The sequence below is a fragment of the Jannaschia sp. Os4 genome, from assembly GCF_016820245.1.
Taxonomy (GTDB): Bacteria; Pseudomonadota; Alphaproteobacteria; order Rhodobacterales; family Rhodobacteraceae; genus Jannaschia.
The window spans coordinates 1-110001 of record NZ_JAFCAR010000001.1 but is presented as its reverse complement, the minus strand read 5'-3'; the positions used below and the strand labels follow the sequence as shown (position 1 = coordinate 110001).

Below are 110001 nucleotides of genomic sequence, written 5' to 3'. Positions count from 1 at the left end.
GCGCTGCGGGCGGGGTGCCCGACGGTGGCGATGGGAACGGCCGTCTACGACGCGCCGGGCGTGACGTGGCAGGGTGGGCTGGACCGCTTCTGGACCGAGGCCGGGCCGCCCGATCCCGATGCGACGGACCGCCTCCTGCGGGCGCTGGCCCGGATCCAGGTGAAGGGATCGTTCTACGAGCCGAACGGACGCCGCCTCGCGGCGGCGGAGATCGTCCGCCGGGTGGAGGACGGGACGATCCACGACCTGCTGAGTGATCGCCCCCGCGCGGGGGTGAAGGGGGCGGGGAACGAGGGCGTCAGCCCGCCAGCTCCAGGAGCCGCTCCACCTGCTGGGCCGCCGTCGGCGGAGGGGTGATGCCCGCGCGCAGCCGGTCCCACCCCGCAGCGGCGTCGGGCGCGGCGAGGCGGCGCAGCGCGGCGGACCACGCGGACCGGCTGCCCATCGGCACGTGGACCCCGTCGACCTCGTCCGCGACCTTCTCGGCCATGCCCCCGATGTCCGAGCAGACCACGGGCCGCCCGTGGCCGAACGCCTCCTGGATCACCATCGGCGAGTTCTCCCACCAGACCGAGGGCACCACGACCCAGTCCACCGTCGCCAGCCGCTCGGCCATCTGGTCGGGCTCGTAGGCCCCGCGCCACTGGACGCTTCCCTGCGCCTCCAAGGGGCGGAGCAGGTCGTCGATCCGCTCCCGCAGCCCGTCCGGCTGATGGCGCATCTCGGCGGCGTTGACCTCCAAGGTGATCCCGCCCCGCGCCTCGGGCGGGACGGCGGCCAGCGCGCGCAGCACCGTCTCGATCCCCTTGTAGGGCGTGATCTGCCCGAAATAGCCAAACCGCCCGCGCCCCTCGCCGGGGCCGAGCGGGCGCGGGGGCAGGGGAGCCATCGGCGGCTGGCCGTTCTCCAGCGTGACGATCCGGTCCGGCGCGAGGCCCCAGTCGACGTAGCGCCCGCGCAGGAACTCCGAGGGCGCGACGAACAGGTCGACGTCGTCGAAGTAGCGCAGGATGCGGTGGCGGCGGAGCCAGAAGTCCTCGGGGCTGCGCGCGGGGAAGCAGCGGTGGCACGCCTCCAGCCCCGAGCGGCGGCACAGGTCCATGGACCCCGTCTTGATCATCTGGCCTTGGTTCTCGCAGATCGCGATGTACTCGTGCAGCGTCAGGAGGATGCGGGCGCCCGGCGCGGCCCGGCGCAGGACGCGGATCATCTCCAGCCCGACGTGGATGTAGTGGTGCAGGTGGATGATCGTGGGCCGCAGCGCGCGCGCGAGGTCGGCGAGACCGTCCAGCATCGCCTCCGGGTTCGCGGACTGCAGCCGGAACCAGTCGTCGATCGCCTGCTCGTAGAGGTACTCGTCGGGGCGCAGCGGGATCAGCCTGCCGGTCGCGCCGCGCCCGTTGTCGTGGCGCCCGACGAAGACCGAGCGCTCCACCTCCGGATGGGCGCGGTAGGCTCCGGCCAGCGCATGGGCGGCCGTCTCGGCGCCGCCGCGGCTGAACTCAGGGGAGCCGTGGGCGAAGGTCAGGACGCGGTGGCTCACCGGCCGGCCTCCGCCAGCCGGGCGAGCGTCCCGCCCCAGCGCGCCTCGTGGCGCACCGCGTTGAGGATCGTCGTGCGCATCCGCATCCCGTCCGCCTCGCCCCGTCCGACGGACTGGCGCTCGAGGTGGACGAGGGTCGCGCGCGGCTCCACGAGGATGCGCTGGCCGCGATCGCGGAGCGACAGGCACAGGTCGCTGTCCTCGAAGTCCCCGATCAGGTAGCCCGTGTCCCAGCCGCCGGCCGCGTCGTGGTCGCTGCGGCGCAGCAGGAGGCAGGCCCCCGTCGCCGCGACCACCTCCACCGGCCCGGACATCGGGACGTCGGCGGGGGTGACGCCCAGCATCGGATGCCGGTTGACCCAGATGCCCAGCCGCGCGTCGTGCGCGAAGGTCATGCCGACGTGCTGCAGCCCGCCTGACGCGAACAGCAGCCGCGCGCCCACCGCGCCGGCGCCCGGGCTGCCCTCCAAGGTCTCGACCATCCGCTCCAGCCATCCCGCCGCCCGCGGCACCACGTCGGAGTTGAGGAACAGCAGGCGCGGCCCCCGCGCGGCCGCGACGCCGATGCGGTTGGCGACGGCGTAGCCCCCGTTCGTCCCGGTCCAGACCATCGTCGCGGGCATGTCCCACAGCATCGCCGCGCGGCGCATCCGGGTCCGCGCGCCCTCGATCAGGCGGGGGTCGTCGACGACGTAGACCAGCTCGGCCCGCGCGCGCAGCCACGGGTCGCGCGAGAACTCGATCATCTGGTGCTCGACGAAGTCGTCCCGTCCGTGGAGCGGCACGATCAGCGACGCCTCCGGCTCGGGGGGCGGGTGGCCCACAGTCTCGCGGTGGACGGTCGCCGCGAGCGCGCGGGCGGCATGGGCATCGACGAGCGGCTGGAGCACGGGCAGGTCGATCCGCTCGGCGCGCGCGCGGAACGCCGCCTCCCGTCCGGGCAGGGCGAAGAGCGTGCGCGCGGCGGCCACCGCGTCGGCCGACAGCGCGTCCGTCGGGCCGGAGCGGGCGAGGGTGCGGCTGCGCCCCTCGGAGACGGCGACGATCCGCACCGTCCGGCCCCGCCGTCCCGGCGGCAGGTAGGCGAGGAGGCCCGGCTCGATCCCCGGCGAGAGCCCGAACCCCTCCAGCACGTCGGCGCGGGGGTGGTGGACGATCTGCTCGGCCTCGGCGGTCGCGCCGTCCGATGCCTCGACCCGGAGCCGCGTGCCCGGCGTCGCCAAGGCCCAGCCCGCGACCACGGTCGCGCCGTCGGCGGGGCTGGTCAGCACGTGGTCGATGCTGGCGCGGTCCCGATCGGGCAGGGACTCGGTGTCGCCCGCCCCGCGGGCCGCCTCGGCCAAGGCTTTGGGCGCGAAGCCCATCCGCGTGAGGTGCTCGGCCAAGGCGCCCGGCAGGGCGGTGGTCCGCGGCGGATGCACGGTCGCCGCCACCCCCTCGACCACGGCGTCCAGCCGCTCCGGCATCGGCGCGCGGGGGCCGAGGGCGACGAGCGCGGGCCGCTCGACGACGGCGATCCCCTGCTCGGCGGCATGGGCGCGCACGTCTTCGCGACCCATGCGGAGCGCCACGTCGAACGGGGTCCCGTCCGGCATGGCGAGCGCGACCTCCCCGGCGGTGGACCATCCGGCGAGGACGAGCCGTCCGTCGACCCGGTGCGCGGTCTCGATGTGGATCAGGTGCGCGCCCGCCCGGGCCGGGCCGTCCGCGCGGGCGCGCATGGCCCGGGTCAGGCCCCGCTGGAGGAGGCGGCGCAGCACCCTAGAGCGAGGCGGTGACGCCGCCGTCCACGAAGAGCGTCGTGCCGTTCACGAAGCTCGCCGCGTCGGACGACAGGAAGATGCAGGCGCCGACCAGTTCCTCGACCCGGCCCCAGCGTCCGGCGGGCGTCCGCTTGGCCAGCCATTCGGTGAAGGCGGGGTCGGCCACGAGCGCGGCGTTGAGCGGCGTCTCGAAGTAGCCGGGCGCCAACGCGTTGACCTGCAGCCCGTGCTTGGCCCAGTCGGTCGCCATCCCCTTGGTGAGGTTGGTCACCGCGCCCTTGGAGGCGGTGTAGGGGGCGATGCCGGGTCGGGCGAGGGCGGACTGCACCGACGCGATGTTGACGATCCGCCCCGCGCCCCGCGCGATCATGTGGCGCGCGACCGCTTGGCCCACGTTGAACACGCTGGACACGTTGGTGGTCATCAGCCGCTCGAAGTCCTCGGGCGCGAAGTCCTCCAGCGGGGTGCGGTGCTGCATCCCGGCGTTGTTCACGAGGATGTCGAGCGCCAGCCCCTCGGACTCCAGCCCGTCGACGGCGGCGCGGGCGGCGGCGTGGTCGGTGACGTCGAAGGCGAGCGTGCGGGCGGTCGCGCCGGTCTCGCGCAGGCCGGCGGCGGCCACCTCCAGCTTGGCGGCGTCGCGGCCGTTGAGCACGACCTCGGCCCCCGCCTCGGCAAGGCCCTTGGCCAGCGCCAGTCCGATCCCCTGCGACGAGCCGGTGACCAGCGCGCGGCGGCCCGTGAGGTCGAAGAGCGGATGGGACATGGGCGGGGCTCCGTGGGTCGCTCGGGATATGGCGGCGAAAGGTGAACGAAGGGTTGCCGTCAAGCACCGGCGGGGCTGGACGAGCGGTCGCGCCCGGTGTGGGGTGGGGCGTCCCCGCCGTCAAGGAAGCCCCCCCGATGACCACCGCGCGCGCGCTCGTCCTCCACGCCCCCCGCGACCTCCGGCTGGAGGAGCGCGCCGTCGGCGATCCCGGCCCCGGCGAGGTGCGGGTGCGGATCGAGCGCGGGGGCATCTGCGGGTCGGACCTGCACTACTACCAGCATGGCGGCTTCGGCACGGTGCGCCTGCGGGAGCCGATGATCCTCGGGCACGAGGTGGCGGGCGTGGTCGAGGCGCTGGGGGAGGGGGTGGACGGCCTCTCCGTGGGCGAGCGGGTCGCGGTGTCGCCGTCGCGGCCCTGCCGCGCCTGCGCATACTGCCTCGAGGGGCTGCCGAACCATTGCGAGAACATGCGCTTCTACGGCTCGGCGATGCCGATGCCGCACATCCAAGGGGCGTTCCGCGAGGTGATCGTGGCGGATGCCGCGCAATGCGTGCCGGCGGGCGCGCTCTCGGCCGCGGAGGCGGCGATGGCCGAGCCTTTGGCCGTCTGCCTGCATGCCGGGCGGCAGGCCGGGGACCTGCAGGGCAAGTCGGTGCTGGTGACGGGGCTGGGGCCGATCGGGCAGTTGATGGTGCGCGTGGCGCGTCGGGCGGGGGCGGACCTCGTGGTGGGGACGGACCTCGCCGCGCTGCCCTTGGCGGCGGCGCAGCGGGGCGGGGCGGACGCGACGCTGGACGCGCGCGACGGGGACGCGCTGGCCCCCTACTCGGGCGGCAAGGGGGCGTTCGACGTCCTGTTCGAGTGCTCGGGCGCCGAGGCGGCGCTGCGCGGGGCGATCCCCGCCGTGCGGCCCCGCGGCACCGTCGTGCAGCTGGGGCTGGGCGGCGACATGACCGTGCCGCTGCAGCAGATGACGGCCAAGGAGATCGGGTGGCGCGGGTCGTTCCGCTTCCACCCGGAGTTCGCCACCGGCGTCAGCCTGATGCGCAAGGGGCTGATCGAGACGGCCGACCTCGTGTCCGAGACGGTGGGCGTGGAGGACGCGGTCGCGGGGTTCGAGATGGCGGGTGACCGGGCGCGGGTGGTCAAGGCGCAGATCGCGTTCTGAGCGTCAGTTCAGGTCGATCTCGCGCAGCATCGCGCCGTCGGCGTCGAAGGTCATCACCCGCCCGTCCGCCGTCGTCACGATCCACCAGCCGCGCCCGCGCGTGACCGCCTCGACCGGGGTGCCCGCCGGGATCGCAAGCCCCTCGGGCGCGCGCACCGGCGCGGGCAGGCGCGTCCAGAGGAGCGCCACCACGGCCACGGCGGCGCCGATCATCGTCGCGGTCAGCGCCAGCACGAGCCCCTTGAGGAACCGCAGGTCCGGGGGCAGAGGGTCGGGCGTGTCCGGCATCGTCTCGTTCCTCCTCGGCCCGGAGCCGCCCGCGCGGCTCGACAAGGCGGTCGCGCGCGACGTGCCCGCGGAGGCGCACCTGTCGCGCTCCCGGCTCGCCCGTCTGTTGGGGGAGGGGCGCGTCCGGGTCAACGGGCGCGTGGCGGGGGCGAAGGACCGCGCGGCGGAGGGCGACCGTGTCGAGATCGACGTGCCCGAGGCCGCCACCCCCGACGACCAGCCCGAGGCCATCCCGCTGTCGATCCTGCACGAGGACGACGACCTGCTGGTGGTGGACAAGCCCGCCGGCATGGTCGTCCATCCCGCGCCGGGAACGCCGTCGGGGACGCTGGTCAACGCGCTGCTGCACCATCTGGGCGGGGACCTTTCCGGCGTGGGCGGGGCGCGGCGGCCGGGGATCGTGCACCGGATCGACAAGGACACGTCCGGCCTCCTGGTGGTGGCCAAGTCCGACCGAGCCCACCACGCGCTGGCCGCGCAGTTCGCCGCCCACACCGCCGAGCGCCGCTACCTCGCGCTGTGCTTCGGGGTGCCGGACCCGGCCGATCCGCGCCTGCGCGGGCTGCGCGGCGTGTCGTGGGAGGGGGCCACGCTGAAGGTGGCGACCCATCTCGTGCGGCATCGCACGGACCGGCAGCGGCAGGCGGTGACGTGGGACGCGGGGCGCCACGCCGTGACTCGGGTGGAGGTGGTGGAGGCCTACGGCGCCGCCGCTCTGGTCGCCTGCCGGCTGGAGACGGGGCGGACCCATCAGATCCGGGTGCACCTGCAGTATGCGGGCCATGGGCTGATCGGCGACCCGGTCTATGGCGGCACCCGCCGCCTGCCGTCGTCGCAGCCGGGGGCCGAGGCGGCGCGGGCCTTCCCGCGGCAGGCGCTCCACGCCGAGACCCTTGGCTTCGAGCACCCGGCGGACGGCGCGCGGATGCGGTTTCGCGCGCCGATCCCGGACGACATGGCCACGCTGATGGAACGGCTGAATCCGTCGCGCCGTTGAAAGGGGGACATGTGCGTCCGCGCACGGGGGAGGGGGTTCGCGCGCAGATTGTGCGTAGCGCCCCGGCCCCCCATCCTGCGGGTGCACGATTTAGTGAACCGAACGGTTCGGTTCAGTCTTGAACACCCCATCGGGGGCGCCCACATCCTTCTTCCAAAAGGGGGTGGTCCACGCCCCCGGACCGAGAGGGAGACACGCATTTGGCCAACGCCACGTCATTGCCGGCCCCGTCCCCCGAACAGGGCCTCAACCGCTACCTGCAGGAAATCCGCAAGTTCCCCATGCTGGAGCCGGAGCAGGAATACATGCTCGCCAAGCGCTGGGTCGAGGACGAGGACCGCGACGCGGCCCACCAGCTCGTCACCAGCCACCTGCGCCTCGCCGCCAAGATCGCCATGGGTTATCGCGGCTACGGCCTGCCGCAGGCCGAGGTGATCTCGGAGGCGAACGTCGGCCTGATGCAGGCCGTCAAGAAGTTCGACCCCGAGAAGGGCTTCCGCCTCGCCACCTACGCGATGTGGTGGATCCGCGCCGCGATCCAGGAATACGTCCTGCGCTCGTGGTCGATGGTGAAGCTGGGCACGACGTCCGCGCAGAAGAAGCTGTTCTTCAACCTCCGCAAGGCGAAGAACCGCATCGGCGCGCTGGAGGAGGGCGACCTGCGCCCCGAGAACGTCCAGCGCATCGCCAACGACCTCGGCGTGACCGAGGCCGAGGTGACGTCGATGAACCGCCGCATGTCCGGGGGCGACGCGTCCCTGAACGTTATGGTCGGCTCGGACGGGGACTCGACGACCCAGTGGCAGGACTGGCTGGCCGACGACGACGCGGACCAAGCGGCGGACTATGCCGAGAAGGACGAGTACCAGACCCGGATCGGCTTGATGGCCGAGGCGATGGACGTGCTCAACGACCGCGAGAAGGACATCCTGACCCAGCGGCGCCTGTCCGAGGAGACGGTCACGCTGGAGGACCTGTCGGGCAAGTACGGCGTCTCGCGCGAGCGCATCCGCCAGATCGAGGTTCGCGCCTTCGAGAAGCTGCAGAAGCGCGTGAAGGAACTGGCGCGCGAGAAGGGCGTCGTGAAGGTCACGGCCTGACCGGATCGGCCCATTGCGGGGCCGTCCCGCCGGGATGATCGGACCGAGGAGCAGAGGGCGTGGGCGACCGCGCCCTCTCTTTCATGGTAGGGTGGGGCCGGGAGGATGTGCCGATGACCTACTACATGGGGGCCGTGGCGGCCGTGCCCGAGGCGCGCAAGGCCGAGTTCGTGGCCCATGCCCGCGAGGCATGGGAGGTGATCTTCAAGCCGCTTGGGGCCACGGCGGCGGTCGAGACATGGGGCGACGACGTGCCCGACGGCGAGGTCACGTCGATGCCGATGGCCGTGAAGGCCGAGCCGGGCGAGACGGTCGTCCTCTCGTGGATCGAGTGGCCCGACAAAGCGACCTACGAGGCGGCCAACGCGAGGATGCGGGACCCCGCGTTCGCGGAGGTGATGGCGGGGATGTCCGAGATGCCCTTCGACGGGGCGCGGATGATCTGGGGCGGCTTCGCGCCCGTCATGTCCGAGCGCGCGTGATGGCGGGCGGCTGGGCCAAGGACGGGGCGGTGGGCGAGCAGATCGAGGCGTCGGTGCAGGACGAGCTCGCGCGGATGCGGGCGAAGGCCCGGCCCGCCGGCAAGAGCCTGACCCATTGCGCCGAATGCGAGGAGCCGATCCCCGAGAGCCGCCGCGCGGCGCTGCCGGGGGTGAAGCTGTGCCTCGACTGCGCCTCCGAGCGGGACGTGCGGGCCGCGCCGCGGGCGGGGATCAACCGGCGCGGGTCGAAGGACAGCCAGTTGAAGTAGGGAACGGGCCTCCTGCTCCGCGGTTGGGCGACGATGCTCGCCGACCTGTCGACCGTCTGGCTCTTCCTCGCCTTCGCCGCGGCGGGCGCGGTGATCCTCGTGGTCTCGATCCGCATGACGGCGCTGGCCGACGTGATCGCCGACCGCGCGGGCTGGGGCGAGGCGATCGTGGGCGGCGTCGTCCTCGGCGCGGCCACCTCCCTGTCCGGCCTAGTCGTCTCGGTCTCGTCCGCGTGGACGGGGGACGCGTCCCTCGCCTTCTCCAACGGCGTGGGCGGGATCGCGGCGCAGACCGCCTTCCTCGCCGTGGCGGACCTGACCTACCGCAAGGTGAACCTCGAGCACGCCGCCGCCGAGGTGGCCAACATCTTCCAAGGCATCACGCTCGTCACGCTGCTGACCCTGCCGCTCGTGGCATGGTCGGCGCCCCCCGTCACGGTGCTGGGGCTGCACCCCGTCTCGGCGCTGATGGTCGCCACCTACGCCTACGCGCTGAAGCTGACGGCGGAGGTCCGCGCGCGCCCGATGTGGACGCCCGTCCAGACCGAGGACACCCGCGCCGACGAGCCGGAGGACGCGTCCGAGGCCGACCGGTCGCCGTGGGGGCCCGCGCTGGCCTTCGCGGGTCTCGCCGTCCTCCTCGCGGCCTCGGGGTGGGTGGTGGCGCAGGCCACGTCCGAGACCATCGCGCGGTTCGGCATCTCCTCGACCTTGGGCGGCGCGCTGATGTCCGCCGTGGTGACGTCGCTCCCGGAACTCGTGACCACCATCGCCGCGGTGCGGCGCGGGGCGCTGCAACTGGCGGTCGGCGGCATCATCGGGGGCAACACGTTCGACACGCTGTTCCTCGCCGCCTCGGACGGGGCCTACCGCGAGGGGTCGCTGTTCCATGCGCTGCAGGACGGCGACTTCTTCTGGCTCTCGGTGGGGATCCTGATGACCGCCGTGCTGCTGGCGGGGCAGGTGCGGCGCGAGAAGCGGGGCCCGGCGGGGATCGGGTTCGAGAGCGTCGCGCTCGTGGCGATCTACGGTGGCGCGGTGGCGTGGCAGGCGATCAGCGGCTAGGCCGGGCGCAGGAGGGCGGCGCATGACGATCAGATGGGGCATCCTAGGGGCGTCGGGGTTCGCCCTGTCCGACATGGGGCCCGCGATCCACCTCGCGCGGGGCAGCGCGCTGGTCGCGCTCGCGACCCGCGACCCGGCCAAGGCCGCGCCGTTCGAGGCGCTGGCCCCGGGTCTGCGGGTGCATGGCGCCTACGACGACCTGCTGGCCGACCCGGAGGTGGACGCGGTCTACGTGCCGCTCCCGCACACGATGCACGTCGAGTGGGGCGTCCGCGCGCTGGAGGCGGGCAAGCACGTGCTCGTCGAGAAGCCTGCGGCGATGTCCGCCGGGGCGATCCAGCCGCTGATCGACGCGCGCGACCGCAGCGGGCTGGTGGCGGCGGAGGCCTACATGATCGTGCACCACCCCCAATGGCACCGGGTGCGTGCGCTGCTGGCCGAGGGCGCGGTCGGACGGCTGCGCCACGTCGAGGCGGTGTTCACCTACGACAACTCCGACGATCCGGGGAACATCCGCAACGCGGCCGCGACAGGGGGCGGCGCGCTGCCGGACGTCGGGGTCTACACCTACGGCTCGACGCGGTTCGCGCTCGGGGCGGAGCCGGAGGTGATCCATGCGGACATCGACTGGGAGGCGGGGTGCGACGTGGTCGCGCGCGTCTCGGCGCGCTTCCCGGACGGGGTGTCGGCGCACTGGGTGAACGCGATGCGCATGATCCGGGAGCAGTTCATCCTGTTCCACGGCGACGCCGGGCTGATCCGGATGACGGCGCCCTACAACCCCGGCCGGTTCGGCGAGGCCCGGGTGGAGGTCGTCACCGGATCCCGCACCGTCGTGGAGCGGTGGCCGGACGTGAACCAGTACGTCCTGCAGGTGGAGGCCTTCGCCGCCGCCGTCCGGGGCGAGGCGGCGTTCCCGTGGACCTTGGAGGACGCGCGCGGGACCCAAGCGGTGATCGACGCGGCCTACGCGGCGGCGGGCGGACGGCCCGCCTAGGCCTCCATCGCGGCGACGGGGCCGTCGCTGACCGCCTCCAGCCTGTCGAGGACGGCCTCCTGCGCGGCCGCGGCGGCGGCGGCCACCTGCGCGAGGGTGGTCGACAGCGTCTCGGCGACCTCCGGGTCCAGGTCGTCGCGGGTCACGACCCACGCCGGGTAGGGGAAGGGCGGCGCGTCGGGCACGAGGTGGAGCCGCCCCGCGTCGAGGTCGGCCCGCACGGCCCGCGCGGGCATGTAGGCGGCGGCCCCGCGCGTGGCGATCCAGTCGGCGGCGAGCGTCCCGAGCGAGAAGGCGATCCCCGTGGAGAGGTCGGGCAGCGCGGCATGATGCGCCTCGGCGAACTCGGGCCCCCAGTCGCAGAAGGCGTAGGCCGCGCGGAGGGCCGGGTCATCGGGGCCCTCGAAGGGGGCGGCGGAGACCATCACCAGCTCGTCCTCCAGCACCGGGCGCACCGAGAGGCCGGGGCGCAGCGTGGGGGCGTAGGTCAGGGCGGCCTGAACCTGCCCCTCTGTCAGGAACCGCGTGAGGCGGTCCGGCATCCCCAACTCGGCGCGGATGGCGAGGCCGGGATCCGCCGCCCGCAGCGCGTCGATCCAGCGGAAGCCCAAGCGCGGCCACAGCGAGTACTGCGCGCCGATGGCGACCGCGCGGGCGAAGCCGTCGGGCACGGCGACCTGCTGGCGGGCCTCCTCCCACAGGCGGGTGAGGGACAGGGCGTAGCGCTCGAAGGCCTGCCCAGCGGGGGTGAGCTTGGCACCTGCCTTGGACCGCTCGAAGAGGGGGCGCCCGAGCAGGTCCTCCAGCCGCCGGAGTCGCAGCGAGACGGCCGACTGCGTGACGAAGAGGCGCCCGGAGGCGGCGGAGAGGCTGCCCGTGTCCGAGACGGCGAGGAAGGTTCGAAGGAGGGCAACGTCCATATGGATGTATGAGCTATGCTTGCCATAACAGTCAATATTATTCGTTTTCCATGGACATTCCGAGGAGGCATATGGGGGTCAACGGACGGCGCCCCGCCATCCGACCGAACCGGAAGGACATACGCATGCCCCGCTTCCTCCTGATCGCGACCGCCGCCCTCGCCCTCGGCGCCTGCTCGGCGGGCGACATCGCGAAGAACACCGGCGACGCCGCCGTCGTCACCACCCGCGCCGCCGTGCAGGCGGGCGTAGGCGCCGGCAAGCTGGTCTGGAAGGGCGGCAAGTGGGTCGCCTCCGGCTCCTCCGAATGACCCGATGACCTCCGCGGCGGGCGATGCCTGCGCCCGCCGCGCCCCGCGACCCGCCCCCTGTCCCCCGGCGGAGATGCGACGCACTCGCCCCGGTCCTCGGACCGGGGTCTTTTGCGTCAGCAGGCTAGTCCTTGCGGCGAACGGGATCGCGCAACAGCAGGGGGCAGTGTCGCTTCAGCGCGGCGAGGAGCGGCGCGCCGAACAGGCAGATCGTCTGCTCCCACGGGTGGCCGAGCCAGCCGAAGCGGAGACCTGGGTCGAGGAACAGGTGGTAATCCCCATCGGGGAGCGCAGGGATGGGCCATGGGTCGTCCGGTCGCGCCGCGCTCGGACGAAAGGCGTAGCAGGCGTGCTGCCAGTCGAGCGCCCAGAGTGTACACGCTGGTCCCGCGGCCGCACGGAACGCGGCGAGCGCCTTCGTCTCGAGGTCCGTCAGCACTTGGGTATCAGCTGCGGTAAGCCCCGTCCACGCGGCCTCTATCCCGTAAGTCACGGACGGACGGGGCTCCTCGAAGCCGGGGAAGACGGAGATGCTCGGTCGGAACTTCAGCCGCGCCTAGACCGCGTCCCACGCACGGTCCTCCTCGCGGCGGGGGAGGGGGTCCCAGCCCGGGATCGCCATCATGGGCCCGGGCCGCCGCTCGCTCCATCTCCCCGGAGGGCCATGCTCACCCCATCGCCTCCAGCTCGTCGATGAACCCCTCGATCATCGACAGGCCCTTGTCCCAGAAGGCGGGATCGCTCGCGTCCAGCCCGAAGGGCGCGAGCAGCTCCTTGTGGTGCTTGGACCCGCCCGCGCGGAGCATGTCGAAATACTTCTCCTGGAAGCCCTCGGGCGCGTCCTCGTAGGCGGCGTAGAGTGCGTTCACGAGGCCGTCCCCGAAGGCGTAGGCGTAGACGTAGAAGGGCGAATGCACGAAGTGCGGGATGTAGGCCCAGAAGTGCTCGTAGCCCGGCATGAACTCGAACACCGGCCCGAGGCTCTCGGCCTGCACGGACATCCACAGCGCGTCGATGTCGTCGGGGGTCAGCTCGCCGTCGCGCCGCGCGGCGTGGAGCTTCGACTCGAAGTCGTAGAACGCGATCTGGCGGACGACCGTGTTGATCATGTCCTCCACCTTGCCGGCGAGCATGACCTTGCGCGCCTGATCGTCCGGCGCGCCTTCGAGCATGGCGCGGAAGGTCAGCATCTCGCCGAACACCGAAGCCGTCTCGGCCAGCGTCAGGGGCGTGGAGGAGAGCATCTCGCCCTGTCCGGCCGCCAGCACCTGGTGGACCCCGTGGCCCAGCTCATGGGCCAGCGTCATCACGTCGCGCGGCTTCCCGAGGTAGTTGAGCATCACGTAGGGATGCACGCTCGTGACCGTGGGGTGGGCGAATGCGCCGGGCGCCTTGCCCGGCTTCACGCCCGCGTCGATCCAGCCGTCCTCGAAGAAGGGCTTGGCGATCTCGGCCATGCGCGGGTCGAAGCCCGCATAGGCGTCCATCACCGTCCTGCGCGCCTCGTCCCAGCCGACGGTGCGCGTCTCCTCCATCGGCAGCGGCGCGTTGCGGTCCCAGACCTGCAGGGTGTCGAGCCCCATCCACTTGGCCTTGAGCGCGTAGTAGCGGTGGCTGAGTCGCGGGTAGGCGGCGACCACGGCGTCGCGCAGCGCCTGCACCACCTCGGGCTCGACGTGGTTCGACAGGTGGCGGCCCGCCTGCGGCGAGGGCAGGCCCCGCCAGCGGTCCGTGATCTCCTTCTCCTTGGCCAGCGTGTTGTGGACGCGCGCGAAGGTACGGACGTTCTGCCCGAACACGCGAGCCAGTTCCTTGGCGGCCGCCTCGCGCTTGGACCGGTCCTGCTCGGTCAGCAGGTTGAGCGTGCCCTCGATGTTCAGCGTCTCGCCGTCGACCGTGAACTCCAGCCCCGCGATGGTCTCGTCGAAGAGCTTGTTCCACGCCGACGCGCCCACGACGGAGGTGTCGTGGAGGAACTTCTCCAGCTCGTCCGACAGCTGGTAGGGCGCCATCGCGCGCAGGCGGTCGAGGGCGGGGCGGTAGCGGGCGAGGTCGACGTTGTCGGCGTAGAGCGCCTCCAGCGCGCCTTCGTCGAGGCGGTTGAACTCCAGCCCGAAGAACACCAGCGGCGTCGTGATCGTCGTGATCCGGTCCTGCATGTCCGACATGAACTTGGCGCGGTCGCCGTTCGTCGTCTCCTGGTAGTAGCGCAGGCCCGCGTAGGACATGACCCGGCCCGCGACCTCGTCGATCCTCTCGTTGCGCTGGACCGCACGCAGCATCCCGTCGGCCGACAGGTCCGCCAGCTTGCCCTCGTAGTCGGCGGCGTAGGCGGCGCATTCCCCTTCCAGCCAGTCAAGGTCGCGCTCCAGTTCCGGCGCGTCGGGGGCGGCGTAGAGGTCGGTCAGGTCCCAGACCGGCAGGTCGCCGAGGTCGGCTCCGCCGGACATCTCGGCGTCGAAGGTGCGGGGGTCGCGCATGTCACTCTCCTGGACGGGTCGGACGGAGAGGTATGGGCGCGGCGTCCGCGGGGCAATGCGTCCGGAGCGCGCCGGTCAGCCGGTGACGCAGGCCTCGCCCGTGTCGCGGAAGACCGGCACGTTCTGCGACATGGCGCAGAGCGCGACGAAGCTCCGTCGCCCGATCGCGAGGCAGGTCGTCTGCCCTTGGGCGACTGCGAAGCCGCTTGCGGTGACGCAGTCGCAGTCGCTGCCGGAGCGGGTGACGTCCGGCTCCGCGCGTGCGGGCAGGGCGGCGAGGACGAGGATGGCGAGGGGACGGGCGAGCATGGTCGGTACCTCCGCCCCCCAGCAGAGGGCGGAGGCGGGGGTCCGGTCAAGGGGCCGGGTGTCGCGGCGGGCGGGGCTAGAGCCGTCGCGCCGTGCCCGAGACGCGCACGGATGCGCCCGACGTCCCCGTCACCTCGACCCGCAGGCGGGAGGGCATGCCCATGTCCTCGCCTTGGGCGACGTCGAACGTCCCTCCCTCCACGAGGCCCGGCCACCCGAGATCCACCAGGAGCCCACCGAGCGCCGCCGCCGCCGCCCCGGTCGCAGGGTCCTCCACCACGCTGCCCGCGGCGAAGGCGTTGCGCGCGTCGAATCGCGCCGGGCCGTCCGCGCGGATCAGGGAGACGGTGACGACGTCCATCCGCCGCATGAGGTCGCGGCCCGCCGCGAAATCGTAGGCCATCGCGGCGAGGCGGGCGCAGTCGCGCAGGGCGAGGACGGCGTGGTCCACCCCGCCATGCGCTCGGGACGGGGGGATGCGGGGGTCGAGGTCGTCCGCCGCGAGCGCGAAGAGGTCGAGCAGCGCCTTGGTCTCCCCCGCCTCCAGCGGCGCGGACCGCGTGGGCGGCGAGACGAGCGTGGCGGCCCAGAGGTCGCCCTCGGCGCGGGTCTCGACGGTGATGGCGCCGTCGCGCAGCGACAGGGCGTAGGTGCCCGGCCCGTGAAGTTCCCCCAGCCGCGCCCCAAGCGCGATGGTGGCGTGGCCGCAGAAGGCGACCTCGGCTTCGGGGGCGAAGTAGCGGACGGTCCATCCCTCGCCGTCGGGCGCGGCGAAGACGGTCTCGGAATGGCCGAGGCGGCGCGCGGTGGACTGCATCTCCCCGCGCGGGAGCAGGACCGGGGCGACGAGCACCCCGGCGGGGTTGCCGCCCGTCGGGCCGTCGGAGAAGGCGGCGAACTCGGTGATCTGGGTCATGGCCGGACGGTGGCAGGGCAAATGGTCCGCGTCCAATGCGGATCGTTTATGCGTCGCATCGACCGGAGCGAAGGGGTCAGGCGTCCCGCACGGCCGTCGCCTCGCCCGCCGTCATCTCCCCCTCCGCCCGGTCGAAGCGCAGGTAGGCCAGCGCGCGGTCGCCGGACACCGTGTGGAGGGTGCCGGCCGGGCGCCCGTCCGCCGACAGGATCGGCGTGCCCGGCGCGGCGGGGCCGGACAGGCGGACGCGGGCCAGCCCCTTCCGCAGCTCGGTTTTGTGCTTCATCCGCGCGACGATCTCCTGGCCCACGTAGCAGCCCTTGCGGAAATCGACGCCGCCCAGCCGCTCGAACCCCATCTCGAGGACGAAGGATTCGTTCGGGATCAGCTCGACGCCGGTCTCGGGGATCAGGTGCTCCACCCGCACGGCGTCCCAGTCGGTGCCGTCCTCCGCAGGGGCCGGGGCCGGCCCCCCTGCGCGGACGGGATGGTAGCGCCGCCACCCCATCCCCGGACGCGGATCGCGCAGTGCCCCGCCCTCGGGGGGGGCGCCGAGGCCCCGCTCGACCACGACCGCCTCCGTCGAGAGGCCAACATCGGCGCGCAGCTTGTACATTGTCAGCCGCTGCACGAGCCCCGCCGCGAGGTCGGGGTGCACGTCCAGCCAGATCGCGTCCGGGCGGCGGAGCGTCAGGAAGTCGGCGAGGTACTTGCCTTGCGGCGTCAGCAGCGCGGCGTAGCCCAGCCCCTCGTCCGGGACGTCGCGGGTGAGCAGCCCCTTGAGGAAGGCGTCGCGGTCGGGGCCGGTCACGATGATCAGGGTGCGGTCCATCCGCCCGACATAAGGATGGCTGATGCCGGGGGAAGGGCGGATTGCGCCGCGGCCGGCGCGGGCGTAGCCCCGGGGCGAGCGCAAGGAGGCCCCCGATGGACGATCTCGCCCACACGCATGCCGACGCGGACCTGTCGCGCGGCGCCCACGTCGTCGCGATCCCCGGCCCCTCGATGGTGCCCGACGCGGTGCTGCGCGCCATGCACCGGCCCTCGCCCAACATCTACCAAGGCGAACTGGTCGACCTGACCCATTCGCTGATCCCCGACCTGAAGCGCGTGGCGCGGACCGAGCATCACGCGACGATCTACATCGGCAACGGCCACGCCGCGTGGGAGGCGGGGCTGGTCAACACCCATGCGCGCGGCGACCTCGTGCTGGTGCCGGACACGGGCAACTTCGCGCAGAACTGGGCGGGGACGGCGCGGGGCCTCGGGCTGCGGGTCGAGATGCTGGAGGGCGGGGACGACCGGGCGGCGTTCGATCCGGCGATCATCGGCGCGCGCCTGCGTGACGATGCCGACCACGAGATCCGCTCGGTGCTGATGGTGCACACGGACACCTCCACCTCGCTCAAGGCCGACATGGCCGCCGTGCGCCGCGAGATGGATGCCGCCGGGCACCCCGCGCTGCTGCACGCGGACTGCATCGCGTCCATGGCCTGCGACCGGTTCGAGATGGACGACTGGGGCGTCGACGTCGCGATCACCGGCTGCCAGAAGGGGCTGATGGTCCCGGCGGGGACGTGCTTCGTGTTCTACAACGACCGCGCCGACCGGGCGCGGGAGCGGGCGGACCTCGCCACGCCCTACTGGGACTGGCGGCCGCGGACGAACCCGGAGGTGTACTTCCGCTACTTCAACGGCACAGGCCCGACGCATCACCTCTACGGTCTGCGCGCTGCGCTGGACCTGCTGATGGACGAGGGGATGGAGCGGGTCTGGGCGCGCCACGACCGGCTGGCCGGGGCCGTGTGGGACGCGCTGGACGCGTGGGCGGCGCCGGGCGGGCTGGAGGCCAACGTGCGCGACCGGGCGCACCGGTCGAGCGCGGTGACGACGTTGCGGCTGGACGACGGGCGCGCGACGCGGCTGCGCGAGGCGGCCGAGACGCTGGGCACGACGCTGGGCATCGGCGTCGGCATGGCCCCGCTGGGGACGCCGGAGTGGCACGGCTTCTTCCGCATCGGGCACATGGGCCACCTCGCGGCGCATTCGCTGCTCGGGACTCTCGGCGTGGTCGAGACGGGGCTGAACCGCCTCGGCGTGCCAATGGGCGGCTCCGGGGTGGCGGAGGCGGCGAAGGCGCTATCTTAGCCTCATGTGCAGGTGATCGGCGTCCCCTCGGCGACCATCTCCTCCCATCCGGGACCGAGCGTACGCCGAGCCGACAGCGCATCGCGTGCCCTCGCGCTTCCCGGTGACACGACCTGCACGACCATGCCCTGCGCGTGAATCCCGGACCATCCATCGTAGCCGCTCTGGTCGCCCTCGATCACGAAGAGGTCCTCGCCTCGTCGGATCACTTCGATCGCGGCCGTTCGGAACGCGACGTTCCGCGCGCCCGCTGGGCCGCACGCGGGCGCGGCGGTGGTATCGACCTTGAAGCTCGTCCGCGACAGAGGCTGGACGCTGGTCTGTGCGCAAGCGGCGAGGCCGAGCACACAGAGGGTCGCGAGGGCGATACGGGCGGTCGTCATGATCGGTCTCCGGAAGCTTGTCCCGGCTCGCCTAGACGACGCGATCTTGCCGTTCCGTTAATGGGCGAAGTTTAGTTGCCCGAACCGGTCTCCGCCCCGCCCCCGGTCTCCTCCGCCCCCTCGGCGTCTTCCGCCTCCGCCGGCGCGTCCGGCTCGGCCGGCGCGGCGCCCGCGGGGGTCACCACGGCGCCCTCGCGGACCAGCTCGCCTTGGTCCCACTGACCCTGCTCCACCTGCCCGGCGGCGTAGAACATCGTCCCCGCGCCCTGCCGCCGCCCGGCGGAGAACGACCCCTCGTAGCGGTCGCCGTTGGCGTAGGTGGCCACGCCCTCGCCGTCGATCTCGCCGTCGGTCCAGCCGCCCTCGTAGGTGAAGCCGTCCGCCATGGTGATCTTGCCCTGCCCGTCGCGCTGGCCGCGCTGGAAGCGCCCCTCGTAGACGGTGCCGTCGGCATAGGTCGCGCGGCCCTCGCCATGGCGCAGGCCCTGCGCCCACTCGCCCTCGTAGCGGTAGCCATCGGTGAAGGTCATCGTGCCGACGCCGTGGTTCTGGGCGTTCAGGAACTCCCCCTCGTAGACCAGCCCGTTGGGATACTCGGCCCGGCCCGTGCCTTGGATCACGCCCTCGGCCCATTCGCCCTCGTAGGTCGCGCCGTCCGTGTAGGTGATCTTGCCGACCCCGTGCGCGAGGTCGTCGGCGAAGGCCCCCTCGTAGACCGAGCCGTCCGGATAGCGCACGCGCCCCTCGCCCTCGATCCGGCCCTCGACCCACTGGCCGACGTACTCGTAGCCGTCCTGCCCGGTGAAGGTGCCCGTCCCGTGGCGCCGGTCGTCGAGGAACTCGCCCTCGTAGACGTCGCCCGTGGCGTAGGTCACCTTGCCGGTCCCGTCCCGCCGCCCGTCCACGAGCGTGCCCTCGTAGACGTCGCCGTTGGGCTGGGTGAGCACGCCGGTGCCGTTGATCTGCCCGCCGCGCCACTCGCCCACGTAGGTGAGGCCGTCGGGCATCCGCAGCGTGCCGGTGCCCTCGCGCACGCCGCCGGCCATCTCCCCCTCGTAGGTCGCCCCGTCCGGGTAGGTGATGCGGCCCTCGCCTTCCTTGGCCCCCGCGACCCAGCCGCCCTCGTAGCGGTAGCCGGTGGGCGCCTCCATGACGCCTTGGCCATCGTGCAGCGCGTTGACGAAGGTGCCGGTGTAGCGGACGCCGTTGGCGTAGTCGGCGACGCCCTCGCCCTCGATCCGGCCCTCGACCCACGCGCCCTCGTAGGTGCCGCCGTCGGCGAAGGTGATCTTGCCTTCGCCCTCGGGCTGGCCCGCGGCGAACTGGCCCTCGTAGACCGACCCGTCGGGGAACTCGGCCCGTCCGATCCCTTGGATCTCGCCGTCCGCCCATTCGCCGGTGTAGGTGTAGCCGTTCGGCAGGGTGTAGGTGCCCTCGCCGTGCTGGACCCCGTCGCGGAAGGTGCCCTCGTAGACGCCGCCGTCCTCGTACTGCTTGGTCAGCACCTGCGCCTGCGCCGCGCCGGCGATCAGCGCCGCGACCGCGACGCTCGTGAGCCACTTGGCCATTCGTCCCTCCGTGTCCGGCGTCCCTCCTCCGGGGCGCGGATTTTGGGCGGAGGGTAGGGCGCGCGCGCGCGTCCCGCAACGGGGGCGGCGCTTTCCCTCGCCGGTGTGGCGGGCTAGGTCCGCCGCGACCGCGCCCGGGAGAGACGACATGGACGGCTTCCGCATCACCATCGCCCAGACGAACCCGGTGATGGGGGACCTGTCGGGCAACGCGGAGATGGCCGAGCGGGCATGGGCGGAGGGCCGCGACGCGGGCGCGGCGCTGGTCGCCCTGCCGGAGATGGCGCTGACGGGCTACCAGCCGCAGGACCTCGTGCGGAAGCCCGCCTTCGTGGCCGACGCCCAGCGGCACTTGGCCGCGCTGGCCGAGGCCACCGCCTCCGGCCCCGCGCTGGGCATCGGGTGCCCCGTGTGGCCCGAGGGGGCGGAGAAGCCCTACAACGCGTGGTACGTCCTGCAGGGCGGCGCGGTGGGCGCGGAGATCCGCAAGCACCACCTGCCCAACTACAAGGTCTTCGACGAGAAGCGGCAGTTCGAGCCCGGAGACGTGTCCGGCCCCTACGCGGTGGGCAACGTCCGCATCGGCACGCCGATCTGCGAGGACGCGTGGTTCGACGACGTGACCGAGACCTTGGCCGAGACGGGGGCGGAGATCCTGCTCGTGCCCAACGGCTCGCCCTACTTCCGCGGCAAGCAGGACGTCCGCTACGGCCACATGGTCGCGCGCACCGTCGAGACGGGGTTGCCGCTGGTCTACCTCAACCTCGTGGGCGGGCAGGACGACCAGATCTTCGACGGCGCGTCCTTCGTGCTCAACCCCGGCGGCGAGCTGACCCACCACCTGCCGGCCTTCGAGGCGGCGGTGGCCCATGTCGACTTCGAGCGGACGCCGGACGGCCTGCGCGCCGGCCACGGGACGAAGGCGCCGCAGCCCGAGGGGGCGGGCGCGGACTACCAGGCGATGGTCGTGGGCCTGCGCGATTACATGGGCAAGGCGGGGTTCTCCAAGGCGCTGCTGGGCCTGTCTGGGGGCGTCGATAGCGCGATCGTCGCGGCCATCGCGGCGGACGCGATCGGGCCGGAGAACGTGCGCTGCGTGATGCTGCCCAGCGAGTACACCTCGCCGCATTCCCTCGAGGACGCGGAGCGCACCGCGCGGAACCTCGGCTGCAAGCTCGACACGCTGCCCATCGCCGGCCCCCGCGCCGCCGTCACCGAGGCGCTAGCCGGGTTCTTCGAGGGGCGCGATCCGGACGTGACCGAGGAGAACGTCCAGTCGCGCCTGCGGGGCCTGCTGCTGATGGCGCTGTCGAACAAGTTCGGGGAGATGCTCCTGACGACGGGCAACAAGTCCGAGGTCGCGGTGGGGTACGCCACGATCTACGGGGACATGTCGGGCGGCTACAACCCGGTGAAGGACCTCTACAAGACGCATCTGTTCGAGTGCTGCCGCTGGCGGAATGCCAATCACGTCAACTGGTTCCGCGGCCCGGAGGGCGAGGTCATCCCGCCGCGGGTGATCGACAAGCCGCCCTCGGCGGAGCTGCGGGAGGACCAGAAGGACGAGGACAGCCTGCCGCCCTATCCGGTGCTGGACGACATCCTGATGCGGCTGATCGACGAGGAGCAGTCGGTGGCCGAGATCGTCGCGGCGGGGCACGACCGGGAGACGGTCAAGCACGTGGAGCGGCTGGTCTACCTGAGCGAGTACAAGCGGTTCCAGTCGGCGCCGGGGGCGCGGCTGACGCAGCGGGCGTTCTGGCTGGACCGGCGCTATCCGATCGTGAACCGGTGGCGCGACCCGTCCTGAGGGACGCCGAGCGTGCCCGCGTCAACCCCTCCGGGCCACCGTTCGCAGGGGGCGCTCCCCGTACATACGGCGTACATATGCCGTACATACCGCGTGCATACGCGCGTCGGACGGACCTCGTGCATCTCGTCTACGGGAGTCGCCGCAAATCGGAGGGAGTCGGATCGTCGGATGACGATCCGCGCGCGCCGTCAGAACATCATGCAGTCCGTGCCCGGCGGCAGCGGGGCCGCGCCCTCGGGCAGGGTGGGGACGTAGTCGAAGGACACGATCTCGGCGCCCGCGTCGAAGGCGACGAAGAGCTGGCCGGAGCCGGGGCGGATCGCGATGCCCTCGGGGTCGTCGCCGAACTCCCACATTGGCGCGCGGGCGAGGAAGCGGCCCTCGGCGTCGAACTCGTAGAGGCTGTTGGTGCCCTCGCGGTCGTCCACGATCAGCAGGTGGCCGGTGCGGGTGTCGATGGCGATGCCCTGCGCCTCGGTCAGCGGCGGGTCGAGGGCGAGCGTGCCGATGCGGCGGTCCAGCGTGCCGTCGGGGCGGAACCACGTGAGGCGCTCGGGGTCGTCCTCGACCGTGACGAGGAGGCCGTCGGCATCGACGGCGATGCCCTCGGTGTCGGCCCAGCCGCCGTCGAGGGCGAAGGGCTCGGCCAGCGGCGTGCCGTCCTTGGAGATGCGTTGCAGCTTGCCGTAGCCGTCGCCGACGATCAGCGCGTCGCCCTCGATGGCGATGGCCTTGATGCGGGAGAGGTCCGAGGAGACGCGGCGCAGCTCCTCGCCCTCCAAGGTGACGAGGATGGCCTCGGGGCCCTCGTTGGCGATCCAGAGGCCGCAGAAGGTGGGGTCGTAGTCCAAGCTCGCGGGGCGGTCCAAATCGTAGCGGGCGGTCTCCGTCAGCTCCAGCGCCGGGGCAGGGGCGGCGAGCAGGGCGAGGGCGAGGGCGAGGCGCATGGAGGGAGGATGGCGTGGCGGCGCGTCCGGGTCGATGGGGTCGGGCGCCGCATGGGGCGGCGGGAGCGCGTCGCAGGGCCGTGGCGCGGCGATGCCACGTCGGAGGGGGGCGGTTTATCCATCACCCCCGCACGAAGGCTCGACGTTGCGCCAGCGGTGAAGGATCGCCGGGCCGGGGGACGGCCCGGCGATGCGCGGGCCGCTGCGCGGCCGTATCGCGCGGGTGCGTGGATCGGAGGTTAGGGGGATGGTGGGCATGGTGATGCCCACCCTACGAGAGATCGCACGGGGCGGAGGGCGGCATTTCCTTAGGGAAGGAAATGCCCGGCGGACTCGCCGGGGGGCCGCCGTCGCCTAGGTCGGGAACGATGACACGTTCCCTCGTCCTCGGCGCCTCCGGCGGGATCGGCGCGGCGCTGGCTGCGCGGCTGGGCCGGGAGGGGGATGTCGTGGGGCTGTCGCGGTCGGGCGACGGGCTGGACGTGACCGACGCGGAGGCCGTGGACCGGGTGCTGGGCGCGCTGGACCCGGCCTTCGACGTGGTGATGGTGGCGACCGGCATCCTCGCGCCCGAGGGCCACGCGCCGGAGAAGGCGCTGGACGCGATCGACGCCAATGCGATGGCCCGGACCTTCGCCGTCAACGCCATCGGCCCCGCGCTGGTGCTGCGCCACATGCCGCGTCTGCTGGCCCCCGGCGGGCGGGTCGGTGTGCTGACGGCGCGTGTGGGCAGCATCGGGGACAACCGGATGGGCGGCTGGTATTCCTACCGCGCGGCCAAGGCCGCCGCGAACCAGGTGGTGCGGACGGCCAGCGTCGAGTTGGCGCGCCGGGTGAAGGGGTCGGTGGTGGCCGCGCTCCACCCCGGCACGGTCGAGACGCCGTTCACCGAAGGATACAAGGCGAAGAAGCTGTCGCCGGAGGAGAGCGCGGACCGGCTGATCGGCGTGCTGCTCGGTCTGGAGGAGACGGGCGTGTTCCGGGACTGGAAGGGCGAGGCGGTGGAATGGTGAGGCGGCTGGTGCTCGTGCTGGGGGACCAGCTGTCGGACGACCTGTCGGCGCTGCGGGAGGGGTCGAAGGAGACCGACGTGGTGGTGATGGCCGAGGTGCGGGCCGAGACGGACTACGTCGCGCACCATCCCAAGAAGATCGCGTTCCTCTTCGCCGCCATGCGCAAGCATGCCGAGCGGCTGCGCGCGGACGGGTGGGAGGTGCGATACACCAAGCTGGACGACCCGGAGAACACCCATTCCATCCCAGGCGAGCTGCTGCGCGCGGCCGACGCGACGGGCGCCACGGAGGCCATCGGCACGGAGCCGGGCGAGTTCCGCCTGATCGCCGCCTTGGAGGACGGGCCGCTTCCGACCCATCTGTTCCCGGACGACCGGTTCCTGTGCTCCCACGCCGAGTTCGAGGCATGGGCCGAGGGGCGCAAGGAACTGCGGATGGAGTGGTTCTACCGCGAGATGCGGCGGAAGACCGGGCTCCTGATGGACGCCGACGGCAAGCCCGAGGGGGACCGCTGGAACTACGACCACGACAACCGCAAGCCCGCGCCGGACGACGTGTCGGACGCCTCCGCCCCGATGCGGTTCACGCCGGACGAGACGGTGGAGGAGGTGCTGGCGCTGGTGAAGGCGCAGTTCGGGAACCGCTACGGGTCGCTCGACGACTTCTGGCTGGGGACCGAGCCGGGGCAGGCGCGACGCGCGCTGGCCCACTGGGTGAAGCACAACCTGCCCAAGTTCGGCGACTTCCAGGACGCGATGGTGACGGGCGAGCCGTATCTCTACCACGCGGTGCTGAGCATCTACATGAACGCGGGGCTGCTCGGGTGGCGGGAGGTCTGCGAGGCGGCCGTGGAGGCGTATCGACGGGGCGAGGCGCCGATCAACGCGGTCGAGGGGTTCGTGCGCCAGATCATTGGCTGGCGGGAGTACATCCGGGGCGTCTACTTCCTGGAGGGGCCCAACTATCCGCAGCGGAACGAACTGGGCCACGACCGCAACCTCCCGGAGTTCTGGTGGACCGGCGAGACGGACATGCGCTGCGTCCACGAGGCGGTGCGCGCCACGATGGACAACGCCTATGCCCACCACATCCAGCGGCTGATGGTGACGGGCAACTTCGGGCTGCTGGCGGGGCTGGACCCGCAGCAGGTGAGCGAGTGGTACCTGATCGTCTATGCGGACGCCTACGAGTGGGTGGAGGCGCCCAACGTGGTCGGCATGAGCCAGTTCGCGGACGGGGGCGTGGTGGCGTCCAAGCCCTACGTGTCGAGCGGCGCCTACATCGACCGCATGTCGGACCACTGCCAGCACTGCGCCTACTCGGTGAAGACCAAGGTCGGGAAGGGGGCGTGCCCGTTCAACCTGCTCTACTGGCACTTCCTGAACCGGCACCGCGCGCGGTTCGAGGACAACCCGCGCATGGGGAACATGTACCGGACGTGGGACCGGATGGACGCGGCCCGGCGGGACGCGGTGATCGCCGACGCGGAGGCGTGGCTGGCGCGGATGGAGGCGGGCGAGCGGGTCTGAGCGCCACCCGAAACGGGGCGCGACATCGTCCCGCCGCCACCCCGTCCCCGTCACACTTCCGCCCCGCGCGGCCCCGAGGGTCGCGGTCGACCCATTGACGGAGCCGACCATGCGCCTCCCCCAGATCAAGATGCCGGGCCTGCCCCGTCCCGCCCTCCCGCCCTTCATGGCCCGCGTCGCGCGCGCCGGGGGCGTGCGGATCCACGGGCTCGCCACCGACGAGGCGGGCGCGATGCCCGCCCGCGCCGACGACCTCCGCGGCAGCGGATCGTGGGCCAACGAGTGGGTGCCCCTCGCCCGCGCCGCCGGCCTGTCCCCGCCGACCGAGTCGCCGATGGACGGCGACCCGCGCCACCCGGTGCGCCCCCGCGCCGCCGTGCCCGCGCCGGCCCCCGCGCCCGCGCCGGTCGCGCCGCTCACCAGCCGCGCGCTGATGGACGCCCCGCTGCTGCGCCTGCACGGGTTCCTGCAGGACCGCATCGAGGAGGAGGCCCCGCTCTGTGGCGTGCACGCCAAGGTGTCGCTCTCGGCCTTCGTGATCCCCTCGGAGGGCCGCGCGCCGGAGATCGCGGACCTGTCGGTCGACCTCCTGATTGTGGACGGGGACGGCACGCCCCGCATGGCGCTGCTGCGGCGCAACACCCGCTCGGCGCAGGCCGAGGCGACGATCGAGAACGCGCTGGAGGAGGTGGGCGTGCCCGTCCACTGGCTGCGGGCGCGGGTCGCCCCGCACAAGCTCTGGAGCCACATGCGCGCGCATCTGCCCGACGCCTGAGGCGCGCGGGGCTTCACAGCCTCGCGCGGGGCCGCTAGACCGGCCCCATGATCCGTCTGGACCTCCTTCTTAGCCTCCGCTGAGCGTGGCCGAACCGGCGCCACACGCTCGGACGGGTAGGGCGCCGGAGGGACCAGACAGGACACACCCCAAATGACCACCGACACGAAGCCGCGCGTGCGCATCTTCGACACCACCCTGCGCGACGGCGAGCAGTCGCCCGGCGCCACCATGACACACGAGGAGAAGCTGGAGATCGCCGCGCTGCTCGACGAGATGGGCGTGGACATCATCGAGGCGGGCTTCCCCATCGCCTCGGAGGGGGACTTCGCCGCCGTATCCGAGATCGCGCGCCAGACCAAGGACGCCACCGTCTGCGGGCTGGCCCGCGCGAACCTCAAGGACATCGACCGCTGCTGGGAGGCGGTGCGCCACGCCGCGTCCCCGCGCATCCACACCTTCATCGGCACCAGCCCGCTGCACCGCGCCATCCCGGACCTGACCATGGACGAGATGGCCGACCGCATCCACGAGACGGTCACCCATGCCCGCAACCTGTGCGACGACGTGCAGTGGTCGCCGATGGACGCCACGCGGACCGAGTGGGACTACCTCGCGCGGGTGGTGCGGATCGCCATCGCCGCGGGCGCCAGCACGATCAACATCCCCGACACGGTGGGCTACACCGCGCCGCGCGAGAGCGCGGACCTGATCCGGCGCCTGATCGCGGAGGTCGAGGGCGCGGAGGACGTGGTTTTCGCCACGCACTGCCACAACGACCTCGGCATGGCGACGGCCAACGCGCTCGCCGCCGTCGAGGGGGGCGCGCGCCAGATCGAGTGCACGATCAACGGCTTGGGCGAGCGGGCGGGCAACACCGCGCTCGAGGAGGTGGTGATGGCGCTGCGGGTGCGTGGCGACATCATGCCCTACGAGACCGGGGTGGACCCGTCGAAGATCATGGCGATCTCGCGCCGGGTCTCGGCCGTGTCGGGCTTCGCGGTGCAGCCCAACAAGGCGATCGTGGGCAAGAACGCCTTCGCCCACGAGAGCGGCATCCACCAGGATGGGATGCTGAAGAACCGCGAGAACTTCGAGATCATGCGCCCCGAGGACATCGGCCTGTCGGGCACCTCGCTGCCCTTGGGCAAGCATTCGGGGCGCGCCGCGCTGCGGGCCAAGCTGGAGAGCTTGGGCTACGCGGTCGAGGACAACCAGCTGATGGACGTCTTCGTGCGGTTCAAGGCGCTGGCCGACCGCAAGAAGGAGGTGCTGGACGACGACCTCGTCGCGCTGATGCAGTCCGAGGAGCGCAGCCAGCAGGACACCATCCGGCTGGAGCACCTGCGCGTGGTCTGCGGCACGGACGGCCCCGCCGAGGCGGAGCTGCGCCTGTCGGTGGACGGCACGTCCAAGCAGGCGAAGGCGTCGGGCGACGGCCCCGTCGACGCTGCGTTCAACGCGGTCAAGGCGCTGATCGACCACCGCGCGCGGCTGCAGCTCTACCAGGTGGCCGCCGTCACCGAGGGGACGGACGCGCAGGCGACCGTGACCGTGCGGATGGAGGAGGAGGGGCGCATCGTGACCGGCGCCTCCGCCGACACCGACACGGTGACCGCCTCCGCCAAGGCCTACGTCAACGCGCTGAACCGCCTGATGGTGCGGCGCGGCAAGGCGGGCGGCGACCGGGCCGAGGTGTCCTACAAGGACGCGGGCTGACGCCGCCCCGAACCGGGCGTTAACGATCGGCGTGGCACGTCCGTGCCAAGCCGATCCCTCGCCCGCCCATGCCCGGCGTCCTCCGCACCTGCCGCATTCTCGCCTCTTTCCGGGCGCAGCCCCGGACGCGAGGCCGGATCAACCGGTCCACGGCATCCCCGCCGACCCCGAGAGGACCGAGCATGTCCGACCGAACCGCGCCCCTCTGGGGGCTCCTGTCGCGCCTGTCCGCGCGCCGCGCCGTCGCTGCGCCATGCAACACCTGCCGCCTGGACGAGGGCGACCGCCTCTGCGTGCGCTGCCGCCGCTCCCCGTCCGAGATCGCGCGCTGGCCGCGCATGGGCCACGGGGAGCGAGCCGCGGTGCTGCGCGCCGCCGCCGCCCGGCCGCGCCCCGCCGCGCCCGCCATCCCGTGGGCGGCCCCGCCGGGCGCGCCCGCCCCGCGGCGGGAGGCATGGGCGGCGGACCCCGCCACCGGCGAAATGTGGCGCATCCGCACCACCGCGTGACCTTCACACCGCGCCGCCCCGGGCGTAAGTCCCCCGCCAACGCGCCCCGGCCCGGACAGGCCGGGGCCGATTCCGGTTTGGGGATAGGGGGACGTCCATGTTCGGTATCTTCGGCAGCCTGTTCAGCTCGGACATGGCGATCGACCTCGGGACGGCGAACACGCTGGTCTACGTGAAGGGCAAGGGCATCGTCCTGAACGAGCCGTCGGTCGTGGCCTACCACACGAAGAACGGGCGCAAGGAGGTGCTGGCCGTGGGTGAGGACGCCAAGCTGATGCTGGGCCGCACGCCGGGCAGCATCGAGGCGATCCGCCCCATGCGCGAGGGGGTGATCGCGGACTTCGACACCGCCGAGGAGATGATCAAGCACTTCATCCGCAAGGTGCACAAGCGCTCGACCTTCACCAAGCCGAAGATCATCGTCTGCGTCCCCCACGGGGCCACGCCGGTCGAGAAGCGCGCAATCCGGCAGTCCGTGCTGGGCGCGGGCGCGCGCAAGGCGGGCCTGATCGCCGAGCCGATCGCGGCGGCCATCGGGGCGGGGATGCCCATCACGGACCCGACGGGCTCCATGGTCGTGGACATCGGCGGCGGCACCACCGAGGTGGCCGTGATGTCGCTGGCCGACATCGTCTACGCGCGCTCGATCCGGGTGGGCGGCGACCGCATGGACGAGTCGATCATCGCCTACCTGCGGCGGCACCAGAACCTCCTGATCGGCGAGGCGACGGCCGAGCGGCTGAAGAAGGAGATCGGCACCGCGCGGCTGCCCGAGGACGGGCGCGGCGAGGTGATGCAGATCCGCGGGCGCGACCTGCTGAACGGGGTGCCCAAGGAGGTCGAGGTCAGCCAAGCGCAGGTCGCCGAGGCCCTGCAGGAGCCGGTGCAGCAGATCTGCGAGGCGGTGATGACCGCGCTGGAATCCACGCCGCCCGACCTCGCCGCCGACATCGTGGACCGGGGCGTGATGCTGACCGGGGGCGGCGCGCTGTTGGGCGAGCTGGACCTCGCGCTGCGCGAGCAGACGGGGCTGGCCATCTCGGTGGCCGACGAGTCGCTCAACTGCGTTGCCATGGGCACCGGCAAGGCGTTGGAGTACGAGCGCCAGCTCGCCCACGTGATCGACTTCGAGAGCTGAACCGCCCACCGACCGGGGAGGGGGCCGCATGGCCAAGGGACGCAGCAGCGAGGAAGTCTACGCCCGCCCGGTGCGGCGGCTGCTGCTGACGATCACCTGCGTCTGCCTCGTGCTGCTTGTGCTGCTCTGGCGGATCGACAACCCGCGGGCCGAGCGGCTGCGCGCCGCCGTGGTCGACGCGGTGGTGCCGAACGTCGAGTGGGCGCTGGGGCCGGTGACGTGGGCGGGCCACGTCTGGGACGACTTCGAGGGCTACGCGCGGGTCTACGAGCAGAACCGCGAGCTGCGCCGCGAGCTGCAGGCGATGCAGTCGTGGCGCGAGGCCGCGCTGCAACTGGAGCAGGAGAACGCGCGCCTGCTGGACCTGAACCAGGTGCGCCTGTCGCCTGGCCTGACCTACGTGACGGGCGTGGTGATGACCGACAGCGGGTCGCCGTTCCGGCGCTCGGTGCTGATCAACATCGGGCGCGAGGACGGGGTGCGCGACGGCTGGGCCGCGATGGACGGGCTGGGGCTGGTCGGCCGCATCTCGGGCGTGGGCGACCGGACGAGCCGCGTGATCCTCGTGACCGACGGCGACAGCCGCATCCCCGTGACGGTGCAGCCCTCGGGCCTGCGCGCGGTGCTGTCGGGCGACACGACGGCCTTTCCCGTGCTGGAGTTCATCGAGCGGCCCGAGGACGTGCGCGCCGGCGACCGGGTGGTGACCAGCGGCGACGGCGGCGTGTTCCCGCCCGACCTGCTCGTGGGGCGCGTGGTGCTGGCGACGGACGGGCGGCTGCGGCTGCGCCTCGCGGCGGACACGACGCGGCTGGAGTTCCTGCGCATCCTGCGGACCCGCCCGCCCGAGCCCATCGAGGGCACGGGCGAGCTGGTGGCGCCGCCGGGGGCGCCGGGCCTCGCCGTGCCGCTGGCGCAGGCGGGGGACGAGGAGACCGACGCGGGCGAGGGCGGCTGAATGGGCTCCGTCTGGGCATGGCGCACGGTGTTCGTGGGGCTGGCGGCGGCGATCACGTTCTTCGCGCTGCTGCCCTTCGGCGCGTCCGAGACCGCGACGCCGGGGCCGGAGCTGACGATCTGCCTCGTGCTCGCGTGGGTGCTGCGGCGTCCCGACTACGTGCCGCCTTGGCTCTTGGTGGCCGTGATCCTGATGCAGGACGCGCTCCTGATGCGCCCGCTCGGCCTGTGGACGCTGATCGTGCTGCTCGCCGCCGAGTGGCAGCGCCGCCGCGTCGACCAGACCGAGGCGCTCCCCTTCTGGTCCGAGGCCGGCTCCGCCGCGCTGACGATCCTCGCGGCCTTCGCGGCGCAGTACCTCGCGCTCGTGCTGCTTCTCGCCGAGCGGCCCCCGCTGACGGGGCAGGCCCTTCACGCGCTCGCGACCGTGGTGTTCTACGTGCCGGCCGCGCTATTCTCCATGGGGCTCGGGGTCCGGCGCCTCGCGCCCGGCGAACTCGACAGCCTCGGCAGCCGCGCCTGATCCACCGGAGGGTCCACGCATGAAGCGCAACGCGCAGGAACAGTTGCTCGCCTCCCGCATCGTCACCCGGCGCGGCATGGTCGCGGGCGGGCTGATGACGGCGTTCGGCGGGCTGCTGGTCGCGCGGATGGGCCACCTGCAGGTCGACCAGGCCGACCAGTTCCTGCTGCTGGCCGAGGACAACCGCATCAAGATCGAGCCGATCTCGCCCACCCGCGGGCAGATCTTCGACCGCAACGGCATTCCGCTGGCGGGCAACGAGCAGATTTACCGCGTCTCGCTCACCCGCGAGAACGTGGAGGACGTGGACAAGGTGGTCGGCCGGCTGCGCGCCCTCGTCCGCCTCGACGACGAGCAGGTCGAGCGCGCGCTCGAGGAGATGCGCCGCACCCCCGCCCACGTCCCCGTAACGCTGGGCGACCGCCTGACGTGGGAGGACCTGTCGACCATCGCCGTGAACGCGCCCGCCCTGCCGGGGGTGACGCCGGAGGTGGCGCTCGCCCGGTCCTACCCGCTGGGGCAGGACTACGCGCATGTCGTGGGCTACACGGGCCGCGTCTCGGAGCAGGACCTCGAGCGCGACCCGCAGCCGGAGCTGCTGCGCTCGCTGCCGGAGTACCAGATCGGCAAGCTCGGGGCCGAGCGGATCCTCGAGCCGCATCTCCGGGGCCGCGCGGGCAACCGCCGGGTCGAGGTGAACGCCGCCGGGCGCATCATGCGCGAGGTGGGCCGCACCGAGGGCGAGCGCGGCGCGGACGTGCGCCTGTCGATCGACGCGGGGCTGCAGAACTTCGTGCAGGCGCGGCTGGGCGACGAGAGCGCGGCGGCGGTCGTGCTGGACGTCCGCAACGGGGACGTGCTGGCGGCCGTGTCCTCGCCCTCCTACGACCCGAACAAGTTCATCGGCGGCATCTCCGTCCCGGACTTCGCCGAGTTGCGCGACAACGAGCGGCGCCCGCTGCACAACAAGATCGTGCAGGGCCTCTACCCGCCGGGCTCGACCTACAAGATGGTCACGCTGCTCGCGGCGCTGGAGGCGGGCGAGATCAGCCCCGGCGAGCGCATCAACTGCCCGGGCCACCTGACCGTGTCGAACCGGCGCTTCCACTGCTGGAAGCGGGCCGGCCACGGGAGCGTCGACCTCGCGGAGTCGCTGCGCGAGTCCTGCGACGTCTACTACTACGAGCTGGCGCTGCGGACCGGCATCGACCGGATGGCCGCGATGGCGCGCAAGCTCGGCTTCGGGCAGCGGTTCGAGATGGGGATGACCTCGGTCTCGGAGGGCCTGAACCCGACGCGGGAGTGGAAGCGGTCCCGCCGCGGCGAGGAATGGGTGGTGGGCGACAGCCTGAACGCCTCGATCGGGCAGGGCTTCGTGCTGGCCTCGCCGCTGCAGCTGGCGGTGATGACGGCGCGGCTCGCCAGCGGGCTCGAGGTCGAGCCGCGCATGGTCCGCTCGATCGACGGGGTGGACCAGCCGTCGGGCGTGAAGGGGCCGCTGGACCTGCCGCGCTCGTGGCTGGACCTCGTGCGGGACGCGATGGACCAGGTGGTCAACGCGCGCGGCGGCACGGCGGGGCGGTCGCGCTTCGACCTCGCGGGGCAGAAGTTCGCGGGCAAGACCGGCACCTCGCAGGTGCGCAACATCACCGCCGCCGAGCGCGCGCGGGGCGTCGTGCGCAACGAGGACCTGCCGTGGAACCGGCGCGACCACGGCCTGTTCGTCGGCTATGCGCCGCGGGACGATCCGAAATACGCCGTGTCCGTGGTCGTCGAGCATGGCGGCGGCGGCTCGTCGGCAGCGGCGCCGGTGGCGCGCGACGTGATGCTCTACGCGCTGCACGGGGACGTCCCGCCCTTGGAGGCCTACCCGGACGGGCAGCGCGACGAGATCGCCGCGCGGTTCGGCGCGATGGACCTGCAGCGGTTCCCCGGCCGCGTCGGCTGGAGCACGGAGGCATGAGCTTCCTCGAGTACAACGTCGCCCGGGTCCCCCAAGGGCCGCAGAAGCTCCTCGCGCTGAACTGGGCGCTGATCGTGGCGATCTGCGCGGTGGTCGGGATCGGCCTCGTGACGCTCTACTCGGTGGCGGGCGGCGACGCGCGCTGGGCCGAGCCGCAGGCGCAGCGCTTCGTGCTGGGCCTCGTGGCCATGGTGATCGTGGGGATGATCCCGATCTGGTTCTGGCGCAACGTCAGCGCGGTCGTCTACGTGGGCGCGATGCTGCTCCTCGTGGCGGTGGAGCTGGTCGGCGTGACGGGCGGCGGCGCGCAGCGGTGGATCGACCTCGGCTTCATGCGCCTGCAGCCGTCCGAGGTGATGAAGATCGCGCTCGTGATGATGCTCGCGGCCTACTACGACTGGCTGCCGCTGTCGCGCGTGTCCCACCCGGTCTTCGTGGCGATCCCGGTGGCGATCATCTGCCTCCCCGTGCTGCTCGTGATCCAGCAGCCCGACCTCGGCACCTCCATCCTGCTTCTGGCGGGCGGGGGGGCGGTGATGTTCCTCGCGGGGGTGCACTGGGCCTACTTCGCGACCGTCATCGCGGGCGCGGGCGCGGCGGTCTGGGCCGTGCTCCAGTCGCGCGGGCAGTCGTGGCAGATCCTGCAGGACTACCAGTACCGCCGCATCGACACCTTCCTCGACCCGGAGAGCGACCCCTTGGGCGCGGGCTACCACATCACCCAGTCGAAGATCGCGCTGGGGTCGGGGGGCGTGTCCGGCAAAGGCTACCTCCAAGGCACGCAGGCGCGGCTCAACTTCCTGCCCGAGAAGCACACCGACTTCATCTTCACCACCTTGGCCGAGGAGTTCGGGCTGGTGGGGTCGGTCTCGCTGCTGGGCCTCTACTTCGTCATCATCGCGGTCTGCGTCGCGGCCGCCATGCGGATGAAGGACCGCTTCTCCGCGCTCGTGACGGTCGGCGTCGCGGTGACGTTCTTCCTGTTCTTCGCGGTGAACATGTCGATGGTCATGGGCATGGCGCCCGTCGTCGGCGTGCCCCTGCCGCTGGTGAGCTACGGGGGGTCGGCGATGCTCGTGCTGATGGTGGGCTTCGGGATCGTGCAGTCGGCCCACGTGCACCGGCCCCGGCGGGGCGACGAGGGGCGGCTGATCCGGCGCTAGAGGTCGATCGACCCGTCGGGGTTCGTCTCGACCTCCACGTCGTCGCCGGGCCGCTTGCGGCGGATCAGGATGTCGCCGTTCTCCAGCACCTCGGGCGGGTGGTAGGCGTCGAGCCCCCCGAACGCCTCGCCCAGCTGGTCGCGCAGCGCCTCCATCATCGGCTGCGCGTCGTCGGCCAGCGACTGCAGGTCGCGCAGCGCGGGCTCCATCTCCTCGGCCAAGCCCTCCATGAGGAGCCGCAGGCCGCGCTCCATAAGCGAGGGCGGCTCGGCCTCCTGCGCGGCGAGGGGCGTGGCGGCGAGGGCGAGGAGGAGCGCGAGGCGGGTCATGGATCCGAGGATACCTCCGGCGCGAGGTCGAGGACCACCGGGAAGTGGTCGGAGGCGTCGAGGAGGGCGGCTTGCAGCTCGTCGTCGGCCGCGGCGGCGGGGTCGTCGAGAGGGTGGACGATGCGCCACCGGGCGCGGTCCTTCAGATCGCCGGAGACCAGCGCGAAGTCGAGCAGCGCGCCGATGTAGTGCTCCTGCTCCGCGTGCCAGAACCGGGCCGTCTGCGGCGTGGCCACCCCGAGCGCGGGCGGGATGGCGGCGGGGTCGTGCAGCGCGCCCTCGCCCTCGCCGACGACCATCTCGAGGCCGGAGCGCCCGAACAGCGCCTCGAACCGGTCCAGCCCCGGCCCGTCGTTGAAGTCGCCCGCCACGATCATGCTGCGCCCCTCGGCCAGCCGCCCGTCGACCCGCCCGCGCAGCCACGCGCACTGGGCGAGGTGCTTGCGCCGGTTCCTCACCGCCCGGCGGAGCGCCGCGTCTGGGTCGTCGCCGCCCGCCGCCTTGGACTTCGCGTGCACCCCGATCAGGTGGAGCGTCTCGGCCCAGCCCTGCAGGTGGAGGTCCAGCTCCAGGGGCGGCTTGGACCAGACGACCGACGCCCCCTCCGCCTTCCACGTGCCGTCGAAGCGCGGCGCGCGGTCGTGCTCGCCCGGCGCGTGGGCCGGCGTCACCCGCGCGGGGTCGTGCATCAGCGCCAGTTCCTGCTTGGTGTCGTTGCCGAAGCCGATCGCCGTGCGGCGGACGCGCAGTTCGAGCCGCTCGGCGAGGGCCTCGAGCGCGGTCACGGTCGAGCGCCTGCGCGATTCGTCCGGCGCCTCGACGATCAGCGCCGCGTCGGGGTCGAGCGCGCGCAGCACGGTGCCGATGGCCTCGATCTGGCGGGCCTTGGTGACGTTCCAGCGGGCGGACCAGTCGTCGGAGGGGGCGGGGCGGGAATGGTCGTCGAAGAGCGTGTTGAACCACTCGACGTTCCACGTGAGGAAGCGGAAGGACATGACGGGCGAGCTAGGGCGCACCGCGCCCGCGTCAGGCCGCCTCGCGCCGGACCGCCTCCCACGCCCGGTTCACCGCGACCAAGCGGCGCTCGGCGAGGCGGACCGCCTCCTCCGGCAGGCCCCGCGCCATCATCCGGTCGGGATGCGTGTCGCGCACCAGCTTGCGCCACGCGGCCTTCGCCTCCTCGACGCTGGCCCCGGGGCCGACGCCCAGCACCTCGCGCGGGTCCGGCTCGAAGCCCGCCATGCGCGTGGGGACGCAGCGGGCGCGGATGGCCCGGAACTCCCGCTCAGTCAGGCCGAACAGGTCGGCCACGCGATGCAGGAACGCGTCCTCGTCGTCGCCGTAGTGCCCGTCCGCGATGGCGACGTGGAACAGCCCCTCCAGCAGGTCGCGCAGCGCGGGCGCGTCCTCGTCGAACATCGCGCCGACCTTGGCGGCGTAGGCCTCGTAGCCGGCGACGTCCGTGCGGGCGAGGTCGAACACGCGCGCGGCGTGGGCCTCGTCCTCGGGGGGGATGTGGAACACCTCGCGGAAGGCGTGCACCTCCTCCACCGTCACCTGCCCGTCGGCCTTGGCCATCTTGGCCCCCAGCGCGATCACCGCGATGGTGAAGGCCACCGACCGCTCGGGCGGGCCGCGCAGCAGGTCGAACAGCGCCGTCAGCCGCTCGCCGGGGGCGAGCTGCGCGATCAGGTCGAGGATGCGGGTCCAGAGCGACATTGCCGCTATCTAGCGCGCCGCCTGCGCAGGGTCACGCGAGGGTCAGCGCCGCGAGGGCCGCGATCTCGCACATCTGCTGCGTGCCGCCGAGCACGTCGCCGGTCTGCCCGCCCAGCTTGGCGCGCGCGAGGCTGACGCAGGCGAGGGCCGTCAACACGACGGCGAGGGCGGCGAGCAGGCCGGAAAGGCCGGACGGCGCGAGGAGGAGCGCGGCGAGCCCGGCGCCGAGCCAGACCTCCCGCGCGCCGGGGATGCCGACATGGCGCGAGAGCCCGTCCGTCCGCGCCGCGGGCAGGGCGCGCATGGCCCACGCCATCGGCGCGCGGGACGCCGCCGCGGCGGCGGGGAGCGCCCAGAGCAGCGTGCCTTGGTCGAGGGCGGCGGTCGCCAAGGACCACTTGGCCCCGACGCCGACCACCAGCGCCAGCGCCCCGTAGGAGCCGAGGCGGCTGTCGCGCATGATATCCAGCCGCCGCGCGGGCGTGCGGCCGCCCCACAGCCCGTCGGCGCAATCCGCCAGCCCGTCCTCGTGCAGCGCGCCGGTTGCGGCGATCGTCGCGGCGACCGCGAGCAGCGCGGCGAAGGCGGTCGGCAGCCCGAGCGCCGCCGCGCCCGTCCCCGCGAGCGCGCCGAGCAGGCCCACCAGCGCCCCCGCCACGGGCCACGCCCACGCCCCGTCGGCGGCGGGCGACGGCGTGCCGCGAACGGGCAGGCGGGTCATCAGCATCAGGGCGGAGATGAGGTCGGCGCGCATGGGCCGCGTCTGGCCCCCCGGCCCGTCGCCGTCCATACCCGCCGCGAACAGGAGAGCCCCATGCACGACTTCGCCGCCATCCGCGCCGCCCTCGCCGACTGGCCCGGACCCGACACCGCCGCCGCCGCCGCCGCGCGCGAGCGGGACGCCACCCTGACCAAGCCGCCGGGGGCGCTGGGGCGGCTGGAGGACATCGCCGTCTGGGCGGCCGCGTGGCAGGGGACCGAGCGACCGAGGATCGAGCGCCCGCAGGTGCTCGTCTTCGCGGGCAACCACGGGGTCGCCGCGCGGGGCGTCAGCGCGTTCCCGGCGGAGGTGACCGTGCAGATGGTAGCCAACTTCGAGGCCGGGGGCGCCGCGATCAACCAGCTGTCCAAGCTGGCGGGGGCCGAGATGACGGTCCACGCGCTCGACCTCGACCGGCCCACCGGCGACATCGCGGAAGGGCCCGCGATGACCGAGGCCGAGTGCTGCGCGGCCTTCTCCGCCGGGTGGGACGCGGTCGATCCGGAGGCCGACGCGCTGGTCGTGGGCGAGATGGGCATCGCCAACACCACCCCCGCCGCCGCGCTGGCCGCCGCGCTGCTGGGCGGCGACGGCTGGGCCGGGCGCGGCACCGGCGTCGACGATTCCGGGCTGGCCCGCAAGGAGGCCGCCGTGGCCGAGGCGCTGGCGGCCAACCCGGCGCGCACCGGCCTAGAGGCGCTCGCCGCCTTGGGGGGGCGCGAGATCGCGGCCATGGCGGGGGCCATCGCGGCGGCGCGGGCGCGCCGCGTGCCCGTGGTCCTCGACGGGTTCATCTGCGGGGCCGCGGCCCTCGTGCTGCGCGCCGAGCGGGACGACGCGCTGGACCACTGCATCGCGGGGCACCTGTCGGCCGAGGGGGCGCACGAGCGGATGCTCGAGGCGATGGGCAAGGCGCCGATCCTGCGCCTCGGCCTGCGGCTGGGCGAGGGGTCGGGCGCGGCGCTGGCGCTGCAGGTGGTGAAGGGCGCGCTGGCCTGCCACTCGGACATGGCGACCTTCGGCGAGGCGGGGGTGAGCGAGGGCTAGGCGTCCCTCAGTCGGGGACGGGGTAGCCGTTCACCATCGCCATCAGGGTGTCTGCGACCATCTTGGTCTCCGCGCCCCCCGTCACGCCGCCCACGCCCACGCGGCGCCCGAAGCGCCACCACAGGCCGGGCACCCAGCGGCGCTCCATCGGCGCGGACATCCGAACGAGGAAACCGTTGGACGGCTTGAAGGCGAAGGCCCCGCGCTCCACCGCCTCTATGCGGTCCAGCGGCGCGATGACCTCGCCGTCCTCGGTCCACAACCCGTCGCGCCGCAGGACGATGCCCGCCGCCGAGCGGTTCCACCCGCGCAGCGCGAAGGCCAGCGCGAGCACCCCGAGGACGAGCAGGACGATGCGCCATCCGGGCGCCTCCGGCGGCTGCGCCATCGCGAGCCAGAGCAGCAGGAGGCCCAGCAGGCCTTGGGTGCCGAGCGCGAAGACGCGGCGCGGGGCGGAGGCACGCAGGACGTGGAGCGGCTCGGTCACGCGAGCCCCCCGAGCCAGACGACCACGAGGGCGAGCACGGCGACCACGGCCACGCGCCAGCCCGCCGTGACGAAGGCGGCGCGCCAGTCGTGGCGGAGAAACCGTCCTTCGGGGATCGCGTCGAGGTCGCGCTCCAGCGCGGTGCACAGGTCGGCGACGCGCCCGAGGTCGGTGCGGGTCGCGGTGGCGGGGTGGGACAGGCGCGCCTGCGCCTCGACCAGCTCGCGCGCGCGGGTGCGGGCGGCGCGGGGCAGGCGGGTTCCGCTGGCGTCGAGGAGGGCGGGCAGGGGGCGGGGCCGGGCGTGGAGGCGGTCGGCCATGCGGGCGGCGATCGCGTCGATGCGGGCGAGAAGGGCGGCGGGCTCCATGCCGCTTGCCTAGCCAAGCGCGGCGGGGGCCGCTAGGCCCGGCGCATGACCGTCGCGCTGAACGCCATCCATCACGGGCCCGCCGAGGGCGTGCCGCTGCTGATCGCCCACGGGCTCTTCGGGTCCGCCCGCAACTGGGGCGCGGTGGCGAAGCGGCTCTCGGCGACCCGCCCCGTGACGGCGGTGGACATGCGCAACCACGGCCACTCCCCTTGGGCGGAAAATCATTCCTATCAGGACCTTGCGGACGACCTCGCCGCCGCGCTGGCGGGGCCGTCGGACGTGCTGGGGCACTCGATGGGCGGCAAGGCGGCGATGGTGCTCGCACTCGCGCGGCCCGACCTCGTGCGGCGTCTGGTCGTGGCCGACATCGCGCCCGTCGGCTACGGCCACACGCAGGCGCCGCTGATCCACGCGATGCGGGACGTGGACCTGTCGGGGGTCACCCGCAGGTCCGAGGCCGACCTCGCCGCGCCGGATGACGGCACCCGCGCGTTCCTGCTGCAAAGCCTTGACGTGGAAGGGAAACGCTGGCGGCTGAACCTCGACGTGCTGGAGCGGGAGATGGACCGGATCATCGGCTTCCCCGAGGTGTCGGGCACCTTCGAGGGGCCCGTCCTGTTCCTGACGGGGGGGGCGTCGGACTACGTGCGGCCCGCGCATCACGACCGCATCCGCGCGCTGTTCCCGGACGCCCGGTTCGAGACGGTCGAGGGGGCGGGCCACTGGCTGCACGCGGAGCGGCCGCGGGAGTTCGTGGCCGCCGTCGAGGGGTTCCTCGCGGGCTGACGGCGTCATGCCGCGGGTGCGAAGGACGGGCGGGCGGACCCCCTCCCGGCGGCCGTTCCGTACGAAACGTACGTCCCCGGCGGGGCGGCCTTCACGTTCCGTACGTCCGACGGTCAGGCCGTCAGGCCCTCCGGCGTGGGGAGGTCGTGCTGGCGGCAGCAGGCCGTCACCGTGTTCGCCAGAAGGCAGGCGATGGTCATCGGTCCGACCCCGCCGGGGACGGGGGTGATGGCGTCCGCCACGCGGGACGCGGCGGCGAAGTCCACGTCGCCCACGAGGCGGGTCTTGCCCGGCTTGTCGGGATGCGGCTGGCGGGTGATGCCCACGTCGATGACGGTGGCGCCCGGCCTGACCCAGTCGCCGCGCACCATCTCGGCCCGGCCCACGGCAGCCACGAGGATGTCGGCGCGGCGGGCGACCTCCGGCAGGTCCTTCGTGCGGGAATGGGCGATGGTGACGGTGCAGTTCTCGCGCAGCAGGAGCTGCGCCATCGGCTTGCCGAAGAGGTTGGAGCGCCCGATCACGACCGCGTTCTTGCCCGTCATGTCGCCGAGGCGGTCGCGCAGCAGCATCAGGCAGCCCAGCGGCGTGCAGGAGACGAGCGCGTCGCCCCCGGTGGCGAGGAGGCCCGCGTTCGTGACCGACAGCCCGTCCACGTCCTTGGCGGGGTCGATGCGGGCGACGGTGCGCCTCTCGGACAGGTGGCCGGGGACGGGGAACTGGCAGAGGATGCCGTGGACGGAACCGTCGGCGTTGAGGCGGTCGATCAGGGCGAAGAGGTCGGCCTCGGTGGTGTCGGCGGGCAGGCGGTGCTCGAAGCTCTCCATCCCGACCTCGACCGTCGCCTTGTGCTTGTGGCCGACATAGACCTCGGACGCCGGGTCCTCGCCCACGAGGATGACGGCGAGGCCGGGGGTGACGCCGTGGTCGGCCTTCAGGCGCGACACCTCGGCGGAAACCTTGGCGCGGACGCCCGCGGCGAAGGCCTTGCCGTCGATCACCGCGCCGCCCGCGCGCGGCGCGGCGACGGGGGGCGCGACCGCGCCGGTGGCCGATTGGATGGTGCCGTCGGGGGCGGTGGTTTCGGTGTCGGTCATCTCGATCCCTCTTGCATGAGGGGCGCCGCCCCTCGCCGCGTGCCGCGGCTCACCCCGGAGTATTTCGGGACCATCGAAGGAGGGCCAGCTTCGATGTTCCGGAAATACTCCCGCCGGAGGCCCGGGCCGGGCGGGGCTCGATGCCCCGCCCGGCCCGGTCCCGTCAGAACAGCCCCTCGACCAGCCCCTCGTCGTTGAGCCGGATCGACTCGGCGGCGGGCACGCGGGGCAGGCCGGGCATGGTCATGATCTCCCCGCAGACGGCGACGACGAAGCCCGCGCCTGCCGACAGGCGCACCTCGCGCACGGGGACGGAGTGGCCCGTGGGCGCGCCGCGCAGGTTGGGGTCGGTGGAGAACGAGTACTGCGTCTTGGCCATGCAGACGGGCAGGTGGCCGTAGCCCATCTCCTCCCACGCGCGAAGCTGGTCGCGGATCTTCTTGTCCATCAGCGCCTCGTCGGCGCGGTAGATGCGCTTGCAGATGGTCTGGATCTTCTCGGCGAGCGGCATGTCGTCGGGGTAGATCGGCGCGAAGTTCGCGGTGCCCGCGTCGGCCAGCTCGGCCACGCGGGCGGCGAGGTCGGCGGACCCTTCGGAGCCCTTCTCCCAGTGCTTGGACAGGATCGCCTCGGAGCCCTGCGTCGCCACGTAGTCCCGGATCGCCTGCACCTCGGCGTCGGTGTCGGTGACGAAGTGGTTGATCGCCACCACGACGGGGACGCCGAACGACTTGAGGTTCTCGATGTGGCGCCCGAGGTTGGCGCAGCCCTTGCGCACGGCGTCCACGTTCTCGGCCCCGAGGTCCGCCTTGGCCACGCCGCCGTTCATCTTCATCGCGCGCACGGTGGCGACGCAGACCACCACGGCGGGCTTCAGCCCCGCCTTGCGGCACTTGATGTTCATGAACTTCTCGGCGCCGAGGTCGGCGCCGAAGCCGGCCTCCGTCACCACGTAGTCGGCGAGCTTGAGCGCGGTCTTGGTGGCGATGACCGAGTTGCAGCCATGCGCGATGTTGGCGAACGGGCCGCCGTGGACGAAGGCGGGGTTGTTCTCGAGCGTCTGGACGAGGTTGGGCTGGATCGCGTCCTTGAGCAGCACCGCCATCGCGCCGTCGGCCTTGATGTCGGCGCAGGTGACGGCGGTGCGGTCGCGGCGGTAGGCCACGATCATGCGGCCCAGCCGGTCCTGCAGGTCGGCGAGGTCGGAGGCGAGGCAGAGGCAGGCCATCACCTCGGAGGCGACGGTGATGTCGAAGCCCGCCTCGCGCGGGAAGCCGTTGGCCACGCCGCCGAGCGAGGCCGTGATCTGGCGCAGCGCGCGGTCGTTCATGTCCACGACGCGCCGCCAGACGACGCGGCGGGTGTCGATCTCCAGCTCGTTGCCCCAGTAGACGTGGTTGTCGATCATGGCCGAGAGCAGCGAGTGCGCGGAGGTGATCGCGTGGAAGTCGCCGGTGAAGTGGAGGTTCATCTCCTCCATGGGCACGATCTGGGCGTAGCCGCCGCCCGCCGCGCCGCCTTTCATGCCGAAGTTGGGGCCGAGCGAGGCCTCGCGGATGCAGACCATCGCGTTCCGCCCGATGCGGTTGAGCCCGTCGCCAAGGCCCACGGTGGTGGTCGTCTTGCCCTCGCCCGCCGGGGTCGGGTTGATCGCGGTGACGAGGATCAGCTTGCCGTCCTCGCGGTCGCCGAGGCCGTCGATGAAGGACTGGCCGACCTTCGCCTTGTCGTGGCCGTAGGGCAGCAGGCTCCCGGCGGGGATGCCCAGCCGCTCGCCGATCTCCATGATGGGCTTCTTGGACGCCTCGCGCGCGATCTCGATGTCGGTCTTGTGTGCCATGGTCTACCCCCGCCGGCTCTCGCCCCGTCCTAGGACGGGCGGGCGCGGGGCGCGACACCCGAATGCGACAGGACGCGGCGCGGGGACGGCGCGGCGGGCGAGCCGTGGCGGGAATCGCCCGCGGGGCCGCGGGCGGGCGCGGGGAACCGGATCGGGAGTTCGGTGTTCTCCTATCGACGGGACGACAGACGCATCGTCACCCCCCCGACGATCCCCCGCAGAGGGGACGCCGGATCGAGCCATCGGATCACTGCCATGACCGCTTCCGCTATCCTCGTCCACGCCGGCGTCTTCGCCGGGGTCGCCCTCGCGCTGCTGACGGGCCTCGCGCTGGCCTAGGCGCCGCGCCACGCCCGCTGCGCGGGCAGGTGGAGGCGCAGCGCGTCGCCGACGCGAACGACGCCCTCCCGCTCGACCCACGCGGTGACGCCGCGCCGGTCCTTGGCCGCCGCCTTGAAGGCGCGCCCGTGGCCGGGCCGCTCCGCCTCGATCACGGGGGCGGGCAGCATGCAGGGGCGGTTCTCCATGTCCACCACGATGGTCGCGCCCGAGGGCGGGCCGTCCGTCTCGACCTGCAGCCGGGCCGAGGGCGGCAGGTGGGTGAAGTCCGGCAGGCCCGACACGACCATCGTCGCCCCGACCCACGCCGGGTCGAACCCGTCGAGCCCCATCTCGGCGGCGACGGCGTCCAGCTCCTCCCGCGAGACCACCGACAGTTGACGGATGTTGCGGATCTCCGTGCCGCGCGGGTGCTGTGCCGTGACGCGCGAGCAGGAGGGTCTGACGAGGCCGCCGTGGTCCTCGCCCTCGGGTCCGGCGAAGGTCAGGGTCAGCGCGTCGCGCGGGGCGGAGGCCAAGGCGGCGTCGCGGTCGGGGACCACGCCCAGCCATTCGACGCGGGCGCGGTGTTCGGTGGGTTCGAGCGCGGGCATGGGCGGTCCTCCTGCGGCGGCGGCTAGCAGGCGTCGGGCCCCGGCCTCAAATCACCTTCCGTCACGGATCGAAGCAATCGGCGCGGGCGGGGCGTCCGTCCCGCGCCGCCACGCCACGGTGGCCGCGATCAGGAGCAGCAGGGCGAAGAGCAGCTCCAGCACCTCCTCGACGCGGCTGAGGGCGAGCACGGTCTCGGGCGGGACGTCGATGCCGAAGGGCGCGAGCTTGCGCCCGATCCCGTCGAAGGACTTGGCGACCACGACCGCCACGATGGCGGTGCCCACGAGCCACGGCCACGCCGCGCCCGCGCGCAGCGCGCGCCACGCGGCGGGCAGGTCGCGCGCCACCCGCCACAGGCAGACGAGCGCGAGCACGATCACGAAGAGGCCGAGCAGCTTGACCGCGAGGGGGGCGTCGCCGCTGTAGGTGCGGGCCTTGAGGAGGCCGGGCTCGACCGCCTTGTCGAGGTCGAACTCGCGCATCGTCAGCAGCGCGCCGAGCATGGGGAGGTGCCAGAGCCGCGGCGCGCGGACGGCGCGCCACAGCAGCACGGCGGTGAGGATCGCGAGGAGCGCGGCGGTGCCGAGTTCGACGGGGCCGCTCTCGGACCAGAAGGCGTCGGACATGAGGGGCTCCCGCGTGGCGTCGGGGATCGGTAGCCGGGGGATCGCCGAAGCGAAAGGCCCCGGATCGCTCCGGGGCCTTCGTCGATCGGGTGGGCCGGGCCGGTCAGGTCGGCTGCGGCTCGGGGCCGCCCGCGTCGGGGGCCTTGGGGCGCGGCTTGGTCTTGGGGACCGCCGTGAGGGACGAGCCCCCGGTCGTGTCCGTGCCGTCGTCGTCGTCGCCGCGGTTGAGCGGCTCGCCGTTTATGACCTTCATGATCTCCGGCCCGGTCAGCGTCTCGTACTCGAGGAGGCCCTGCGCCAGCCGCTCGAGGTCGTCGCGCTTGTCGGTGAGGATCTGCTTGGCGGTCTCGTAGCCGGTCTGGACGAGCTCGCGCACCTTCTCGTCGATGATGCGCTGGGTCGTGCCCGAGATCTTCGCCCCGCCGGAATAGCTGCCGAGGTAGGACTGCTGCTCGTCGGCGTAGTCGACGAAGCCCAGCTCGTCCGCGTAGCCGAACTGGGTGACCATCGCGCGGGCGATCTTGGTCACCTGCTGGATGTCGGAGGCCGCGCCGGAGGTGACGTTCTCCTTGCCGAACACCAGTTCCTCGGCCACGCGCCCGCCCATCGCCATGGCGATCTTGGACGTGTACTTGGTCCAGCTGACCGAGAGCTGGTCGCGCTCGGGCAGCGACAGCACGAGGCCCAAGGCGCGACCGCGCGGGATGATCGTGGCCTTGTGGATGGGGTCGTGCTGCGGGACGTTGAGGCCGACGATCGCGTGGCCCGCCTCGTGGTAGGCGGTCAGCTTCTTCTCGTCCTCGGTCATGACCATGGACCGGCGCTCGGCCCCCATCATCACCTTGTCCTTGGCGGACTCGAAATCCTCCATCGTGACGACCCGTCGGCCGACGCGGGCGGCCATGAGCGCGGCCTCGTTGACGAGGTTGGCGAGGTCGGCGCCCGAGAAGCCGGGCGTGCCGCGCGCGATGATCCGCAGGTCGACGTCGGCGCCCAAGGGCACCTTGCGGGCGTGGACGCCGAGGATGCGCTCGCGGCCCTTGATGTCGGGGTTGGGCACCTGGACCTGGCGGTCGAAGCGGCCGGGGCGCAGCAGCGCGGGGTCCAGCACGTCCGGGCGGTTGGTGGCCGCGACGATGATGATGCCCTCGTTGGCCTCGAAGCCGTCCATCTCGACGAGGAGCTGGTTGAGCGTCTGCTCGCGCTCGTCGTTGCCGCCGCCGTAGCCCACGCCGCGGGACCGGCCCACGGCGTCGATCTCGTCGATGAAGACGATGCAGGGCGCGTTCTTCTTGGCCTGCTCGAACATGTCGCGCACGCGCGACGCGCCGACGCCCACGAACATCTCCACGAAGTCGGAGCCGGAGATGGTGAAGAAGGGGACGCCCGCCTCGCCCGCGATGGCGCGGGCCAGAAGGGTCTTGCCGGTGCCCGGAGGGCCGACCAGCAGGGCGCCCTTGGGGATCTTGCCGCCCAAGCGCGAGAACTTCTGCGGGTTGCGCAGGAACTCGACGATCTCCTCCAGCTCCTCCTTGGCCTCGTCGATGCCGGCGACGTCGTCGAAGGTGACGCGCCCGTGCTTCTCGGTCAGGAGCTTGGCCTTGGACTTGCCGAAGCCCATCGCGCCGCCGCGCCCGCCGCCCTGCATCCGGTTCATGAAGAAGATCCAGATGCCGATGAGGATGATCATCGGGAGCCAGAGGCCGAGAGCCGACAGGAAGCCCGACCGCTCCTGCGCGGTGGCGGTGACGTCGACCTCGCGCTCGAGCAGGAGCTCGGTCACGTCCACGTCGGCGGGCTTGATCGCCACCTGCTGCTGGCCGCCGGCACCGCGGAACACGATCCGCTCGCCGTCGAGGGTCACCTCTTGGACCTGTCCGCTCTCGACCTGCTCGACGAAGTCGGAATAGGCCACGTCCCGCCCCGCCGTGCCGCTCGCTCCGCCCGAGAAGAGCTGGAACAGGGCCATGACGAGGACGAAGAGCACGACCCAGAAGGCGATGTTGCGTGCGTTGCCCAAGGAATCTCTCCGGGGATGAGGGGTGCGCCCGATCGAGGCGCGTCAGAGGGAGACATAGGCGGGGCGGGGCGGGGGTTCAACGCGGGCGTCCGCCCTCCGTGAGCCACCGCGCGAAGGGGTCGCAGGCCACGCGCCACGCGCCCGGGCCGTCGCGGACGGGCGCGGCGACCAGATCGTCCCCGTGCCAGATCGCGGGCGTGGCGGCGTGGCGCCCCCGCCCGAGGCGCGCGACGCGCAGGGTCGGATCGTGCGGGCCGTCGAGGTGCCAGCGGTGGTCCCACGCGGCGCGGGTGGACCGGGGGCCTTGGGTGCGGGCGGGCTCCCGCGCGAGGTGCAGGCGCGGGCCGGGGCGGGCGAGGACGCCGCCGAGGGCGGTGGGGGTTCCGTCCCGCAGGGTGGCGGCGGCCCGCGCGAGGGCGGCACGGCGGGGCGGGTGGGGCGCGCGGGTCATCCAGCCGATGGCGGCGGCGAGGGTGCGGGGCAGGTCGCGGGACCAGTCGGCGACGTGGAGGGTGCCGTCCCGTTCCTCGGCGCGGGTGAGGAGGCCGGTGCGGAAGGCGTCCTCGCGCGTGTCGCGGAGCGCACGCATGTGGTGGGCGAGGTCGGCGAGGGGGCCGACGGTGGGGCCGATCCCCTCCAGCGCGACGAGGGTGGCGCGGGTGCGGGCGCGCTCGAACCGGGGGTCGGCGTTGGACGGATCCTCGATCCACGGCTCGCCCCGGGCGCGGAGCCAGTCGCGCAGGGCCGCGCGGCGGAGGCGGAGGAAGGGGCGGACCCACGGGCCGTCGCCCCGCATCGCCGCAAGCCCGTCGGGGCCGGTGCCGTGGGCGAGCCGCATCCATGCCGTCTCGGCCACGTCGTCGGCGGTGTGCCCGAGGAGGATGGGGGCGTCGCGCGCATGGGCGCGGAGGGCGGCTTGGCGCGCGGCGCGGGCGCGGGCCATCAGGGCGGGGCCGTCCGGGAGCGCGAGGGGGATCGTCACGTGCGGGACGCCGAGGACGGCGCAGCGCGCGGCGACGCGGCGCGCCTCGTCCGCCGCCGCGGGCCGGAGGCCGTGGTCGAGGGTGACGGCGCGGAGGTCGGGGTGGACCGCGTGGGCGGCGAGGAGGAGGGCGGTCGAGTCGCTGCCTCCGGAGACGGCCACCACGGCGGGACCGGCGCAGTCGGCGAGGGCGGCGGCGACCGCCCCCGCCGGGTCGGCGTCAGGTGCAGCCAAGCTCGGCCTGCGCGCTGCGCGCCTCGGCCAAGGTGGGCGAGGCGGGGAAGCGGATCTCGATCTCCGACAGGGTCAGGCATGCCTCGGAGGACTGCCCCAGCGCGCCGAGCGCGCGGCCGAGGCCCAAGAGCGCCTCGGCCGCGCGGGGGCCTTCGGGGGCGTCCGTGAAGGCGCCGAGATAGACGCGCGCGGCCTCGTCGGCGCGGCCCGACTGGGTCAGGGCGCGTCCGCGCAGCAGCTGCGCCTCGCGGGTCAGGGGGCCGGAGGGGAAGGCCTGCAGGAACTGGCCGAAGCCCTCGGCCGCCGCCTGCGCGTCGCCGGACTCGAGGGCGGCGCGGGCGGCGTCGAACTGGGCCTGCTCGCTGGTGGCGAGCTGCGCGCCGCCGCCCGCGGGGGCGGCGGGGGCGGACGGCGCGACGGCCGCCGCCGCCGTGCCCGCGCCGCCCAAGGGGCCGCCGTCGGGCAGGGTGGCGATGTCGCAGTCGCTCGTCAGCTCGCAGAGCTGGAAGCGCAGGTCCTCGATCCGGTTGGCGCCGTCCCGGCTGACCGACTCGACGCGGGCAGAGACGTCCTCGACCCGCGCGGTGAGGGAGCGGAGCTGCGCCTCGAGGCTGTCGACGCGGTCGGGGATGGAGGTGCCCGCCAGTTGGCTGCCGGGGCCGCCGGTGGTCGAGAGTTCGCGCGACAGGGTCTGCATCTCGACGTTGAGGACGGCGAGCTGCTGGCGGATGTCGGCCAAGGTCTCCTGCGCCGCCGCCGGGGCGGCGGTCAGCAGGAGGATCGCGAGCAGGGATCGCATCAGACGCCCGCGCCCGCCGCGAGAACGGTGACCGAGCGGCGGTTCTGGGCGTAGCACGCCTCCTGCGAGCAGACCTGGATCGGGCGCTCCTTGCCGTAGGAGATCGTCCGCAGGCGGCCGGCGTCGACGCCCTGCAGCACGAGGTAGTCGCGGACCGCGTTGGCCCGACGCCCGCCGAGGGCGAGGTTGTACTCGCGGGTGCCCTGCTCGTCGGCGTGGCCCTCGATCAGGGCGGTGAAGCCGGGGTTCTGGTTGAGCCACTGGGCCTGCCCGCGCAGCACCTCCTGTCCCTCCGCCGAGAGGGTGGACTGGTCCACCGCGAAGAGGACGCGGTCGCCGACGCGCTGCTGGAAGTAGGCCGCCGAGGTGGGGTCGTCCGCCGAGCCGGGGACCGCCCCGCCGGAGGCGAGGCCGCCGTTGGCGAAGCCGTCGTCGGAGAGGCCGTCGCCCCCGTCGTTGCCGAGGCGGTTGGCGCAGCCCGAGAGCGCGAGGGCGGCGCAGAGGAGGAGGGCGGTGGTTCTCATGGCGATGATCCGTTGCTCGAAATCAGTTGAGGAGCGGGCCCCACGAGGGGTCCGAGGCGGCGCCGGGGGTCGGCGCGAGTTGCAGGTTCCGGCCGGTGATGTCGACCGAGTAGAGCTGCGACGCGCCCTGCGCGCCGGGGCTCTCGCGGGTGAACATCACGACGCGTCCGTTGGGCGACCATGTCGGGCCCTCGTCGAGGAAGGCGCCGGTCAGCAGCCGCTCCTCGGAGCCGTCGGTCCGCATCACGCCGATGTGGAAGCGCCCCGCGTTCTGCTTGGTGAAGGCGATGAGGTCGCCGCGCGGCGACCAGACGGGCGTGGTGTAGCGCCCCGCGCCCGAGGAGATGCGCGTGGGCGTGCCGCCCGTGGCGGGCATCACGTAGATCTGGCTGGAGCCGGAGCGGTCGCTGTCGAAGGTGATGAAGCGGCCGTCGGGGCTGAACGAGGCGCCGGTCTCGATGGAGGGCTCGGTGGTCAGGCGCTGGGTCGCGCCGGAGGCGATGTCGAGGAGGTAGAGGTCGGTGTTGCCCGACACCTCGGCGGCGTAGACCACGCGGCCCCCGTCCGGCGAGAAGCGCGGCGAGAAGGACATGTTGGTGTCCTGCGGCCCCACCGTGCGGCGCCCGAGGCTGCCGACGTCCAGCAGGGTCACGCGGGGGAAGCCCGTCTCGTAGGAGGTGTAGAGGATCGTCCGCCCGTCCGGCGAGAAGCGCGGCGCCAGCACGAGGCTGTCGGAGGACGTGAGGTACTGCACGTTGGCGCCGTCGTAGTCCATCACGGCGATGCGCTTCTGGCGGTCCGACTTCGGCCCCGACTCCGAGACGAAGGCCACGCGGCTGTCGAAGTAGGGATCCTCGCCGGTGATGCGCGAATAGGCCGCGTCGGCGACCTTGTGGGCCATGCGGCGCCAGCCGTCGCGGGTGCCCGCGAACTGGAGGCCCTCGCCCAAGGGGGCCTGCGAGAACACGTCCCAGAGGCGGAACTGCACCACGATCCGGTCCCCGGACACGTCGACGGCCCCGGTGATCAGCGCCTGCGCGTTGATCGCCTGCCAGTCGGAGAACTGCACGGGGGACTCGAAGGACGAGACGCGGGTGACGTGCGCCTCGGGCGGGATGGCGCGGAAGAGGCCGGTGTTCACGAGGTCGGCCGTGACCACTTGGCTGATCTGCGCGGCCAGCTCCGTGGCGCCCGGCGTGCGCGCCACGAAGGGCGGCACGGCAATGGGCATCGGCTCGATCACGCCGTCGGTGATGGTCAGGCGGAGCGGGCCGTCCTGCGCGGCGGGGGCCGTGGCCGGGACCGCGAGGGCCAGCGACAGGCTTAGGATCGTCAACAATCGCTTCACTGGGACCTCATCGTACTCGGAATTGCGGTTCTGTTTCACCCGCGCGCGCGGGCTTGTCACGGGGCGGCATGGCGGCGCGGGCCGCGGGGCGGAGGGCCGCGCGTCTCATCGCAGCCTCATGGTCGAGGGGTCGAAGGTGATCTCGATCCGGCGCCACTGCTCGTACTTGTCGGGCGGCATGTCGTAGCCGCTGCGCTGGCAGCGCAGGACCGCGCGGCGGGCGGCCTCGAAGGCGCGGTCCGCGTCCGCCGCCGTGCCCTCGCCCGCGACCGCGAGGCGCCGGATGTCGCCCTGCACCATCCCCTCGCGGCTCAGGTCGAAGCCCACGGTGACGATCGAGCGCGCCCACGAGGCCCCGTTGTCCACCGACCAGCAGCCCTGCACCGCGAGGCGGAGGCCGTCGCGCTCGCCCTGCGTGAGCGGCGGGCCGGAGGCGGCGGCGGGCGCGGGCGCGGCGGCGGAGGTGTCCTCGGCCTGCAACTCGCCGAGGACGCCCGCGATGGCGCTGTTGATGTCGGGCGCCTGCGACGGCGCGGCGTCGGGAGCCGGCGCTTCCGCGGGCGTCTCGGTCGGGGCGGGGTCCGGCGCGTCGGCCTCGGCGCTCGCGGCCTGCACCGGCTCGGGGCGGGCGGGGCGGCGGCCCGGACGGACGGAGCGCTCGGGCGCGGCCGACGGCGTGTCGGCCTCGGTCACGACGACGGGCGCGGCCTCCTCGGGGGCGGCGGTCTCGGGCTCGGGCTCCGGTTCGGGCTCCGGCTCGGGTTCCGGGTCCGGGACGGGCGCGGGGGTCGGCTCGACGGCCGGGGCGGTCTCGGGCGTGGGCGGCGGCGGCGCGGGGGTCGGCGCCACGCGCTCGGCGGGGCGGGGCGCGGGGCGCTCGGAGATCTGGGCGGTCGGATCCTCGGCGGGCGCGACGGGGGCCTCCACGGCCTCCTGCGGGGCCTCGACCGGCGGGGGCGGCGCGATCTGGGAGACGTCCGGCGCGCTCTCCTGCGGGGTGGGGGGCGGCGCCGCGGGGCGGGGCGGGGGCGCGCTCGCCACCTCGGTCTCGGGCGTGGCGGGGGGCGCCTCGACGGGCACCTCGGGGGCGACGATCTCGGGCGTGGCGACGGGGGCGGGGTCGACTGACGGCGCCTCGGAGAACTGCGCGTCGAACTCGGCGGCGGTCAGCAGGGTCACGCCCGCGACGGTCAGCTCCTCGGGCCGCGGATCGGGCGCGAACAGGCCCGCCACGGCGGCACCCACGAGCACCGAGCCGTGGACCCCCGCCGACCATGCCAGAGCCGTGCGCCGCTCCATCTCAGCCGTCGTCTTCCAGCCCGGGGCCGCCCGTGTCCGTCACGAGGCCGATGTCGCGGAAGCCGCCCGCGTTGAGCGCGCCCATCACGACCATGACCTCGCCGTAGGGCACGCCGCGGTCGGCGCGCAGGAACACGCGGGCGTCGTCGCGCTCGCCGGCCACGGCGGTGAGGCGGGCGACCAGCTCGGCGCGCGGCACCTCGTCGGAGCCGAGCGACACGCGCCCGTCGGCGGCGATGGCGATGGTGAGCGGCGGCTCGTCGCTCTCGGGCAGGGGGTTGGCGGCGGTCTCCGGCAGCTCGATCTCGACGCCGGAGGTGAGCAGCGGCGCGGCCACCATGAAGATGATGAGCAGCACCAGCATCACGTCCACGAAGGGCGTGACGTTGATCTCGGACATCGGCGCGCCGGCGGACCCGCCGCCGCGCCTGCGCCGCCGCCCGCCGCCGCCCCCGGACTTGATCGTCGCGGCCCCCATGTCAGGCCGCCCGCGACACGTCCGCCGCGTCCGCCTGGCGGGAGATGATCGTGGCGAACTCGTCGGCGAAGGCCTCGTAGGAGCCGACGATCCGGTCGGCGTCGCGCGTCAGCTTGTTGTAGAACACCACCGCCGGGATCGCGGCCAGCAGGCCGAGGCCCGTGGCCAGCAGCGCCTCGGCAATGCCGGGCGCCACGACGGCGAGGTTGGTGTTCTGCTGGGCGGCGATCTCGGTGAAGGCGTGCATGATGCCCCAGACGGTGCCGAACAGGCCCACGAAGGGGCCGACGGAGCCCACGGTCGCGAGGAAGGTCAGGCCGGAGGTGAGGCGGTCGCGCTCGCGCCCGATGGCCACGTCCATGGCCCGGTCGATGCGCGACTGCGCGCCGGGGATCAGGCCGCCGTCGTCGCGGTGCGACCGGCTCCATTCCGACATGGCCGCCGAGAAGATGCGCTCGGAGGCGCCCGAGGGGCTGTCGCCGATCTCGGCGTGCAGCTCGTCCAAGGGCTCGCCCGACCAGAAGCGGCGGTCGAACTTGGCCGCGTTGCGGCGCGCGAGCCGGAACTGCGCGACCTTCTGCAGCAGCACGGCCCAGACCCACACGGAGGCGGCCAGCAGCATGAACATGACGATCTTGACGACGATCGTGGCGCGCCAGAACAGCGACCACATCGAATACTCCGCCTGGGCGGCGGCGCCGAGTACTTCGGTTTCCACTGGACTGCCCGTCCTTATGCCTTCGGGTCGTTTCGTCGACCTCTGGGCGCGCAGCGTAGCGGAAGTGAAGCGGGGGCGCGAGGGGAGAGTGCGCGTCGGCGGATTCGCACCGCCGCGGCGGGGTCAGCGGCGCGCGGCGCGCGCGGCCTCCACCGCCCACACGACGAGCGGCGCGGCGAGCACCCCGATCAGCGACATCGCGGCGATGCGGAGCGCCTCGACGGGGATGGTCTCCTCCGCCGTCGGGGCGGCGAAGGCGACGACGGCGGCGATCACCAGCGCGAACATCAGGCCGGAGGCCTTGTTGACGACGAACGCCACGGCCGCTCCCACGACCGCCATCAGCGCGGCGCGCCCGGCGATGCCGAGATGCCCGCTCGCGTAGGCCGCCGCGACGCCGATGGCGACGCCGATCGCCATCGCCACGATCCGCTGCCGCGCCGTCCGCAGCGCGTCCACCGGCGGCTCGACCGCGACGAAGCCCGCGGAGATGACCGACCACGTCGGCTCCTCGAAGCCGACGAGCCGCGCGACCGCGTAGGCCAAGGCCATCGCCCCGCCCAGCTTCATCGCGAGCCACGCGGGATGGTCGTCCTCGGGTCCGTCGGGAGCGGCGCGCTCGGGCGCGGGGCGGGCGTCGTCGGTCATGGGGCCTCCGGGGGGCGCAACCGCCGGTGCGGGCCGGGGTTCCGCCGGGCGGGGATCGGAACGCCCGCGCCCCCGGGCGGTTGCCGCCCCATGCTCCACGTCGATCCCACCTCCGATCCCCTGCGCGCCGCGCCCGCCGCCGCGCAGCGCCCGCGCGGCGGTCCCGGTCCGACCACGCGGCTCTGGCGGCCCAAGCGGGTCGTGATCCTGAAGGCGGCGCGCGGCACCCCGGTGGCCGAGCGCGCGGCGCGGGTCGGCGCGGAGATGGGGGCCGAGGTGGTGGAGGCGGGCGGCGACCGCCTGCTGGGCCTGCGCGGCGACACCGAGCGCGAGACCTACCGCCGGGCCAAGTCCACGCTGGCCGTCGTCAAGGCGCCGCCCTCGGCGCTGCGGCTGCAGCCGATCCCGCCGTCGGCCGACTTCCGCCTCGACCTCGCCACCGGGTGCCCGGCGCACTGCCAGTACTGCTACCTCGCGGGCTCGCTCACCGGGCCGCCGGTGACGCGCGCCCACGCCAACCTGCCCGACCTCGTGGCCGCGGCTGACGCCCATGCAGGGCAAGGGCGGATCACCTCGGCCTCGGAGGCGCGCGCCCACGAGGGCACGACCTACGAGGCGTCGTGCTACACCGACCCGCTGGCCTTGGAGCACCTGACCGGGGGCCTCGCGCACCTGATCGAGGCCTTCGCGGCCCGGCCCGGCATGGGGCTGCGCTTCACCACCAAGTACGACCACGTGGACGACCTGCTGGGCCTCGACCACGGGGGGCGGACGCGGATGCGCGCGAGCGTCAACGCCGAGGTCGTCGCCCGCCGCTGGGAGGGGGGCACCGCGCCGGTGGCGGCCCGCCTGTCGGCGCTGGGGCGCATGGCGGGGGCGGGCTATCCCGTCGGGCTGACGATCGCGCCGATCATGCCGGTCGAGGGGTGGGAGGACGCCTATGCAGACCTGATCCGCGCCGCCGCCGCCGCGCTGCCGGATGGCGCGGACCTGACGGTCGAGCTGATCACCCACCGCTTCACCCCCGGCTCGCGCGAGGTGCTGACGGGCTGGTATCCGGCGACCACGCTCGAGATGGACGAGACGGTGCGCGTGGCCAAGCGCAACAAGTTCGGCGGAGTGAAGTACGTCTACCCCAAGGAGACGATGCGCGCGATGCGCGCCCATCTGGAGGCGCTCTGCGCGCGGCACCTGCCGTCGGCGCGCCTGCTCTACTGGACATGAGGCTCTACTGGACGTGAGGTGCGGGGGCCGCCCTCACCAGCCGCAGGCCGAGCGCACCGCGTGGACCGCCGCGCCCGCGCCGCGCGCCGCGAAGCCCACCGCCCGCGTCCGCCCGAGATAGTCGCGGAACCGCAGGCGCAGGGCGCGGGCGCCGGTCATCGCCTCGGCCACCGGGCGGGCCGCGGCGTAGGTCCACAGGCCCAGCGCGTCGCCCTCGGCGGCGGGGCGCATCTGCACCGTGCGCGCGGGGCCGCCGTCGATCCGCATCTCCACCGGCCAGTCCTCGTCGATGGCGCGGGTGTCGCAGCCGTGCAGCAGGTAGAGCGAGGTCCGCCCGTCCACGCAGCGCAGGTAGAGCGTCGCGTGCCCCGCGCCGCAGCCCACGGGCGCGTCGCTGCGCAGGGCGGCGATCACCTCCTCCCCGTCGAAGCCGGGCGTGGCGCGCAGCCGCCACGCGCCCTGCACCGGGGCCGTGTCGGCGGCGGGGGCGGCGTCGGGGATGGCGTGGTCGGGGCGGGCGAAGGCGGGCGCGGGGGGCGTCACGACGCCCAAGGCCAGCCGGTCCCAGCAGCGCAGGCGCGCCGCGTCGTCCGTGCGGCCGGCGCAGACCGCGGCGTGATCGGCGGCCGCGCCGCCGGCGAGGGGCGCGAGCAGCGACAGCAGGAGGGTGGGGGCATCGAAGGTCATGCCCCCCGATGGCACGCGGGGGGTTAACGTCCGGTGAGCGCCCGGACGGCGGGCGGCAGGCGCACGGGCCGCCCGCGCGCGTCGAGGCAGGCGACGGTGACCTGCGCCTCGAACACGGCCTCCGCGCCGCGCCGCACGACCTGCGCCATCTCGAACCGGGCGGGGGACATGCCGGTCACCTCGGTCGAGACGACCAGCTCGTCGTCGTAGCGGGCCGTCCGGCGGAAGTCGCAGACCATGCGCGTCACCGCGAACACCACGCCGTCGGCGCGCATCGCCGCTTGGTCGATGCCCGCCTCGCGCACCATCTCGGAGCGGGCGCGCTCGCAGAACTTGAGGTAGTTGGCGTGATACACGATCCCCGCCATGTCCGTGTCCTCGTAGTAGACGCGGATCGGCCAGCGGTGGGTCATTGCGGGCGCCCCGCCCGCGCGGCCAGCCGGTAGGCGTGGGCGGGGTCGTCGGCCATCGCGGGCAGCACCGGGTCGTAGCCCGCGCGCATCACGGCGGCCACGTCGGGGCGCAGCACCGCCACCCCGTCCGCCATCGCCAAGGGCGAGCGGTCGCGGAAGGCCGCGTCCGACCAGAGCAGCATCGACTGCACCGCCATCGAGAGCGCGAGGGTCTGGGCGGGCACGGCGCTCAGGTGCGCGTCCATCCGGGCGAAGGCGAAGCAGGCGCGGATCGCGCCGTCCCCGTCGAAGCGGAACACGCGATACTGGTTGGCGTCGGCCGCCCCCAGCCGGTCGAGCAGGGGGTGCAGCCCGTCGATCAGGCGGTCGAGGTCGGGGACGCGGCGCAGCTCGTCCCAGTCGCGGACGAAGAAGACCATGAGGTTGGCGCCGAGTTCGGGGTCCGTCTCGGCCATGGAATGGCCCGTGAGCGCGCAGCACGCCTCGAACGCGCCCTTCACGGTGGCGATGGTGGCGTCCTCGACGCCGAACACCACGGGCGCGAGGGGGCGGCCCCAGCGCGCGAAGAGGTAGCTGCCGTCGGTGCGGGTGAAGAGCGCGGCGACCGCGTCGGGCGTCGCCTGCATGTCGTCGTCGGTCATGCGCGCGGTGTGGCACGCGTGGTCCGGATGGTGAAGCGGCGGGTCCGAAGACCCGCCGCGTCCGTGGTACCTTTAAGGTCCGACCGCCTCCAGCGCCGAAAGGATCGTAGGGATCCCGTCCGCCCAAGAGGCCCCCGCCAGGAGCAACGCTCCCGACGCCACGAATACGAATGTCCGCATACCGCCCAATCCCGATGTCACTGCCTCGTCCGGGTGATCTGACGCCTCCCGTGACGCCTGATTCGTAACACCCGCGAATCGCATCTGTGAAGGGTGAATCTGGAGGGGGTGGGGAGTGAGTCGTTCGTGCAACGGGCGATCGTGCGGCAGGGCGGCTCCTAGCCCTCGAACAGGTCGTCCTGCGACGGGCGCTCCGGCGCCTCCAGCCCGAGGTGCCGCCAGCCCTTGCGCGCGAGCATCCGCCCGCGCGGCGTGCGCGCGATCAGGCCCTGCTGGAGGAGGTAGGGCTCGATCACCTCCTCGATGGCGTCCCGGCTCTCGGACATGGCGGCGGCGATGGTCTCGATGCCGACGGGCCCGCCGCCGTAGTCGTCCGCGATGATCGTCAGGTAGCGCCGGTCCGCCGCGTCGAGGCCGAGATGGTCCACGCCGAGCCGCGTCAGCGCCGAGTCCGCCACCTCGCGGCCCACGGTGCCGTCCCCCTCGACCACGGCGAAGTCCACGACCCGGCGCAGCAGGCGGCCCGCGATGCGGGGCGTGCCGCGGGCGCGCCGCGCGATCTCGCGGGCGCCGTCCTCGGTCGCGGGCGCGCCCAGCAGCCGGGCGCCGCGCTGGACGATCCGGAACAGCTCGTCCTCGGTGTAGAACTGCAGCCGCACGGGGATGCCGAAGCGGTCCCGCAAGGGCGTCGTCAGCAGGCCCAGCCGCGTCGTGGCCCCCACCAGCGTGAAGGGCTGCAGGTCGATGCGCACGGTGCGCGCGGCCGGCCCCTCGCCGATCACGAGGTCCAGCGCGTAGTCCTCCAGCGCGGGGTAGAGCACCTCCTCGACGGCCGGGTTCAGGCGGTGGATCTCGTCGATGAAGAGGACGTCGTTGCGCTCGAGGTTGGTCAGGATCGCGGCGAGGTCGCCTGCCTTGGCCAGCACCGGCCCGGAGGTCATGCGGAAGCCCACGCCCAGTTCCCGCGCCATGATCTGGGCCAGCGTCGTCTTGCCGAGGCCCGGCGGGCCGTGGAACAGCACGTGGTCCATCGCCTCGCCCCGGCGCTTGGCGGATTCCACGAACACGCGCAGGTTCGCCCGCGCCTCGGCCTGGCCCACGAACTCGTCGAGGGACTGGGGGCGCAGGGCGCGGTCTTGGTCGTCGCGCGCGGCGGGGTCGAGGATGGGGTCGCGGGTCATGGCGTCAATCTAGGTGTCCACAGGGGAGGCGGCGAGGGGCAGGTCAGGCCGCGCCATTCGTCGCGCAGGCGAGGAAGCGCGTGACGTGGTCGTGGAGGATGCGCCAGTTCGGCAGTTCGGTGCGGAGGTAGCTGGCCCGCACATCGACGCCCGACACGCGGAAGTAGTGCTGGCACCCCGCGTTCCGCGTGAAGCCGAGGCCGACGTAGCTGCACTTGAGCCACCCCTCCAACTCGCCTTCCGCGTCGGTGTGGACGAAGATGTCCTCGCCCCGACCGCGGTCGGGGCCGGGCAGCACCTGCGTCAGTCCGTGATCTGCCGGGATCAACGGGAGGGAGAGTGGATCGACCGGCGTCTCCAACTCCTCCACCCGGCGTGGATCGCCGAACTCGAGGTCGTTGCGGCGCATGTTGAGCCCCGCCGTCTCCGCCGTCGGCCGCAGGTCCGTCACGATGAAGCTGAACCAGTCCCACGTCAGGCGCTCGCGGACGCGGCGGCGCGTCTCGCGGCGCGGCAGGGGCTCGAAGGTCGGGATCTCGATCCCCGAGAACAGCGCCGTTGGCACCACCGCGCCGTCGCCCAAGGGCGCGCGCACGAGGTAGCGCGCGGGGACGCGCATGGGCACCGTGCCGCCATCGAGCCGTCTGAGGATGCTGAAGCGCACCATCGGCTCGCCGGGGACGAAGTGGCGGCACGGGTCGAGATCGGCCGGGATCGCGCTCGGCGGCTGCAGGTTCAGGTCGGGACGGCCGTCGGCCCACCCGGCGCAGGCTGCCACGCCGACGGCGAACGCCGTGAGGAGCCCCCGGAGCCGCATCATCCCCCCGGCGCCAGCTTCTTCAGCGCCGCGCGGATCAGCGTCGCGGTGTCGCCTTCGCCCTCGCCCGCCGCCTCGGCCACGGCGCGGGCGGCGTCGGTGGGGGCGTAGCCGAGGTTGGCCAGCGCCGAGAGCGCCTCGGACTGGGAGGCGGCGGCCTTGGGCGCGGCCTGCTTGACCGGGGCGGCGGCGGGCGCGGGGGCGTCTGGGAGGTCGATCTCGACCAAGGGCTCGTCGCCCCCCTGCATCATCAGCGCGGGCGCCTTGCCCTTCAGCTCGTTGACCACGCGCGCCGCGATTTTCGGGCCGACGCCGGGCGCCGCCCGCACGGAGGCCGCGTCGCCCAAGGCGATGGCCCGCCCGATCCCCTCCGCCCCCAGCGTGCCGAGGATGGCCAGCGACGCCTTCGCCCCGATCCCCTGCACGGAGGTCAGGAGGCGGTGCCACTCCCGCTCCTGCACGGTCATGAACCCGAAGAGCTGCATCAGGTCCTCGCGCACGAGGAGCTCCGTCCAGAGGCGCGCGGGCGACCCCACGGGGGGCAACGCGGCGAGCGTCCGGTCCGAGACGTGTACGACGTAGCCCACGCCGCCCACGTCCAGCAGCACGTGGTCCGTCCCCTTGTGGTCCAGCCGCCCCGATAGCCGCCCGATCATCGCCCGGCCCCCAAGGCGTCGGCCAGCTTGGACCCGGCGGCGAGGTGGAAGGCGTGGGTCAGCGCGATGGCCAGCGCGTCGGCGGCGTCGTCGGAATCCGGGTCCGCGCCGGGCAGTTGCAGCCGGATCATGTGCCCGATCTGGCGCTTGTCCGCGCGCCCCACGCCGACGACGGCCTTCTTGACCGCGTTGTTGGCGTACTCGCCCACCGCCAGCCCCGCCTGCGCCAAGGCCAGCAGCGCGACGCCCCGCGCCTGCCCGAGCTTCAGCGTGCCCTGCCCGTCGCGGTTCACGAAGGTCTGCTCGATCGCGCCCGCGTCGGGGCGGTGCGCCTCGACCAGCGCGGCGAGCCCGCGGTGCAGGTCCAGGAGCCGGTCGGACAGCGCCGTGCCCCCGGGGCGCACCGTGCCACAGGCGACGAAGCGCTGGCGCCCGCCGTCCACGTCGATCACGCCCCAGCCGCAGGCCCTGAGCCCCGGATCGATCCCCATCACGCGCATCTGCCCCTCCGCCGAGACGTTCACCTCTCGTTCCGTGCTCCGCCTATCACGGCGGACCGCCGCCGGGAAAGGGCGGGTTTGCAAGGGCGGGCGACGCGTGGACGGCGGGGTCGTGCTATGGGCGAGCGCACCGCAGCCAGCTCAGTTCCGGGAGGTCCCCATGGACCCGCTCCGCCTGCTCGACCCGCTCCGCCCGGCCCCGCCCACGGCCGACGTCCCGGCGATGACCGGGGCCACGCGCCTGTCCGAGGGCGCGCCGCTCGACCGCCTGTCGGACCGCGACCGCCGCGACGCGGGCCTGCCCGTCGAGGGCGAGGTGGCGCCGAGGCGGCTGGCCTGAGGCGCGCGCCGCGCCCTCAGCGCCGCAGCGTCAGCGTGGTCCACCCCTCGAGCGACCGCCGCGCGGCCTCCGCGAAGCCCGCCGCCTCGTAGGCCGTCCGCACCTCGTCCGCCTGCCGGTCCAGCAGCCCCGAAAGGATCGCGTGGCCGCCCGGCGCGCAATGCGCGGCCATGTCCGGGGCGAGGTCGATCAGCGGCCCCTTGAGGATGTTCGCGAAGATCAGGGCGTAGGGCGCGTGCCGCCCGAGGACCGGATGCCCGAACCCCGCCGCCTCCACGCATTCCACCGTGCCGCCGAGGCCGTTCGCCGCGACGTTCGCCGCCGCCACCTCGACGGCCACCGCGTCGATGTCGGAGGCCACGATGGGCACGTCCCCGCCCCAGACCCGCGCCGCCGCCATCGCCAGCACCGCCGTCCCCGCGCCCACGTCCGCCACCGGGCCGGGGGCGAGGCCGTCCGCCAGCAGCGCGTCGAACGCCTCGAGGCACCCTTGGGTCGTGCCGTGGTGGCCTGTGCCGAAGGCCATCGCCGCCTCGACCAGCAGGGGCACGGCACCCTCGGGCACCTTGTCCGCGTCGTGGCTGCCGTAGACGAAGAACCGCCCCGCCGCGACGGGATGCAGGTCGCGCCGCACATGGGCGACCCAGTCCGTCTCGGGCAGTTCCGACACCGCGAAGGGCTTGGCTCCGAAGGCGGCGGCGAGCAGCGCGAGGTCGATGTCGGAGGGGGCCTGGGTGAAGTAGGCGCCGACCTCCCACAGGCCCGACCCGTCCTCCATCTCGAACACGCCGATGCCGACGGGGGCGGGGTCCATCTCCTCCATCGCGGCGCCGAGCCCCTCGGCGGGGCCGGGACCGGCGAGCGTGGTCAGCGCGGTCCACGTGGCGGGGGTGAAGGGGTTGTCCTGCGGGTCCATGCGCGCCTCCTCGGGGGTGCGGCGCGGATAGGGCAGGGCGCGCGGTGCGTCCAGACGCGGGCGCTAGGGCAGGGCGGGCAGGCCCCGGCGCGCCATCTCCGCGCGGATGGAGGCATGCTCGAGGGCGAGCGCGCCGTCCGCCGGGTCCGCCGCCCGCATCCGGGCGTAGCGCGCGTCGGCCCACGCGAGGTAGCCGTCCTCCTCGACGGCCAGCTCGGCCATCGCGTCGACCCATTCGGGCGCGTCGTCGGCGAAGGCGGTGTCCACCGGGGCCGCGTCTAGGGCCAGCCGCGTCGGCGCCTGCGCCGTGCCGGCCAAGGTCGCCGCGGCCACGCCCGCCGCCGCCCAGAGCGTCAGCAGGGCTTGGTCGCGGAGGGTGCGGGACTTGGAGGAGGGCATGGGAGCCTCGCGGTCGGGACGGGGGACCGCCGGAGGATGCGCCGCGAATGGGGCGCCGCGATGGTGCGGCGTTGCCGATCCGTCACGCCGGGACGGCGACCTGCGCTGCCCGGGCGCGGGGGGCGGCGGCGCGGGACGGCCCCGCCTGCCACGCCGCCACCTCCACGAGGTCGGCGAGCGGCACGGCGTGGGGCAGCACCGCCCGCACGTTCGGCCCCCGCGCGAACAGGGATCCGTCCGCGCAGCCCGCGCCGCCGAGGACGACGACCGGGACGCCGGGATGGCGGTAGGCGGCGAGGTCCGCAGCCGCGAAGCCGTCCCCGCCCGCGCCGGGCGCCCCGGTCGCGTCGAGGACGATCGCGGCCGGCGCGGTCGACAGCAGCGCCGCCTCCGCCTCGCGCGCGCCGCGGGCGAAGCGCGCGCCCAGCCCCCGCCGGGCGAGCAGCCCCCCGATCCGCCGGCGCTCGCGCCAAAGGCGCGGCCCGACGAGCAAAACGACGGCGTCTGCGTGCATCCCACCCTCCGGATCGGTTCTCTCGATGTCCCTCGCGGACCGGTCTCGGCCGGGTTTCTTAACGTAAGGTAAACGCGCCCCGCGTTGCGTCCCCCGTCGGCGGAAGCTAGCCACCGGCCCATGACGACGCCGACCACCATCACCGTCTGCGACACCTGCAAGCTCGAGGGTTGGGACGCCGCCTCCGGGGCCACCGACGGCGCGCGCCTCGCCGATCTGATCGAGGCCGCCGCGGCGGGCGCGGACGGCGTGTCGGTGCGCCGCCACTCCTGCCTGATGGGCTGCGCGGGGGCGTGCAACGTCGCGCTGCAGGCGCCCGGAAAGATGGCCTACACGCTGGGCCGGTTCGAGCCGTCCGAGGCGGCGGCGGAGGGGATCGTCGCCTACGCTGCCGACCATGCGGCCCGCGAGACGGGCGTGGTGCCCTACCGGGAATGGCCCGCCGCGGTGAAGGGCCACTTCGTCACGCGCCACCCCCCGCTCGACTGATGCGCGACCACGGCGGAGGGCTGGCCGCCGCCCGCGCCCGCTGGGGCGGCGAGGCGGCGGAGTGGCTCGACCTCTCGACCGGCATCAACCCGGTCCCCTATCCGCTGCCCGATCTGATAGCCCGCGACTGGCAGGCGCTGCCGGACGCGGACGCCTTCGCCGCCTTGGAGGCCGCCGCCCGCGCATTCTGGGACGTCCCCGACGCGGCCATGGTGCTCGCCGCGCCGGGCGCCTCGGCGCTGATCGCCAAGCTGCCGATGCTGGCGCCGCCCGGCCCGGTCCGCATCCCCGGCCCGACCTACAACGAGCACGCCGCCGCGTTCCGCGCCCACAGCGTCCCGGAGGGGCAGGGGGACGCGCTGGTGGTCGTGCATCCGAACAACCCGGACGGGCGCCTGTCGTCCGAGGCGGCCGCCTTCACAGTCATCGACGAGTCCTTCTGCGACGTGACGCCGGAGGCCACCCGCATCGCCGAGGCCGCCGCGCCCGGCCGCGTCGTCCTCAAGTCCTTCGGCAAGTTCTGGGGCCTCGCGGGCCTGCGCCTCGGCTTCGCCATCGGCCACCCCGGCACGCTCGCCCCCTTGGCCGAGGCGATCGGCCCGTGGGCCGTGTCCGGCCCGGCGCTGCGGATCGGGGCGCGGGCGCTGTCGGACCCCGGCTGGGCCCGTGCCACCCGCGCCCGCCTCGCCACCGACGCTGCCCGGCTCGACGCGCTCATGGCCCCCCACGGCGCCCTCGCAGGCGGCACCGACCTCTTCCGCCTCTGGTCCGTCCCCGACGCGGAGTCGTTCGCCGAACGCATGGGCCGCGCCCGCATCCTCGTCCGCACCTTCCCCTACAGCGGCACATGGGTCCGCCTCGGCCTCCCCGCCCCCGGCGGCTGGGCGCGGCTCGAGGCGGCCCTGTGCTGACCCTCGCCCTCCTGCTCGACGGCGCCTTGGGCGAGCCGCGCTGGCTCTGGTCGCGCGCGCCGCACCCGGCGGTCCTCATGGGCCGGGGCATCGAGGCGCTGGACCGCCGCCTCAACCGCGGGTCCGCGCGCCGGGCGAAGGGCATCCTTGCCCTCGCCCTCCACCTCGCGCTCTGGGGCGGGGCGGGCTGGGCCGTGGCCGCGATCCCCGACGCGGGTGTGCTGGAGGTCGCCGCCGCCGCCATCCTCCTCGCCCAGCGCTCGCTGGCCGACCACGTCGCGGCCGTCGCCACCGCGCTGCGCCGCGCCCTCCCGGAGGGCCGCGCCGCCGTCGCCATGATCGTGGGCCGCGACACCGCCGCCATGGACGAGGCGCAGGTGGCCCGCGCGGCCATCGAGAGCGCGGCCGAGAACCTGTCGGACGGCGTGGTCGCCCCCGCCTTCTGGTTCGCGGTGGGCGGCCTGCCCGCGCTGGCGGCCTACAAGGCGCTCAACACCGCCGACTCGACCATCGGCTACCTGACGCCGCGCCACGCCGCCTTCGGCTGGGCGGCCGCGCGGCTTGACGACGTGGCCAACTGGATTCCCGCGCGGCTGACGGCGGCGCTGATCCTCCTGCTCCACCGCGCGCCGTGGCGCGGCGTCGCTGCCGAGGCCCACCGCCACCGCTCCCCCAACGCGGGCTGGCCCGAGGCGGCGGCGGCGCGCGCTCTGGGCGTGGCTGTGTCGGGGCCGCGCAGCTACGGCGGAGTGGAGGAGAACCATCCCTTCGTGAACCCCGAGGGCGCACGCTCCATCGGCCCGGCGGAGGTGGACCGCGCGGTGGCCCTGCTCTGGCGGGTTTGGTGGGCGCTGGTCGCGCTGTCGGTGCCGGTGTCGGCGCTCCGGCTGCTCTAGGCACCCGGCGCGAAACGACCGCGCAGCGGTCCGCGCATCGCCGGGCCGCCCCCCGGCCCGGCGATCCCGAACCGACGGCGCGCCGCCGCCGCGTCGTGCGGGGGTATGGGATAAAGCGATCCGCACCGAGGTCGCATCGCCGCGCCGCGGCCCGCCGACGCGCTCCGTTCACCGAGACGTCATCCGATACGCTTGGCCCGCCCCCGCCGGTCGCGTACCCCGCCCCGACCCATCGCCCGGAGACCCCCATGCGCATCCTCGCCCTCCCGTTCCTCCTGCTGCCCTCCCTTGCCACCGCCCAGACCTGCGGCGGCGACTTCGGCACCTTCCTCGACGGCCTGCGCGCCGAGGCGCGCGCCGAGGGCATCCCGGACTCCGCCATCGACCGCTTCCTCGCGGGGGCCCGGCTCGACCAGCGCACGCTGGACGCGGACCGCCGCCAAGGCGTGTTCCAGATCCCCTTCGTGGACTTCGCCCGCCGCCTCATCTCCGCCGACCGCATCCGGCGCGGCGCCGCCAACGCCGACCGCTTCGACGCGATCCTCGACCGGGCCGAGGCCGAATACGGCGTGCCGCGCGGCATCCTCCTCGCCTTCTGGGCCTTCGAGACCGACTACGGCGCGGTGCAGGGCGACTTCCTCACCCGCGACAGCCTCGTGACGCTGGCCCACGACTGCCGCCGCCCCGAGCTGTTCCGCCCGCAGGTCATCGCCGCGATGGAGCTGACGGCGCGGGGCGACTTCGACCCGGCCCGCACGACGGGCGCGTGGGCGGGCGAGATCGGGCAGGTGCAGATGCTGCCCGGCGACATCCTCGAACGCGGCACGGACGGCGACGGCGACGGGGTGGTGGACCTGAAGGGCTCCGCGCCCGACGCCCTGATCTCCGGCGCGCGGCTGCTGTCGGAGCTGGGCTGGCGCGCGGGCGAGCCGTGGCTGATCGAGGTGGACATGCCCGCCGCCTTCGACTGGTCCCAGTCCGGCCTCGACGTGACCCGTCCCGCGTCCGAATGGCTCGGCATGGGCCTCGCGCCCCGCTGGGGCACCGTGCCGCCCGACCTGCCCGCCAGCGTGGTGGCGCCGCAGGGGCGGACCGGGCCGGTCTTCCTCGCCTTCCCGAACTTCCAAGTGCTGTTCGAGTGGAACGAGTCCTTCGTCTACGTCGCCACCGCCGCCTACTTCGCGGGCCGCCTGTCGGGCGCGCCGGTGTTCCGGGGCGACGGGGCGTCGGCGGGGCTGGACGGGGCGGCGATGGAGCGGCTGCAGCGGGCGCTGGTCGCGCGCGGCCACGACGTCGGCGACGTGGACGGCATCCTCGGGCGCAATACGCGCCGCGCCGTGCGGGCCGAGCAGGCGCGCCTCGGCCTGCCCGCCGACGGCTGGCCCACGGCGGACCTGCTGCGCGCCTTGGGCGGCTGACGCAGGTCTCGCGCCCTCACCCCTTGGGCATGTCCTCCGCCGAGGGGGCCACCGGCTCCTTGGCGTCGCTCTCCAGCGAGCCGGTGCCCACGTCCTTCAGGTAGCGCGCGCCCGACGCCCCGTCCCCCATCGAGGGCTGCCCCGCCGTCTCCGACGGGCGGTCCGCGTCGTGGATCTTCGGCTCGCCGTCGGCGTCGCGCGGCACGTCCTTGCTCTGATCGGTCATGTCGTCCTCCTGGTCGGGGCCTCAACCCCCGGACCCGCCCCCATCGTTCCCCTCGACGGCGACGCGTACCTCCTGCGTCCGGAACTCAAGCCCCCCGTAGGACGTGAGGAAGGCGAGGTCCGCCGCGTCCCGCCCCACGCCCACCAGCGCGATCTCGTCCGCGCCCGCCATGCCCGTCGCGTCCACGAGGTGCCACGCCTCGTCCAGCCAGACCTCGGCCACCGCGTGGAAGTCCGGCGGCTCGACGTGCGGCGCGTAGACCGAGGCCATGCGCGCGGGCACCCCGCCCGCCCGCGCCAAGGTCACGACGAGATGCGCGTAGTCGCGGCAGATGCCCCGCCGCTCCACGAAGGTCTCCAGCGCGGTCGTCGCCCCCGTGGACGAGCCGGGCGTATAGGTCAGGTGATCGTGCACCCACGCCCGGATCGCGGCCACCAAGGCGCCGCCGCCGAGGCCCGGGAACTCGGCCTGCACGAAGGCCCCGAACCGGTCGGCGGGGCAGTAGCGCGACGCCATCAGCATCTCGGTCGCCGTACCGTCGAGGTCGCGCGGGGGGTCGCCCCCCAGCGCCGACAGGTCCGGCACCGGCCGGTCCACCTCCACCCGCGCGGCGTAGTCCACCCGCAGCGCGCCCTCGGCCCGCACCCAGCGGCGGTGCCCGAACCCCGTCGCGCCCAGCACCTCGCGCGCGGCCGCCCCGTGCAGGTCCAGCGTCTCCGACAGCACCCGCTGCCCCGCCGCCTCGCGCGCGACTTCCACGGCCAGCAGCACGTCCGCCCCGTCCGGGGCCGCGTAGTCGAGCGTCACGTCGATGGTCAGGATCATGGCAGGGCCCCCGTGGTGCCGAGGACGACGCGGGAGGGGCGCTCCGGTTCCACCGAGGCGGAACGGAAGCGCATCGCAGGGCCGTGGCGCGGCGATCCGCCACTACCGCTCCGCTGTTTATCCATCACCCCCGCACGACGCTCCAGCGTCGCGGGACCTTCGACCAATCGCCGGGCCGGGGGACGGCCCGGCGATGCGCGGCTCGGCTTCGCCTCGCGTTCCGCGCGGGCGCTTCGCTCCGAAACCAGCGAACCCGCCCCGGTCCCCGTCCGCACCGCCCCCTACGCCACCAAGCTCTCCGCCGCCCGCAGGTCCACGCTGACCAGCTGCGACACGCCCTGCTCGGCCATCGTCACCCCGAACAGCCGGTCCATCCGCGCCATCGTCACCGCGTGGTGCGTGATCACGAGGAAGCGCGTATCGGCCCGCTGCGTCATCTCGTCGAGCATGTCGCAGAACCGGCCCACGTTCGCGTCGTCCAAGGGCGCGTCCACCTCGTCCAGCACGCAGATCGGCGCCGGGTTTGCGAGGAACACCGCGAAGATCAGCGCCAAGGCCGTCAGCGTCTGCTCCCCCCCGGACAGCAGCCCCAGATGCGTCAGCCGCTTGCCCGGCGGCTGGGCGAGGATCTCCAGCCCCGCCTCCAAGGGATCGTCCGACTCGACCAGCTCCAGCCGCGCCTCGCCGCCGCCGAAGAGGTGCTTGAACAGGTCCCCGAAGCCCCGGTTCACCCCCTCGAACGCGTCCAGCAGGCGCTGCCGCCCCTCCTTGTTCAGCGCCGCGATGCCTGCGCGCAGCTCCGCCACGGCGGCCTCCAGATCGGCCTTCTCCGCGACGAGCGTGTCGTGCTCCTCGGCCACCGCCGCCCGGTCCTCCTCGGCCCGCAGGTTGACGGACCCCAGCCCGTCGCGCTGCCGCCGCAGCCGCGCGATGTCGGTCTCCAGCCGCTCCGCCGGGGGCAGGTCCCCCTCGATCCGCGACAGCAGGGCGGGCGGCTCGAGGGCGTAGGCCTCGCGGATGCGCTCGGCGGCCGCGCCCACCGCGTCCGCCGCCGCCTCGCGCCGCGTCTCGGCCCGCGCCCGCACCTCGCGCGCCTCGCCCGCCGCCCGCTCCGCGTCCCGCGCCGCGACCGCCGCCTCGCGCGCGGCCCGCTCCCCCTCGGCCAGCCCGTCGGTCGCCGCCGCCACCCGCGCCCGCGCCCGGTCCAGCGTGTCGGACAGCGCGACCCCCTCCCGCTCCAGTGCCGCGGGCCGGGACCGGGCCTCGGCCAGATCGGCCTCCGCCTTGGCCCGCCGCGCCTCCAGTTCGGCCACGCGGCCCCCGGCGGAGGCCAATCGGTCCGCCCACGTCCGGCGGTCCTTCTCCACGGCGGCGGCCCGCGCCGCCCGCGCCTCCGCCTCCCGCGCCATCCCGTCGGCGGCCGCCCGCAGGGTGGCCGCCTCGGCCCGCGCCGCCTCGGTCGCCGCCCGCGCCTCCACCTGCGCCGTCCGCGCCCCGTCCAGCGGGTCCAGCGCCATGCGCGCCGCCTTCGCCTCCGACAGCGCGGCGGCGGCCTCGTCCCGCTCCGCCTCGTGCCGCCCGCGCGCCAGCCCCGCCGTCTCCAGCCGCCCCGCCGCCAGCACCTGCGCCGACTCGGCCCGGTCCGCCCGCCGCGCCGCCTCGGCGCGGTCGCGGTCCGCGTCGCGTCGCGCCGCCCGCGCCTCCGCATCCGCCGCGCGCGCCGCCTCCAACTCCCGGCCCAAGGTCTCGTGCGCCGACCGCGCGCCCGCGAGCGACGCCTCCGTCTCCTCCAGATCGCGCCGCAGCGACTGCAGCCGGTTCACCTGCCGCAGCCGCAGCGCCGCCGCCGACGGCGCCGCCTCGGCGGGCACGCGGTAGCCGTCCCACCGCCACAGGTCGCCGTCCTTCGACACCAGCGCCTGACCGGGGGCCAAGCCCGCCTGCATCGCCGCGGCCCGGTCGCCCTCGACCACGCCGATCCCCGAAAGAGCCCGGCGGAGGACGGCGGGCGCCTCGACATGCGCCGCCAGCGCCTCCGCCCCCTCGGGCACGCCCGCGTCCCGGTCGGGCAGGGCGCGCCAACCCCCGCCGTCCGCCGCGTCCTCGCCCGCCGAGAGGTCGTCCCCGAAGGCCGCGCCCAAGGCGGCCTCCCACCCCTCGTCCACGCGCACCCGGTCCAGCAGCGCCGTCCCGCCGCCGCCGTCCCGCGCGAGCAGCTTCTCCAGCGCCGACACCTCGGCGCGCAGCGCCGTCGCCGCGCCCTCCGCCTCGGCCCGCGCGGTGCGCGCCGCGCCCTCGCGCTCCTGCGCCGCCTCGCGCGCGGCCTCGGCGGCGACCAAGGCGGCCTCCGCCGCCTCCGCCGCGGCTTCGGCCTGCGCCCGGTCCGCCGCGCCCGAGGCCGCCTCGCGCTCCGCCTCGGCCAGCGCCGCGCGGGCCGCGTCCGCCGCCCGGTCGGCGCGCTCCATCTCCGCCTCGGCGCGGGCCAGCCGCCCCTGCGCCTCGCCCTCCAGCCGCTCCGCCGCGCCATGCCGCGCCTGCAGCCGCGCCAGCCGCTCCGTCGCCTCGCCCAGCGCCTCCTCGCGCGCGGCCAGACCCGCCGCCGCCGCGGACGCCGCCTCCTTCGCCACCGCGATGCGCGCGGGCTCGTCCGCGCCGCGCTCGGCCAAGTCGGCGGCCTCCGCCTCCAGCGCGCGCAGCGTCTCCCGCGCGTCGGCGTCCAGCGCGCTCTCGCGCTCCGCGTCCTTCGCGATCTGACGCAGTCGCCCCTCGATCCCGCCGATGGCCTGCTCCGCCCGCCGCACCTTCTCGTCCAAGGTCTCGCGCGCGGCCTCCGCGCGGTTCAGCACGGCCTGCGCCACGGCCGCCTCCTCGCGCAGCGGGGGCAGCGCCGCGTCCGCCGTCTCGCGCGCTTGGTCCGCCGCGCGTGCCGCCCGCTCGGCGGCGGAGGCGGCGAGCACCGCCTCGCGCAGGCTGCCCTCCGCCGCCTCCAGCGCGTCCTCCGCCTCGCGGAAGCGGCGGGCGAGCAGCGCCGACTCCGCCACCTCCAGCGCCTCGGACACCTCGCGGTAACGCGCCGCCTGCCGAGCCTGCCGCGCCAAGGTGGCCAGCTGCGCCGCGAGGTTTTCCACCACGTCGTCCACCCGCGCGAGGTTCGCGCTCGTCGCGTTCAGCTTCAGCTCCGCCTCGTGCCGCCGCTGGTAGAGGCCGGAGATGCCCGCCGCCTCCTCCAGCACCCGCCGCCGCTTCTGGGGCTTGGCGTTGATGAGTTCCGAAATCTGCCCCTGCCGTACCAGCGCGGGCGAGTGCGCCCCCGTGGACGCGTCCGCGAACAGCATCGCCACGTCCCGCGCTCGCACGTCCTTGCCGTTCAGCTTGTAGGCGGACCCCGCGTCCCGCGTGATCCGGCGGGTCACCTCGATCTGGTCGCTCTCGTTGAACGCCGCCGGGGCCAGCCGCTCGGCGTTGTCCACCAAGAGCGTCACCTCCGCGAAGCCCCGCGCCGGGCGGCTGGCCGCGCCCGCGAAGATCACGTCCTCCATGCCGCCGCCGCGCATCGCGGTGGGGCGCGTCTCGCCCATCACCCAGCGCAGCGCCTCCAGCAGGTTCGACTTGCCGCAGCCGTTCGGCCCCACCACGCCGGTCAGCCCGTCCGCGATCACGAGGTCGGTGGGATCGACGAAGCTCTTGAAGCCCGTCAGCCGGAGGCGGTCGAAACGCATCGGGCCGGAGCGGACCCATCCCGCCCACCCGCGTCAAGCCCGCGCACCCAGCATATGCCCCGGAGTGGCGGGTTTTCCCCAAGATCGTGGGGCCACTCGCCCCATGATTGCACCGAATCGCCGCCACCCCCCTCATCTTGCCACGAGCATCCCAAGGTCCGAGGTGGAGCGCCGGTCGGTCCGGCTCCGCCGATCCCTCGGGCCTCCGAAGGGTTAACGAAACGTGTCCGAGCGTATGAACGCGCGTATGCACGACGTATGCACGACGTATGCACGGGGGGTGCACGGGGGGTGCACGCCGGTTTCGCGTCCACGACGCCCCCGGCCCCCATCCCGTCGCGGAAGCGCTTGACCCCCTCCCCCATGCGGCGCACCGTCGCGGCGCGTGGTTCCCCGACGGGCAGCAAGCCCAGGGGATCAAATGGGAACGTGGAGCGGTGGACCCACCCAGGGCACCGAAGCCACGGCCGCCCCCGCGACCGTGAGCGGTGAGCGAGGCGCCTCTAAGCCACTGGGACCAATGGGGTTCTGGGAAGGCGGCGCCGAGCGGAGACCCGCGAGCCGGGAGACCAGCCGCGCAGGCGCAATCCCCCCGTCGGGTGTGACGGGCACAGGAGACATGACATGACCCGCTTCCTCGCCGCGCTCGGCGCGACCCTGATCGCCACCCCGGCGCTGGCCCACCACCCCTTGGGCGGCCTGCCCATGACCACCTTCGCCGAGGGCGCGCTCTCCGGCGTCGGCCACCCCGTCCTCGGCTTCGACCACCTCTTCTTCGTCGTCGCCGTCGGCCTCGCCTCCGCCTTCCTTTCCAAGGGGTTGCAGGCCCCGCTCGCCTATGTCGGCGCCATGCTCGCGGGCACGCTCGCCGTCTCCCTCGGCCTCGCCCTGCCGCTCGCGGAGGTCGGGATCGTCGCCTCGCTCGTGGTCCTCGGCGGCCTGATCCTCACGAACCGCCTGCCCGGCGCGGCGCTCACCCTGACCCTGGTCGCCGGGTTCGGCCTCTTCCACGGCGCCGGATTCGCGGGCTCCATCCTCGGGCAGGAGGGCGGCGCCTCCGCGGCCGTGATGCTGGGCTACCTCGCGGGCCTCGGCGCGACGCAATACGCGATCGCCGTCGGCGTCGCGGCGCTGGCCGCCCGCGCCGACCGCCTGTCGGCCCGCCTCGCGGGCGCGGCCGTCGCGGGCGTGGGAACCTTCCTCCTGCTGGAGGTCGTCGAAGGCCCGCTCGTCGCGCTGATCGCCGCCTGAACCCTTGACCGCAGAAGGCCGCCACCTCCGGGGTGGCGGCCTCTTTCGTGGAGCCTGCACCCATGTCCAAGATCCCCGCCACCGTCGTCACCGGCTTCCTCGGCGCCGGCAAGACGACCCTCATCCGCCACCTGATCGAGAACGCCGGCGGACGCCGCATCGCCTTGATCATCAACGAGTTCGGCGACCTCGGCGTCGATGGCGGCCTGCTGAAGGGCTGCGGCATCGAGGGCTGCGCCGACGACGACGTGATGGAGCTGTCGAACGGCTGCATCTGCTGCACCGTGGCCGACGACTTCGTCCCCGCGATGCTCAAGCTGATCGACCGCCCCGATCCGCCCCACCATATCGTCATCGAGACCTCCGGCCTCGCCCTGCCGCAGCCCCTCGTCCGCGCCTTCCAGTGGCCCGACCTGCGCACCCGCGTCACCGTGGACGGGGTGGTCACCGTGCTCGACGGCCCCGCCGTGGCGGCGGGCACCTTCGCCGCCGACGTGGCCGCCGTGGACGCGCAGCGCCGCATGGACGACGGGCTGGACCACGAGACGCCGCTCTCGGAGCTCTACGCCGACCAGATGGCCTGCGCCGACATGATCGTGGTCAACAAGGCCGACCTGTTGGACGACGTGGAGGCCCTCGTCGCCCGCTTGGCCGGCGAGGCGCGCGACGGCGTGCAGGTCGTGCCCGCCACGATGGGCGCGCTGCCCGCCGACGTCCTGCTGGGCCGCGGCATGGCCGCCGAGGACGACCTCTCGGCCCGCCACGAGGTGCACCACCACCATCACCACGACGACGAGGACGATCACGACCACCACCACGATCACGACGACCACGGCCACGACGCCTTCGAATCCTTCGTCGTCGACGGACCCGAGGTGGACGACCCCGCAGCCTACGCCGCCCGGCTGTCGGACGTGATCCGCGCCCACGGCGTCCTGCGCCTCAAGGGGTTCGCCTCGGTGGCGGGCAAGCCGATGCGCCTCGTGGTCCAGGCCGTCGGCCCCCGCGTGGACCACCATTTCGACCGGCCCCTGGGGGCGGACCCGCGCGGCTCGCGCATGGTCGTGATCGGGCGCGCCGGGCTGGACCGGGCCGCCATCGCCGCCGCGCTCCAAGCGGAGCCTGCACCCGCCTGAGGCGTCCCGCGCCGGACCGTCACGGACCGGCGCGGCGCCCGCGCTTCAGCCCGCGTCCCCCGCCGGGCGCCGCGCCACCTCGAGCGCGACGTCCGCCGCGAGGGCCGCGTTCGCGCGCACCAGCGCGACATTGGCGTCCAAGGCCGCCGCGTGGTGCGCGTTGAGATGGGCCAGCAGGAACGGGGTGACGTCCTTACCGGCGACCCCGCGCCGCGCCGCCTCCCCGAGCGCGGCCTCGATCTGCGCGCCGATCGCGTCGGCGTCGAGCGCATCGGCCTCGGGGATCGGGTTCGCCACCAAGACGCCGGACCCCGTGCCGAGGGCCGCGTGCGCGCGCAGGATCGAGGCGATCTCGGCGGCGCCGTCGACCCGCTCCGGCGCCGCGCAGCCGCTGGCGCGCGCGTAGAAGGCGGGCATCTCGTCGGCCCCCTCGACGAGCACGGGCACCCGCAGGGACTCCAGCAGCTCCAGCGTCCGCGGGATGTCGAGGATCGACTTCGCCCCCGCGCAGACGACGCAGACCGGGGTCGCGGCCAGCTCGTAGAGGTCGGCGCTGACGTCGGCCGCGTCGCCCCGATGGACGCCGCCGATGCCGCCCGTGGCGAAGATCCCGATCCCCGCCGCGTGCGCGATCCGCATCGTGGCGCTCACGGTCGTGCCCGCGCTCCGCCCGCGGGCGACGGCCGCCGCGAGGTCGCGGGAGGCGGCCTTGACCACCCCGCCGCCCCGCCCGAGCCGTTCGAGCGCGGCGTCGTCGAGGCCGGCGCGCAGGCGCCCGTCGACCACCGCGCAGGTCGCGGGCACGGCGCCGCGGGACCGGACGACGTCCTCGACCGCGCGCGCCACCTCGGCGTTGCGGGGCCACGGCATCCCATGGCTGACGATCGTGGATTCCAGCGCAACGATCGCGCGCCCCTCGGCGCGGGCGTCGGCCACCTCTTCGGACAGGTCTGGTGCCATGCGCGTCCTCTTGCACGCCGCCGGGCGCGGGCGCAAACCCCGCCGATGCACCTTCTCGCCGCACAGCCCGGAACCCTCGACGAGGGGGACGCGATCGACCCCGGTCAGACCCCCGCCGAGGTGGTCGTGATCACCGCCGCGGACACGGAGATCGCGGCCCTCTCCGCCGCCCGCGCCGAGATGGAGGATCCGCCGGGCCTGCGGCTCGCCCAGATGGCGCATCTGCGGCACCCCATGAGCGTCGATCTCCATCTCGACGGCTGCGCCATCGGCGCGGGGCTGGTGGTGGCACGGGTGCTCGGCGGGCGGGGCTACTGGCCCTACGGCGTCGAGCAGTACGCGGCCCGCTGCCGCGAGGCGGGCGTGCCGCTGGCGCTGCTGCCGGGGGACGACAAGCCCGATGCCGACCTGCGCGGCCTCTCGACGGTCGGCGCGGAGGACTACGACGCGCTCTGGTCGTTCCTCGTGGAGGGCGGGCCCGCGAACGCCACCGGCTTCCTCCGCCATGCGAGGGCGATGGTCCGGGGCGAGGCGCGCCCGCCGGGCGCGGTGCCCCTGCTCCGGGCGGGCGGCTACTGGCCCGGGCGGGGGGTGATCGACCTCGCGGGCATGCGGGCGGAGTGGGCGAACGCGGGCCTGCGGGAGGGGGCGCCGACCGTGCCGGTGGTGTTCTACCGGGCGCTCCTGCAGGGCGCGGGCCTCAACCCCGTGAACCGTCTCGTCCGCGCGCTCCTCCGCGCCGGCCTCGCGCCGCTGCCCCTGTTCGTCGCCTCGCTGAAGGATCCCGTATCCGCGGAGACCCTGCGCCTCCAGTTCCGCGCCGCCCCACCGGACGCGGTCCTGAACCTCACCTCCTTCGCCGCGGGCGCGGGCACGCCCCTGCGCGAGATCGACGCGCCCGTGTTCCAAGGCGTCCTGTCCGGCGGCACGGAGGAGGCATGGTCCGATGGCGCGCAGGGCCTCGGCGCGCGGGACGTCGCGATGAACGTGGCGTTGCCGGAACTCGACGGCCGCGTCCTCACGCGCGCCTTGGGGTTCAAGGGCGAGGCGTATTTCGACGAGGCGACCGAATGCCCCGTCCCGACATGGAAGGCGGCGGGGGACCGGATCGAATGGACCGCCGCGCTGATCGCAGGGTGGTGCCGCCTGCGCGCGACTCCCCCGGGGGAGCGGCGCGTGGCGCTCGTCCTCGCGAATTACCCGAACCGGGACGGGCGGATCGCCAACGGCGTCGGCCTCGACACCCCGGCGGCGACGGTCGAGGTGCTGCGCGCGCTGAAGGCGGCGGGATACGACACCGGCGGCGCGGGGACGCCCGACGACGTCGGGACGCTGATGGCGCTCCTCCTCGGCGGACCGACGAACGCGCGGGACGGGCGCGCGGCGCGGACCGGCGGCGTCCGCCTTCCGCTCGCCGACTATGGCCGCGCCCATGGCCGACTCCCGTGGGAGGCACGGGCGGCGATCGCGGACCGGTGGGGCGATCCGGGGGACGACCCCTTCTTCGACGGCGATGGCTTCTCCCTCTCCCTCCATGCGTTCGGCAACGTCCTCGTCGGCATCCAGCCCGCCCGGGGCTACAACGTCGACCCCACCGAGACCTACCACTCCCCGGACCTCGTCCCACCCCATAACTACTTGGCATTCTACGAGTATCTTCGACAGTCCGGCGTGGACGCGATCGTCCACATGGGCAAGCATGGGAACGTGGAATGGCTGCCCGGACGGGCGCTGGCCTTGGGGAAGGAGGACTGGCCGGAGATCGCGCTGGGACCGGTGCCCAACGTGTATCCCTTCATCGTCAACGATCCCGGCGAGGGGACGCAGGCGAAGCGCCGCACCGCGGCGGTGATCGTCGATCATCTGACCCCCCCGCTGACCCGGGCCGAGAGCTATGGCCCGCTCCGTGACCTCGAGGCGCTGGTCGACGAGTACTACGAGGCGGCGGGCGTGGACCCCCGGCGGATCGGGCACCTGCGGGACGAGATCCTGTCCCTCGCCCGCGCGACCGGCCTCGACGTCGACGCGGGGATGTCCCGCGACGGGGCGGCGGAGGACGATCTCGCGGCGCTGGACGCCTATCTCTGCGAGCTGAAGGAAGCGCAGATCAGGGACGGGCTTCACATCTTCGGACGGGCGCCGGAGGGCCGCTTGGCCGACGACCTGCTCGCCGCCCTGCTGCGGCTGCCGCGCGGCGCCGCGGGGCCGGACGGGACGCGCGCGCCGGGGGACGAGAGCCTGCCGCGCGCCATCGCGGCGGACCTGTCCCTCGGGTTCGACCCGCTCGACTGCGACATGGCGGCCGCGTGGGAGGGGCCGCGCCCTGCGGCGCTGGCGGGCGTGGCCGATGGCGCGGGGACGCCGCTCGACGGGCCGTGGCGCTCGCAGGGGGACGCGGTGGAGCGGATCGAGCTCCTCGCCTCCGCGCTCCTGCGCGGCGACGCGGACGCCCCCGGGCCGCGCAGCGCGTCCGTCCTCGAGGCGGCCGCCGGCCTGCGCGCGGCGGTCGCCGCCTGCGGTCCGGCGGAGATGGACGCCCTGCTGACCGCGCTCGACGGGCGGTTCGTGCAGCCGGGCCCCTCGGGCGCGCCGACGCGGGGGCGGCCCGACGTCCTGCCCACGGGGCGGAACTTCTTCTCCGTCGACAGCCGCGCGGTGCCGACGCCCACGGCGTGGGCGCTGGGGTGGAGGAGCGCGAACCTGCTGATCGAGCGGCACCTGCAGGATCACGGCGACTGGCCCCGCGCCATGCTGCTGACGGCATGGGGCACGGCCAACATGCGGACGGGCGGCGACGACATCGCGCAGTGCCTCGCGCTGATGGGGGTCAAGCCGCGGTGGGACAGCGCGAACCGCCGGGTCGTCGGATGGGAGATCATCCCCCACACCGCCTTGGGGCGGCCCCGCGTGGACGTGACGCTTCGGGTGTCGGGCTTCTTCCGCGACGCCTTCCCGCAGCAGATGGCGCTGGTGGACGAGGCGGCGCGGGCGGTGCAAGCGCTGGACGAGCCGGAGGCGGTGAACCCGGCGGCGGCGCGCGCCCGGGCCGGCGAGGGCGCGGCGCGGGTCTACGGGTCGAAGCCCGGGGCCTACGGCGCGGGACTGCAGGCGATGATCGACGAGCGGCTCTGGTCCGACAAGGCGGATCTCGGCGCGGCCTACGTCGAGTGGGGCGGTTACGCCTACGCGGCAGGCGAGGGGGCGGCGGACCACGACGGGCTGCGCGAGCGGCTCGGGCAGGTGGAGGCCATCGTCCAGAACCAGGACAACCGCGAGCACGACCTGCTGGACAGCGACGACTACTACCAGTTCGAGGGCGGCGCGGCGGCGGCGGTCGAGGCGATCCGAGGCGCGCGCGTCCCCGTCTGGCACAACGACCACTCGCGGCCCGAGCGCCCGGTGATCCGCTCGCTGGAGGAGGAGATCGGGCGGGTGGTCCGCTCCCGCGTGGTGAACCCCAAGTGGATCGCGGGGGTCATGCGGCACGGCTACAAGGGCGCCTTCGAGATCGCCGCGTCCGTCGACTACCTCTTCGCCTTCGCCGCCACGACGGGCGCGGTGCGGGACCACCATTTCGACCTCGTCCACGCCGCCGTGCTGGAGGACGACGACGTGCGCGACTGGATGGCGGCGCACAACGCGCCGGCCCTGCGGGAGGTGGAGGACCGGCTGCGCGAGGCGATCGAGCGTGGGCTGTGGACGCCGCGGTCCAACTCGGCCCGCGCCGCGCTCGGCGCAACGTGAGGGTCCGGCGGATCGGCCCGGACGACCCCGCCGTGGCGGGGGCCGCCGCGCTGGTGCAGGCGGTCTACGGCGCGCTCCACGCGGATCACGGTCTCGACAGCCCGTCGCGCGGCCTCGACGCCGCGCGCCTCGCCGAGCGGCTGGGGGAGGCGACCGGGCTGCTGGTGGAGGCCAGCGGCGCGGTCGCGGGCTTCGCCTTCGTGCGCCCGTCGCGGGACGTGGCGGGCGCGCTCTACCTCGGGACGGTGGCGACCGATCCGGCGCTGCGCGGGCGCGGCGTGGCGGCCCTCCTCGTGGCGGAGGCGATGGCCGTCGCGCGCGAGGGCGGCTGGCCGGACCTCGTGCTCGACACATTCGACGGGCCGGGCGGGGCGGCGGGCTACTTCGCGCGGCACGGCTTCGCGCCGCGCGGAACCGGGGGGCCGATCCGCACGATGGGGCGACGGATCGCCTAGCGGCAGTCCAACGACAGGTTCACCAGCGCGACGTCGCCCTTGTCCGGCGTGGCCGCGCAGCCCGTCAGCGCCTCCGTCGCCTCGACCGCGCCCGCGACCACCGAGGCGTAGGAGGGTCGCCAGACGGGGTTCACGCGCGTCGCCTGCGCGGTCTCGGCGTTCCAGTGCACGCGGAACCGGTGCGCCCCCCCGGGGGCTGCGCCGGACCGGTCGAGCCCGTCGAGCGGATGGGGCATGCAGCCGGAGAGCCAGACGAGCGCGACGCCGAGGAGGAGGAACAGGAGCTTCATGCGCCCGATCCTGCCCGGAGAACATGAACGAATGGTTGACGGCGGACGCGGGGCGGCGGACCAACCCAGGATGACCGACGATCCCGACCTCGCCCGCCACGCGACCAAGATGGCCAAGAAGAAGGCCGCCCGCGCCAAGATCATGGCCACAAAGACCGGCGAGAAGGGCCTCGTCATCGTCCACACGGGCAAGGGCAAGGGGAAATCCTCGGCCGCCTTCGGCATGATCTTCCGCTGCATCGCCCACGACATGCCCTGCGCCGTGGTGCAGTTCATTAAGGGCGGCATGTCCACCGGCGAGCGCGACCTGATCCTCTCGCGGTTCTCCGACGCCTGCCAGTTCCACACGATGGGCGAGGGCTTCACCTGGGAGACGCAGGACAAGTCGCGCGACATCGAGATGGCGCAGGCGGCGTGGGCCAAGGCCAAGGAGCTGATCCGCGACGAGACGAACCGCATGGTCCTGCTCGACGAGATCAACATCGCGCTGCGCTACGACTACCTCGACGTGGACGAGGTGGTGGCCTTCCTGCGGGACGAGAAGCCCGCGATGACCCACGTGGTCCTGACGGGCCGCAACGCGAAGGAGCCGCTGATCGAGGCGGCGGACCTCGTGACGGAGATGGAACTGGTGAAGCACCCCTTCCGCTCGGGCATCAAGGCGCAGGTGGGCGTCGAGTTCTGATGCGGCTGCTCAGCGAGTTCGGGCAGGGGACGTCGCTGCGCCGCGGCGACGCCACGCAGGCCGTGCGGCGCGGGATGGAGGACGCGCTGTGGCGCAACTCGATCAACCTCGCGGAGCTGTTCGGGGTCGAGAAGTCCGCCATGCGGATCACCGTCGAGGCGGGCGTGCCGCGCGCGGGCATCGTGGACGTCGAGCGGCTGCGCGACGTGTTCCCCTACGGGACGCCCACGTTCGACATCCGGGAGGGCGGGCTGGCCGTGCCGCGCCCCGACGGCGAGGGGGAGCCGACGCTGATCGCCTCCGTCGTCCTGCACGTCGCGCTCGAAGGCGTGGGGTCGGGCGCGGGATGAGGCGGTTCGTCATCGAGATGGGGCAGGGGGTCGACCTGCACGGGTCCGACATGACCAAGGCCGCGCGCCGGGGGGTGGAGGACGCGCTGCGCCATGCGTCCTTCCCGCTCTTCCCGGCGCTGGGGATCGACCGGGCCGCGATGCGGGTGCGCGTGACCGTCGCGGTGCCGGACCCGGACGCGGTGGACGTGGCGGCGGTGGCCGCGCTGCTGCCCTACGGGGACGTCGCGGTCGAGGCGGTGGCGGGGGGCCTGTCCTCCACGAACCCGGACGACGGCGAGGTCACGACCGTGGCCGCCGTCGCGGTCGAGGCGTTCCTGCCCGAGGCCCTCGCGCGGGGGGCGGTCGCGGAACGCGCCTAGTTCGCCACCCGCGTCGTCGTGGTCACGAGGCCGAGCGTCGTCCCGATCAGGCGCGCGACGGCGGTGAAGCCGTTCACCGGGCTCTCGGTCGGGATCAGCACGTCGCCCGGCATCATCCAGAACGACTTGGCCGCGAAGAGGTCGGCGGCGTTGGTCAGGTCCGCGGTGAACACGACCTTGCTTCGCTCGGGGCCGCCCGGCTTGACCGCCGAGGCCGGGTACTCGCGCAGCAGCACGACGCCCTCGGGGTTGGCCCGCGCCGAGTCGACGCCCGAGGCCAGCGCCAGCGCCTCGATCAGGTTCAGCCGGGGCGTGGCGAAGGGGATGACGGACTCGTTGGCGGCGGCGCCGATCACGGTGAAGGTGCGGTCGTCCTCCTCGAGGAGCAGCTTGTCCCCGGCCCGCACGAGGGTGTCGAGGTCGGGTCGGCTCGTGAGCCGGTCGAGCGAGATGGCGTAGTCGTGCGACCCCCGGATGAGGCGCACCAGCGGATTCTGCAGCGCCCCGGACGGGCCGCCGCCGAAGGCGATGGCCGACAGCACCGTCGTGCCCCGGTCGCGCAGCGGGTAGGGGCCGGGCGCGGCGACGCCTGCGACGAGGTCGACCTCCTGCTCGCGCCCGGGCGCCACGTTGAGCTGCACCTGCGCGCCCGGCACCACAGGCTCGAGGCGGTTCTGCAGCGCGGTGCGGGCGCGGTCGACCGACATGCCCGCGATCCGCACCTCGCCCACATAGGGCAGGAACACCACGCCCCGGGGGCTGAGCTGCAGGTCGCCCAGCGAGACGGCGCGCTGCCCCTCGGCGGCGATCAGCGAGGTCGGGTTCGAGTCGAAGATCGTGATCGAGACGATGTCGCCCGCCGCGATCAGGCGGCCCGGCGCGCCGCCGCGCTCGACCCTCCAGTCGTAGTGCGGGCCGAGCCGGGGCCACGATTCGATCCGCGACACCGTCTCCAGCGAGATCGGGTAGATCGCGATCGGCGCGTCCTCCTCGATGGCCGAGCCGATCAGCTCCTTCTCGGTGGGGGCGCTGCGAGGCAGGCCCGCGCATCCGGCGAGAGACAGGGCGCAGAGCCCCGCGACGAAGAGCGACCGCGCGCGCGACATGTCCATTCAGCATCCCCCGGTGGTCTTCGCCACATTCCCGCCATGATTAGGCCGGGGCGGGGGGCGTGTTCAACGCGATAGGAGCCGCGTCGCCGACGTGATGCCCTCCAGCGACAGGGGGACCATCCGATCCTCGAAGATCCGGCGGATCAGGCCGATGGAGGGCGTGTGGTCCCAATGGGCCCGCGGCACCGGGTTGATCCAGCACGACATCGGCCACCGCTCCCGCGCCCGCGCCAGCCAGACGGCCCCCGCCTCTTGGTTCCAGAACTCGTTGGCGCCGCCGGGATGGGTGATCTCGTAGGGGGACATCGACGCGTCGCCCACGAAGATCACGCGCGTCTCCGGGCCGTGGGTGTTGAGCACCTCCTCGGTCGGCGTCACATCGTCCCAGCGGCGGCGGTTGTCCGCCCACACCCCCTCGTAGAGGCAGTTGTGGAAGTACCAGTGGGTCAGCGCGCCCAGCTCGCTCTTGGCCGCCGAGAACAGCTCCTCCACCTGCGCCACGTGCGCGTCCATCGAGCCGCCCACGTCGAGCAGCAGCAGCACCTTGACCGCGTTGCGCCGCTCGGGCCGGGTGCGGACGTCGAGGAAGCCCGCCTTGGCCGTCGAGCGGATCGTCCCGTCGAGGTCCAGCTCCTGCTCCGCCCCGTCGCGCGCCCAGTGGCGCAGCCGGCGCAGCGCGACGCGCATCGCGCGCGACCCCAGCCGCTCGTCGTCGTCGAGGTCGCGGAACTCGCGCCTGTCCCAGACCTTTGCCGCCCGCTGGTGGCGGCTCTCGGCCTGCCCGATCCGCACGCCCTCGGGGTTGTAGCCGTAGGCGCCGAAGGGGGACGTCCCCGCCGTGCCCACCCACTTGCTGCCGCCCTGGTGCCGCCCCTGCTGCTCGCGCAGCCGCTCGCGCAGGGTCTCCATCAGCTTGTCGAACCCGCCCAAGGCCTCGATCTCCGCGCGCTCCTCGGGGGTCAGCAGCTTCTCGGCGCGCTTCTCCAGCCAGCCCTGCGGCAGGTCGACCGCGTCCAATACCTCCTGCAGGGTCAGGCCCTCCAGCCCGCGGAACGCCTCGGCGAAGGCGCGGTCGAAGCGGTCGATATGGCGCTCGTCCTTCACGAGGGCCGCGCGGGCGAGGTGGTAGAACCCCTCCACGTCGTAGAGCACGACCTCGGCCTGCATCGCCTCGAGGAAGGTGAGGTGCTCGCGCAGGGTGACCGGCACCTTGGCCGCCCGGAGCGCGCCGAAGAAGCCGAGGAACATCAGCGCGCGCTCACTGCACCGCGCGGCTGTAGATCACCAGCGCGAGGAAGCCGATCAGGAACCCGATCAGCGCCCAGACGGCGGCCCATTGGGCGACGTCGCCGCCCGAGCCTTGACGGCGGCGGGCCTGCCACGCGCCGAGCAGCGCGCCGATCCCGGCGGAGAGGAGGGGCATCAACATGGGGCGGGGTTAGACGCCGGAGGCCAGCGCGGCAACCTCGCGGGCCCGCGACCCGGCGCCGCCCGTCACCCATGCGTAGCGTCCCCACGCGAGGCCCTCGTCCCGCGCGCCGCGGCCGGGGCGCCCGGCGCGCGCCGCCGCTTCGGAGCGCAGCAGCAGGAGCGTGGCGAGCAGCTTGGCGTCCTGCGCCCCGCGTGCGGCGGGCAGGGCGCGGTCGATCCGGGCCAAGGCCGCGCCGGGCGCGCCGGCGGACAGGTCGAACGCCGCGACCTGCAGGGCGGCATGGGCGGCGTGGATGCCGTCGCCGTGGAGGTCGCGGTAGACGGTCTCCGCCTCGAGGAAGGCGGCCCGCGCGGCGTCCGCGTCGTAGCCCACGCGCGCCCGGCCCAGCGCCATCAGCGAGGTGGCGAGGCGGTGGCGCCCCACCGCGTCGCCGCGGGCGAGGGAGACGGCGCGGGTCGCCGCCCGCAGGCGCGCCGCCCCGTCGCCGCCCGCGGCGGTCCCCCGGCGCATCGCCGCCAGCCATTCGGCCGGCTCCGCGCCCGACCGCGCGGCGGGCGCGCCGCGACCGCCGGGGTTCAGCCGGGCGAGGATCGCGGGCAGGGCGGCGGCGGTCTCGGCTCGCGTCATGCCGGAGCGCAGCGCCGGATCGTAGGTCGCGCGCAGCACGAGCATGTCCCACGCCGTCAGCACGCCGTGCGCGTCGTCGTCGTTGAACACCGAATGGGGCAGGCGGAAGAGGTCGTTGAGCGGCCCCAGCGCCTGCGCCATCTCCTCGTGAAGGCAGTCGCGGGCCTCCTGCGGGCCGGTGTCGGAGGGCAGGAAGATCGACGCGGTGGTGCGGGTCGGGATGCGGGTCCAGTCCGTCCCCGGCCCGCCCGCGCGCGCGACGTAGTCGCGCCAGCCCGAGACGCCGGGCACCACGAAGCAGGCCGCGCCGGGCACCCGCCGCTGGAGCCGGGCGCGCGGCTGGAGCGATACGGTCATCCGCGCCGCCTCGCCAGGCCGGGCGCGGCGGATGTCGATGCCCGCCTCGGCGCGCAGCCGGGCGATGAGGTCGTCGAGGTCGGCCTGCAGCGTTGCGGGGCCGCGCCCCTCGACGGCCACGGGGACCGCGCCCTCGAACCGCGTGAGGCGCGGCACGGCGCGGCCCGACTCGAGGCGGAAGTGCAGGTCGATGAAGTCGGTGACGAACGCGGTGTTCGACGGCGCGGGGGTGGGCGCGGGGGGGCCGGTGAAGCGCATCATCTTGGCCGGGCGCGCCTCCGCCGAGGGCGCCGCGCGGCTGACCACCGGGCCGGGGATCGGCGCGCAGGAGGCGAGGACCATCGCCGCGAGGGTCAGCGCGCGGATCAACGGGCGTACTTCACGAAGTCGGTGCGCGTGGCGACGCGGTCGTAGAGGGCGCGCGCGGGGTTGTCCGCCCGCGTCAGCCAGTAGACCGCGGGCGCGCCGCGCGCGTCGGCGTCGGCATAGACGGCCTCGATCAGGCGGCGGCCCAGCCCGGTGCCGCGCGCCTCGGGGGCGACGAAGAGATCCTGTAGGTAGACCGTCCCCTCGGGGCGCCACATGTGCGGGTGCCAGACCCAGTGGACGAGGCCGAGCGCGGCGCCGTCCCGGCGCGCGATCCGCCCGCGGAAGGCGGAGGGGTCGTCCGACGTCACCTGCGCGAAGGCGGCGTCGTAGGCCGCCTCCGGCAGAGACGTGTCGTAGAAGTCGAGGTAGGCCCGCCACAGGCGCGCCCACTCCGACCGGTCGCCGGCCCGCGGGGCCGACAGGACGATGTCCGTCATGATCACTGCTCGCTCGTGCGCCCCGTTGGCCGGGGTCGTCATCGAGGAGGCTAGGGCGTCATTGTGTCCGGATTGGGGCGGATCGGGCGGATAGGCGGCGATTGGCGCCGGCCGAGCGTCGCCCGAAGGTCACTCCGCCGCGACCTCGAACCCCCGCGCAATCTGGTCCGAGGGGGCAACGGGATAGGCCCCGGAGAAGCAGGCGTCGCAGTATTGCGGCGCGTCCTCGTTCCGGCCCTTCGCCTCGCCGACCGCGCGGTAGAGCCCGTCGAGCGAGATGAACTTCAGCGAGTCGACCCCGAGATGGTCGCGCATGTCGTCCGCCGTCATCGTCGCCGCGAGCAGCTTGTCGCGGTCCGGCGTGTCCACCCCGTAGAAGCAGGGCCACGCCGTCGGCGGGCTAGCGATGCGGAAGTGGACCTCCTTGGCCCCGGCATCCAGCACCATCTCCTTGATCTTGCGCGAGGTGGTGCCGCGCACCACGCTGTCGTCCACGAGGACCACGCGCTTGCCCGCGATCAGCGCCCGGTTGACGTTCAGCTTCAGCCGCACGCCCATGTTCCGGATCTGCTCGGTCGGCTCGATGAAGGTCCGGCCCACGTACTGGTTGCGGATGATCCCCATCCCGTAGGGCACGCCCGACTCGGCGGCGAAGCCGATCGCGGCGGGGGTCCCCGAGTCGGGCACCGGCACAACGAGGTCCGCCTCGGCGGGCGCCTCGCGCGCCAGCTCGCGCCCGATCGCCTCGCGCGTCTCGTAGACCGAGCGGCCCTCGAGGATGCTGTCGGGGCGGGAGAAGTAGACGTGCTCGAAGATGCAGGAGCGGCGGCGCTGCGGCTCGAACGGACGGTGCGAGGTGAGCGTGCCGTCCATGGTGGCGACGACCATCTCGCCGGGCTCGACCTCGCGCAGGAACTCGGCGCCCACGATGTCGAGCGCGCAGGTCTCGGACGCGACCACGTGCGCGTCCCCGACGCGGCCCAGCACGAGGGGCCGCACGCCCAAGGGGTCGCGCACGCCGATCAGCTTGGTGCGCGTCATGGCGACGACGGAGAACGCGCCCTCCACGCGGCGCAGCGCGTCCTTCATCTTCTCGGGGATGCTGCGCTGCAGCGAGCGCGCCATCAGGTGGATGATGCATTCCGAATCGCTGGACGACTGGAAGATCGACCCGCGCTCGATCAGCTCGCGGCGCAGCGCGTCGGCGTTGGTGATGTTGCCGTTGTGGGCGATGGCCGTCCCGCCATGGGCCAGCTCGCCGAAGAAGGGCTGCACGTCGCGGATCGCGGTCGCGCCCTTGGAGCCCGCGGTGGAGTAGCGGACGTGGCCGATGGCCACCGGCCCCGGCACCGTGTCGAGGACGCTTCGCGAGGTGAAGTTGTCGCGCACGTAGCCGAAGCGCCGGGCGCTGCCCCAGCCGTGGGTCTCGTCGTGGGCGACGATGCCGCCCGCCTCCTGACCCCGGTGCTGCAGCGCGTGGAGGCCGAGGGCCACGAAGGAGGCCGCGTCCTGCACGCCGACGATGCCGAACACGCCGCACTCCTCGCGCAGCTTGTCGTCGTCGAAGGGGTCGTTGCGCCAAGTCGGGGTCATGCCGTCCCTCCGCCGGGGGCTGCGTGCGCGGTTGGTCCGCAGATAGGCCCCGCAGGGCCGGGAGTCACGATTCGATCACGCGTCGGACGACGGCGTCTCCGCCTCGACCGGGGCGGCGGGCTCGATGCACTTGCCCACGAGGCTCTCGTAGCGCTCGAGGATCCAGCCCGGCGCGTCCGAGGGGATCTGCGCCTCGATGTTGTCCTTGGACCGCGAGAAGATCGCCGCCGAGCGGCTGTCCTCGACCACGGCGACGCCGTCGTCGACCACGACCCGGTCGTAGACCACGAAGCCCACCGCCACGAGCAGGATGCCCCGCAGGACGCCGAACACGAAGCCGAGCCCTTGGTCCACCGCGCCGAGCGCGGAGTGGCGGACGGCGGAGGAGAGCAGCGGCGTGAAGAAGCTGACGACCACGAGGGCGAGCGCGAAGACCACCGCGAAGGAAGCGATCACGCCCAGCTCGCACCCTTCGAGGAACTCGCCCACGTAGGGTAGCTCCTTGACCAGCGGCTCGGCGGCCCCGGCGAAGGTGAAGGCGACGATGGCGGCGGCGATCCAGCCGACGATCGCCATGCTCTCGCGCACCAGCCCGCGGCTGAACGCGAGGATCGCGGATATGACGATGACGGCCGCGACTACGGCATCGACGATCGTGAAGCCTTCCATGCGGCGTCCCCTCTGGCCCCTCTGCCGGGGTCAGGCCGCGCCGAACACCTCGCCCACCACGGTGGTCAGGTCCGGCACCAGCCGCAGGGTCATGCCCCCCGCGTCCCCGGTCTTGCAGCCCTCGGGCGCAAGCGCGGCGGTGAAACCAAGTTTCGCCGCCTCCTTCAAGCGGGTCTCGGCCTGCGACACGGGACGCATGCGGCCCGAAAGCGACAACTCGCCGAACACGACCGTGCCCTCGGGCAGCGCCGCGTCCTCGCGCGCCGACAGAAGCGCGCAGGCCACGGCGAGGTCGGCGGCCGGCTCGCCCACCCGTATCCCCCCGGCCACGTTGAGATACACGTCGAGGCCCGCGAAGGTGACGCCGGTCCGCGCCTCCAGCACGGCGAGGATCATCGCCAGCCGCCCGCCGTCCCATCCGACCACCGCGCGGCGCGGCTGCGACAGTTGCGAGGGCGCCACGAGCGCTTGGATTTCGACGAGGAGCGGGCGCGTCCCCTCGATCCCCGCGAACACCACCGAGCCGGGGGCGGGGCGGTCGCGCTCGCCGAGGAACATCTCGGAGGGGTTCGCCACCTCCTGCAGGCCCGCGCCCGTCATCTCGAAGACGCCGATCTCGTCGGCGGGGCCGAAGCGGTTCTTGACGGAGCGCAGGATGCGGAACTGATGGCCGCGCTCGCCCTCGAAGTAGAGCACGGTGTCGACCATGTGCTCGACCACGCGGGGGCCCGCGATCTGCCCCTCCTTGGTGACGTGGCCCACGAGGACGATGGCCGTGCCGAAGCGCTTGGCGAAGGAGGTCAGCTCGTGCGCGACGGCGCGCACCTGGCTGACGGAGCCGGGGGCGGAATCCACCGTGTCGGCCCACATCGTCTGGACCGAGTCGATGATGGCGAGGTCGGGCTTCTCGGCCTCCAAGGTCGTGAGCACGTCGCGCAGGTTGGTCTCGGCGGCGAGCTTCACGGCGCTGCCCGCGAGGCCGAGCCGTTGGGCGCGCATGCGGACCTGCGCCGTGGCCTCCTCGCCCGAGACGTAGATGACCTTGGCGTCCTTGGCCGCGAAGGCCGCCGCCGCCTGCAGCAGCAGGGTCGACTTGCCGATGCCCGGATCGCCGCCCACCAAGGTGGCGGAGGCGGGGACGAGGCCGCCGCCGAAGACGCGGTCCAGCTCGGCGATGCCCGACTCGGTGCGGGGCGGGGGCGCCTCCTGCGCGTCGAGGGAGGTGAGCGCCATGCGGCGGCCCTTGGCGGTGCCCAGCGACTTCTTGGACGGGCCGGAGGAGAGCGGCACCTCCTCCTGGATGGAGTTCCACGCGCCGCAGCCGTCGCAGCGGCCGGTCCATTTCTTGTGGATCGCGCCGCACTCGGCGCAGGCGAACTGGGTGACGGGCTTGACCATGTTCTCGGTTTAGTCCCTCCACGCGGGAGGTTCCAGAGGGGAACGGGAGCGAATGGTTAACGCCGTCGGGGGCAGGCGGGGATTCATCCGACGCCCCAAAGGCTTGCGCCGATTCGTACCCCGTGGGGGCGGGCGGCGCCGCCCGTGCGCCCCCCGTGCATCCCGCGTGCACCCCCCGTACATACGCCTGTACATACGCATGCGGCGTTAACCACCGTTTCAGCGGATCACGGGAGGGGGAGCGGGGCGGGGGTCAAGCGGGCGCGGGCGGAGGGGACGGGGACACGGGCGGTGCCGTAGGGCGGGCGAACGCCCATGCATCCGAGGCGGTTCGCTGCGCGTGGGCTTTCGCCCATCCTACGGTCCTAACGAGAAACGCCCCGCGTCGGCGGGGCGTCGGTCTCGCGCGGGGGGTGCGGGTCACTCGGCCGGGGTGGCGACCCCGTCCGTGCCCGAGCGGCGACCGCCCGACAGGTCCACCACGTTCTCCTGCCGGTCGTGCCCGGTCAGGCGCATCGCGTCCGTGATCTCGGCGAGATCCTTGCGGAGGCGGTCGAGCTGCTTCTCGGCCACGCCCTCCTCGACGGAGACGGACTGCATCCAGCGGCGCATCTCGCCCACGGTGGCCTGCGCCATCGCGATCCGCTCGCGGTAGTCCTCGACCTCCTTCTGGCGCTGGCGCAGGAAGGTGCGCGCGCGCTCGACCTTCTCGTCGGAGTAGATCTCGGCCAGCTCGCGGCTCTCGACGGACATCTGGGCGGCGACCTGCAGCACGTCGTGCTCCAGCTCGGACAGGTCGGGATGGCGGCGCATCCAGTCCATCCGCTCGCGCATCGCGTCGAACTCCCGCTCGAGCAGGAAGTTGCCCTCGCGGTCGGCGGCGTGGACGTAATCGTAGGCCTTGGCCACGTCGGCCATCGACAGGTGGAAGTCGCGGGCGGTCACCTCGATGCGGCGCATGCGCGCGGCGCTCGGCAGGAAGCCGACCAGCGCGAGGAGCAGGACGGTCAGGCCGATCTGCGCCCACATGCCCGCCTCCGCCACCTCGGCGCCCGCGTAGGCGACGGGCAGGTCCAGCCACGGGACCAGCCCCGCGAAGGCGGCGGCCGTCAGCGCGACCATCGCGAGCGCGGCGATCACGAGGACGAGGGTGCAGATCTGCTGGAGGATCGAGGTCGCGACGGCGGCTTGGCGCGCGGGTTCGGTCATGAATCGTCCATCCCAATCAAAGGCCCACCGGTGTGCGGGGCGGGCTGCGGTGCCGCGGCCGGGCCGATGGTCCGGTCGCGTCGGTGGTTCATCAAACGAACGTCGCCGAATCTCCGACGGTTCCAGACGAATCCGATCGTAAGCGCCGGTTCAGGCTACTCCGATGCACATTTCGATCAAGCCGCCGTGTCCTGCGGATTACCGCACCCCCGCGCGGCCCCCTTCAGTCGGCGCCGCGATAGCTCCGCCGATAGCGCCGCCCGAGGGAGGTGAGCACCTCGTACCCGATCGTCCCGGCGGCCGCGGCGAGGCGGTCCACGCCGCGGTGGGGGTCGAGGATCGACACGTGGCCGGGGTCGCGGTCGAGATGGCCGATGTCCACGGTGATCAGGTCCATGGAGACGCGGCCCACGGCGGGGCAGGGCACCTTGCCCGCCATCACCTCCAAGCGCCCCGACAGGGCGCGGGGCAGCCCGTCGGCGTAGCCCGCGGCCACGGTCGCGACGCGGGTCGGCGCCGGCGCGCGCCACGTGGCGTTGTAGCCCACGGCCTCGCCCGCCTCGACGTCGAAGCAGGAGATCACCGGCACCTCCAGCGCGACGACCGGCTCGGCCCCCGCGAAGGGCAGCCCGCCGAACAGGCCGACGCCGGGCCGTGTCATGTCGAAGTGGTAGTCCTTCCCGAGCAGCGTCCCGCCCGTCGCGGCGAGCGAGCGCGGGACGCTGATCCCGTCCGTCATCTCGCGGAAGGTGGCGAGCTGGCGGGCGCTCTCCGGGCTGGCGGGGTCGTCGGCGCTGCTGAGGTGCGACATCACGAGCTTCGGCTTCGCCTTCAGCGCCAAGGGGGCGACGGCGGCCCAGTCGCCCCACTTCAGCCCGAGCCGGTTCATCCCCGTGTCGAGCTGAATCCCGAAAGGGTGGCCCGGCAGCGCCTCGAGGTGCCGCGTCAGGTGCGCGACGGAGGGGATCATCGGGGTCAGGCGCCCGCGCTGGATCGTCAGCGTGTCCTCGGCCATGTGCCCGTAGAAGACGCAGATCGCCGGCGCCTCGCCGAGCGCGCGCCGCAGTTCCAAGCCCTCGGCGGCGGTGGCCACGAAGAAGGTCCGCGCCCCCGCCCGGGCGAGGCGCTTGGCGACCGGCAGCGCGCCCAGCCCGTAGCCGTTCGCCTTGACCACGGCGGCGGTCTCGACCCCGGCCGCGGAGGCCGCGTCGAGCGCCCGCCAGTTGGCCGCGACCGCCTCGAGGTCGATATGCAGGACGCCCGTTCCCATCGGTCGCGCCTTTGCGCGGGGGCGGGCGGGGAATCAAGGGCGGGCCGCGCCTCCGCGGAAACCGTTCGTAAAGGTTTCCGGCCTACGCCCGGTAGGACGTAACTCGGAGGCCGCTCATGTTCCGCACCTTGCTCGCCGCGATCGCATTCTGCCTCGTCGCCGTCCCCGCATCAGCTGTCGAAGGCCGCTTGGTCGGGCTGGGCGGGATGGACGTGGTCTTCGTATGGAAAGACAAGGCAGCGCAGTCGGAGGGCCTCGACCTGATTTCGGCGAACGTCCACCGCAGCAACCCGACCCTCCTCCTAGGTCTGTTGTCATGCATCGTCCCCACCGGAACCCGAGCGGTGACGACCGATGCGGGCTTCGTCACGCACGATGTCCTCGTGATCGAGGGGGGCGACAGCGGCTGCCGGGGAAACGTCCCCGTCGAGGCGTTCGACATGCGCTGATCCACCCGAAGGGGCGCGTGCACGTTTCCCTAGCGGGCCGCGATCACCTTGATCTCGACCAGCGCGCCGGGCCGCCGCAGGGCGGCCACGCCCACCGCCGTCCATGCGGGGTAGGGCGGGGCGAAGCGGCCCCGCCATGCGCGCTCGACGGGGTCGAAGGCGTCGAGGCCGGCATGGAAGGTCGTCGCGTCCACCACGTCCGCCAGCCCGAGGCCCACCGTCGCCAGCGCCGCCTCGATCTTGTCGAGCGCGGCGTGGACCTGCGCCTCGGCCCCCTCGGGCATCCCGCCGCGGCCGGAGCCCGTCATGCCGGTGACGAAGGCCAAGCCCCCCGCCTCCCGCACGGGGGAGAGCGGCAGGTCGGGGGCGATCACCGCTCGCCGCTCTGCCACGGCTTGGCGAGGTCGCCGAACCGCGTGAACCGCCCGTCGAAGCTTAGGTCGACCGAGCCGATCGGGCCGTGGCGCTGCTTGCCGATGATGACCTCGGCCTTGCCGTGGATCGCGTCCATCGCCGCCTGCCACTCGGCCATCTTGTCGAGCTGGTGGTCGCCCGGCTTCTCGCGCTCCTTGTAGTACTCCTCGCGGAACACGAACATCACGACGTCCGCGTCCTGCTCGATGGAGCCGGACTCGCGGAGGTCCGACAGCTGGGGCCGCTTGTCCTCGCGGGACTCCACCTGGCGCGACAACTGGGACAGCGCGATGACGGGGATGTCCAGCTCCTTGGCCACGGCCTTGAGGCCTTGGGTGATCTCGGAGACCTCGTTGACCCGGCTGTCCTTGGCGGAGGCGGCCTTGAGCAGCTGCAGGTAGTCCACGATCAGCAGGTCCAGCCCGTGGGTCCGCTTGAGCCGCCGGGCGCGGGCGGCGAGCTGGCTGATGGGCAGGGCGGGCGTGTCGTCGATGTGGAGCGGCGCGTTCTGGAGGCCGGTGGCGGCCTCGACGAAGCGGCGGAACTCGCCCTCGGTCATGTCGCCCTTGCGGATCTGCTCGGACGGCACCTCGGCGGCCTCGGACAGGACACGCGCGGCGAGCTGCTCGGCGGACATCTCCAAGGAGAAGAAGCCCACGACGCCGCCCTCGACGGCGCCCTCCTTGCCCTCGTGGGTCATGCCCCGGCGGTAGGCCTTGGCGACGTTGAAGGCGATGTTGGTGGCGAGCGACGTCTTCCCCATCGACGGGCGCCCCGCGAGGATCAGCAGGTCCGAGCGATGCAGCCCGCCCAGCTTGCGGTCGAGGTCCTTGAGCCCGGTGGACAGGCCCGCGAGGCCGCCGTCGCGCTGGTAGGCGGCCGACGCCACCTCGACCGCCTGGGTCACGGCGGAGACGAAGGACTGGAAGCCCCGCTCGGCGCGGCCCTGCTCGGCCAAGGCGTAGAGGGCCTGCTCGGCCTCGACGATCTGCTCGGAGGGCTCGGATTCGACGGTGACGTCGCCCGCCTTGGCGGTGACGTCGCGGCCCAGCGACATCAGCGCGCGGCGCACGGCGAGGTCGTGGACCATCTGCGCGTAGTCGCGGATGGCGTAGGGCGCGACGGAGGAGGCGGCGAGGGTGACGAGGTAGGAGGGCCCGCCCAGCGCGTCGAGCCCCTCGTCGCCTTCGAGGAAGGGCTTGAGCGTGACGGGCGAGGCGAGGGCGTTCTTCTGGATGCGCGCGGCGCAGAGGTCCCAGATGCGCTGGTGCACGGGGTCGAAGAAATGGGCCGACTGCACGACGGAGGCGGCGCGGTCGAAGAGGTCGTTGTCCGTCAGAATCGAGCCGATGAGCTGGCGCTCTGCCTCGATGTTCTGGGGGACGGCGTCCATGTCGGCGGGCTGGGCCGGTCCGTCCACGCGCGCGACTTCGTTCATGCTCCGATCCCCCACTCCGCCCCCGGCGGTTTGCATGCGCCGTGGGGTCCTGCGGTCCTACGACACGGCGGAATCGGGGTCCACCTAGAGGATGCTGTGAATAAGTTCGGCGGCGGATAAGCGTCGGATCGGGCGTGGAGATTCGCCGCGTCGGTGCTCCGTGCGACGCAAGCACATCGCGGGGCCGTGGCGCGGCGATGCAACCTCTCCGCGACGCGATTTATCCCTCACCCCCGCGCGACGCTCGACCGGTGCGCCATCGGTGAAGGATCGCCGTGCCGTGGGGCGGCCCGGCGATGCGCGGCGAGGCTGCGCCTCGCGCACCGCGCGGGTGCTCCGTTCAAAGGACGTCAGACGTCCGCGCCCCTCTCGCGCTGCCAGCCGCGCGGGTCGTTCAGGAACGCCTCGACCCCGTCCAGCGTGGCCGCGTCGAAGCCGGGGCCGCCATCGACGGACGGCCCCATCGCGCGGGCCTCGGCCAGCACGTCCCACCATGTGCAGAGATGGTGCAGGGCCACGCCGTGGTCCGTCAGCTTGGCCAGCCCGTCGGGGAAGATGCCGTAGGAGAAGACGACGGAGGTGTGGGCGCAGGTGCCGCCCGCCTCGCGGATGGCGTCCACGAAGGAGAGCTTTGAGCCGCCGTCCGTGGTCATGTCCTCGACCAAGAGGACGCGCGCGCCTTCGGCCATCGGCCCCTCGATCCGGGCGCCGCGGCCGTGGCCCTTGGGCTTCTTGCGGACGTAGGCCATCGGCAGGGCCAGCCGCTCGGCCAGCCACGCGGCGAAGGGGATGCCCGCCGTCTCGCCGCCCGCGACGACGTCGAAGGCCTCCATGCCCGCGCCGCGCATCACCGACGCCGCCATGAAGTCCATGAGCGCGGCGCGAACCCGAGGGAAGCCGATGAGGTTGCGGCAATCCACGTAGACCGGGGAGGGCAGGCCGGAGGAGAGGGTGAAGGGGGCGTCGGGGCGGAAGTTGACGGAGCGCGTCTCGATCAGCGCGCGGGCGGTGCGCGTGGCGATCTCGTCGCGAGAGGGGAAGGCGGTGGGGATCATTGGAGCGTCCACGTGAGGGGGCGGGCGGGGTCGAACACGGCGACGTCGCCGACCTTGGGGGGGATGTCGGGGGTGCCGCGGACGAGCGTGACGGTGTCGTCGTTGGGCGGCAGGCCGTAGTGGCGGGGGCCGTTGAGCGAGGCGAAGGCCTCCAGCCGGTCGAGCGCGCCGGCCTCGTCGAAGACGGTGGCGTAGGCCGGAAGCGCAAGGGGGGCGGTGAAGCAGCCCGCCGCGCAGCATTCGGCCTCCTTGGCGTGGAGGGGGTGCGGCGCGCTGTCGGTGCCGAGGAAGAAGCGGTCGTCGGTGGTGGCCGCCTCGAGGAGCGCGTCGCGGTGGCGGGCGCGCTTGAGGATGGGCAGGCAGTAGTAGTGCGGGCGCATCCCGCCCACGAGCATGTCGTTGCGGTCGAGCATGAGGTGCTGGACCGTGATCGTGGCGCCGAGGTCGTGGGCGCGCACGTAATCGACGGCATCCTTCGTCGTGACGTGCTCGAGGGTGAGCTTGAGCGAGGGGTGGGCTTTTCGCAGCGGTTCCAACCGCTTGTCGAGGAAGGCGGATTCGCGGTCGAAGATGTCGATCTCGCGGTCGGTCACTTCGCCGTGGAGGCAGAGGGGGACGCCCGCCTCCTCCATCGCGGCGAGGGCGGGGCGGACGGCGTCGAAGTCGCGGACGCCCGAGGCGGAGTTGGTGGTGGCGCCCGCCGGGTAGAGCTTGACGGCGGTGATCACGCCCTCGGCGTGGGCGGCGACGACGTCGGCGGGGTCCGTGTCCTCGGTCAGGTACAAGGTCATGAGCGGATTTGAGAATCCGGCCGCGCGGATGCGGTCGCGGTAGGCAACGGCGTCGGCCTTGGTCACGACGGGCGGGACGAGGTTGGGCATCACGATCGCCCGGCCCATCACGGACGACGACGGGGCCACGGCGCGGAGCATGTCGTCATCGCGCAGGTGCAGGTGCCAGTCGTCGGGGCGGCGGATCGTGAGGCTGTCCATGCGGGCCTTCTGGGGGATTCGCGCCGACGGGGGAAGGTGGGGGCGATGCTGCGGCGCGGCAATCGTTTGATGTCAGGGGTTTGTGGTCCGATCCGGGGGCGAACCGGCCCGGCTTGCGCGGGACTCCGCTCGGGGTCATCCTGCCCGCCTGCGGAGGGAGTGGGACCATGATCCTGAACATCGTCATCGGCCTGATCGCGGGCCTCGCCACGCCCGCGCTGGAGCGCTGGATGCGGAGCGTCGCGGACAGCATCTGGCTGGGCGATATGGGGATCAGCGACCACGAGTTCGACCTCGCCGCGCTCTTGGTGATCCTGATGGTGGCGTCCATCGTGGCGGCGGTGCTGGGGGTCGACAGTTCGGTGTTCCTGATGTGCTTCGGCGCGCTGGTGGGCCTGTTCGGGCGGCGCATCTGGCGGCGGATCGCCATGCGGGACGACGCGGAGGAGTGAACCGCCCCCCCGTCCGGCGGGTTGGGACGGGGCAGCAGAAGGGACAGCACATGCCTTGGACGCGATACTGGTTCGACCTCGCCCGGATGGGGCTGGAGGCGCAGGCGGTGATCGGCCTGCGGATGATGGGGATGGCGGGGGTGCTGCCCGCCGCGCCGTCGGAGAACAGGCGGATGTACGCGGAGAAGGCCGACGCCTTCTGGGACGCGCAATGGGCGATGTGGCGCGCCGCGATGGGCGGGGCGGCGCCGGTGGCGGTGGCCTCGGCGGGCCTCGCCCCCGTGGGGCGCCGGACGCGGGCCAATGCGCAGCGCCTGACCCGGGCCGCCGTGCGGGGGCGGCGGTGAGGGCGGCGCTCGCGGCGCTGGTCCTGCTGGCCGGGCCGGCGGCGGCGCAGGAGGGGCCGGTGGACTGCGAGGCCGACGATCTGATGCCCGCCGAGATCGCGCGCTGCGCGGAGATCGCGTGGACGGAGTCCGAGGGCGCGCTGGACCTCGCCTACGGGCTGGCGGTGACGGCGGCGGAGGTGCTGGACGAGACGCGCTTCCTCGCGGGGGAGGCGGACGAGGTGCGCGCGGCCGCGCTGGTGGAGGCGGGGCAGGCGGATTGGCTCGCGCATCGGGACTCGCATTGCGCGGCGGAGTCGCTGCTGGTCTCGCCGGGGATGGAGCGCGAGGCGGTGGGGCGGCTGTGCCTCGCGCGGCTGAACGAGGCGCGGGTGGCGCAGTTGGCGGTGTTCGCGGCCGAATAGCCGCGCCGCGCCAAGCGTCTGGACAGGTCCGGCCCGGCGGGCGCAGGCTGCGCGCGTTCCGCAACCGGAGGACGAACCCATGTGCCATGCCTGCGTGATGGATGCCGTGAAGAAGGGGATGTTGTCCCGCCGCGACCTGTTCCGAGGGTCTGCGGCCGGGGCCGCCGCCGTGGCGGCGGGCGCCCTGTCGGCGCGGTCGGCGCTGGCCGACGCGCATGGGGGCGTGGTGGACCTGACGCATACGCTGACGCCGGAGTTCCCGACCTTCGGGGGCGAGCCGGGCATCGCCTACGAGCAGATGGCGACGATGGACGCGGACGGCTACCAGTTCTTCCGCCTGACGGTCGACGAGCATTCGGGGACGCATATCGACGCGCCGCTGCACTTCTCGGCGGACGGGACGAGCGTGGACGAGATGCCGGTCGAGAGCCTGATGTGCCCGCTCTGCGTGATCGACATATCGGCCAAGGCCGCCGAGGAGGCGAACGCGATGGTGATGCCGGAGGACGTGGAGGCGTGGGTCTCGGCCCACGGCGCGATCCCGGCGGGGGCCTGCGTGGCGATGCATTCGGGCTGGGCGGAGAAGGTGGGCGACCCGAGCTACCGCAACGACGCGGACGGCAACTTCGCCTTCCCCGGCTTCTCGAAGGGGGCGAGCGACCTGCTGATGGAGGCGGGGGCGGCCTGCCTCGGGGTGGACACGCTGTCGCTGGATCCGGGCGACAGCCAGGACTTCGCGGTGCACTACTCGTGGCTGCCGTCGGGGCGCTACGGGATCGAGAACCTCGCCGGTCTGGATGGGGTGCCCGCGGCGGGCGCGACGGTGTTCGTGGGCGCGCCGAAGCATGGCGGCGGGACGGGCGGGCCGGCGCGGGTGCTGGCGATGGTGTGAGGGGAGCAGGGCCAGCGGCGGACCGGGGGACGGCGCATCCGCCCCCTCCGCCGCGCGCTTGATCCCTCACCCCCGCACGACGCCCCCGCGGCGCGCCCACTGCGACGAAGCGCCGGCCCGCGGGCCGGTCCGGCGCTGGCCCTGCGGGGGCTGCGCCCCCGCGCACCGGGCCGGGCGCCTAGTTCAGCCAGTCGTCCGTCTTGGTGCCCACGGCGTCGGCGACGGAGGCGAAGCCGTCGCGGGCGAGGAGCGCGTCCAGCCCCTCGGCGATCTCGCGGACGAGACCCGGCCCCGCGTAGGCGAGCGCGGTGTAGAGCTGCACGGCGGACGCGCCCGCTGTGATCTTGGCGTAGGCCTGCTCCGCGCTGCCCACGCCGCCGACGCCGATCAGGGGCGTATCGGGCAGCAGGCTACGTAGCTTGGCGAGGATGCGGGTGGAGCGCTCGAACAGGGGCTGGCCGGAGAGGCCGCCCGCCTCGGACGCGTGAAGGGAGCGGAGCCCGTCGCGGGCCAGCGTGGTGTTGGTGGCGACCACGGCGTCGGCGCGGGCGAGGTGGGGGACCATCGCGTCGAGCGCCTCGTCCGAGAGGTCGGGGGCGATCTTGATCCAGATGTCGACGGGCCGGGCCAGGGCGTCGCGGGTGGCCATCACGCCGTCGAGGAGGGGGCCGAGCTCGGCTTGGAGGTCGCGCAGGCCGGCGGTGTTGGGCGACGACACGTTGACGGTGGCGAAGTCGATATGGGGGCCGCAGGTTCGGAGCACGGCGGCGTAATCGGCGGCGCGGTCGGCACTGTCCTTGTTGGCGCCGAGGTTGAGGCCGACGGGGACGCCCCCCTCGGGGCGCTTGGACAGGCGGGCGGCGATGGCGCGCGCGCCGGCGTTGTTGAAGCCGAAGCGGTTGATGGCGGCGCGGTCCTCGGAGAGGCGGAACATGCGGGGGCGGGGGTTGCCCGGCTGCGCACGGGGGGTGGCGGCGCCGACCTCGACGAGGCCGAAGCCCGCGCGGGAGAGCGGGGCCACGGCCATCGCGTCCTTGTCGAAGCCCGCCGCGAGGCCCACCGGGTTGGGGAGGGTCAGGCGTCCGACGCGCGTGGTCAGACGCTGGGTCGTGACGGGGCCGGTGCGGGGGCCGAGGCCCGCCGAGAGCGCCTTGAGGGCGAGGGCGTGGGCCGTCTCGGGGTCGAGGCGGCGGAGGAGCTTCGTCCCCCAGTCCGAGACGGCGTCGGCGATCATGCGATGCCCGATCCGGCGGGGAAGACGTGGGTGCCGTCCACGAGGGGGAGGGGCTGGGCCCACGCCACCTGGTCGAGGCGGAGGGGGGCGTAGAGATGCGGGAAGTCGGTGCCGCCGCGCGACGGCTCCCACCGGAGGTTGGGGCCGAGGGCGGCCTCCTCGCAGGCGATCAGCCAGAGGCCATCCTCGCCCGCGAAGTGGCGGGCGGCGGTCTCGGCCACGGTGTCGGGGCCGGAGAAGTGGATGTAGCCGTCCGCGCGGTCCACGGGCGCGCCGGTGGTGGAGCCGTCGGCGCGCAGCGCGTCCCATTCGGGGGTGCGGAAAATCTTGTAGATCATGCCGCGGGGATGGGCGCCGCGACGTTTCGGGTCAAGCGGGCGACACATCGGCTTGCCATCCGGGCGGCCTCGGGCGCACGCTCCGGCCACCAACCGGGGAGATTCAACAGATGCAAAAGCTTCTGACCGCGACCGCCGCGCTGGCGCTGACCGCCGGAACGGCGGCGGCGGACGGCCACGCCGCCTACACGCTGCACATCCTGCACTACAACGACACCCACAGCCGGATCGAGCCGATCAACCGCTTCGACTCGACCTGCTCGGCCGAGGACGACGCGGCGGGCGAGTGCTTCGGCGGCTCGGCGCGGCTGAAGGCGGCGATCGACATGAAGCGCGAGGAGCTCGCGGGCGAGAACGTCATCGTGCTGGACGCGGGCGACCAGCTGCAGGGCTCGCTGATGTTCACGACCTACAACGGCGACGCGGAGGCCGAGATGGTCAACGCCATCGCGCCGGACGTGATGGCCGTGGGCAACCACGAGTTCAACAAGGGCGACGAGAACCTCGCCCGCGTCATCGACCTGCTGGAGATGCCGGTGGTGTCGGGCAACCTCGACCTGACGGGCAACAACGTGCTGGGCGGCAAGATCGAGGACACGCTGGTCCTCGAGGTCGGCGGCGAGCGGATCGGCATCGTCTCGGCGCTGGCCACGGACACGGCGGAAACGTCGAGCCCGTCGGATCAGGTGGTGTTCATGGACGAGGCCGAGAGCCTCGCGCAGGACGTGGCCACGCTGACCGACGACGGGGTCAACAAGATCATCGCGCTGACCCATGTCGGCTTCCCGGCGGACCAGCGGATCGCGGGCGCGGGCATCGACGGCCTCGACGTGATCGTGGGCGGGCACAGCCACACGGTGTTCTCGAACACCGAGGAGGGGGCCGAGGCCTATCCGACGATGGAGGGCGACGTGCCGATCGTGCAGGCGGGCGCCTACACGAAGTATCTGGGCCACCTGACCGTCAGCTTCGACGCGGACGGCAACGTCATCGACGCCACGGGCGACACGATGCTGCTGGACGCCTCCGTCGAGCCGGACGCCGAGCTGGCCGCGCGGGTCGCGGAACTGGCCGCGCCGATCCAGGAGATGCAGCAGGAGGTCGTGGGCCAGTCGGCGGGCTTCATCGAGGGCGACCGCTCGGTCTGCCGCGTGATGGAGTGCCCGATGGGCAACCTCGTGGCCGACGCCATGCTGGACCGCGTGAAGGACCAGGGCGTGACCATCGCCATCCAGAACGGCGGGGGCCTGCGGGCGTCCATCGACGAGGGCGACATCACGATGGGCGAGATCGTCACCGTGCTGCCGTTCCAGAACACCTTGGCGACCTTCGAGCTGACCGGCGCGGAGGTGATCGAGGCGCTGGAGAACGGCGTGTCCGAGGTCGAGGAGGGCGCCGGGCGCTTCCCGCAGGTTTCGGGCATCACCTACAAGGCGGACCTGACGGCCGAGCCGGGCTCGCGCATCACGAGCGTGATGATCGACGGGGCGGAGATCGACCCGGAGGCGACCTACGGCGTGGTGTCGAACAACTACATGCGCGGCGGCGGCGACGGCTACTCCGTCTTCGAGGGCGCGCGGAACGCCTACGACTACGGCCCGGGCCTGGAGCAGGTGGTGATCGACTACATCGCCGCGCAGGGCGGGGCCTACGCGCCCTACACCGACGGGCGGATCGACGTCGGCGGCTGAGCCGCGACGCCGCGCGGAGACGGGGACGGGCGGGCCGAAGGGCCCGCCCGTCCTGCTTTGGCGGGGTCGTCCGGCCCTATCGCCTTGGCGCCCCTTATCTTTCGACCGAGGGTTGCAGCGGGCACGTCCGACGACATATTGCCACGGCATCCACCCGTCCGCCCCCGACCGTCCGCGGGGGTCCGGGCGAACCTGCACCCACCGGACGCTGCCCTGACCGGGGAGCCGTGCCATGCTCGCACCGACGCCACCGAACCAAGCCGCCCGCCTCGCCGCGATCCGCCGCTACGAGCTGGGAACCCAGTCCAACGCCGGCGCGCTCGACGGCCTCGTGGAGCTGGCGGCGCAGATCTGCCACTGCCCCATCGCGCTGGTGTCGATCGTGCACGAGGACGACCAGCGCTTCGAGGCGCGCTGCGGGCTGGACGCGGACTCCACGGGGCTGGAGGCGTCGATCTGCTCGCACGCGATCCTGCAGGACGACATCCTCGAGATTCCGGACACCCGGCTGGACATGCGGACGCGGGACAACCCCTTGGTGACGGACCCGGACGACCCGCTGGTGTTCTACGCGGGCTCGCAGATCGTGACGCCCGACGGGCTGCCGCTGGGGTCGCTCTGCGTGCTCGACCGCAAGCCCCGGCGCCTGTCGGACGAGCAGCGCCGCGCCCTGCGCATCCTCGCCGACCAGGTGATGCAGCGCTTGGAGCTGAACGAGGCGCTGCGGCAGGCCGAGACGCTGCGCCGCGAGGTTGACCACCGGGTGAAGAACAACCTCGCCAACGTGTCGGTGCTGACGCGGATGGCGATCCGCTCGGCCGTGTCGGAGGAGACCAAGGAGGCGCTGCAGGAGGTGCTCAACCGGATCAACGTGATGGTGGAGCTCCACGCGCAGCTCTACAGCGCGCCGGGCGACGAGGGGGCGGTGCAGGGCGCCGACTACCTCGGGCGCATCCTGCGGCACCTACAGGAGACGGCGCCGCCGGGCGTGACGACGTCGTCGCGGTTCTCGGCCTTCGCCTTGGAGGGGCGGCGGGCCTCGGCGCTGGGCGTGCTGGTCAACGAGCTGGTGTCGAACGCCTTCAAGCACGGCTACCCCAACGGTCGGGGCGGATCGGTGCGGGCGTCGGGCACGGCGATGCCGGACGGCGGCTACCGCGTCGTGGTCGAGGACGACGGCGTCGGCGGCACCGTGGTCGAGGGCGGGCTCGGGATCCGGATCATGCAGGCCTCGGCCTCGCAGCTCGGCGGCATGCTGGAGGTGGCCCCGCTCGACGGGGGCGGCTGGCGCGGCGTGCTGACCTTCCCCTTGGACGGCTAGGCCGATGTGCGGCCGCTTCGTCGCCGCGATGCCCCACGCGGAGGCGGGGCGGGTGTTCGGGGCGACCTTGGCGAACGACCTGCCGGAGGTGCCGGACTACAACGTCTGCCCGACGCAAGCCGTGGCCGCCGTGGTGCCCGGCGCGGGCGGGCGGCGGCTGGTGTCGATGCGCTGGGGGTTCCTGCCGCACTGGTACGCGACGCCGACGGACGGCCCGCTGATCATCAACGCCCGCGCCGAGACGGTGGCCGAGAAGCCCGCCTTCCGCGCCGCGGTGCGCGAGCGGCGCTGCCTGATCCCGGCGACGGGGTTCTACGAGTGGACGAAGGACGCCGAGGGGGTGCGCTGGCCGTGGTACTTCCACCCGACGGACGGCCTGCCCTTGGCCTTCGCGGGGGTGTGGCAGGGCTGGGGGGCGGACAAGCTGGCGACCTGCGCGATCGTGTCCTGCGCGGCGGGTCCGGCGATGGCCGAGGTGCACCACCGCGAGCCGGTCACGCTGCGCGAGGGGGACTGGGCGACGTGGCTGGGCGAGACGGACGAGAAGGCGGCGCCGCTGATGCGGGCCTCCGCGGCGGGATACCTTGCGCGGCACCGGGTGGACCGGGCGGTGAACTCGAACCGGGCGGAGGGGCCGGACCTGATCGAGCCGTGGGAGGACGAGGACGTCCGGATCGAGGGCGGCGGAGGGTAGGGTGGGCGGCGGCCATGTCCCGGCGGGGAGCCCAGCGCGGCCCGCGCGGGAGGAGGGGCGCGGGCCGGCCAGTCAGGGAGAGAGAGCGCGCGTCCGACCACCCGCCCCCGGCCCTTGGGGGGAGGAGCGGGCCGTTCGGGTCGGATGACCGGACGTTCGCCGTGGGATGATCCATGACATTCGAATGTGGCCTAATCGGGGCCGACCGTTTCCGATTGGGCACCAATTTAAAGTCGTTCGAAGAGGATCGGGGCACGCCTGAGAGCTAGGGGGTCCGTACGCCGTCATCTCGATCCGTCTCCATGGAGGAACTCGATGAGAAGGTCCAACGACTGTCCCCCGCCCGTATTTTGGGCGGATTCGGAGTATGCCAGGACGCACTACGTCCTGCCCCCCCCGAGCGAGGCGGTCATCCGGCGGGTGGAGAAGACGCTTGGGGTCGTTCTGCCCGCCTCGTACGTCAACCTAATGCGAGGCCAGAACGGCGGCATCCCACGACGCACCGCGTTCCCAACGTCGGTGCCGACCTCTTGGGCCGATGACCACGTTGCGGTCCATGGCCTCTTCGGCATTGGGGAGACAGGGACATACGCCCTCTGCGGTGAGTGTGGCAGCCGCTTCTGGGAAACGGAGTGGGGCTATCCGGCTATCGGCGTCTATTTCGCGGATTGCCCCTTGGCGGGCCACGACATGGTCGGCCTCGACTACAGGTCATGCGGTCCCGCGGGCGAGCCGAGCGTTGTCCATGTCGATCAGGAGCGGGACTACGCGATCACCCACCTCTCCGACAGCTTCGCGCAGTTCGTCGATGGCTTGGTCGATGCCGCGCGGTTCGAGAAGGACAGCGGCAGCATCGATTCGGCCCCCTGGCACATCAATGCCGTCTCCGCGGAGATACGTCGTGACGAGAAGTCGGGCGGGTTAGGACAGTATCTCAGCCTCGATCAGCGGCTGGCGAAGGGGGAGACCGGCTGGACGCATATGACGTTTCATCTCCCGAACCACTGGACCGTGCGGCGCGTCGTGGTGGAGGGCGACGGGGTCATCATAGAGACGGACCCGGCGGGCGTGTTCCGGGTGACGCGGAAGAATGCTGGACCGTTGAGCTTCGACCTGCTCGAGGCGGAGGTCGTTCGAGAGTCCGGGCGGTTCGAGGAGATTTGGGTCCGGTACGCGGCGGTTGACGGGTAGGCGCGCCGCCGGACCGTCTCCGAGTGGTCCGGTCCGAGGGGGTTGTGCGAGGGTGGATCGCCGGGTCGGGTGCCGGCGATGACGGGACGCGAGTCAGGCGAGGTCGGGGGGTGTGACCTCCGCGCCGAGGGCGGTCACCACCGCATCGAGCGCCACCACCTCGGTGCGCTTCTCGCCGAGGCGGCGGACGGTGACGGTGCGGTCCTCCACCTCCTGCCGCCCGATGGCGAGGATGACGGGCACCTTGGCGAGCGAGTGCTCGCGGACCTTGTAGTTGATCTTCTCGTTGCGCTTGTCGGCCTCGGCCCGGACGCCCGCGCGGGTCAGCGCGGCCGTCACCTCGTCTACGTAGGCGTCGGCGTCGGACACGATGGAGGCGACGACCACCTGCCGCGGGGCGAGCCACATCGGCAGGCGCCCGGCGGAGTTCTCGATCAGGATGCCGACGAACCGCTCGAACGAGCCGAGGCAGGCGCGGTGGAGCATGTAGGGGCGGTGCTTCTCGCCGTCCTCGCCCACGTAGGTCGCGCCCAGCCGCTCGGGCAGGTTGGGATCGACCTGGAACGTGCCGCACTGCCAGACGCGGCCGATCGCGTCGGTGAGGTAGAAGTCGAGCTTGGGCCCGTAGAAGGCGCCGTCGCCCTCCTCGACGCGGTAGGGGGCGCCGACGGACTTGATCGCGCCCTCCAGCGCGCCCTCGACGTGGTCCCATGCCGCGTCGGTGCCGACCCGCTTCTCGGGGCGGGTGGCGAAGGCGATGTCGAACTTCTCGAAGCCGAGGTCGGCGTAGACGGAGGACAGGAAGCGGATGAACTTGGCGCACTCCGCCTCGATCTGGTCCTCGGTGCAGAAGATGTGCGCGTCGTCCTGGGTGAAGCCGCGCACGCGCATGATGCCGTGCAGCGCGCCTGACGGCTCGTAGCGGGCGCAGGAGCCGAACTCGGCCATGCGCAGCGGCAGGTCGCGATAGGACTTCAGGCCGTGGTTGTAGACCTGCACGTGGCAGGGGCAGTTCATCGGCTTGAGCGCGTTGATCGTCTTGGTCTGGGCGTGCTCCTCCTCGACCTCGACGATGAACATGTGCTCCTGGTACTTATCCCAGTGGCCGGACGCCTCCCACAGCTTGCGGTTCACGACCTGGGGGGTGTTGACCTCCACGTAGCCGTCCGCGCGCTGCTTGCGGCGCATGTAGTCCTGCAGCGTGGTGTAGATGGTCCAGCCGTTGGGGTGCCAGAACACCTGCCCCGGCGCCTCCTCCTGCATGTGGAAGAGGTCCATCTCGCGGCCCAGGCGGCGGTGGTCGCGGGCCTCGGCCTCCTCGAGGAAGCGGAGATGGGCCTTGAGCTCGTCCTTGGTGCGGAAGGCGACGCCGTAGATGCGCTGGAGCTGGGGGCGCTCGCTGTCGCCCAGCCAGTAGGCGGCCGACACGCGGGTCAGCTTGAAGGCGTCCGCCGGGATCTGGCCGGTGTGCTGGAGGTGCGGGCCGCGGCAGAGGTCCTGCCAGTCGCCGTGCCAGTACATGCGGATCGGCTCGTCGCCGGGGATGCGGTCGATCAACTCGACCTTGAACGGCTCGCCCGCCGCCTCGTAGTGGGCGCGGGCGTCGGCGCGGGACCAGACCTCGGTGCGCACGGCGTCGCGGGCGGCGATGATCTGCTTCATCCGCTGCTCGATGGCGCCGAGGTCCTCGGGGGTGAACGGCTCGGCCCGGTCGAAGTCGTAGAACCAGCCGAAGTCGCGCACGGGGCCGATGGTGACCTTGGTGTCGGGCCAGATCTCCTGCACGGCGCGGGCCATGACGTGCGCGAGGTCGTGGCGGACCAGTTCGAGGGCCGGGGCCTCGTCCTGCATGGTGTTGATGGCGATGGCGGCATCGCGCTCCAGCGGCCACTGGAGATCCCAGTGGGTGCCGTCGACCTGTGCCGAGATGGCTTTCTTGCCCAAGGACTTCGAGATGGACTGCGCCACCTCCAGCAGGGTGGTGCCGCGGGGGACGTCGCGGGTCGCGCCGTCGGGGAAGGTCAGGGTGATCGCGTCGGACATGGTCGTCCTCCTCGTCGGTTCGGCGCCCACGGAACGCCCGGTTGCGGGTATGTCGCGGCGCGTTTGGCGGGGGCGGCGCGGCTTGGCAAGCCCGCGGGCCGCGGCGGACCGGTCGAACTGGAGCGAAACGGCACCGTCGCGCCACGTCCCCGCCGCGGCCGCGCCCCCGCGTCGCCGGAGATGGGCCGGGTCCGCCACGGAGGCCCGCCATGACCCTGTCCCCGATCCGAGACGACGCCCGCTTCGACTGGTCGGCGCTTCCCGATCCGCCCCCGTTCGACGTCCCCGCCCCGGACCGTGCGGGGGCGGAGGGCGCGCCTCCGCCGCCCGTCTCGCCCTTCGACTGGTCGGATGTCGACCTGCCCCCCGACCTGCTGCCGGACATGGGCCCCGGATCGGCGCTCGCGATCGCCGCGTCGATCCAGGCCGCCGGCCTCGCGGACGCGCTGGGCTTCGACCTGTAGGCGCCATGCGGGGGGCGGGCCGCCCCGCGCCTCAGCCGAGGCGCAGCACCTCGATGCCCACGGCGACCGTGCAGGCGAAGGCGGAGGTGAAGAGGAGCGGGCGGACGGGAAAGCCCGCCGTGCCGGTGACGTAGCCCACCGCATGGGCGAGGCGGAGCCAGAAGTAGAGCGCGCAGGCCCAGACGGTCACCACGCTGCTGACCTCTAGCGCGTGGGCGATGAGCACGAGCGCGGCGTGCGGGACCAGCGTCTCCACCGCGTTGAGATGGGCGCGGAAGGCGCGGTGGACCCACGGCTTCTGGAGCGACGGGTTCGGCGGGCGGGTGAAGTCCGACGGCGCGGCGTCGGGCTGGTTCACGCCGACGATGTAGGGGATCCAGAGCGCGGCGGTGAGCAGCGCGGCGAGGGTGGTCCAGAAGAGTTCGGGGGTCATCTCGCGTCCTCCATCGGGGCGGCGATGCGGGTGGGGGTGCCGGTCTCGAGCCACGTCTTGAGGCCCGCGACGAGGCGCTCCCAGCCCTCGGCGTAGCCCTCGCCGCCGGGCGGGATGTCGTAATGCTCCAGCGTCAGGCGGCAGTGCTCGCCCTGCGGCTCGATGATCCAGACGAAGCGGGATTCGGACACGTCGGGGGCCCAGCGGGGCTCGAAGTCGGCCTCGATCCGGGTCTTGGGGTCGAGGCGCCGCTCGGTGCAGACGAGCATGTCCGAGCCGTCGGGCAGGGTGTAGACCAGCGCGTCGCCGTCGCGGTGGGCGTCGGGCGTGAACGGGTGGTAGTTCGCCGCCGCCGCCGGGTCGGTGAGCGCGTCCCAGAGCGCGTCCTGGGTGCAGCGGATGTAGGTCGTCAGCACGTAGTCGGGTCTCATCGTCGGTCCCTCCAGTCGGGCCTTGAGGTCGAGCATCGCCCCCACCGCGGGGGCGACGCGATACGGCTCGATCCAGCGACCCAGCGCCTCGGCGAGGGGGACGGCGTTGAGGTAGTGATGGGTGAAGCGTCCGCGCTTCACCCGGGTCACGAGCCCCGCCTCCTCCAAGACCGTCAGGTGCTTCGCCACCCCGAACCGCGAGATCGGCAGCGCCGCCTCCAGTCGGGACAACGTCTGCCCGTCCTCGCGCCGCAGGGCGTCGAGGAGGTCGCGGCGGGTCGGGTCGGCGAGCGCCTTGAAGACCGATTCCATGGGAACGATGTTAGGAGACCGTCAGGTCACGTGTCAAGACGTGTGAGTGGATGGTCACGTGTCGTGCGGCGGGCGTCGTGCTACCCTCGCGGCGACCGCGAAGGAGGCTCCATGCAGCACACCACCACCCGCGACGGCCACCGCCTCGCCTACGTGAAGACCGAAGGCGCCGGGCCGGGGGTCGTGTTCCTCGGGGGGTTCGCCTCGGACATGACGGGGACGAAGGCCGTGGCCTTGGAGGCGTGGGCGAAGCGCCATGGCCGCGCGTTCCTGCGGCTCGACTACTCGGGCCACGGGGCCAGCGAGGGGCAGTTCGAGGCGGGGTGCATCGGGCAGTGGCGCGACGACGCCCTGCACGTGATCGCCGAGGCGATGCCGGGGGCGAACGTGCTGGTCGGATCCAGCATGGGCGGGTGGATCGCCTGCCTCTTGGCGCGCGACCACCCGGACCGGGTCGCGGGGCTGGTGACGATCGCGGCGGCGCCGGACTTCACGGAGGACGGCTATTGGGCGGCGTTCACCGAGGCGCAGCGGCTGGAGGTGTTCGAGAAGGGGCGCGTGCTGATCCCGTCGGATTACGGCGCGCCCTATCCGATCACCCGGCGGCTGATCGAGGACGGGCGGGATCAGCTGGTGCTGCGCTCGGCCCTGCCGGTGCCGGGGCCGATGCGGCTGCTGCAGGGGACGGCGGACGCGGACGTGCCGCCGGCATGGGCCACGCGGCTGCTGGACCACGTGGAGTGCGACGACGCGCAGCTGCTCTTGGTGAAGGGGGCGGACCACCGCTTCTCGGAGCCGCGCGAGATCGCGCTGATCGAGGCCGCCGTGGAGGACGTCTTGGCGCGCATCCCCGGCTGACGCGCGGTCCGGCTTGACCGGGCGCGCGCGGCGCGGCCCTCTCCCGCCGCAGGGGAGGGACGCGCGATGGGACGACTGGTGCGGGGATTTCTGTGGGTCGTGGCGGGCGCCGCCTTGGCCGCCGCCGCGCTGTGGGCCGTCGGCCCGCGCGAGCCGATCGAGACGGCGGACGCTCTGGCCTTCGACGCCTCCGTGATCCCCGAGGACGTGGAGGGCTGGCTGGCGGACCGGGAGGGGCAGGTCGCGGACCTGCGGCCCGAGAGCGCCAAGCAGATCCTGTGGCACCGGGGCGCGGGCGTGCGGACGGACCTCGCGGTGGTCTACGTGCACGGGTTCAGCGCCGACCCGTGGGAGGTGCGTCCGGTGCCGGAGCTGGTGGCCGAGCGGCTGGGGGCGAACCTGCACTTCGCGCGGCTGACGGGGCACGGGCGCGACGGGGACGCGATGGCGGAGGCGAGCGCGGGCGACTGGCTGCGCGACTACGCCGAGGCGGTGGCCGTGGGGCGGCGGATCGGGGAGCGGGTGATCGTGGTGTCGGCCTCCACCGGCGGGACGATCAGCGCGCTGGTGGCGGGGGATCCGGACTTGGCGCCGCTGCACGCGGACGTGGCGGGGATCGCGATGATCTCGCCCAACTTCGCCATCTCGAACCCGGCCGCCGCGCTGCTGACGTGGCCTGCCGCGCGGGCGTGGGTGCCCGCCGTGGCCGGTCCGGTCCGCAGCTTCGATCCGGTCAACGACCGCCACGCGCGGCACTGGACGACGACCTACCCGACGGTGGCGACCCTGCCGATGGCGGCGCTGGTCGCGCGGGCGGGCGAGATCGACTGGGGCCGGGCCGAGACGCCCGCGCTGTTCGTGTTCTCGCCGGACGACACGGTCGTGCGGCCCGAGGCGACCGAGGCCGTGGCCGCGGCGTGGGGCGGGCCGGCGACGGTGGAGCGGGTGACGGTGGGCGAGGGGGACGACCCCTACGCGCATGTCGTCGCGGGGGACATCCTGTCGCCGTCGCGCACGGCCCCGACGGTGGACCTGCTGGCGCGGTGGGCGGAGGCGCTCTGACGCCGGGCCGACTCGGAGGTTGCGCCCGGGCGTCCGCATCGGCTTGATGCGCGCGGACCGACCCGGGAGACCCATGATGCAGATGTCCGACCGTGTCCGCGCGCAGCGGCTCGACGAGGTGGCGCGCGACGCGCGGCAATACGCGCTGTCGCTGATGGGCAGCACCGTGGGGGCGGACGACCTCGCCAAGCGGGCCGAGATCGCCGACCGGATCGAGCGCTGGCGCCGGACGGTCGAGCCGCTGGTCCGCGACGCGCGGGCGCGCCACGGCCTCGCGGTGCTGCAGGCGCAGGGCGCGCGCGGCTCGTGGTCGGGGCAGCAGAGGGTGCGGACCCGGGCCGCGCAGATGGCGGCGGCCAAGTCTGCCGAGGAGACGATGCTCTGGGCCATCGGCGTGATCGGGGACGCGATCAACGGGCCGGACGAGGTGCTCAAGGCGATCGCGGACGCGATCGACAACATCCGCAAGGCCGGGACCGCCGAGGGCGAGATCGGCTTCGCCGCGCCAGTGGGCGAGACGCAGGAGGTGGTCGTCCGGCCCGCGTCCCCGCACCCGGCGTCCCCCGGTCCGGCGGGCGGGCAGGTCATGGTCGGCGACAGCCTCGTGCTCGTGCTGGGGCTGTGGGTGCTGCTCACGAGGTACCTGCGCGGCGGGAGCTGAGCCGCCGCGGGGCGCGGGGCCGCGACGGGCTGCCGCGCGGATTTGCAATCGTATGCAATTGAGCGGGCGGGCGGCATGGGATAGGCCCGGGGCCACCGATCAGGGAGGCTTCCGATGGCAGACCATCTCAAGACCGCGCGCTCCGAGGCGGACCGCGCCGAGGACGACGCGAAGGTGCGCGCGAGCGTCGAGGCGACGCTGAAGGACATCGAGGCGCGGGGCGACGCGGCGGTGCGGGAGCTGTCGGCCAAGTTCGACCGCTACGAGCCGGAGTCCTACCGCCTGTCGCAGGACGAGATCGACGCGCTGATCGGGGAGCTGTCGGAGCGGGAACTGGCCGACATCGAGTTCGCGCAGCGCCAAGTGAAGGCCTTCGCGCAGGTCCAGCGCGACTCGATGCTCGACGTCGAGGTCGAGACGATGCCGGGCGTGGTCCTCGGGCACCGCAACATCCCGGTGCAGTCGGTCGGCTGCTACATCCCCGGCGGCAAGTTCCCGATGGTCGCCTCGGCCCACATGTCGGTCGCGACCGCCGCCGTCGCGGGCGTGCCGCGCATCATCGCCTGCACGCCGCCGTGGCAGGGCAAGCCGAACCCGGCCGTGATCGCGGCGATCCACTTGGGCGGGGCGCACGAGATCTACGTCCTCGGCGGCATCCAAGCGGTGGGCGCGATGGCGTTGGGCACCGAGACGATCGACCCCGTGGACATGCTGGTCGGGCCGGGCAACGCCTTCGTGGCGGAGGCCAAGCGGCAGCTCTACGGGCGGGTGGGCATCGACCTCTTCGCGGGGCCGACGGAGACGATGGTGATCGCCGACGACACCGTGGACGCGGAGATGGTGGCGACGGACCTGCTGGGGCAGGCGGAGCACGGCTACAACTCGCCCGCCGTGCTGCTGACCACGAGCGCCAAGCTGGCGGACGCCACGCTGGTCGAGATCGAGCGCCTCCTCGGCATCCTGCCCACCGCCGACACGGCGCGGACCTCGTGGGAGGAGTACGGCGAGGTCATCGTCTGCGACGACCACGACGAGATGCTCCGCTACGCCAACGACATCGCCTCGGAGCACGTGCAGGTGATGACGGACCGCGACGACTGGTATCTGGAGAACATGCACTCCTATGGGGCGCTGTTCCTCGGGCCGCGTACCAACGTGGCCAACGGCGACAAGGTGATCGGGACGAACCACACGCTGCCGACGAAGAAGGCGGGGCGCTACACGGGCGGGCTTTGGGTCGGCAAGTTCATCAAGACGCACTCGTATCAGAAGATCACCACGGACGAGGCGGCGGCCACCATCGGGGCCTACGGGTCGCGGCTGTGCATGCTGGAGGGCTTCGTGGGCCACGCGGAGCAGTGCAACGTGCGGGTCCGCCGCTACGGGGGCGTGAACGTGCCCTACGGCGAGGGCGCGCCGCACCGCGAGGCGGCGGAGTGATGGTTTCGCCCCGCTGACGCGGGGCGACCGGGGGGGGGGGGGGGGGGGGGGGGGGGGGGGGGGGGGGGGGGGGGGGGGGGGGGGGGGGGGGGGGGGGGGGGGGGGGGGGGGGGGGGGGGGGGGGGGGGGGGGGGGGGGGGGGGGGGGGGGGGGGGG

General features: G+C 73.5%; 116 protein-coding genes and 1 riboswitch (1 of these 117 only partly in view). Of the genes, 50 read left to right on the top strand and 66 right to left on the bottom strand.

The features are described from left to right. Positions 1-357: the end of a capsular biosynthesis protein gene (locus JQC91_RS00580; protein WP_203284834.1), read on the top strand. 963 nt of this gene lie to the left of the window's left edge; only the last 357 of its 1320 coding nucleotides appear in the window; the start codon falls outside the window, past its left edge; its stop codon occupies positions 355-357. Here JQC91_RS00580 and JQC91_RS18180 read toward each other — a convergent pair. Genes JQC91_RS18180 through JQC91_RS00565 form a run of 3 tightly spaced genes read right to left on the bottom strand, consistent with a single transcriptional unit; the run spans position 299 to position 4072 of the window. After that, positions 299-1543 carry a glycosyltransferase gene (locus tag JQC91_RS18180; protein WP_203284833.1) on the bottom strand — a complete coding sequence of 415 codons (1245 nt, stop codon included), beginning with the start codon at positions 1541-1543 and terminating at the stop codon, positions 299-301. The genes JQC91_RS00580 and JQC91_RS18180 overlap by 59 nt on opposite strands. Beyond that, positions 1540-3303, bottom strand: a complete 1764-nt coding sequence (locus JQC91_RS00570) for a glycosyltransferase (protein ID WP_203284832.1) — start codon at positions 3301-3303, stop codon at positions 1540-1542. Before JQC91_RS00570 ends, JQC91_RS18180 begins: the two co-directional genes overlap by 4 nt. Before the next feature lies 1 nt (position 3304). Further along, positions 3305-4072, bottom strand: coding sequence for an SDR family oxidoreductase (locus JQC91_RS00565; protein WP_203284831.1), 768 nt, complete (start codon positions 4070-4072; stop codon positions 3305-3307). Between the two features lie 137 nt (positions 4073-4209). Between JQC91_RS00565 and JQC91_RS00560 the strand changes: the two genes are divergently transcribed. Then, positions 4210-5244, top strand: a complete 1035-nt coding sequence (locus JQC91_RS00560; RefSeq protein WP_203284830.1) for an L-idonate 5-dehydrogenase — start codon at positions 4210-4212, stop codon at positions 5242-5244. A 3-nt stretch (positions 5245-5247) separates the two neighbouring features. Here JQC91_RS00560 and JQC91_RS00555 read toward each other — a convergent pair whose 3' ends face one another. Then, entirely contained in the window at positions 5248-5532 is a 285-nt protein-coding gene (locus JQC91_RS00555; protein WP_203284829.1) for a DUF6476 family protein, read from the bottom strand. Here JQC91_RS00555 and JQC91_RS00550 point away from each other — a divergent pair. The 6 genes from JQC91_RS00550 (at position 5522) to JQC91_RS00525 (ending at position 10442) form a co-directional block, all read left to right on the top strand. Continuing rightward, on the top strand, positions 5522-6529 hold the full coding sequence (locus tag JQC91_RS00550; protein ID WP_203284828.1) for an RluA family pseudouridine synthase: 1008 nt from the start codon (positions 5522-5524) through the stop codon (positions 6527-6529). The two genes, JQC91_RS00555 and JQC91_RS00550, sit on opposite strands and share 11 nt — an antisense overlap. Positions 6530-6729: 200 nt before the next feature. Continuing rightward, positions 6730-7629 (top strand): RNA polymerase sigma factor RpoH, encoded by a 900-nt coding sequence (rpoH, locus tag JQC91_RS00545; protein ID WP_203284827.1) that lies wholly within the window; start codon positions 6730-6732, stop codon positions 7627-7629. Between the two features lie 113 nt (positions 7630-7742). Beyond that, positions 7743-8111 carry a DUF1428 domain-containing protein gene (locus JQC91_RS00540; RefSeq protein ID WP_203284826.1) on the top strand — a complete coding sequence of 123 codons (369 nt, stop codon included), beginning with the start codon at positions 7743-7745 and terminating at the stop codon, positions 8109-8111. Beyond that, positions 8111-8380, top strand: a complete 270-nt coding sequence (locus tag JQC91_RS00535; protein WP_203284825.1) for a DksA/TraR family C4-type zinc finger protein — start codon at positions 8111-8113, stop codon at positions 8378-8380. Before JQC91_RS00540 ends, JQC91_RS00535 begins: the two co-directional genes overlap by 1 nt. Positions 8381-8413: 33 nt before the next feature. Next, the gene (locus tag JQC91_RS00530) at positions 8414-9445 is read left to right on the top strand and encodes a sodium:calcium antiporter (RefSeq protein ID WP_203284824.1); all 1032 of its coding nucleotides are present in this window, start codon (positions 8414-8416) and stop codon (positions 9443-9445) included. A 22-nt stretch (positions 9446-9467) separates the two neighbouring features. Further along, a complete protein-coding gene (locus JQC91_RS00525) occupies positions 9468-10442 on the top strand; it encodes a Gfo/Idh/MocA family oxidoreductase (protein ID WP_203284823.1) in 975 nt (324 codons plus the stop codon). Here JQC91_RS00525 and JQC91_RS00520 read toward each other — a convergent pair. Continuing rightward, a complete protein-coding gene (locus JQC91_RS00520; protein ID WP_203284822.1) occupies positions 10439-11362 on the bottom strand; it encodes a LysR family transcriptional regulator in 924 nt (307 codons plus the stop codon). The genes JQC91_RS00525 and JQC91_RS00520 overlap by 4 nt on opposite strands. 125 nt (positions 11363-11487) lie before the next feature. On the opposite strand from JQC91_RS00520, the gene JQC91_RS00515 reads away from it, so the two are divergent. Continuing rightward, complete coding sequence (locus JQC91_RS00515) at positions 11488-11673, top strand: hypothetical protein (RefSeq protein WP_203284821.1); 186 nt, start codon at positions 11488-11490, stop codon at positions 11671-11673. A gap of 124 nt (positions 11674-11797) precedes the next feature. On the opposite strand, the gene JQC91_RS00510 is transcribed toward JQC91_RS00515, so the two are convergent. The 5 genes from JQC91_RS00510 to JQC91_RS00490 all read right to left on the bottom strand — a co-directional run bounded on the left by JQC91_RS00510 (position 11798) and on the right by JQC91_RS00490 (position 16210). After that, positions 11798-12223 carry a DUF2716 domain-containing protein gene (locus JQC91_RS00510; protein WP_203285480.1) on the bottom strand — a complete coding sequence of 142 codons (426 nt, stop codon included), beginning with the start codon at positions 12221-12223 and terminating at the stop codon, positions 11798-11800. A gap of 118 nt (positions 12224-12341) precedes the next feature. Beyond that, positions 12342-14153, bottom strand: a complete 1812-nt coding sequence (locus JQC91_RS00505; RefSeq protein ID WP_203284820.1) for a M3 family oligoendopeptidase — start codon at positions 14151-14153, stop codon at positions 12342-12344. A gap of 75 nt (positions 14154-14228) precedes the next feature. Then, complete coding sequence (locus tag JQC91_RS00500) at positions 14229-14462, bottom strand: hypothetical protein (protein ID WP_203284819.1); 234 nt, start codon at positions 14460-14462, stop codon at positions 14229-14231. Between the two features lie 76 nt (positions 14463-14538). Beyond that, positions 14539-15378 carry a PhzF family phenazine biosynthesis isomerase gene (locus JQC91_RS00495; protein ID WP_203284818.1) on the bottom strand — a complete coding sequence of 280 codons (840 nt, stop codon included), beginning with the start codon at positions 15376-15378 and terminating at the stop codon, positions 14539-14541. Between the two features lie 76 nt (positions 15379-15454). Continuing rightward, positions 15455-16210, bottom strand: coding sequence for a folate-binding protein YgfZ (locus JQC91_RS00490; RefSeq protein ID WP_203284817.1), 756 nt, complete (start codon positions 16208-16210; stop codon positions 15455-15457). A gap of 95 nt (positions 16211-16305) precedes the next feature. Between JQC91_RS00490 and JQC91_RS00485 the strand changes: the two genes are divergently transcribed. Further along, entirely contained in the window at positions 16306-17526 is a 1221-nt protein-coding gene (locus JQC91_RS00485) for an aminotransferase class V-fold PLP-dependent enzyme (RefSeq protein WP_203284816.1), read from the top strand. A 2-nt stretch (positions 17527-17528) separates the two neighbouring features. On the opposite strand, the gene JQC91_RS00480 is transcribed toward JQC91_RS00485, so the two are convergent. Next, entirely contained in the window at positions 17529-17909 is a 381-nt protein-coding gene (locus JQC91_RS00480) for a hypothetical protein (RefSeq protein ID WP_203284815.1), read from the bottom strand. A 71-nt stretch (positions 17910-17980) separates the two neighbouring features. Then, a complete protein-coding gene (locus tag JQC91_RS00475; RefSeq protein WP_203284814.1) occupies positions 17981-19477 on the bottom strand; it encodes a 2-isopropylmalate synthase in 1497 nt (498 codons plus the stop codon). A gap of 148 nt (positions 19478-19625) precedes the next feature. On the opposite strand from JQC91_RS00475, the gene JQC91_RS00470 reads away from it, so the two are divergent. Further along, complete coding sequence (locus JQC91_RS00470; protein ID WP_203284813.1) at positions 19626-21287, top strand: NAD+ synthase; 1662 nt, start codon at positions 19626-19628, stop codon at positions 21285-21287. A gap of 191 nt (positions 21288-21478) precedes the next feature. On the opposite strand, the gene JQC91_RS00465 is transcribed toward JQC91_RS00470, so the two are convergent. Further along, positions 21479-22237: a hypothetical protein gene (locus tag JQC91_RS00465; RefSeq protein WP_203284812.1), complete on the bottom strand. Its 759-nt coding sequence runs from the start codon at positions 22235-22237 to the stop codon at positions 21479-21481. A 368-nt stretch (positions 22238-22605) separates the two neighbouring features. Between JQC91_RS00465 and JQC91_RS00460 the strand changes: the two genes are divergently transcribed. From JQC91_RS00460 to rodA, 10 genes are all read left to right on the top strand, one after another. After that, positions 22606-23250 (top strand): SDR family oxidoreductase, encoded by a 645-nt coding sequence (locus tag JQC91_RS00460; RefSeq protein WP_203284811.1) that lies wholly within the window; start codon positions 22606-22608, stop codon positions 23248-23250. Continuing rightward, the gene (locus JQC91_RS00455) at positions 23244-24779 is read left to right on the top strand and encodes a cryptochrome/photolyase family protein (protein WP_203284810.1); all 1536 of its coding nucleotides are present in this window, start codon (positions 23244-23246) and stop codon (positions 24777-24779) included. Before JQC91_RS00460 ends, JQC91_RS00455 begins: the two co-directional genes overlap by 7 nt. A gap of 109 nt (positions 24780-24888) precedes the next feature. Next, on the top strand, positions 24889-25554 hold the full coding sequence (locus JQC91_RS00450) for a hypothetical protein (RefSeq protein WP_203284809.1): 666 nt from the start codon (positions 24889-24891) through the stop codon (positions 25552-25554). Positions 25555-25707: 153 nt separating this feature from the next. Beyond that, positions 25708-27273: a 2-isopropylmalate synthase gene (locus JQC91_RS00445; protein ID WP_203284808.1), complete on the top strand. Its 1566-nt coding sequence runs from the start codon at positions 25708-25710 to the stop codon at positions 27271-27273. A 182-nt stretch (positions 27274-27455) separates the two neighbouring features. After that, a complete protein-coding gene (locus JQC91_RS00440) occupies positions 27456-27782 on the top strand; it encodes a DUF1289 domain-containing protein (RefSeq protein ID WP_203284807.1) in 327 nt (108 codons plus the stop codon). A 97-nt stretch (positions 27783-27879) separates the two neighbouring features. Then, on the top strand, positions 27880-28920 hold the full coding sequence (locus tag JQC91_RS00435) for a rod shape-determining protein (RefSeq protein WP_203284806.1): 1041 nt from the start codon (positions 27880-27882) through the stop codon (positions 28918-28920). 28 nt (positions 28921-28948) lie between these two features. Then, positions 28949-29878 carry a rod shape-determining protein MreC gene (gene mreC, locus JQC91_RS00430; RefSeq protein ID WP_203284805.1) on the top strand — a complete coding sequence of 310 codons (930 nt, stop codon included), beginning with the start codon at positions 28949-28951 and terminating at the stop codon, positions 29876-29878. After that, on the top strand, positions 29879-30400 hold the full coding sequence (locus JQC91_RS00425; RefSeq protein WP_203284804.1) for a rod shape-determining protein MreD: 522 nt from the start codon (positions 29879-29881) through the stop codon (positions 30398-30400). A 19-nt stretch (positions 30401-30419) separates the two neighbouring features. Further along, positions 30420-32363: a penicillin-binding protein 2 gene (mrdA, locus tag JQC91_RS00420; protein WP_203284803.1), complete on the top strand. Its 1944-nt coding sequence runs from the start codon at positions 30420-30422 to the stop codon at positions 32361-32363. Beyond that, complete coding sequence (rodA, locus tag JQC91_RS00415) at positions 32360-33526, top strand: rod shape-determining protein RodA (RefSeq protein ID WP_203284802.1); 1167 nt, start codon at positions 32360-32362, stop codon at positions 33524-33526. The genes mrdA and rodA overlap by 4 nt, the downstream gene beginning before the upstream one ends. Here the strand turns inward: rodA and JQC91_RS00410 are convergent. The 4 genes from JQC91_RS00410 to JQC91_RS00395 are packed head-to-tail and all read right to left on the bottom strand — an operon-like array spanning position 33523 to position 36328. Then, complete coding sequence (locus tag JQC91_RS00410; RefSeq protein WP_203284801.1) at positions 33523-33855, bottom strand: hypothetical protein; 333 nt, start codon at positions 33853-33855, stop codon at positions 33523-33525. The two genes, rodA and JQC91_RS00410, sit on opposite strands and share 4 nt — an antisense overlap. Continuing rightward, positions 33852-34850, bottom strand: a complete 999-nt coding sequence (locus JQC91_RS00405) for an endonuclease/exonuclease/phosphatase family protein (protein WP_203284800.1) — start codon at positions 34848-34850, stop codon at positions 33852-33854. Before JQC91_RS00405 ends, JQC91_RS00410 begins: the two co-directional genes overlap by 4 nt. Before the next feature lie 31 nt (positions 34851-34881). Next, positions 34882-35574, bottom strand: a complete 693-nt coding sequence (locus JQC91_RS00400; protein WP_203284799.1) for a molecular chaperone DjiA — start codon at positions 35572-35574, stop codon at positions 34882-34884. A 31-nt stretch (positions 35575-35605) separates the two neighbouring features. Continuing rightward, positions 35606-36328, bottom strand: a complete 723-nt coding sequence (locus JQC91_RS00395; RefSeq protein ID WP_203284798.1) for an adenosylcobinamide-GDP ribazoletransferase — start codon at positions 36326-36328, stop codon at positions 35606-35608. Positions 36329-36388: 60 nt separating this feature from the next. On the opposite strand from JQC91_RS00395, the gene cobT reads away from it, so the two are divergent. After that, a complete protein-coding gene (gene cobT / locus JQC91_RS00390) occupies positions 36389-37381 on the top strand; it encodes a nicotinate-nucleotide--dimethylbenzimidazole phosphoribosyltransferase (RefSeq protein ID WP_203284797.1) in 993 nt (330 codons plus the stop codon). A gap of 7 nt (positions 37382-37388) precedes the next feature. Here the strand turns inward: cobT and JQC91_RS00385 are convergent, their stop codons facing one another. Next, positions 37389-37868 carry a hypothetical protein gene (locus JQC91_RS00385; RefSeq protein ID WP_203284796.1) on the bottom strand — a complete coding sequence of 160 codons (480 nt, stop codon included), beginning with the start codon at positions 37866-37868 and terminating at the stop codon, positions 37389-37391. Continuing rightward, complete coding sequence (locus JQC91_RS00380; protein ID WP_203284795.1) at positions 37865-38236, bottom strand: hypothetical protein; 372 nt, start codon at positions 38234-38236, stop codon at positions 37865-37867. Before JQC91_RS00380 ends, JQC91_RS00385 begins: the two co-directional genes overlap by 4 nt. Before the next feature lie 45 nt (positions 38237-38281). Between JQC91_RS00380 and JQC91_RS00375 the strand changes: the two genes are divergently transcribed. Next, positions 38282-39025 (top strand): alpha/beta fold hydrolase, encoded by a 744-nt coding sequence (locus JQC91_RS00375; protein WP_203284794.1) that lies wholly within the window; start codon positions 38282-38284, stop codon positions 39023-39025. Between the two features lie 113 nt (positions 39026-39138). On the opposite strand, the gene folD is transcribed toward JQC91_RS00375, so the two are convergent. From folD to JQC91_RS00310, 13 genes are all read right to left on the bottom strand, one after another. After that, positions 39139-40122, bottom strand: coding sequence for a bifunctional methylenetetrahydrofolate dehydrogenase/methenyltetrahydrofolate cyclohydrolase FolD (gene folD / locus JQC91_RS00370; protein ID WP_203284793.1), 984 nt, complete (start codon positions 40120-40122; stop codon positions 39139-39141). A 163-nt stretch (positions 40123-40285) separates the two neighbouring features. Further along, positions 40286-41962 (bottom strand): formate--tetrahydrofolate ligase, encoded by a 1677-nt coding sequence (locus JQC91_RS00365; protein ID WP_203284792.1) that lies wholly within the window; start codon positions 41960-41962, stop codon positions 40286-40288. A gap of 335 nt (positions 41963-42297) precedes the next feature. Then, complete coding sequence (locus JQC91_RS00360; RefSeq protein ID WP_203284791.1) at positions 42298-42894, bottom strand: MOSC domain-containing protein; 597 nt, start codon at positions 42892-42894, stop codon at positions 42298-42300. 51 nt (positions 42895-42945) lie between these two features. After that, complete coding sequence (locus JQC91_RS00355; RefSeq protein ID WP_203284790.1) at positions 42946-43521, bottom strand: hypothetical protein; 576 nt, start codon at positions 43519-43521, stop codon at positions 42946-42948. A gap of 103 nt (positions 43522-43624) precedes the next feature. Further along, positions 43625-45541 carry an ATP-dependent zinc metalloprotease FtsH gene (gene ftsH, locus JQC91_RS00350; RefSeq protein WP_203284789.1) on the bottom strand — a complete coding sequence of 639 codons (1917 nt, stop codon included), beginning with the start codon at positions 45539-45541 and terminating at the stop codon, positions 43625-43627. A 76-nt stretch (positions 45542-45617) separates the two neighbouring features. Next, positions 45618-46757: a tRNA lysidine(34) synthetase TilS gene (gene tilS / locus JQC91_RS00345; RefSeq protein WP_203284788.1), complete on the bottom strand. Its 1140-nt coding sequence runs from the start codon at positions 46755-46757 to the stop codon at positions 45618-45620. Then, entirely contained in the window at positions 46744-47556 is an 813-nt protein-coding gene (locus JQC91_RS00340; protein ID WP_203284787.1) for a tetratricopeptide repeat protein, read from the bottom strand. Before JQC91_RS00340 ends, tilS begins: the two co-directional genes overlap by 14 nt. Then, entirely contained in the window at positions 47556-48080 is a 525-nt protein-coding gene (gene pal, locus JQC91_RS00335) for a peptidoglycan-associated lipoprotein Pal (protein ID WP_203284786.1), read from the bottom strand. Before pal ends, JQC91_RS00340 begins: the two co-directional genes overlap by 1 nt. Before the next feature lie 22 nt (positions 48081-48102). Further along, positions 48103-49428, bottom strand: a complete 1326-nt coding sequence (tolB, locus tag JQC91_RS00330) for a Tol-Pal system beta propeller repeat protein TolB (RefSeq protein ID WP_203284785.1) — start codon at positions 49426-49428, stop codon at positions 48103-48105. Between the two features lie 105 nt (positions 49429-49533). Further along, on the bottom strand, positions 49534-50727 hold the full coding sequence (locus JQC91_RS00325) for a cell envelope biogenesis protein TolA (RefSeq protein ID WP_203284784.1): 1194 nt from the start codon (positions 50725-50727) through the stop codon (positions 49534-49536). A gap of 1 nt (position 50728) precedes the next feature. Further along, entirely contained in the window at positions 50729-51205 is a 477-nt protein-coding gene (tolR, locus tag JQC91_RS00320; protein ID WP_203284783.1) for a protein TolR, read from the bottom strand. A gap of 1 nt (position 51206) precedes the next feature. Then, complete coding sequence (tolQ, locus tag JQC91_RS00315) at positions 51207-51923, bottom strand: protein TolQ (protein WP_203284782.1); 717 nt, start codon at positions 51921-51923, stop codon at positions 51207-51209. A 123-nt stretch (positions 51924-52046) separates the two neighbouring features. Continuing rightward, on the bottom strand, positions 52047-52571 hold the full coding sequence (locus JQC91_RS00310) for an FUSC family protein (RefSeq protein ID WP_203284781.1): 525 nt from the start codon (positions 52569-52571) through the stop codon (positions 52047-52049). 90 nt (positions 52572-52661) lie between these two features. Here JQC91_RS00310 and JQC91_RS00305 point away from each other — a divergent pair, with 90 nt between their 5' ends. Beyond that, positions 52662-53795, top strand: a complete 1134-nt coding sequence (locus JQC91_RS00305; protein ID WP_203284780.1) for a spore photoproduct lyase family protein — start codon at positions 52662-52664, stop codon at positions 53793-53795. A gap of 33 nt (positions 53796-53828) precedes the next feature. Here the strand turns inward: JQC91_RS00305 and JQC91_RS00300 are convergent, their stop codons facing one another. The 7 genes from JQC91_RS00300 to ruvC form a co-directional block, all read right to left on the bottom strand. After that, positions 53829-54482 carry a hypothetical protein gene (locus JQC91_RS00300; protein WP_203284779.1) on the bottom strand — a complete coding sequence of 218 codons (654 nt, stop codon included), beginning with the start codon at positions 54480-54482 and terminating at the stop codon, positions 53829-53831. A 23-nt stretch (positions 54483-54505) separates the two neighbouring features. After that, positions 54506-54895 (bottom strand): tol-pal system-associated acyl-CoA thioesterase, encoded by a 390-nt coding sequence (gene ybgC, locus JQC91_RS00295; RefSeq protein WP_203284778.1) that lies wholly within the window; start codon positions 54893-54895, stop codon positions 54506-54508. After that, positions 54892-55536, bottom strand: a complete 645-nt coding sequence (locus JQC91_RS00290) for a hypothetical protein (RefSeq protein ID WP_238941233.1) — start codon at positions 55534-55536, stop codon at positions 54892-54894. The genes ybgC and JQC91_RS00290 overlap by 4 nt, the downstream gene beginning before the upstream one ends. A gap of 338 nt (positions 55537-55874) precedes the next feature. Next, positions 55875-56897, bottom strand: coding sequence for a Holliday junction branch migration DNA helicase RuvB (gene ruvB, locus JQC91_RS00285; protein ID WP_203284777.1), 1023 nt, complete (start codon positions 56895-56897; stop codon positions 55875-55877). Positions 56898-56940: 43 nt separating this feature from the next. After that, a complete protein-coding gene (locus JQC91_RS00280; RefSeq protein WP_203284776.1) occupies positions 56941-57717 on the bottom strand; it encodes a hypothetical protein in 777 nt (258 codons plus the stop codon). Continuing rightward, positions 57714-58370 (bottom strand): Holliday junction branch migration protein RuvA, encoded by a 657-nt coding sequence (gene ruvA, locus JQC91_RS00275; protein WP_203284775.1) that lies wholly within the window; start codon positions 58368-58370, stop codon positions 57714-57716. The genes JQC91_RS00280 and ruvA overlap by 4 nt, the downstream gene beginning before the upstream one ends. Next, positions 58367-58870, bottom strand: a complete 504-nt coding sequence (ruvC, locus tag JQC91_RS00270) for a crossover junction endodeoxyribonuclease RuvC (protein ID WP_203284774.1) — start codon at positions 58868-58870, stop codon at positions 58367-58369. The genes ruvA and ruvC overlap by 4 nt, the downstream gene beginning before the upstream one ends. A gap of 160 nt (positions 58871-59030) precedes the next feature. Between ruvC and JQC91_RS00265 the strand changes: the two genes are divergently transcribed. Further along, the gene (locus JQC91_RS00265) at positions 59031-59210 is read left to right on the top strand and encodes a hypothetical protein (protein ID WP_203284773.1); all 180 of its coding nucleotides are present in this window, start codon (positions 59031-59033) and stop codon (positions 59208-59210) included. 16 nt (positions 59211-59226) lie between these two features. On the opposite strand, the gene JQC91_RS00260 is transcribed toward JQC91_RS00265, so the two are convergent. The 3 genes from JQC91_RS00260 to JQC91_RS00250 all read right to left on the bottom strand — a co-directional run bounded on the left by JQC91_RS00260 (position 59227) and on the right by JQC91_RS00250 (position 61039). Beyond that, a complete protein-coding gene (locus JQC91_RS00260; protein ID WP_203284772.1) occupies positions 59227-60126 on the bottom strand; it encodes a 50S ribosomal protein L11 methyltransferase in 900 nt (299 codons plus the stop codon). A 63-nt stretch (positions 60127-60189) separates the two neighbouring features. Beyond that, positions 60190-60525 (bottom strand): hypothetical protein, encoded by a 336-nt coding sequence (locus JQC91_RS00255; protein ID WP_203284771.1) that lies wholly within the window; start codon positions 60523-60525, stop codon positions 60190-60192. 82 nt (positions 60526-60607) lie between these two features. Further along, positions 60608-61039, bottom strand: coding sequence for a hypothetical protein (locus JQC91_RS00250; protein WP_203284770.1), 432 nt, complete (start codon positions 61037-61039; stop codon positions 60608-60610). Between the two features lie 120 nt (positions 61040-61159). Between JQC91_RS00250 and JQC91_RS00245 the strand changes: the two genes are divergently transcribed. From JQC91_RS00245 to JQC91_RS00230, 4 genes are all read left to right on the top strand, one after another. Then, entirely contained in the window at positions 61160-61528 is a 369-nt protein-coding gene (locus JQC91_RS00245; RefSeq protein ID WP_203284769.1) for a DUF1636 domain-containing protein, read from the top strand. Beyond that, positions 61528-62439 carry a threonine-phosphate decarboxylase gene (locus JQC91_RS00240; RefSeq protein WP_238941232.1) on the top strand — a complete coding sequence of 304 codons (912 nt, stop codon included), beginning with the start codon at positions 61528-61530 and terminating at the stop codon, positions 62437-62439. Before JQC91_RS00245 ends, JQC91_RS00240 begins: the two co-directional genes overlap by 1 nt. Beyond that, positions 62433-63335 carry an adenosylcobinamide-phosphate synthase CbiB gene (gene cbiB / locus JQC91_RS00235; protein ID WP_343069876.1) on the top strand — a complete coding sequence of 301 codons (903 nt, stop codon included), beginning with the start codon at positions 62433-62435 and terminating at the stop codon, positions 63333-63335. Before JQC91_RS00240 ends, cbiB begins: the two co-directional genes overlap by 7 nt. Before the next feature lie 248 nt (positions 63336-63583). Then, a complete protein-coding gene (locus tag JQC91_RS00230; RefSeq protein WP_203284766.1) occupies positions 63584-64753 on the top strand; it encodes a lytic murein transglycosylase in 1170 nt (389 codons plus the stop codon). A 16-nt stretch (positions 64754-64769) separates the two neighbouring features. Here the strand turns inward: JQC91_RS00230 and JQC91_RS00225 are convergent, their stop codons facing one another. From JQC91_RS00225 to JQC91_RS00215, 3 genes are all read right to left on the bottom strand, one after another. Beyond that, a complete protein-coding gene (locus tag JQC91_RS00225; protein WP_203284765.1) occupies positions 64770-64979 on the bottom strand; it encodes a hypothetical protein in 210 nt (69 codons plus the stop codon). Positions 64980-65000: 21 nt separating this feature from the next. Beyond that, a complete protein-coding gene (locus tag JQC91_RS00220) occupies positions 65001-65804 on the bottom strand; it encodes a transglutaminase family protein (protein ID WP_203284764.1) in 804 nt (267 codons plus the stop codon). 281 nt (positions 65805-66085) lie between these two features. Next, positions 66086-69523, bottom strand: a complete 3438-nt coding sequence (locus JQC91_RS00215) for an AAA family ATPase (RefSeq protein WP_203284763.1) — start codon at positions 69521-69523, stop codon at positions 66086-66088. Positions 69524-69892: 369 nt separating this feature from the next. After that, positions 69893-70116, top strand: a riboswitch (cobalamin riboswitch). 31 nt (positions 70117-70147) lie between these two features. Here JQC91_RS00215 and JQC91_RS00210 point away from each other — a divergent pair. Beyond that, entirely contained in the window at positions 70148-70774 is a 627-nt protein-coding gene (locus JQC91_RS00210; RefSeq protein ID WP_203284762.1) for a HupE/UreJ family protein, read from the top strand. Positions 70775-70836: 62 nt separating this feature from the next. After that, on the top strand, positions 70837-71910 hold the full coding sequence (gene cobW, locus JQC91_RS00205; protein ID WP_203284761.1) for a cobalamin biosynthesis protein CobW: 1074 nt from the start codon (positions 70837-70839) through the stop codon (positions 71908-71910). Between the two features lie 45 nt (positions 71911-71955). Here cobW and JQC91_RS00200 read toward each other — a convergent pair whose 3' ends face one another. Beyond that, positions 71956-72870: a pseudouridine-5'-phosphate glycosidase gene (locus JQC91_RS00200; protein ID WP_203284760.1), complete on the bottom strand. Its 915-nt coding sequence runs from the start codon at positions 72868-72870 to the stop codon at positions 71956-71958. A 45-nt stretch (positions 72871-72915) separates the two neighbouring features. On the opposite strand from JQC91_RS00200, the gene cobN reads away from it, so the two are divergent. Together cobN and JQC91_RS00190 are read left to right on the top strand one after the other, a co-directional pair. Next, positions 72916-76614 (top strand): cobaltochelatase subunit CobN, encoded by a 3699-nt coding sequence (cobN, locus tag JQC91_RS00195; RefSeq protein ID WP_203284759.1) that lies wholly within the window; start codon positions 72916-72918, stop codon positions 76612-76614. Beyond that, positions 76611-77069 carry a GNAT family N-acetyltransferase gene (locus JQC91_RS00190; protein WP_203284758.1) on the top strand — a complete coding sequence of 153 codons (459 nt, stop codon included), beginning with the start codon at positions 76611-76613 and terminating at the stop codon, positions 77067-77069. Before cobN ends, JQC91_RS00190 begins: the two co-directional genes overlap by 4 nt. Here JQC91_RS00190 and JQC91_RS00185 read toward each other — a convergent pair. Further along, the gene (locus tag JQC91_RS00185; RefSeq protein WP_203284757.1) at positions 77066-77359 is read right to left on the bottom strand and encodes a hypothetical protein; all 294 of its coding nucleotides are present in this window, start codon (positions 77357-77359) and stop codon (positions 77066-77068) included. The genes JQC91_RS00190 and JQC91_RS00185 overlap by 4 nt on opposite strands. 70 nt (positions 77360-77429) lie before the next feature. Between JQC91_RS00185 and cobO the strand changes: the two genes are divergently transcribed. Genes cobO through JQC91_RS00170 form a run of 3 tightly spaced genes read left to right on the top strand, consistent with a single transcriptional unit; the run spans position 77430 to position 78756 of the window. Then, positions 77430-78044, top strand: coding sequence for a cob(I)yrinic acid a,c-diamide adenosyltransferase (cobO, locus tag JQC91_RS00180; RefSeq protein WP_203284756.1), 615 nt, complete (start codon positions 77430-77432; stop codon positions 78042-78044). Further along, on the top strand, positions 78044-78394 hold the full coding sequence (locus tag JQC91_RS00175; RefSeq protein WP_203284755.1) for a Lin0512 family protein: 351 nt from the start codon (positions 78044-78046) through the stop codon (positions 78392-78394). The genes cobO and JQC91_RS00175 overlap by 1 nt, the downstream gene beginning before the upstream one ends. Continuing rightward, positions 78391-78756 (top strand): Lin0512 family protein, encoded by a 366-nt coding sequence (locus tag JQC91_RS00170; protein ID WP_203284754.1) that lies wholly within the window; start codon positions 78391-78393, stop codon positions 78754-78756. Before JQC91_RS00175 ends, JQC91_RS00170 begins: the two co-directional genes overlap by 4 nt. Here JQC91_RS00170 and JQC91_RS00165 read toward each other — a convergent pair. The 10 genes from JQC91_RS00165 to alr form a co-directional block, all read right to left on the bottom strand. Further along, entirely contained in the window at positions 78753-79868 is a 1116-nt protein-coding gene (locus tag JQC91_RS00165) for a polysaccharide biosynthesis/export family protein (RefSeq protein ID WP_203284753.1), read from the bottom strand. The genes JQC91_RS00170 and JQC91_RS00165 overlap by 4 nt on opposite strands. A 63-nt stretch (positions 79869-79931) precedes the next feature. Next, on the bottom strand, positions 79932-81116 hold the full coding sequence (locus JQC91_RS00160) for a VWA domain-containing protein (RefSeq protein ID WP_203284752.1): 1185 nt from the start codon (positions 81114-81116) through the stop codon (positions 79932-79934). Between the two features lie 10 nt (positions 81117-81126). Next, entirely contained in the window at positions 81127-81297 is a 171-nt protein-coding gene (locus JQC91_RS00155; protein ID WP_203284751.1) for a hypothetical protein, read from the bottom strand. Between the two features lie 9 nt (positions 81298-81306). Further along, positions 81307-82653, bottom strand: a complete 1347-nt coding sequence (locus tag JQC91_RS00150; protein WP_203284750.1) for a DUF2927 domain-containing protein — start codon at positions 82651-82653, stop codon at positions 81307-81309. Beyond that, the gene (locus tag JQC91_RS00145) at positions 82650-83090 is read right to left on the bottom strand and encodes a GNAT family N-acetyltransferase (protein WP_203284749.1); all 441 of its coding nucleotides are present in this window, start codon (positions 83088-83090) and stop codon (positions 82650-82652) included. Before JQC91_RS00145 ends, JQC91_RS00150 begins: the two co-directional genes overlap by 4 nt. A 129-nt stretch (positions 83091-83219) precedes the next feature. Continuing rightward, on the bottom strand, positions 83220-84683 hold the full coding sequence (purF, locus tag JQC91_RS00140; protein WP_203284748.1) for an amidophosphoribosyltransferase: 1464 nt from the start codon (positions 84681-84683) through the stop codon (positions 83220-83222). Between the two features lie 75 nt (positions 84684-84758). Further along, positions 84759-85352 carry a CvpA family protein gene (locus JQC91_RS00135; RefSeq protein WP_203284747.1) on the bottom strand — a complete coding sequence of 198 codons (594 nt, stop codon included), beginning with the start codon at positions 85350-85352 and terminating at the stop codon, positions 84759-84761. 30 nt (positions 85353-85382) lie between these two features. Further along, complete coding sequence (radA, locus tag JQC91_RS00130) at positions 85383-86750, bottom strand: DNA repair protein RadA (protein ID WP_203284746.1); 1368 nt, start codon at positions 86748-86750, stop codon at positions 85383-85385. Between the two features lie 420 nt (positions 86751-87170). Then, entirely contained in the window at positions 87171-87959 is a 789-nt protein-coding gene (locus tag JQC91_RS00125) for a DNA repair protein (protein ID WP_203284745.1), read from the bottom strand. Between the two features lie 223 nt (positions 87960-88182). Beyond that, positions 88183-89229, bottom strand: coding sequence for an alanine racemase (alr, locus tag JQC91_RS00120; RefSeq protein WP_203284744.1), 1047 nt, complete (start codon positions 89227-89229; stop codon positions 88183-88185). Between the two features lie 116 nt (positions 89230-89345). On the opposite strand from alr, the gene JQC91_RS00115 reads away from it, so the two are divergent. Further along, positions 89346-89678, top strand: coding sequence for a hypothetical protein (locus tag JQC91_RS00115; RefSeq protein ID WP_203284743.1), 333 nt, complete (start codon positions 89346-89348; stop codon positions 89676-89678). 29 nt (positions 89679-89707) lie between these two features. On the opposite strand, the gene JQC91_RS00110 is transcribed toward JQC91_RS00115, so the two are convergent. The 4 genes from JQC91_RS00110 to pyrC all read right to left on the bottom strand — a co-directional run bounded on the left by JQC91_RS00110 (position 89708) and on the right by pyrC (position 93577). Further along, entirely contained in the window at positions 89708-90052 is a 345-nt protein-coding gene (locus tag JQC91_RS00110) for a Rid family hydrolase (protein ID WP_203284742.1), read from the bottom strand. Continuing rightward, positions 90049-91530: a replicative DNA helicase gene (locus tag JQC91_RS00105; RefSeq protein ID WP_203284741.1), complete on the bottom strand. Its 1482-nt coding sequence runs from the start codon at positions 91528-91530 to the stop codon at positions 90049-90051. Before JQC91_RS00105 ends, JQC91_RS00110 begins: the two co-directional genes overlap by 4 nt. Before the next feature lie 350 nt (positions 91531-91880). After that, positions 91881-92585 carry an orotate phosphoribosyltransferase gene (locus tag JQC91_RS00100; protein ID WP_203284740.1) on the bottom strand — a complete coding sequence of 235 codons (705 nt, stop codon included), beginning with the start codon at positions 92583-92585 and terminating at the stop codon, positions 91881-91883. Then, the gene (pyrC, locus tag JQC91_RS00095; RefSeq protein ID WP_203284739.1) at positions 92582-93577 is read right to left on the bottom strand and encodes a dihydroorotase; all 996 of its coding nucleotides are present in this window, start codon (positions 93575-93577) and stop codon (positions 92582-92584) included. Before pyrC ends, JQC91_RS00100 begins: the two co-directional genes overlap by 4 nt. A 167-nt stretch (positions 93578-93744) precedes the next feature. On the opposite strand from pyrC, the gene JQC91_RS00090 reads away from it, so the two are divergent. The 4 genes from JQC91_RS00090 (at position 93745) to JQC91_RS00075 (ending at position 95672) form a co-directional block, all read left to right on the top strand. Then, positions 93745-94029 (top strand): hypothetical protein, encoded by a 285-nt coding sequence (locus JQC91_RS00090; RefSeq protein WP_203284738.1) that lies wholly within the window; start codon positions 93745-93747, stop codon positions 94027-94029. 50 nt (positions 94030-94079) lie between these two features. Next, positions 94080-94376, top strand: a complete 297-nt coding sequence (locus tag JQC91_RS00085; RefSeq protein ID WP_203284737.1) for an antifreeze protein — start codon at positions 94080-94082, stop codon at positions 94374-94376. Next, positions 94373-94780, top strand: a complete 408-nt coding sequence (locus tag JQC91_RS00080) for a lysozyme inhibitor LprI family protein (protein WP_203284736.1) — start codon at positions 94373-94375, stop codon at positions 94778-94780. The genes JQC91_RS00085 and JQC91_RS00080 overlap by 4 nt, the downstream gene beginning before the upstream one ends. Before the next feature lie 79 nt (positions 94781-94859). Further along, complete coding sequence (locus JQC91_RS00075; RefSeq protein ID WP_203284735.1) at positions 94860-95672, top strand: cyclase family protein; 813 nt, start codon at positions 94860-94862, stop codon at positions 95670-95672. Between the two features lie 178 nt (positions 95673-95850). Here JQC91_RS00075 and JQC91_RS00070 read toward each other — a convergent pair whose 3' ends face one another. Together JQC91_RS00070 and JQC91_RS00065 are read right to left on the bottom strand one after the other, a co-directional pair. Then, the gene (locus JQC91_RS00070) at positions 95851-96906 is read right to left on the bottom strand and encodes a quinone-dependent dihydroorotate dehydrogenase (protein ID WP_203284734.1); all 1056 of its coding nucleotides are present in this window, start codon (positions 96904-96906) and stop codon (positions 95851-95853) included. After that, on the bottom strand, positions 96903-97244 hold the full coding sequence (locus JQC91_RS00065) for a DUF952 domain-containing protein (RefSeq protein ID WP_203284733.1): 342 nt from the start codon (positions 97242-97244) through the stop codon (positions 96903-96905). The genes JQC91_RS00070 and JQC91_RS00065 overlap by 4 nt, the downstream gene beginning before the upstream one ends. A 110-nt stretch (positions 97245-97354) precedes the next feature. On the opposite strand from JQC91_RS00065, the gene JQC91_RS00060 reads away from it, so the two are divergent. The 4 genes from JQC91_RS00060 (at position 97355) to JQC91_RS00045 (ending at position 102141) form a co-directional block, all read left to right on the top strand. Further along, positions 97355-98935, top strand: a complete 1581-nt coding sequence (locus JQC91_RS00060; RefSeq protein ID WP_203284732.1) for a 5'-nucleotidase C-terminal domain-containing protein — start codon at positions 97355-97357, stop codon at positions 98933-98935. 232 nt (positions 98936-99167) lie between these two features. Then, positions 99168-100256: a histidine kinase dimerization/phosphoacceptor domain -containing protein gene (locus JQC91_RS00055; protein WP_203284731.1), complete on the top strand. Its 1089-nt coding sequence runs from the start codon at positions 99168-99170 to the stop codon at positions 100254-100256. Positions 100257-100260: 4 nt separating this feature from the next. Beyond that, entirely contained in the window at positions 100261-100950 is a 690-nt protein-coding gene (locus JQC91_RS00050; protein ID WP_203284730.1) for an SOS response-associated peptidase, read from the top strand. A gap of 315 nt (positions 100951-101265) precedes the next feature. Further along, positions 101266-102141 (top strand): SMI1/KNR4 family protein, encoded by an 876-nt coding sequence (locus JQC91_RS00045; RefSeq protein ID WP_203284729.1) that lies wholly within the window; start codon positions 101266-101268, stop codon positions 102139-102141. 93 nt (positions 102142-102234) lie between these two features. Here JQC91_RS00045 and thrS read toward each other — a convergent pair whose 3' ends face one another. Then, positions 102235-104184 carry a threonine--tRNA ligase gene (gene thrS / locus JQC91_RS00040; protein WP_203284728.1) on the bottom strand — a complete coding sequence of 650 codons (1950 nt, stop codon included), beginning with the start codon at positions 104182-104184 and terminating at the stop codon, positions 102235-102237. Between the two features lie 209 nt (positions 104185-104393). Here thrS and JQC91_RS00035 point away from each other — a divergent pair, with 209 nt between their 5' ends. Further along, complete coding sequence (locus JQC91_RS00035) at positions 104394-104648, top strand: hypothetical protein (protein ID WP_203284727.1); 255 nt, start codon at positions 104394-104396, stop codon at positions 104646-104648. 31 nt (positions 104649-104679) lie between these two features. Here the strand turns inward: JQC91_RS00035 and JQC91_RS00030 are convergent, their stop codons facing one another. Together JQC91_RS00030 and JQC91_RS00025 are read right to left on the bottom strand one after the other, a co-directional pair. Continuing rightward, on the bottom strand, positions 104680-105081 hold the full coding sequence (locus JQC91_RS00030) for an MAPEG family protein (protein WP_203284726.1): 402 nt from the start codon (positions 105079-105081) through the stop codon (positions 104680-104682). Next, positions 105078-105824 carry a metalloregulator ArsR/SmtB family transcription factor gene (locus tag JQC91_RS00025; RefSeq protein ID WP_203284725.1) on the bottom strand — a complete coding sequence of 249 codons (747 nt, stop codon included), beginning with the start codon at positions 105822-105824 and terminating at the stop codon, positions 105078-105080. The genes JQC91_RS00030 and JQC91_RS00025 overlap by 4 nt, the downstream gene beginning before the upstream one ends. Before the next feature lie 111 nt (positions 105825-105935). Here JQC91_RS00025 and JQC91_RS00020 point away from each other — a divergent pair, with 111 nt between their 5' ends. From JQC91_RS00020 to hisD, 4 genes are all read left to right on the top strand, one after another. Then, on the top strand, positions 105936-106682 hold the full coding sequence (locus JQC91_RS00020) for an alpha/beta hydrolase (protein ID WP_203284724.1): 747 nt from the start codon (positions 105936-105938) through the stop codon (positions 106680-106682). A 66-nt stretch (positions 106683-106748) separates the two neighbouring features. Further along, a complete protein-coding gene (locus JQC91_RS00015; RefSeq protein WP_203284723.1) occupies positions 106749-107744 on the top strand; it encodes an alpha/beta hydrolase in 996 nt (331 codons plus the stop codon). Between the two features lie 82 nt (positions 107745-107826). Continuing rightward, positions 107827-108405, top strand: a complete 579-nt coding sequence (locus JQC91_RS00010) for a hypothetical protein (RefSeq protein WP_203284722.1) — start codon at positions 107827-107829, stop codon at positions 108403-108405. Positions 108406-108519: 114 nt separating this feature from the next. Continuing rightward, on the top strand, positions 108520-109845 hold the full coding sequence (hisD, locus tag JQC91_RS00005; RefSeq protein ID WP_203284721.1) for a histidinol dehydrogenase: 1326 nt from the start codon (positions 108520-108522) through the stop codon (positions 109843-109845). Positions 109846-110001 lie beyond the last annotated feature (156 nt).

Coding starts and splice junctions, on each gene's coding strand:
- JQC91_RS00565 (WP_203284831.1), bottom strand. CDS start 4,072: ATGTCCCATCCGCTCTTCGACCTCACGGGCCGCCGCGCGCTGGTCACC.
- JQC91_RS00560 (WP_203284830.1), top strand. CDS start 4,210: ATGACCACCGCGCGCGCGCTCGTCCTCCACGCCCCCCGCGACCTCCGG.
- JQC91_RS00555 (WP_203284829.1), bottom strand. CDS start 5,532: ATGCCGGACACGCCCGACCCTCTGCCCCCGGACCTGCGGTTCCTCAAG.
- JQC91_RS00540 (WP_203284826.1), top strand. CDS start 7,743: ATGACCTACTACATGGGGGCCGTGGCGGCCGTGCCCGAGGCGCGCAAG.
- JQC91_RS00535 (WP_203284825.1), top strand. CDS start 8,111: ATGGCGGGCGGCTGGGCCAAGGACGGGGCGGTGGGCGAGCAGATCGAG.
- JQC91_RS00530 (WP_203284824.1), top strand. CDS start 8,414: ATGCTCGCCGACCTGTCGACCGTCTGGCTCTTCCTCGCCTTCGCCGCG.
- JQC91_RS00525 (WP_203284823.1), top strand. CDS start 9,468: ATGACGATCAGATGGGGCATCCTAGGGGCGTCGGGGTTCGCCCTGTCC.
- JQC91_RS00520 (WP_203284822.1), bottom strand. CDS start 11,362: ATGGACGTTGCCCTCCTTCGAACCTTCCTCGCCGTCTCGGACACGGGC.
- JQC91_RS00515 (WP_203284821.1), top strand. CDS start 11,488: ATGCCCCGCTTCCTCCTGATCGCGACCGCCGCCCTCGCCCTCGGCGCC.
- JQC91_RS00505 (WP_203284820.1), bottom strand. CDS start 14,153: ATGCGCGACCCCCGCACCTTCGACGCCGAGATGTCCGGCGGAGCCGAC.
- JQC91_RS00500 (WP_203284819.1), bottom strand. CDS start 14,462: ATGCTCGCCCGTCCCCTCGCCATCCTCGTCCTCGCCGCCCTGCCCGCA.
- JQC91_RS00495 (WP_203284818.1), bottom strand. CDS start 15,378: ATGACCCAGATCACCGAGTTCGCCGCCTTCTCCGACGGCCCGACGGGC.
- JQC91_RS00490 (WP_203284817.1), bottom strand. CDS start 16,210: ATGGACCGCACCCTGATCATCGTGACCGGCCCCGACCGCGACGCCTTC.
- JQC91_RS00485 (WP_203284816.1), top strand. CDS start 16,306: ATGGACGATCTCGCCCACACGCATGCCGACGCGGACCTGTCGCGCGGC.
- JQC91_RS00480 (WP_203284815.1), bottom strand. CDS start 17,909: ATGACGACCGCCCGTATCGCCCTCGCGACCCTCTGTGTGCTCGGCCTC.
- JQC91_RS00475 (WP_203284814.1), bottom strand. CDS start 19,477: ATGGCCAAGTGGCTCACGAGCGTCGCGGTCGCGGCGCTGATCGCCGGC.
- JQC91_RS00470 (WP_203284813.1), top strand. CDS start 19,626: ATGGACGGCTTCCGCATCACCATCGCCCAGACGAACCCGGTGATGGGG.
- JQC91_RS00465 (WP_203284812.1), bottom strand. CDS start 22,237: ATGCGCCTCGCCCTCGCCCTCGCCCTGCTCGCCGCCCCTGCCCCGGCG.
- JQC91_RS00460 (WP_203284811.1), top strand. CDS start 22,606: ATGACACGTTCCCTCGTCCTCGGCGCCTCCGGCGGGATCGGCGCGGCG.
- JQC91_RS00455 (WP_203284810.1), top strand. CDS start 23,244: ATGGTGAGGCGGCTGGTGCTCGTGCTGGGGGACCAGCTGTCGGACGAC.
- JQC91_RS00450 (WP_203284809.1), top strand. CDS start 24,889: ATGCGCCTCCCCCAGATCAAGATGCCGGGCCTGCCCCGTCCCGCCCTC.
- JQC91_RS00445 (WP_203284808.1), top strand. CDS start 25,708: ATGACCACCGACACGAAGCCGCGCGTGCGCATCTTCGACACCACCCTG.
- JQC91_RS00440 (WP_203284807.1), top strand. CDS start 27,456: ATGTCCGACCGAACCGCGCCCCTCTGGGGGCTCCTGTCGCGCCTGTCC.
- JQC91_RS00435 (WP_203284806.1), top strand. CDS start 27,880: ATGTTCGGTATCTTCGGCAGCCTGTTCAGCTCGGACATGGCGATCGAC.
- mreC (WP_203284805.1), top strand. CDS start 28,949: ATGGCCAAGGGACGCAGCAGCGAGGAAGTCTACGCCCGCCCGGTGCGG.
- JQC91_RS00425 (WP_203284804.1), top strand. CDS start 29,879: ATGGGCTCCGTCTGGGCATGGCGCACGGTGTTCGTGGGGCTGGCGGCG.
- mrdA (WP_203284803.1), top strand. CDS start 30,420: ATGAAGCGCAACGCGCAGGAACAGTTGCTCGCCTCCCGCATCGTCACC.
- rodA (WP_203284802.1), top strand. CDS start 32,360: ATGAGCTTCCTCGAGTACAACGTCGCCCGGGTCCCCCAAGGGCCGCAG.
- JQC91_RS00410 (WP_203284801.1), bottom strand. CDS start 33,855: ATGACCCGCCTCGCGCTCCTCCTCGCCCTCGCCGCCACGCCCCTCGCC.
- JQC91_RS00405 (WP_203284800.1), bottom strand. CDS start 34,850: ATGTCCTTCCGCTTCCTCACGTGGAACGTCGAGTGGTTCAACACGCTC.
- JQC91_RS00400 (WP_203284799.1), bottom strand. CDS start 35,574: ATGTCGCTCTGGACCCGCATCCTCGACCTGATCGCGCAGCTCGCCCCC.
- JQC91_RS00395 (WP_203284798.1), bottom strand. CDS start 36,328: ATGCGCGCCGACCTCATCTCCGCCCTGATGCTGATGACCCGCCTGCCC.
- cobT (WP_203284797.1), top strand. CDS start 36,389: ATGCACGACTTCGCCGCCATCCGCGCCGCCCTCGCCGACTGGCCCGGA.
- JQC91_RS00380 (WP_203284795.1), bottom strand. CDS start 38,236: ATGGAGCCCGCCGCCCTTCTCGCCCGCATCGACGCGATCGCCGCCCGC.
- JQC91_RS00375 (WP_203284794.1), top strand. CDS start 38,282: ATGACCGTCGCGCTGAACGCCATCCATCACGGGCCCGCCGAGGGCGTG.
- folD (WP_203284793.1), bottom strand. CDS start 40,122: ATGACCGACACCGAAACCACCGCCCCCGACGGCACCATCCAATCGGCC.
- JQC91_RS00365 (WP_203284792.1), bottom strand. CDS start 41,962: ATGGCACACAAGACCGACATCGAGATCGCGCGCGAGGCGTCCAAGAAG.
- JQC91_RS00360 (WP_203284791.1), bottom strand. CDS start 42,894: ATGCCCGCGCTCGAACCCACCGAACACCGCGCCCGCGTCGAATGGCTG.
- JQC91_RS00355 (WP_203284790.1), bottom strand. CDS start 43,521: ATGTCCGACGCCTTCTGGTCCGAGAGCGGCCCCGTCGAACTCGGCACC.
- JQC91_RS00340 (WP_203284787.1), bottom strand. CDS start 47,556: ATGCGATCCCTGCTCGCGATCCTCCTGCTGACCGCCGCCCCGGCGGCG.
- pal (WP_203284786.1), bottom strand. CDS start 48,080: ATGAGAACCACCGCCCTCCTCCTCTGCGCCGCCCTCGCGCTCTCGGGC.
- JQC91_RS00325 (WP_203284784.1), bottom strand. CDS start 50,727: ATGGAGCGGCGCACGGCTCTGGCATGGTCGGCGGGGGTCCACGGCTCG.
- tolR (WP_203284783.1), bottom strand. CDS start 51,205: ATGGGGGCCGCGACGATCAAGTCCGGGGGCGGCGGCGGGCGGCGGCGC.
- JQC91_RS00310 (WP_203284781.1), bottom strand. CDS start 52,571: ATGACCGACGACGCCCGCCCCGCGCCCGAGCGCGCCGCTCCCGACGGA.
- JQC91_RS00305 (WP_203284780.1), top strand. CDS start 52,662: ATGCTCCACGTCGATCCCACCTCCGATCCCCTGCGCGCCGCGCCCGCC.
- JQC91_RS00300 (WP_203284779.1), bottom strand. CDS start 54,482: ATGACCTTCGATGCCCCCACCCTCCTGCTGTCGCTGCTCGCGCCCCTC.
- ybgC (WP_203284778.1), bottom strand. CDS start 54,895: ATGACCCACCGCTGGCCGATCCGCGTCTACTACGAGGACACGGACATG.
- JQC91_RS00290 (WP_238941233.1), bottom strand. CDS start 55,536: ATGACCGACGACGACATGCAGGCGACGCCCGACGCGGTCGCCGCGCTC.
- ruvB (WP_203284777.1), bottom strand. CDS start 56,897: ATGACCCGCGACCCCATCCTCGACCCCGCCGCGCGCGACGACCAAGAC.
- JQC91_RS00280 (WP_203284776.1), bottom strand. CDS start 57,717: ATGATGCGGCTCCGGGGGCTCCTCACGGCGTTCGCCGTCGGCGTGGCA.
- ruvA (WP_203284775.1), bottom strand. CDS start 58,370: ATGATCGGGCGGCTATCGGGGCGGCTGGACCACAAGGGGACGGACCAC.
- ruvC (WP_203284774.1), bottom strand. CDS start 58,870: ATGCGCGTGATGGGGATCGATCCGGGGCTCAGGGCCTGCGGCTGGGGC.
- JQC91_RS00265 (WP_203284773.1), top strand. CDS start 59,031: ATGGACCCGCTCCGCCTGCTCGACCCGCTCCGCCCGGCCCCGCCCACG.
- JQC91_RS00260 (WP_203284772.1), bottom strand. CDS start 60,126: ATGGACCCGCAGGACAACCCCTTCACCCCCGCCACGTGGACCGCGCTG.
- JQC91_RS00255 (WP_203284771.1), bottom strand. CDS start 60,525: ATGCCCTCCTCCAAGTCCCGCACCCTCCGCGACCAAGCCCTGCTGACG.
- JQC91_RS00250 (WP_203284770.1), bottom strand. CDS start 61,039: ATGCACGCAGACGCCGTCGTTTTGCTCGTCGGGCCGCGCCTTTGGCGC.
- JQC91_RS00245 (WP_203284769.1), top strand. CDS start 61,160: ATGACGACGCCGACCACCATCACCGTCTGCGACACCTGCAAGCTCGAG.
- JQC91_RS00240 (WP_238941232.1), top strand. CDS start 61,528: ATGCGCGACCACGGCGGAGGGCTGGCCGCCGCCCGCGCCCGCTGGGGC.
- JQC91_RS00230 (WP_203284766.1), top strand. CDS start 63,584: ATGCGCATCCTCGCCCTCCCGTTCCTCCTGCTGCCCTCCCTTGCCACC.
- JQC91_RS00225 (WP_203284765.1), bottom strand. CDS start 64,979: ATGACCGATCAGAGCAAGGACGTGCCGCGCGACGCCGACGGCGAGCCG.
- JQC91_RS00220 (WP_203284764.1), bottom strand. CDS start 65,804: ATGATCCTGACCATCGACGTGACGCTCGACTACGCGGCCCCGGACGGG.
- JQC91_RS00215 (WP_203284763.1), bottom strand. CDS start 69,523: ATGCGTTTCGACCGCCTCCGGCTGACGGGCTTCAAGAGCTTCGTCGAT.
- JQC91_RS00210 (WP_203284762.1), top strand. CDS start 70,148: ATGACCCGCTTCCTCGCCGCGCTCGGCGCGACCCTGATCGCCACCCCG.
- cobW (WP_203284761.1), top strand. CDS start 70,837: ATGTCCAAGATCCCCGCCACCGTCGTCACCGGCTTCCTCGGCGCCGGC.
- JQC91_RS00200 (WP_203284760.1), bottom strand. CDS start 72,870: ATGGCACCAGACCTGTCCGAAGAGGTGGCCGACGCCCGCGCCGAGGGG.
- cobN (WP_203284759.1), top strand. CDS start 72,916: ATGCACCTTCTCGCCGCACAGCCCGGAACCCTCGACGAGGGGGACGCG.
- JQC91_RS00185 (WP_203284757.1), bottom strand. CDS start 77,359: ATGAAGCTCCTGTTCCTCCTCCTCGGCGTCGCGCTCGTCTGGCTCTCC.
- cobO (WP_203284756.1), top strand. CDS start 77,430: ATGACCGACGATCCCGACCTCGCCCGCCACGCGACCAAGATGGCCAAG.
- JQC91_RS00175 (WP_203284755.1), top strand. CDS start 78,044: ATGCGGCTGCTCAGCGAGTTCGGGCAGGGGACGTCGCTGCGCCGCGGC.
- JQC91_RS00170 (WP_203284754.1), top strand. CDS start 78,391: ATGAGGCGGTTCGTCATCGAGATGGGGCAGGGGGTCGACCTGCACGGG.
- JQC91_RS00165 (WP_203284753.1), bottom strand. CDS start 79,868: ATGGACATGTCGCGCGCGCGGTCGCTCTTCGTCGCGGGGCTCTGCGCC.
- JQC91_RS00160 (WP_203284752.1), bottom strand. CDS start 81,116: ATGTTCCTCGGCTTCTTCGGCGCGCTCCGGGCGGCCAAGGTGCCGGTC.
- JQC91_RS00155 (WP_203284751.1), bottom strand. CDS start 81,297: ATGTTGATGCCCCTCCTCTCCGCCGGGATCGGCGCGCTGCTCGGCGCG.
- JQC91_RS00145 (WP_203284749.1), bottom strand. CDS start 83,090: ATGACGGACATCGTCCTGTCGGCCCCGCGGGCCGGCGACCGGTCGGAG.
- purF (WP_203284748.1), bottom strand. CDS start 84,683: ATGACCCCGACTTGGCGCAACGACCCCTTCGACGACGACAAGCTGCGC.
- JQC91_RS00135 (WP_203284747.1), bottom strand. CDS start 85,352: ATGGAAGGCTTCACGATCGTCGATGCCGTAGTCGCGGCCGTCATCGTC.
- radA (WP_203284746.1), bottom strand. CDS start 86,750: ATGGTCAAGCCCGTCACCCAGTTCGCCTGCGCCGAGTGCGGCGCGATC.
- JQC91_RS00125 (WP_203284745.1), bottom strand. CDS start 87,959: ATGACCGAACCCGCGCGCCAAGCCGCCGTCGCGACCTCGATCCTCCAG.
- alr (WP_203284744.1), bottom strand. CDS start 89,229: ATGGGAACGGGCGTCCTGCATATCGACCTCGAGGCGGTCGCGGCCAAC.
- JQC91_RS00115 (WP_203284743.1), top strand. CDS start 89,346: ATGTTCCGCACCTTGCTCGCCGCGATCGCATTCTGCCTCGTCGCCGTC.
- JQC91_RS00105 (WP_203284741.1), bottom strand. CDS start 91,530: ATGAACGAAGTCGCGCGCGTGGACGGACCGGCCCAGCCCGCCGACATG.
- JQC91_RS00100 (WP_203284740.1), bottom strand. CDS start 92,585: ATGATCCCCACCGCCTTCCCCTCTCGCGACGAGATCGCCACGCGCACC.
- pyrC (WP_203284739.1), bottom strand. CDS start 93,577: ATGGACAGCCTCACGATCCGCCGCCCCGACGACTGGCACCTGCACCTG.
- JQC91_RS00090 (WP_203284738.1), top strand. CDS start 93,745: ATGATCCTGAACATCGTCATCGGCCTGATCGCGGGCCTCGCCACGCCC.
- JQC91_RS00085 (WP_203284737.1), top strand. CDS start 94,080: ATGCCTTGGACGCGATACTGGTTCGACCTCGCCCGGATGGGGCTGGAG.
- JQC91_RS00075 (WP_203284735.1), top strand. CDS start 94,860: ATGTGCCATGCCTGCGTGATGGATGCCGTGAAGAAGGGGATGTTGTCC.
- JQC91_RS00070 (WP_203284734.1), bottom strand. CDS start 96,906: ATGATCGCCGACGCCGTCTCGGACTGGGGGACGAAGCTCCTCCGCCGC.
- JQC91_RS00065 (WP_203284733.1), bottom strand. CDS start 97,244: ATGATCTACAAGATTTTCCGCACCCCCGAATGGGACGCGCTGCGCGCC.
- JQC91_RS00060 (WP_203284732.1), top strand. CDS start 97,355: ATGCAAAAGCTTCTGACCGCGACCGCCGCGCTGGCGCTGACCGCCGGA.
- JQC91_RS00055 (WP_203284731.1), top strand. CDS start 99,168: ATGCTCGCACCGACGCCACCGAACCAAGCCGCCCGCCTCGCCGCGATC.
- JQC91_RS00050 (WP_203284730.1), top strand. CDS start 100,261: ATGTGCGGCCGCTTCGTCGCCGCGATGCCCCACGCGGAGGCGGGGCGG.
- JQC91_RS00045 (WP_203284729.1), top strand. CDS start 101,266: ATGAGAAGGTCCAACGACTGTCCCCCGCCCGTATTTTGGGCGGATTCG.
- thrS (WP_203284728.1), bottom strand. CDS start 104,184: ATGTCCGACGCGATCACCCTGACCTTCCCCGACGGCGCGACCCGCGAC.
- JQC91_RS00035 (WP_203284727.1), top strand. CDS start 104,394: ATGACCCTGTCCCCGATCCGAGACGACGCCCGCTTCGACTGGTCGGCG.
- JQC91_RS00030 (WP_203284726.1), bottom strand. CDS start 105,081: ATGACCCCCGAACTCTTCTGGACCACCCTCGCCGCGCTGCTCACCGCC.
- JQC91_RS00025 (WP_203284725.1), bottom strand. CDS start 105,824: ATGGAATCGGTCTTCAAGGCGCTCGCCGACCCGACCCGCCGCGACCTC.
- JQC91_RS00020 (WP_203284724.1), top strand. CDS start 105,936: ATGCAGCACACCACCACCCGCGACGGCCACCGCCTCGCCTACGTGAAG.
- JQC91_RS00015 (WP_203284723.1), top strand. CDS start 106,749: ATGGGACGACTGGTGCGGGGATTTCTGTGGGTCGTGGCGGGCGCCGCC.
- JQC91_RS00010 (WP_203284722.1), top strand. CDS start 107,827: ATGTCCGACCGTGTCCGCGCGCAGCGGCTCGACGAGGTGGCGCGCGAC.
- hisD (WP_203284721.1), top strand. CDS start 108,520: ATGGCAGACCATCTCAAGACCGCGCGCTCCGAGGCGGACCGCGCCGAG.